The 115343-nt window shown below is 72.4% G+C and carries 103 protein-coding genes, 2 tRNA genes, 3 pseudogenes and 1 riboswitch (1 of these 109 only partly in view); of the genes and pseudogenes, 75 read left to right on the plus strand and 33 right to left on the minus strand.

Translation table 11 applies throughout. The annotated features are described in order from the left end of the window. The 15 genes from ACZ518_RS25285 to ACZ518_RS25355 form a co-directional block, all read left to right on the plus strand. A protein-coding gene (locus ACZ518_RS25285; protein WP_469115448.1) for a DUF5941 domain-containing protein crosses the window boundary here: on the plus strand, positions 1-792 show its end. Its footprint begins 999 nt before the window's first position; the window shows 792 of its 1791 coding nt (coding positions 1000-1791); its start codon lies beyond the left edge, outside the window; it ends in the stop codon at positions 790-792. Then, positions 789-1541: a phosphocholine cytidylyltransferase family protein gene (locus ACZ518_RS25290; RefSeq protein ID WP_469115272.1), complete on the plus strand. Its 753-nt coding sequence runs from the start codon at positions 789-791 to the stop codon at positions 1539-1541. The genes ACZ518_RS25285 and ACZ518_RS25290 overlap by 4 nt, the downstream gene beginning before the upstream one ends. Next, positions 1529-2590 carry an iron-containing alcohol dehydrogenase family protein gene (locus tag ACZ518_RS25295; RefSeq protein WP_469115273.1) on the plus strand — a complete coding sequence of 354 codons (1062 nt, stop codon included), beginning with the start codon at positions 1529-1531 and terminating at the stop codon, positions 2588-2590. Before ACZ518_RS25290 ends, ACZ518_RS25295 begins: the two co-directional genes overlap by 13 nt. Continuing rightward, positions 2568-3347, plus strand: coding sequence for a CDP-alcohol phosphatidyltransferase family protein (locus ACZ518_RS25300; protein ID WP_469115274.1), 780 nt, complete (start codon positions 2568-2570; stop codon positions 3345-3347). The genes ACZ518_RS25295 and ACZ518_RS25300 overlap by 23 nt, the downstream gene beginning before the upstream one ends. 8 nt (positions 3348-3355) lie before the next feature. Next, positions 3356-4228, plus strand: a complete 873-nt coding sequence (locus ACZ518_RS25305) for a glycosyltransferase family 2 protein (protein WP_469115449.1) — start codon at positions 3356-3358, stop codon at positions 4226-4228. A gap of 96 nt (positions 4229-4324) precedes the next feature. After that, positions 4325-5254, plus strand: coding sequence for an ABC transporter permease (locus ACZ518_RS25310; protein WP_469115275.1), 930 nt, complete (start codon positions 4325-4327; stop codon positions 5252-5254). Next, positions 5247-6029, plus strand: a complete 783-nt coding sequence (locus ACZ518_RS25315) for an ABC transporter ATP-binding protein (protein ID WP_427706255.1) — start codon at positions 5247-5249, stop codon at positions 6027-6029. Before ACZ518_RS25310 ends, ACZ518_RS25315 begins: the two co-directional genes overlap by 8 nt. 435 nt (positions 6030-6464) lie before the next feature. Then, complete coding sequence (gene hpnC, locus ACZ518_RS25320) at positions 6465-7358, plus strand: squalene synthase HpnC (RefSeq protein ID WP_469115450.1); 894 nt, start codon at positions 6465-6467, stop codon at positions 7356-7358. Then, positions 7355-8305, plus strand: a complete 951-nt coding sequence (hpnD, locus tag ACZ518_RS25325) for a presqualene diphosphate synthase HpnD (protein ID WP_469115276.1) — start codon at positions 7355-7357, stop codon at positions 8303-8305. Before hpnC ends, hpnD begins: the two co-directional genes overlap by 4 nt. A gap of 151 nt (positions 8306-8456) precedes the next feature. Further along, positions 8457-9851 carry a hydroxysqualene dehydroxylase HpnE gene (gene hpnE, locus ACZ518_RS25330; RefSeq protein ID WP_469115277.1) on the plus strand — a complete coding sequence of 465 codons (1395 nt, stop codon included), beginning with the start codon at positions 8457-8459 and terminating at the stop codon, positions 9849-9851. A 56-nt stretch (positions 9852-9907) separates the two neighbouring features. Beyond that, the gene (locus ACZ518_RS25335) at positions 9908-11008 is read left to right on the plus strand and encodes a polyprenyl synthetase family protein (RefSeq protein WP_469115451.1); all 1101 of its coding nucleotides are present in this window, start codon (positions 9908-9910) and stop codon (positions 11006-11008) included. Positions 11009-11119: 111 nt separating this feature from the next. Continuing rightward, positions 11120-13150 carry a squalene--hopene cyclase gene (gene shc / locus ACZ518_RS25340; protein WP_469115278.1) on the plus strand — a complete coding sequence of 677 codons (2031 nt, stop codon included), beginning with the start codon at positions 11120-11122 and terminating at the stop codon, positions 13148-13150. Continuing rightward, entirely contained in the window at positions 13150-13797 is a 648-nt protein-coding gene (locus tag ACZ518_RS25345; RefSeq protein ID WP_469115279.1) for a phosphorylase family protein, read from the plus strand. Before shc ends, ACZ518_RS25345 begins: the two co-directional genes overlap by 1 nt. Before the next feature lie 6 nt (positions 13798-13803). Continuing rightward, on the plus strand, positions 13804-14835 hold the full coding sequence (hpnH, locus tag ACZ518_RS25350; RefSeq protein WP_469115280.1) for an adenosyl-hopene transferase HpnH: 1032 nt from the start codon (positions 13804-13806) through the stop codon (positions 14833-14835). Next, positions 14832-16235, plus strand: coding sequence for an aspartate aminotransferase family protein (locus ACZ518_RS25355; RefSeq protein ID WP_469115281.1), 1404 nt, complete (start codon positions 14832-14834; stop codon positions 16233-16235). The genes hpnH and ACZ518_RS25355 overlap by 4 nt, the downstream gene beginning before the upstream one ends. 52 nt (positions 16236-16287) lie before the next feature. Here the strand turns inward: ACZ518_RS25355 and ACZ518_RS25360 are convergent, their stop codons facing one another. Further along, the gene (locus ACZ518_RS25360; protein WP_469115282.1) at positions 16288-17109 is read right to left on the minus strand and encodes a tyrosine-protein phosphatase; all 822 of its coding nucleotides are present in this window, start codon (positions 17107-17109) and stop codon (positions 16288-16290) included. Positions 17110-17427: 318 nt separating this feature from the next. Continuing rightward, a riboswitch (cyclic di-AMP (ydaO/yuaA leader) is annotated at positions 17428-17590 on the plus strand. A gap of 4 nt (positions 17591-17594) precedes the next feature. Here ACZ518_RS25360 and ACZ518_RS25365 point away from each other — a divergent pair. From ACZ518_RS25365 to ACZ518_RS25400, 8 genes are all read left to right on the plus strand, one after another. Beyond that, positions 17595-18611, plus strand: coding sequence for a peptidoglycan DD-metalloendopeptidase family protein (locus tag ACZ518_RS25365; protein ID WP_469115283.1), 1017 nt, complete (start codon positions 17595-17597; stop codon positions 18609-18611). A 163-nt stretch (positions 18612-18774) separates the two neighbouring features. Then, positions 18775-19560, plus strand: a complete 786-nt coding sequence (locus tag ACZ518_RS25370; protein ID WP_469115284.1) for an SGNH/GDSL hydrolase family protein — start codon at positions 18775-18777, stop codon at positions 19558-19560. Between the two features lie 168 nt (positions 19561-19728). Further along, a complete protein-coding gene (locus tag ACZ518_RS25375; RefSeq protein ID WP_469115285.1) occupies positions 19729-20922 on the plus strand; it encodes an MBL fold metallo-hydrolase in 1194 nt (397 codons plus the stop codon). A gap of 458 nt (positions 20923-21380) precedes the next feature. Next, positions 21381-23849 (plus strand): sensor histidine kinase, encoded by a 2469-nt coding sequence (locus ACZ518_RS25380; protein ID WP_469115286.1) that lies wholly within the window; start codon positions 21381-21383, stop codon positions 23847-23849. A 23-nt stretch (positions 23850-23872) separates the two neighbouring features. Further along, a complete protein-coding gene (locus ACZ518_RS25385) occupies positions 23873-24304 on the plus strand; it encodes a roadblock/LC7 domain-containing protein (RefSeq protein ID WP_125818214.1) in 432 nt (143 codons plus the stop codon). 92 nt (positions 24305-24396) lie between these two features. Next, positions 24397-24735 (plus strand): DUF742 domain-containing protein, encoded by a 339-nt coding sequence (locus tag ACZ518_RS25390; RefSeq protein WP_469115287.1) that lies wholly within the window; start codon positions 24397-24399, stop codon positions 24733-24735. Beyond that, entirely contained in the window at positions 24713-25333 is a 621-nt protein-coding gene (locus tag ACZ518_RS25395; RefSeq protein WP_469115288.1) for a GTP-binding protein, read from the plus strand. The genes ACZ518_RS25390 and ACZ518_RS25395 overlap by 23 nt, the downstream gene beginning before the upstream one ends. Next, on the plus strand, positions 25330-25875 hold the full coding sequence (locus tag ACZ518_RS25400) for a GAF domain-containing protein (protein ID WP_469115289.1): 546 nt from the start codon (positions 25330-25332) through the stop codon (positions 25873-25875). The genes ACZ518_RS25395 and ACZ518_RS25400 overlap by 4 nt, the downstream gene beginning before the upstream one ends. On the opposite strand, the gene ACZ518_RS25405 is transcribed toward ACZ518_RS25400, so the two are convergent. Together ACZ518_RS25405 and ACZ518_RS25410 are read right to left on the minus strand one after the other, a co-directional pair. After that, a complete protein-coding gene (locus ACZ518_RS25405) occupies positions 25876-26781 on the minus strand; it encodes a transketolase family protein (protein ID WP_469115290.1) in 906 nt (301 codons plus the stop codon). It lies immediately after the preceding gene. 11 nt (positions 26782-26792) lie between these two features. Then, positions 26793-27494, minus strand: coding sequence for a transketolase (locus ACZ518_RS25410; protein ID WP_469115291.1), 702 nt, complete (start codon positions 27492-27494; stop codon positions 26793-26795). Positions 27495-27652: 158 nt separating this feature from the next. Here ACZ518_RS25410 and ACZ518_RS25415 point away from each other — a divergent pair. Then, positions 27653-27729 (plus strand) — tRNA-Pro (locus tag ACZ518_RS25415). Between the two features lie 28 nt (positions 27730-27757). Here ACZ518_RS25415 and ACZ518_RS25420 read toward each other — a convergent pair. Beyond that, positions 27758-28993: a site-specific integrase gene (locus ACZ518_RS25420; protein ID WP_469115292.1), complete on the minus strand. Its 1236-nt coding sequence runs from the start codon at positions 28991-28993 to the stop codon at positions 27758-27760. Between the two features lie 940 nt (positions 28994-29933). Between ACZ518_RS25420 and ACZ518_RS25425 the strand changes: the two genes are divergently transcribed. The 4 genes from ACZ518_RS25425 (at position 29934) to ACZ518_RS25440 (ending at position 33774) form a co-directional block, all read left to right on the plus strand. Continuing rightward, positions 29934-30542 carry a hypothetical protein gene (locus ACZ518_RS25425; RefSeq protein ID WP_469115293.1) on the plus strand — a complete coding sequence of 203 codons (609 nt, stop codon included), beginning with the start codon at positions 29934-29936 and terminating at the stop codon, positions 30540-30542. 13 nt (positions 30543-30555) lie between these two features. Beyond that, positions 30556-31896 carry a Dyp-type peroxidase gene (locus tag ACZ518_RS25430; protein WP_469115294.1) on the plus strand — a complete coding sequence of 447 codons (1341 nt, stop codon included), beginning with the start codon at positions 30556-30558 and terminating at the stop codon, positions 31894-31896. A 28-nt stretch (positions 31897-31924) separates the two neighbouring features. Next, entirely contained in the window at positions 31925-33022 is a 1098-nt protein-coding gene (locus ACZ518_RS25435) for a catalase family protein (RefSeq protein ID WP_469115295.1), read from the plus strand. A 104-nt stretch (positions 33023-33126) separates the two neighbouring features. Further along, positions 33127-33774 (plus strand): TetR family transcriptional regulator, encoded by a 648-nt coding sequence (locus ACZ518_RS25440; RefSeq protein ID WP_053788617.1) that lies wholly within the window; start codon positions 33127-33129, stop codon positions 33772-33774. 404 nt (positions 33775-34178) lie between these two features. Here ACZ518_RS25440 and ACZ518_RS25445 read toward each other — a convergent pair whose 3' ends face one another. After that, a complete protein-coding gene (locus ACZ518_RS25445) occupies positions 34179-35798 on the minus strand; it encodes an MFS transporter (protein ID WP_469115296.1) in 1620 nt (539 codons plus the stop codon). A gap of 471 nt (positions 35799-36269) precedes the next feature. Between ACZ518_RS25445 and ACZ518_RS25450 the strand changes: the two are divergent. Next, positions 36270-36677 (plus strand): annotated as a pseudogene (locus ACZ518_RS25450) (LmeA family phospholipid-binding protein); the annotation flags it as partial. 181 nt (positions 36678-36858) lie between these two features. Here the strand turns inward: ACZ518_RS25450 and ACZ518_RS25455 are convergent. Next, positions 36859-37494, minus strand: a complete 636-nt coding sequence (locus tag ACZ518_RS25455; RefSeq protein ID WP_133896355.1) for a TetR/AcrR family transcriptional regulator — start codon at positions 37492-37494, stop codon at positions 36859-36861. Between the two features lie 135 nt (positions 37495-37629). Between ACZ518_RS25455 and ACZ518_RS25460 the strand changes: the two genes are divergently transcribed. The 7 genes and pseudogenes from ACZ518_RS25460 (at position 37630) to ACZ518_RS25490 (ending at position 46397) form a co-directional block, all read left to right on the plus strand. Continuing rightward, a complete protein-coding gene (locus tag ACZ518_RS25460) occupies positions 37630-38784 on the plus strand; it encodes a VOC family protein (RefSeq protein ID WP_361752022.1) in 1155 nt (384 codons plus the stop codon). A 28-nt stretch (positions 38785-38812) separates the two neighbouring features. Continuing rightward, positions 38813-39757, plus strand: a complete 945-nt coding sequence (locus ACZ518_RS25465; RefSeq protein ID WP_469115297.1) for a fumarylacetoacetate hydrolase family protein — start codon at positions 38813-38815, stop codon at positions 39755-39757. Between the two features lie 19 nt (positions 39758-39776). Continuing rightward, entirely contained in the window at positions 39777-41408 is a 1632-nt protein-coding gene (mhpA, locus tag ACZ518_RS25470) for a bifunctional 3-(3-hydroxy-phenyl)propionate/3-hydroxycinnamic acid hydroxylase MhpA (protein ID WP_469115298.1), read from the plus strand. Beyond that, positions 41405-43377 (plus strand): annotated as a pseudogene (locus tag ACZ518_RS25475) (acetoacetate--CoA ligase). The gene mhpA and the pseudogene ACZ518_RS25475 overlap by 4 nt, the downstream one beginning before the upstream one ends. Next, positions 43374-43727, plus strand: a complete 354-nt coding sequence (locus ACZ518_RS25480) for a DoxX family protein (RefSeq protein WP_053788613.1) — start codon at positions 43374-43376, stop codon at positions 43725-43727. The pseudogene ACZ518_RS25475 and the gene ACZ518_RS25480 overlap by 4 nt, the downstream one beginning before the upstream one ends. Before the next feature lie 1706 nt (positions 43728-45433). After that, a pseudogene (locus ACZ518_RS25485) lies at positions 45434-45904 on the plus strand (ISL3 family transposase); the annotation flags it as partial. Positions 45905-45959: 55 nt separating this feature from the next. After that, entirely contained in the window at positions 45960-46397 is a 438-nt protein-coding gene (locus ACZ518_RS25490) for a DUF4259 domain-containing protein (RefSeq protein ID WP_469115299.1), read from the plus strand. 73 nt (positions 46398-46470) lie between these two features. Here the strand turns inward: ACZ518_RS25490 and ACZ518_RS25495 are convergent, their stop codons facing one another. Both ACZ518_RS25495 and ACZ518_RS25500 read right to left on the minus strand, forming a co-directional pair. Further along, the gene (locus ACZ518_RS25495) at positions 46471-47892 is read right to left on the minus strand and encodes a hypothetical protein (protein ID WP_469115300.1); all 1422 of its coding nucleotides are present in this window, start codon (positions 47890-47892) and stop codon (positions 46471-46473) included. A 17-nt stretch (positions 47893-47909) separates the two neighbouring features. After that, entirely contained in the window at positions 47910-48533 is a 624-nt protein-coding gene (locus ACZ518_RS25500) for a hypothetical protein (RefSeq protein ID WP_453609610.1), read from the minus strand. A gap of 927 nt (positions 48534-49460) precedes the next feature. On the opposite strand from ACZ518_RS25500, the gene ACZ518_RS25505 reads away from it, so the two are divergent. After that, complete coding sequence (locus tag ACZ518_RS25505; RefSeq protein ID WP_469115301.1) at positions 49461-49937, plus strand: hypothetical protein; 477 nt, start codon at positions 49461-49463, stop codon at positions 49935-49937. Between the two features lie 126 nt (positions 49938-50063). Here the strand turns inward: ACZ518_RS25505 and ACZ518_RS25510 are convergent, their stop codons facing one another. Further along, the gene (locus tag ACZ518_RS25510; protein ID WP_469115302.1) at positions 50064-50720 is read right to left on the minus strand and encodes a hypothetical protein; all 657 of its coding nucleotides are present in this window, start codon (positions 50718-50720) and stop codon (positions 50064-50066) included. A gap of 335 nt (positions 50721-51055) precedes the next feature. On the opposite strand from ACZ518_RS25510, the gene ACZ518_RS25515 reads away from it, so the two are divergent. Then, entirely contained in the window at positions 51056-51691 is a 636-nt protein-coding gene (locus ACZ518_RS25515) for a hypothetical protein (protein ID WP_469115303.1), read from the plus strand. On the opposite strand, the gene ACZ518_RS25520 is transcribed toward ACZ518_RS25515, so the two are convergent. Together ACZ518_RS25520 and ACZ518_RS25525 are read right to left on the minus strand one after the other, a co-directional pair. Beyond that, on the minus strand, positions 51672-52223 hold the full coding sequence (locus ACZ518_RS25520) for an isochorismatase family protein (RefSeq protein ID WP_469115304.1): 552 nt from the start codon (positions 52221-52223) through the stop codon (positions 51672-51674). The two genes, ACZ518_RS25515 and ACZ518_RS25520, sit on opposite strands and share 20 nt — an antisense overlap. Positions 52224-52350: 127 nt before the next feature. Beyond that, positions 52351-52569 carry a hypothetical protein gene (locus ACZ518_RS25525; protein WP_469115462.1) on the minus strand — a complete coding sequence of 73 codons (219 nt, stop codon included), beginning with the start codon at positions 52567-52569 and terminating at the stop codon, positions 52351-52353. On the opposite strand from ACZ518_RS25525, the gene ACZ518_RS25530 reads away from it, so the two are divergent. The 5 genes from ACZ518_RS25530 to ACZ518_RS25550 all read left to right on the plus strand — a co-directional run bounded on the left by ACZ518_RS25530 (position 52513) and on the right by ACZ518_RS25550 (position 57647). Next, positions 52513-53232, plus strand: coding sequence for an SDR family oxidoreductase (locus ACZ518_RS25530; protein WP_469115452.1), 720 nt, complete (start codon positions 52513-52515; stop codon positions 53230-53232). The two genes, ACZ518_RS25525 and ACZ518_RS25530, sit on opposite strands and share 57 nt — an antisense overlap. Positions 53233-53414: 182 nt before the next feature. After that, positions 53415-54545 (plus strand): isochorismate synthase, encoded by a 1131-nt coding sequence (locus tag ACZ518_RS25535; protein ID WP_469115305.1) that lies wholly within the window; start codon positions 53415-53417, stop codon positions 54543-54545. Beyond that, on the plus strand, positions 54542-54895 hold the full coding sequence (locus ACZ518_RS25540; RefSeq protein ID WP_469115306.1) for a hypothetical protein: 354 nt from the start codon (positions 54542-54544) through the stop codon (positions 54893-54895). The genes ACZ518_RS25535 and ACZ518_RS25540 overlap by 4 nt, the downstream gene beginning before the upstream one ends. Continuing rightward, complete coding sequence (locus tag ACZ518_RS25545; protein ID WP_469115307.1) at positions 54879-56411, plus strand: FAD-dependent monooxygenase; 1533 nt, start codon at positions 54879-54881, stop codon at positions 56409-56411. Before ACZ518_RS25540 ends, ACZ518_RS25545 begins: the two co-directional genes overlap by 17 nt. Before the next feature lie 24 nt (positions 56412-56435). Beyond that, positions 56436-57647 carry an ATP-grasp domain-containing protein gene (locus tag ACZ518_RS25550; protein WP_469115308.1) on the plus strand — a complete coding sequence of 404 codons (1212 nt, stop codon included), beginning with the start codon at positions 56436-56438 and terminating at the stop codon, positions 57645-57647. Between the two features lie 74 nt (positions 57648-57721). Here ACZ518_RS25550 and ACZ518_RS25555 read toward each other — a convergent pair whose 3' ends face one another. After that, positions 57722-58510, minus strand: coding sequence for an NRDE family protein (locus ACZ518_RS25555; RefSeq protein ID WP_469115453.1), 789 nt, complete (start codon positions 58508-58510; stop codon positions 57722-57724). Between ACZ518_RS25555 and ACZ518_RS25560 the strand changes: the two genes are divergently transcribed. The 9 genes from ACZ518_RS25560 to ACZ518_RS25600 all read left to right on the plus strand — a co-directional run bounded on the left by ACZ518_RS25560 (position 58509) and on the right by ACZ518_RS25600 (position 71329). Then, positions 58509-58640 carry a hypothetical protein gene (locus ACZ518_RS25560; RefSeq protein WP_469115309.1) on the plus strand — a complete coding sequence of 44 codons (132 nt, stop codon included), beginning with the start codon at positions 58509-58511 and terminating at the stop codon, positions 58638-58640. The genes ACZ518_RS25555 and ACZ518_RS25560 overlap by 2 nt on opposite strands. Before the next feature lie 478 nt (positions 58641-59118). Continuing rightward, positions 59119-60111, plus strand: a complete 993-nt coding sequence (locus tag ACZ518_RS25565; protein WP_469115310.1) for a CinY protein — start codon at positions 59119-59121, stop codon at positions 60109-60111. 260 nt (positions 60112-60371) lie between these two features. Beyond that, positions 60372-60956: a hemopexin repeat-containing protein gene (locus tag ACZ518_RS25570; RefSeq protein ID WP_469115311.1), complete on the plus strand. Its 585-nt coding sequence runs from the start codon at positions 60372-60374 to the stop codon at positions 60954-60956. Positions 60957-61220: 264 nt separating this feature from the next. Next, complete coding sequence (locus ACZ518_RS25575) at positions 61221-62726, plus strand: FAD-binding oxidoreductase (protein ID WP_469115312.1); 1506 nt, start codon at positions 61221-61223, stop codon at positions 62724-62726. A 579-nt stretch (positions 62727-63305) separates the two neighbouring features. Next, complete coding sequence (locus tag ACZ518_RS25580; protein WP_469115313.1) at positions 63306-65705, plus strand: hypothetical protein; 2400 nt, start codon at positions 63306-63308, stop codon at positions 65703-65705. A 380-nt stretch (positions 65706-66085) separates the two neighbouring features. Continuing rightward, the gene (locus ACZ518_RS25585; protein ID WP_469115314.1) at positions 66086-67237 is read left to right on the plus strand and encodes a hypothetical protein; all 1152 of its coding nucleotides are present in this window, start codon (positions 66086-66088) and stop codon (positions 67235-67237) included. Between the two features lie 243 nt (positions 67238-67480). Beyond that, positions 67481-68689, plus strand: coding sequence for a glycine amidinotransferase (locus ACZ518_RS25590; protein WP_469115315.1), 1209 nt, complete (start codon positions 67481-67483; stop codon positions 68687-68689). 390 nt (positions 68690-69079) lie between these two features. Continuing rightward, complete coding sequence (locus ACZ518_RS25595) at positions 69080-70537, plus strand: vanadium-dependent haloperoxidase (RefSeq protein ID WP_469115316.1); 1458 nt, start codon at positions 69080-69082, stop codon at positions 70535-70537. Between the two features lie 255 nt (positions 70538-70792). Further along, positions 70793-71329: a DM13 domain-containing protein gene (locus tag ACZ518_RS25600; protein WP_469115454.1), complete on the plus strand. Its 537-nt coding sequence runs from the start codon at positions 70793-70795 to the stop codon at positions 71327-71329. 269 nt (positions 71330-71598) lie between these two features. On the opposite strand, the gene ACZ518_RS25605 is transcribed toward ACZ518_RS25600, so the two are convergent. Together ACZ518_RS25605 and ACZ518_RS25610 are read right to left on the minus strand one after the other, a co-directional pair. After that, positions 71599-71907, minus strand: coding sequence for a hypothetical protein (locus ACZ518_RS25605; protein ID WP_469115317.1), 309 nt, complete (start codon positions 71905-71907; stop codon positions 71599-71601). Continuing rightward, positions 71904-72482, minus strand: coding sequence for an RNA polymerase sigma factor (locus tag ACZ518_RS25610; protein WP_469115318.1), 579 nt, complete (start codon positions 72480-72482; stop codon positions 71904-71906). Before ACZ518_RS25610 ends, ACZ518_RS25605 begins: the two co-directional genes overlap by 4 nt. A 433-nt stretch (positions 72483-72915) precedes the next feature. On the opposite strand from ACZ518_RS25610, the gene ACZ518_RS25615 reads away from it, so the two are divergent. From ACZ518_RS25615 to ACZ518_RS25635, 5 genes are all read left to right on the plus strand, one after another. Further along, entirely contained in the window at positions 72916-74745 is a 1830-nt protein-coding gene (locus ACZ518_RS25615; protein ID WP_469115319.1) for an ABC transporter ATP-binding protein, read from the plus strand. Between the two features lie 146 nt (positions 74746-74891). Continuing rightward, a complete protein-coding gene (locus tag ACZ518_RS25620) occupies positions 74892-75173 on the plus strand; it encodes a hypothetical protein (protein ID WP_469115320.1) in 282 nt (93 codons plus the stop codon). Continuing rightward, positions 75170-77233, plus strand: a complete 2064-nt coding sequence (locus tag ACZ518_RS25625; protein ID WP_469115321.1) for a SpoIIE family protein phosphatase — start codon at positions 75170-75172, stop codon at positions 77231-77233. The genes ACZ518_RS25620 and ACZ518_RS25625 overlap by 4 nt, the downstream gene beginning before the upstream one ends. Positions 77234-77364: 131 nt before the next feature. After that, the gene (locus tag ACZ518_RS25630) at positions 77365-78429 is read left to right on the plus strand and encodes an NAD(P)-dependent oxidoreductase (protein WP_469115322.1); all 1065 of its coding nucleotides are present in this window, start codon (positions 77365-77367) and stop codon (positions 78427-78429) included. Between the two features lie 131 nt (positions 78430-78560). Then, positions 78561-78998, plus strand: coding sequence for a hypothetical protein (locus ACZ518_RS25635; protein ID WP_469115323.1), 438 nt, complete (start codon positions 78561-78563; stop codon positions 78996-78998). A 77-nt stretch (positions 78999-79075) separates the two neighbouring features. On the opposite strand, the gene ACZ518_RS25640 is transcribed toward ACZ518_RS25635, so the two are convergent. From ACZ518_RS25640 to ACZ518_RS25655, 4 genes are all read right to left on the minus strand, one after another. After that, the gene (locus tag ACZ518_RS25640; protein WP_469115324.1) at positions 79076-79738 is read right to left on the minus strand and encodes a DUF305 domain-containing protein; all 663 of its coding nucleotides are present in this window, start codon (positions 79736-79738) and stop codon (positions 79076-79078) included. A 73-nt stretch (positions 79739-79811) separates the two neighbouring features. Continuing rightward, positions 79812-80243, minus strand: coding sequence for a DUF6153 family protein (locus tag ACZ518_RS25645; protein WP_469115325.1), 432 nt, complete (start codon positions 80241-80243; stop codon positions 79812-79814). Positions 80244-80443: 200 nt separating this feature from the next. Then, complete coding sequence (locus ACZ518_RS25650; protein WP_469115326.1) at positions 80444-81490, minus strand: NUDIX domain-containing protein; 1047 nt, start codon at positions 81488-81490, stop codon at positions 80444-80446. A gap of 78 nt (positions 81491-81568) precedes the next feature. Continuing rightward, positions 81569-82192: a LysE/ArgO family amino acid transporter gene (locus ACZ518_RS25655; protein WP_469115327.1), complete on the minus strand. Its 624-nt coding sequence runs from the start codon at positions 82190-82192 to the stop codon at positions 81569-81571. Positions 82193-82260: 68 nt separating this feature from the next. On the opposite strand from ACZ518_RS25655, the gene ACZ518_RS25660 reads away from it, so the two are divergent. Further along, a complete protein-coding gene (locus ACZ518_RS25660) occupies positions 82261-83166 on the plus strand; it encodes a LysR family transcriptional regulator ArgP (RefSeq protein ID WP_469115328.1) in 906 nt (301 codons plus the stop codon). Here ACZ518_RS25660 and ACZ518_RS25665 read toward each other — a convergent pair. After that, the gene (locus ACZ518_RS25665) at positions 83163-83630 is read right to left on the minus strand and encodes a GNAT family N-acetyltransferase (protein ID WP_469115329.1); all 468 of its coding nucleotides are present in this window, start codon (positions 83628-83630) and stop codon (positions 83163-83165) included. The genes ACZ518_RS25660 and ACZ518_RS25665 overlap by 4 nt on opposite strands. A gap of 28 nt (positions 83631-83658) precedes the next feature. Continuing rightward, complete coding sequence (locus ACZ518_RS25670) at positions 83659-84390, minus strand: hypothetical protein (RefSeq protein WP_469115330.1); 732 nt, start codon at positions 84388-84390, stop codon at positions 83659-83661. A gap of 464 nt (positions 84391-84854) precedes the next feature. Here ACZ518_RS25670 and ACZ518_RS25675 point away from each other — a divergent pair, with 464 nt between their 5' ends. The 3 genes from ACZ518_RS25675 to ACZ518_RS25685 all read left to right on the plus strand — a co-directional run bounded on the left by ACZ518_RS25675 (position 84855) and on the right by ACZ518_RS25685 (position 89040). Next, positions 84855-86525, plus strand: coding sequence for a serine/threonine-protein kinase (locus tag ACZ518_RS25675; protein ID WP_469115331.1), 1671 nt, complete (start codon positions 84855-84857; stop codon positions 86523-86525). Positions 86526-86647: 122 nt separating this feature from the next. After that, positions 86648-87730, plus strand: a complete 1083-nt coding sequence (gene corA / locus ACZ518_RS25680; protein ID WP_469115455.1) for a magnesium/cobalt transporter CorA — start codon at positions 86648-86650, stop codon at positions 87728-87730. 500 nt (positions 87731-88230) lie between these two features. Beyond that, complete coding sequence (locus ACZ518_RS25685) at positions 88231-89040, plus strand: chitosanase (protein ID WP_469115456.1); 810 nt, start codon at positions 88231-88233, stop codon at positions 89038-89040. Here ACZ518_RS25685 and ACZ518_RS25690 read toward each other — a convergent pair. Next, positions 89013-90398: a glycosyltransferase 87 family protein gene (locus ACZ518_RS25690; RefSeq protein WP_469115332.1), complete on the minus strand. Its 1386-nt coding sequence runs from the start codon at positions 90396-90398 to the stop codon at positions 89013-89015. The two genes, ACZ518_RS25685 and ACZ518_RS25690, sit on opposite strands and share 28 nt — an antisense overlap. 114 nt (positions 90399-90512) lie before the next feature. On the opposite strand from ACZ518_RS25690, the gene ACZ518_RS25695 reads away from it, so the two are divergent. Continuing rightward, positions 90513-91724, plus strand: coding sequence for a molybdopterin-dependent oxidoreductase (locus ACZ518_RS25695; protein WP_469115333.1), 1212 nt, complete (start codon positions 90513-90515; stop codon positions 91722-91724). Next, a complete protein-coding gene (locus ACZ518_RS25700) occupies positions 91721-92128 on the plus strand; it encodes a hypothetical protein (protein WP_469115334.1) in 408 nt (135 codons plus the stop codon). Before ACZ518_RS25695 ends, ACZ518_RS25700 begins: the two co-directional genes overlap by 4 nt. A 510-nt stretch (positions 92129-92638) precedes the next feature. Here the strand turns inward: ACZ518_RS25700 and ACZ518_RS25705 are convergent. From ACZ518_RS25705 to ACZ518_RS25715, 3 genes are read right to left on the minus strand one after another with little or no spacing between them, the layout of a single operon-like run. Continuing rightward, a complete protein-coding gene (locus ACZ518_RS25705) occupies positions 92639-93304 on the minus strand; it encodes a class I SAM-dependent methyltransferase (protein WP_469115335.1) in 666 nt (221 codons plus the stop codon). Continuing rightward, a complete protein-coding gene (locus ACZ518_RS25710; protein WP_469115336.1) occupies positions 93301-93954 on the minus strand; it encodes a TIGR04282 family arsenosugar biosynthesis glycosyltransferase in 654 nt (217 codons plus the stop codon). The genes ACZ518_RS25705 and ACZ518_RS25710 overlap by 4 nt, the downstream gene beginning before the upstream one ends. Beyond that, positions 93951-94652 carry a glycosyltransferase family 2 protein gene (locus ACZ518_RS25715; RefSeq protein ID WP_469115337.1) on the minus strand — a complete coding sequence of 234 codons (702 nt, stop codon included), beginning with the start codon at positions 94650-94652 and terminating at the stop codon, positions 93951-93953. The genes ACZ518_RS25710 and ACZ518_RS25715 overlap by 4 nt, the downstream gene beginning before the upstream one ends. A gap of 124 nt (positions 94653-94776) precedes the next feature. On the opposite strand from ACZ518_RS25715, the gene ACZ518_RS25720 reads away from it, so the two are divergent. Then, entirely contained in the window at positions 94777-95499 is a 723-nt protein-coding gene (locus ACZ518_RS25720) for a response regulator (RefSeq protein ID WP_469115338.1), read from the plus strand. Continuing rightward, on the plus strand, positions 95496-96608 hold the full coding sequence (locus ACZ518_RS25725) for a sensor histidine kinase (RefSeq protein WP_469115339.1): 1113 nt from the start codon (positions 95496-95498) through the stop codon (positions 96606-96608). The genes ACZ518_RS25720 and ACZ518_RS25725 overlap by 4 nt, the downstream gene beginning before the upstream one ends. Positions 96609-96884: 276 nt before the next feature. Here the strand turns inward: ACZ518_RS25725 and ACZ518_RS25730 are convergent, their stop codons facing one another. Beyond that, entirely contained in the window at positions 96885-97931 is a 1047-nt protein-coding gene (locus ACZ518_RS25730) for an NAD-dependent epimerase/dehydratase family protein (protein WP_469115340.1), read from the minus strand. 242 nt (positions 97932-98173) lie between these two features. Here ACZ518_RS25730 and ACZ518_RS25735 point away from each other — a divergent pair, with 242 nt between their 5' ends. Continuing rightward, positions 98174-98527 (plus strand): DUF805 domain-containing protein, encoded by a 354-nt coding sequence (locus ACZ518_RS25735; protein WP_469115341.1) that lies wholly within the window; start codon positions 98174-98176, stop codon positions 98525-98527. Between the two features lie 183 nt (positions 98528-98710). After that, positions 98711-100930, plus strand: coding sequence for an NADP-dependent isocitrate dehydrogenase (locus ACZ518_RS25740; RefSeq protein WP_469115342.1), 2220 nt, complete (start codon positions 98711-98713; stop codon positions 100928-100930). Between the two features lie 106 nt (positions 100931-101036). Here the strand turns inward: ACZ518_RS25740 and ACZ518_RS25745 are convergent, their stop codons facing one another. Further along, on the minus strand, positions 101037-101513 hold the full coding sequence (locus tag ACZ518_RS25745; RefSeq protein ID WP_469115343.1) for a hypothetical protein: 477 nt from the start codon (positions 101511-101513) through the stop codon (positions 101037-101039). Positions 101514-101741: 228 nt separating this feature from the next. On the opposite strand from ACZ518_RS25745, the gene ACZ518_RS25750 reads away from it, so the two are divergent. Together ACZ518_RS25750 and ACZ518_RS25755 are read left to right on the plus strand one after the other, a co-directional pair. Further along, positions 101742-103370: a glycoside hydrolase family 71 protein gene (locus tag ACZ518_RS25750; RefSeq protein ID WP_469115344.1), complete on the plus strand. Its 1629-nt coding sequence runs from the start codon at positions 101742-101744 to the stop codon at positions 103368-103370. A gap of 174 nt (positions 103371-103544) precedes the next feature. Next, positions 103545-104702, plus strand: a complete 1158-nt coding sequence (locus ACZ518_RS25755) for an aminotransferase class V-fold PLP-dependent enzyme (protein WP_469115345.1) — start codon at positions 103545-103547, stop codon at positions 104700-104702. Here ACZ518_RS25755 and cobF read toward each other — a convergent pair. After that, on the minus strand, positions 104689-105441 hold the full coding sequence (gene cobF / locus ACZ518_RS25760) for a precorrin-6A synthase (deacetylating) (RefSeq protein ID WP_469115346.1): 753 nt from the start codon (positions 105439-105441) through the stop codon (positions 104689-104691). The two genes, ACZ518_RS25755 and cobF, sit on opposite strands and share 14 nt — an antisense overlap. Positions 105442-105459: 18 nt before the next feature. Here cobF and ACZ518_RS25765 point away from each other — a divergent pair, with 18 nt between their 5' ends. Genes ACZ518_RS25765 through ACZ518_RS25780 form a run of 4 tightly spaced genes read left to right on the plus strand, consistent with a single transcriptional unit; the run spans position 105460 to position 108707 of the window. Then, positions 105460-106215, plus strand: a complete 756-nt coding sequence (locus tag ACZ518_RS25765) for a (Fe-S)-binding protein (RefSeq protein WP_469115347.1) — start codon at positions 105460-105462, stop codon at positions 106213-106215. Further along, the gene (locus ACZ518_RS25770) at positions 106212-107690 is read left to right on the plus strand and encodes a lactate utilization protein B (RefSeq protein ID WP_469115348.1); all 1479 of its coding nucleotides are present in this window, start codon (positions 106212-106214) and stop codon (positions 107688-107690) included. Before ACZ518_RS25765 ends, ACZ518_RS25770 begins: the two co-directional genes overlap by 4 nt. Next, positions 107687-108313, plus strand: coding sequence for a LutC/YkgG family protein (locus ACZ518_RS25775; protein WP_469115349.1), 627 nt, complete (start codon positions 107687-107689; stop codon positions 108311-108313). The genes ACZ518_RS25770 and ACZ518_RS25775 overlap by 4 nt, the downstream gene beginning before the upstream one ends. A gap of 4 nt (positions 108314-108317) precedes the next feature. Beyond that, a complete protein-coding gene (locus ACZ518_RS25780) occupies positions 108318-108707 on the plus strand; it encodes a VOC family protein (protein ID WP_388931210.1) in 390 nt (129 codons plus the stop codon). Here ACZ518_RS25780 and ACZ518_RS25785 read toward each other — a convergent pair. Continuing rightward, positions 108704-109183, minus strand: a complete 480-nt coding sequence (locus tag ACZ518_RS25785) for a DUF309 domain-containing protein (RefSeq protein WP_469115350.1) — start codon at positions 109181-109183, stop codon at positions 108704-108706. The two genes, ACZ518_RS25780 and ACZ518_RS25785, sit on opposite strands and share 4 nt — an antisense overlap. 116 nt (positions 109184-109299) lie before the next feature. On the opposite strand from ACZ518_RS25785, the gene ACZ518_RS25790 reads away from it, so the two are divergent. Further along, positions 109300-109373 (plus strand) — tRNA-Pro (locus ACZ518_RS25790). 201 nt (positions 109374-109574) lie between these two features. On the opposite strand, the gene ACZ518_RS25795 is transcribed toward ACZ518_RS25790, so the two are convergent. Together ACZ518_RS25795 and ACZ518_RS25800 are read right to left on the minus strand one after the other, a co-directional pair. After that, complete coding sequence (locus ACZ518_RS25795; RefSeq protein WP_469115351.1) at positions 109575-110912, minus strand: uracil-xanthine permease family protein; 1338 nt, start codon at positions 110910-110912, stop codon at positions 109575-109577. Continuing rightward, positions 110909-112039, minus strand: coding sequence for an aryl-sulfate sulfotransferase (locus ACZ518_RS25800; protein WP_469115352.1), 1131 nt, complete (start codon positions 112037-112039; stop codon positions 110909-110911). Before ACZ518_RS25800 ends, ACZ518_RS25795 begins: the two co-directional genes overlap by 4 nt. Before the next feature lie 199 nt (positions 112040-112238). Between ACZ518_RS25800 and ACZ518_RS25805 the strand changes: the two genes are divergently transcribed. Continuing rightward, positions 112239-112826 (plus strand): helix-turn-helix domain-containing protein, encoded by a 588-nt coding sequence (locus ACZ518_RS25805; protein ID WP_469115353.1) that lies wholly within the window; start codon positions 112239-112241, stop codon positions 112824-112826. A gap of 43 nt (positions 112827-112869) precedes the next feature. On the opposite strand, the gene ACZ518_RS25810 is transcribed toward ACZ518_RS25805, so the two are convergent. The 3 genes from ACZ518_RS25810 to ACZ518_RS25820 all read right to left on the minus strand — a co-directional run bounded on the left by ACZ518_RS25810 (position 112870) and on the right by ACZ518_RS25820 (position 115305). Next, positions 112870-113745, minus strand: coding sequence for a glutathione S-transferase C-terminal domain-containing protein (locus ACZ518_RS25810; protein ID WP_469115354.1), 876 nt, complete (start codon positions 113743-113745; stop codon positions 112870-112872). Positions 113746-114172: 427 nt separating this feature from the next. Then, positions 114173-115096 (minus strand): formylglycine-generating enzyme family protein, encoded by a 924-nt coding sequence (locus ACZ518_RS25815; protein WP_469115355.1) that lies wholly within the window; start codon positions 115094-115096, stop codon positions 114173-114175. Positions 115097-115167: 71 nt separating this feature from the next. Continuing rightward, positions 115168-115305: a hypothetical protein gene (locus tag ACZ518_RS25820; protein WP_469115356.1), complete on the minus strand. Its 138-nt coding sequence runs from the start codon at positions 115303-115305 to the stop codon at positions 115168-115170. Positions 115306-115343 lie beyond the last annotated feature (38 nt).

The raw sequence follows: 115343 nt of genomic DNA on the forward strand, positions 1-115343 counted from the left end.
CGGCGGATGATCATCCTGCCGATCGGCGAGCGCTGGGCGATGATCGCGGTCCTGACCGCCGCCACCAGCCCCCGGACCGTCTTCTACGCCCTGCTGATCGGCTGCGCCTTCGGCGCGCTGTACACCACCGCCGGACGCGTCCTGCGCTCGGTGACCCGCAAGGCGAAGAGGACCGACCGGGCCGCCCAGGCCCTCGCGGACCTCGCCGACTCGGGCGTCCTGGCCTGGACCGGCTCCCCCCGGCCCACGAAGCGGCGGGACACCGCCGCGCCCTGGCTGGCCCTGGCCGGCTCGGTGCTGATGGCCGGGGCGGCGGTCACCCGGGACTTCGGGACCCCCTGGCTGATCGGGACCGCCGTCGGGTACGTGTTCTTCGCCGGCGCGGCGGTGTCCGCCCCCCTCAAGGGCCCCCTCGACTGGCTGATCCCGCCGGTCTTCCGGTTCGGCGAGTACGTGACGGTCCTCGCACTCGCCGCCAAGGCCGACGTCCCCGGGGCCCTTCCGGCCGCATTCGGACTGGTCGCGGCGGTCGCCTACCATCACTACGACACCGTCTACCGCATCCGCGGCGGCTCGGGCGCTCCCCCGCACTGGCTGGTGCGGATGACCGGCGGTCACGAGGGCAGGGTCCTGCTGACCGTGGTCCTCGCGGCCGTCCTCGCCCGTGACGCGTTCCCCGTCGCGCTCACGGCCATGGCCGTGTTCGTGGCACTCGTGGTGCTCGTGGAGAGCATCCGCTTCTGGGTCTCCTCCGGGGCACCCGCCGTACATGACGAAGGAGAACCAGCATGATCGGCCTTGTCCTCGCTGCCGGTGCCGGACGCCGCCTGCGTCCCTACACCGACACCCTGCCCAAGGCCCTCGTGCCCGTCGGCCCGGAGGGCCGGGAGGACAGCCTCACCGTCCTCGACCTGACCCTCGGCAACTTCGCCGAGGTCGGCCTGACCGAGGTCGCGATCGTCGTCGGCTACCGCAAGGAAGCCGTCTACGAGCGCCGGGAGGCCCTGGAGGCCAAGTACGGCGTCAAGATCACGCTGATCGACAACGACAAGGCCGAGGAGTGGAACAACGCCTACTCCCTGTGGTGCGCGCGTGACGTCCTCAAGCAGGGCGTGATCCTCGCCAACGGCGACACCGTCCACCCCGTCTCCGTCGAGAAGACCCTGCTCGCCGCCCGCGGCAACGGCCAGAAGATCATCCTCGCCCTCGACACGGTCAAGAACCTGGCCGACGAGGAGATGAAGGTCGTCGTGGACGGCGACAAGGGCGTGCGGAAGATCACCAAGCTGATGGAGCCCGCCGACGCGACCGGCGAGTACATCGGCGTCACCCTCATCGAGTCCGAGGCCGCCGAGCAGCTCGCCGAGGCGCTGAGGACCACCTTCGAGCGCGACCCCGACCTCTACTACGAGGACGGCTACCAGCAGCTCGTCAACGACGGCTTCACCATCGACGTCGCCCCCATCGGTGACGTCAAGTGGGTCGAGATCGACAACCACGACGACCTCGCCAAGGGCCGGACGATCGCATGCCAGTACTGACGCGGCTGATCCCCTCGCCGGTCGTCGTCGACATCAGCCGCGGGGCGATGGACAAGCTGGACGGCATCCTCGCCGACCAGCGGATCTCCGCGTCCGGCCGGCTCGCGATCGCGATCAGCGGGGGCTCCGGACAGGCGCTGCGCGCCCGTCTGGAGCCGGCCCTGCCGCTCGCCGACTGGTACCCGGTCGTCGACGGCACCATCGACTCGGCGGTCAAGCTCGCCGACGACATAAAGGGCCGCCGCTACGACGCCGTCGTGGGGCTGGGCGGCGGGAAGATCATCGACGTGGCGAAGTACGCCGCGGCGCGGGTCGGCCTGCCCATGGTGGCCATCGCCACCAACCTCTCTCACGACGGCATCTGCTCCCCGGTGTCCATCCTGGACAACGACAACGGCCGGGGCTCCTACGGCGTCCCCACGCCGATCGCGATGGTGATCGACCTCGACGTCATCCGCGAGGCCCCCACCCGCTTCATCCGCGCCGGAGTCGGCGACGCGATCTCCAACATCTCGGCCATCGCCGACTGGGAGCTCTCGCACCGGATCACCGGCGAGTCCGTGGACGGCCTGGCGGCCGCCATGGCCCGTACCGCCGGCGAGTCGGTGCTGCGCCACCCCGGCGGATGCGGCGACGACGAGTTCCTCACCGTGCTCTCCGAGGCCCTCGTGCTCTCCGGCATCGCCATGTCGATCAGCGGGGACAGCCGCCCTTCCTCCGGGGCCTGCCACGAGATCAGCCACGCCTTCGACCTGCTCTACCCCGGGCGCTCCGCGCTCCACGGCGAGCAGGTCGGCATCGGCGCCGCCTTCGCCATGCACCTGCGCGGGGCCGCCGACCAGGCCGGCCTGTTCACGGACGTGCTGCGCCGCCACGGCCTGCCCGTGCTGCCCGAGGAGATCGGGTTCAGCGTGGACGAGTTCGTCGCGGCCGTCGAGTACGCCCCCCAGACCCGCCCGGGACGCTTCACGATCCTGGAGCACCTCAACCTGTCCGCAGCCGAGATCAGGGACGCTTACGCCGACTATGCCCAGACCATCCGTAGCTGAACTCCGGCCCGTCGTTCACCCGCCGGGCGTCAAGGACCGGCGCAGTGGCGAGCACTGGGGCGGTCGCCTGTACATGCGCGAGGTCTCCCTGCGCATCACCCGGCTGCTGGTCACCACCAAGGTCACGCCGAACCAGCTGACCTACGTGATGACCCTCGCCGGTGTCCTCGCCGCCCCGGCCCTGCTGGTGCCGGGCGTGCTCGGCGCCGCCCTCGGCGTGGTCGCGGTCCAGCTGTACCTGCTGCTCGACTGCGTCGACGGCGAGGTCGCCCGCTGGAAGAAGCAGTACTCGCTCTCCGGGGTCTACCTGGACCGGGTCGGCGCGTACCTGTGCGACGCGGCCGTCCTCGTCGGCTTCGGCCTGCGCGCCGCCGACCTGTGGGGCAGCGGGCGGACCGACTGGCTGTGGGCCTTCTTGGGCACCCTCGCCGCCCTCGGCGCCATCCTGATCAAGGCCGAGACCGACCTGGTCGGCGTGGCCCGGCACCAGGCCGGCAAGCCCGTGGTCCAGGAGTCCGCAGCCGAGCCCCGCTCCTCCGGCATGGCGTTCGCCCGCCGGGCCGCCGCCGCGCTCAAGTTCCACCGGCTGATCCTCGGCATCGAGGCCTCCCTGCTGATCCTGGTCCTGGCCATCGCCGACCAGGTCCGGGGCGACCTGTTCTTCTCCCGCCTCGGCGTCGCGGTACTCGCGGGCATCGCGCTGCTCCAGACCCTGCTGCACCTGGTGTCGGTCCTGGCCTCCAGCAGGCTCAAGTGACGGCCCCGATGCGGCTGGGCGCCGTGATCATCACCATGGGCAACCGCCCCGACGAGCTCAAGGCGCTCCTCGACTCGGTCGCCCGGCAGGAGGGCGACCCCGTCGAGGTGGTCGTCGTCGGCCAGGGCGTCAAGGTCACCGGGCTCCCCGAGGGCGTGCGCACCGTCGACCTGCCGGAGAACCTGGGCATCCCCGGCGGCCGCAACGTCGGCATCGAGGCCTTCGGGCCCGGCGGCGCCGACGTCGACGCCCTGCTCTTCCTCGACGACGACGGGCTGCTCGAGCGCACCGACACCGCCGAGCTGTGCCGGCAGGCCTTCGCCGAGGACCCGGAGCTCGGGATCGTCAGCTTCCGCATCGCCGACCCCGAGACCGGCACCACCCAGCGCCGCCACGTGCCCCGGCTGCGCGCGTCGGACCCGATGCGCTCCTCCCGGGTGACCACCTTCCTGGGCGGGGCCAACGCCGTCCGAACGAAGGTGTTCGAGCAGGTCGGCACCCTGCCGGGGGAGTTCTTCTACGCCCACGAGGAGACCGATCTGGCCTGGCGGGCGCTCGACGCCGGGTGGCTGATCGACTACCGGGCGGACATGGTGCTGCTGCACCCGGCCACGGCCCCCTCCCGGCACGCGGTCTACCACCGTATGGTGGCCCGTAACCGGGTGTGGCTCGCCCGCCGCAACCTGCCCGCCCCGCTGGTTCCGGTCTACCTGGGCGTCTGGCTCGCGCTGACGCTCGTACGCAGGCCCTCGGCGCCCGCGCTCAAGGCCTGGTTCGGCGGGTTCAAGGAGGGCTGGACCACCCCCTGTGGTCCCCGGCGCCCCATGAGGTGGCGCACGGTCTGGCGGCTGACGCGGCTGGGCCGCCCGCCGGTCATCTGACAAGCTCGGGTCTGGGACCATGGGCCCATCACGGGTCCGGCGTTCCAGCCCCCGATGCCCCTCCTGCCGGATCCTGAAGACGGAAAGTTCCAACTTGTGAGTGACACAACCCACGACGGTGCCCTCGCCACGAGCAAGCCGCCGTCCGACGACGCGGGGCTCAGCCCCGCGGAGCTCGCCAGGAAGTACGGCCTGTCCGTCAGCGGCGCGCGGCCCAGTCTGGGCGGATACGTGCGGCAGCTCTGGGGCCGGCGCCACTTCATCATGGCCTTCTCGCGGGCCAAGCTGGTGGCCCAGTACAGCCAGGCCAAGCTCGGCCAGGTCTGGCAGGTGGCGACCCCCCTGCTCAACGCGCTGGTCTACTACCTGATCTTCGGCCTCATCCTGAACGCGGGCCGGGGCATGGAGAAGGGGGTCTACATCCCCTTCCTGGTGATGGGCATCTTCGTCTTCACCTTCACCCAGAGCTCGCTGATGGCGGGCGTCCGGGCGATCCCGGGCAACCTCGGCCTGGTGCGCGCGCTGCACTTCCCGCGCGCCTCCCTCCCGATCTCCTTCTCGATGCAGCAGCTCCAGCAGCTCCTGTACTCGATGATCGTCGTGGTCGTCGTCGCCGTGGCCTTCGGGAACTACCCGCGCCTGTCCTGGCTGCTGGTGATCCCGACCCTGGTGCTGCAGTTCGTCTTCAACACCGGGCTCGCGCTGGTCTTCGCGCGCATGGGGTCCAAGACCCCCGACCTCGCGCAGCTGATGCCCTTCCTCACCCGTACCTGGATGTACGCCTCGGGCGTCATGTTCTCCATCGGCGAGATGCTGAAGGACCGGCCGGCGTGGATCGCGGACGTGCTCCAGTGGAACCCCGCCGCGATCTACATGGACCTGGTCCGCTTCGCGATGATCGACGGCTACGGCCCGGAGAACCTCCCGCCGCACGTCTGGGCCTTCGCGGTCGGCTGGGCCGTCGTGATCGGCCTCGGCGGCTTCGTGTACTTCTGGAAGGCTGAGGAGCGTTACGGCCGTGGCTGACAACACCCAGGGGCGCGTCCCCACCGTCATCGCGGACGAGGTGCACATCGTGTACCGCGTCAACACGGGCAGCTCCGGCAGGGGCAGCGCCACCGCCGCGCTGAGCAAGATCCTCCGCCGGGGCAAGGGCGACGCCCCCGGCGTGCGCCGGGTCCACGCCGTACGGGGCGTCTCCTTCACGGCGTACCGCGGCGAGGCCATCGGCCTCATCGGCTCCAACGGCTCCGGCAAGTCGACCCTGCTGCGCGCCATCGCGGGCCTGCTGCCCTGCGAGTCCGGCAAGGTCTACACCGACGGACAGCCCTCGCTGCTCGGCGTGAACGCCGCCCTGATGAACGACCTCACCGGTGAGCGCAACGTCGTCCTCGGCGGTCTCGCGATGGGCATGAGCCGCGAGCAGATCAAGGAGCGCTACCAGGACATCGTGGACTTCTCGGGGATCAACGAGAAGGGCGACTTCATCTCCCTGCCGATGCGCACCTACTCCTCCGGCATGGCCGCCCGCCTGCGCTTCTCGATCGCCGCCGCCAAGGACCACGACGTCCTGATGATCGACGAGGCGCTCGCCACCGGTGACCGCAGCTTCCAGGTGCGCTCCGAGAACCGCATCCGCGAGCTGCGGGAGAAGGCCGGCACGGTCTTCCTGGTGAGCCACAACAACAAGTCCATCCGCGACACCTGCGACCGGGTGCTGTGGCTGGAGAAGGGCGAGCTCCTGATGGACGGGCCCACCGAGGAAGTGGTCTCGGCGTACGAGAAGGCCAGCGGCCACTGACCCGAGGGTCCGCCGCCGCCCCGGCCCGCAGGCCCCCACCGCTCACGGCGGTGGGGGCCTCGCCATGGGAGGCGGCGGTGGCGCGACCGGCCGGCGGGTCGGGAGATGCGGCACGGTGGCCGACATTCCGGGGCGCGGGGACACCCCAGAGGCCCCCGCGGCGTTGTACAGCGTAAGCTGGACCAGTTCTCAATCGCGCCAAGAGTGGACGATTCCCCGTAGCCGGCTCCGCGGGGATACCCCCGGGTAAGGTCCGGCGGCGTGTCCGAAATAGGATGACTTGGGTCGGCAGTGTAGAACGGGAGACGTGACGGCAATGGCTACGGGAATTCTCCGGCCCCCAGGCACAACGGCCGTCCCGGCACCGGGCGGCGGGCGGTGACCCCCGGGCACGGCATCCGTCCCGCGCCGCCGGCCGGCGAAGGCACCCCCGACCTGCTCCACACCCGGGCCACCCTCGGCAAGGCCGCGGCGGAGAACTTCCCCGTCGCCCCCGCCTTCCTCCCCCGCGCCTGGCGCGAGGGCCTCATGGCCGTCTACGGGTACGCCCGCCTGGTCGACGACATCGGCGACGGCGACCTCGCCCCCGGCGGGCGCGACGCCGTCCTCCTCGGCCTCGACCCCGCCGCGGCCGACGACCGGCTCGCGATGCTCGACGCCTTCGAGGCCGACCTGCTGCGCGTCTACGGCGGCACCGACGGCCCCCCGCGCCACCCCCTGCTGCTGGCCCTCCAGCCCGTCGTGCGCGACCACCGCCTCAGCGCCGAGCACTTCCTCGGGCTCATCGAGGCCAACCGCCAGGACCAGCGGGTGGCCCGCTACGGGACCTACGGGGAGCTCCTCGCGTACTGCGAGCTCTCCGCCAACACCGTCGGCCGCCTCGTGCTGGAGCTCACCGGCACCAGCACCCCCGAGCGGGTCCGCCGCTCCGACGCCGTCTGCACCGCCCTGCAGCTCGCCGAGCACCTCCAGGACGTCGCCGAGGACCTCGGCCGCGACCGGATCTACCTCCCGGCCGAGGACATGCGCCGCTTCCACGTCGCCGAGGCCGACCTCGGGGCCCCGTCCGCCGGAGCCTCCGTACGGTCCCTGATCGCCTTCGAGGCCGAACGCACGCGCGACCTGCTGAATGAAGGCACCCCGCTCGTGGGTAGCGTCCACGGCAGGCTGCGGCTGTTGCTCGCGGGATTCGTGGGAGGGGGGCGAGCCGCCCTGCGAGCGATCTCCGCCGCCGGCTTCGACGTGCTGCCCGGCCCGCCCAAGCCCACCCGGAGCCTCCTGCTCCGCGAGGTGGCCGCCGTCCTGCGTACAGCGTCGAGAAAGGGGTGAGCCCGAACGTGGAGGGCCCCACACACGCGTCAGCACCGTCCGCCCAGGTCCTCGCGGCCTACAGCTACTGCGAGGCCGTCACCGGCACCCAGGCGCGCAACTTCGCGTACGGCATCAGGCTGCTGCCCACCGACAAGCGACAGGCGATGTCCGCGCTGTACGCCTTCTCCCGGCGCGTCGACGACATCGGCGACGGCACCCTCGCGCCCGACGCCAAGCTCGCCCGGCTGGAGGACACCCGCGCCCTCCTCGGCCGGATCCGCGCCGAGGAGATCGACGAGGACGACACCGACCCCGTCGCCGTCGCCCTCGCGCATGCCGCGCGCCGCTTCCCGATCCCCCTCGGCGGCCTCGACGAACTCATCGACGGCGTCCTGATGGACGTCCGCGGCGAGGAGTACGAGACCTGGGACGACCTCAAGGCCTACTGCCGCTGCGTCGCCGGGGCCATCGGACGGCTCTCGCTCGGCGTGTTCGGCACGGTCGGCCCGGCCGACCGCGCCGACGAGTACGCCGACACCCTGGGCCTGGCCCTCCAGCTCACCAACATCCTGCGCGACGTCCGCGAGGACGCCGGCAACGGACGCACCTACCTGCCGGCCGAGGACCTCGCCAAGTTCGGCTGCTCCGCGGGCTTCCGGGGCGGCCGGGCCGCCGCCGGCGCGGACTTCGCCGGGCTCGTGCACCACGAGGTCCGGCGCGCCCGGGCCCTGTTCACCGAGGGCTACCGGCTGCTGCCGATGCTCGACCGGCGCAGCGGCGCCTGCGTGGCCGCCATGGCCGGCATCTACCGGCGCCTCCTGGACCGCATCGAGCGCGAACCCGAGGCGGTGCTGCGCGGCCGCGTCTCGCTGCCGACCCACGAGAAGGCGTACGTGGCCGTACGCGGCCTGTCCGGCCTCGACGCCCGCACCGTCTCCCGCCAGAGCACCCGGCGGCGGCCCTGATGCCGGCCGCCCCGCCCCCGGGCCCCCGCCCGGCACCGGGCCGCGACGGTCTCGACGCGCGGGCAACCCTGCGGGGCGCGGCCGCGTCTGTCCCTGCGGGCTTCGCAGCACCCTCCGGCCGGGCGGGCCGGTGTACCACCTGGGAGGCCTCATGAGCGGCAGCGGAACCGGCGGGAGCGACGACCGCGCCGTCGTCATCGGCGGCGGCCTCGCCGGCGTCACGGCCGCGCTGGAACTCGCCAGCGCCGGACTGCGGGTCACCCTCCTCGAAGGGCGCCCCCGGCTCGGCGGCCTCGCCTTCTCCTTCAAGCGCGGCGACCTGACCGTCGACAACGGCCAGCACGTCTACCTGCGCTGCTGCACCGCCTACCGGTGGTTCCTGGACCGCGTCGACGGCGCGGCCCTCGCCCCGCTCCAGGACCGGCTCGACGTACCCGTCCTCGACGTGGCGCACCCCCGCGGACCCCGCCTCGGGCGGCTGCGCCGCAGCGCGCTGCCCGTACCCCTGCACCTGGCCGCCTCGCTGGCCACGTACCCGCACCTCTCGCTCGCCGAGCGCGCGAGCGTCGGCCGCGCCGCCCTCGCGCTGCGCCGTCTCGACCCCGCCGACCCGGCCCTCGACGGCCTCGACTTCGGCACCTGGCTCGCCCGCTACGGCCAGTCCCCGCGCACCGTCGACGCCCTGTGGGACCTCGTGGGCATCGCCACCCTCAACGCCACCGCCGGCCAGTCCTCGCTGGGCCTGGCCGCCATGGTCTTCAAGACCGGCCTGCTCTCCGAGAACGGCGCCGCCGACATCGGCTGGGCCCGGGTCCCGCTCGGCGACCTCCACGACACCCTCGCCCGCAAGGCCCTCGACGCCGTCGGCGTACGCACCGAACTGCGCACCCGGGTCACCGCGGTCACCCGTACCGAGGACGGCGCCTGGCGGGTCGACACCGAGGGCGAGTCCCTCGACGCGGGCACCGTCGTACTCGCCGTCCCCCAGCGCGAGGCGCACGCCCTGCTGCCGGCCGGGGCGCTGGCCGACCCGGACAAGCTCCTCGACATCGGCACCGCCCCCATCCTCAACGTCCACGTCGTCTACGACCGCAAGGTGCTCAAGCAGCCCTTCTTCGCCGCGCTGGGTACCCCCGTCCAGTGGGTCTTCGACCGCACCGACGCCTCCGGACTCACCGACGGCGGCCAGTACCTGGCGCTGTCCCAGTCGGTCGCCCAGGACGACATCGACGAGCCCGTCTCCGTCCTGCGCGCCAAGTACCTGCCCGAGCTGGAGCGGCTGCTGCCCGCCGCGCGCGGCGCGAAGGTACGGGACTTCTTCGTCACCCGCGAGCGGACCGCCACCTTCGCCCCCAGCCCCGGTGTCGGCCGGCTGCGCCCGGGACCCCGCACCGACACGCCGGGGCTCTACCTCGCCGGTGCGTGGACCGCCACCGGCTGGCCCGCGACCATGGAGAGCGCCGTCCGCAGCGGACTCGGCGCGGCCCACGCCGCGCTGGCCGCTCTCGGCCGCCCCCGCGAACACCCCCTGCAGGAGGCGGTATGAGCACCACTACCACCAGCACCACCGGCACAGCACGTACAGGAACAAGAGGAGAGCCAGTGAACCCGGGGAACCCGGCTGTCGAGAACACGGATGCCGGCACCGGCGCGGCCGGAGGGGCAGCGGAGAAGTCCGGCACCCTCGCCCTCCTCGAACGCGGACGCGACCTGTCGACCCCCGTGCTCCGCGAGGCGGTGAGCCGGCTCGCGGCGCCCATGGACACCGTCGCCGCCTACCACTTCGGCTGGATCGACGCCCAGGGCAACCCGGCGGACGGCGACGGCGGCAAGGCCGTGCGTCCCGCCCTCGCGCTGCTCTCCGCCGAGGCGGCGGGCGCCGCGGCCGAGGTCGGCATCCCCGGTGCCGTCGCCGTCGAGCTCGTCCACAACTTCTCGCTGCTGCACGACGACCTGATGGACGGCGACGAGCAGCGCCGCCACCGCGACACGGTGTGGAAGGTGCACGGCCCCGCCCTCGCGATCCTGGTCGGCGACGCCCTGTTCGCCCTCGCCAACGAGGTGCTGCTGGAGCTGGGCACCGTCGAGGCCGGCCGGGCGACCCGCCGCCTGACCACCGCCAGCCGCAAGCTCATCGACGGCCAGGCCCAGGACATCTCGTACGAGCACCGCGAGCGCGTCAGCGTTCAGGAGTGCCTGGAGATGGAGGGGAACAAGACCGGGGCCCTGCTCGCGTGCTCGGTGTCGATCGGCGCCGTACTCGGCGGCGCCGACGACCGCACGGCCGACAAGCTGGAGGAGTACGGCTACCACCTCGGCCTCGCCTTCCAGGCCGTCGACGACCTCCTCGGCATCTGGGGCGACCCCGAGGCCACGGGCAAGCAGACCTGGAGCGACCTGCGCCAGCGCAAGAAGTCCCTGCCCGTCGTCGCGGCCCTCGCCGCGGGCGGACCCGCGTGTGAGGAGCTCGCGCGGCTGCTCGCGGCCGACGCCAAGAGCAATGACTTCGAGAACTTCTCGGAGGAGGAGTTCGCCCACCGCGCCGCCCTCATCGAGGCCGCCGGCGGCCGCCAGTGGACCGCCGACGAGGCACGCCGCCAGCACGCGATCGCCATTCGGGCGCTCGACGACGTGGACATGCCGCAGCGGGTACGGGAGCAGCTCGTGGCCCTCGCCGACTTCGTCGTCGTGCGCAAGAGGTGATCTCCGCCGGAAAGTGGATATGAATCGCGAGTCGCCGACCGGGGATCCCTCCTAGGGCCCCGGCCGACGGCAGACCCGGGCACAGCCGAAGCTCTGTTCGAAGGGGAAGCCATGACAGCGACGACCGACGGCGGCGGTGCGATCACCGGCGGCGCGGATCCACGACACGACAGCACGGCGGCCCCGGCCGCCGCTGCCGCCGGCCCGTCCGGCGGTGACACCGGCCTGCTGAAGGGCGTACGGGACGCCGTCGACCGGGCGACCGGCGAGCTGCTGGCCCGCCAGGACCCGGCGGGCTGGTGGAAGGGCGACCTGGAGACCAACGTCACCATGGACGCCGAGGACCTGCTGCTGCGGCAGTTCCTCGGCATCCGGGACGAGGCCGTCACCCGCGCCGCCGCCCTGTTCATCCGGGGTGAGCAGCGCGAGGACGGCACCTGGGCCACCTTCCACGGCGGACCGCCCGAACTCTCCGCCACCGTCGAGGCGTACGTCGCCCTGCGCCTGGCCGGGGACCCGCCCGACGCCCCGCACATGGTCCGCGCCTCGGCCTGGATCCGGGCCCACGGGGGGATCGCCGCCGCCCGGGTGTTCACCCGGATCTGGCTGGCCCTCTTCGGCTGGTGGAGCTGGGACGACCTGCCGGAGCTCCCTCCCGAGCTGGTGTTCCTGCCGCCCTGGGTACCGCTGAACATCTACGACTTCGGCTGCTGGGCCCGCCAGACCATCGTCCCGCTCACCGTGGTCTCCGCGCTGCGGCCCGTCCGCCCCGCCCCCTTCGCGCTCGACGAGCTGCACACCGACGCCCGCGACCCCAGCCCCGCCAAACCACTGGCGCCGCTGGCCAGTTGGGACGGGGCCTTCCAGCGGATGGACAAGGCCCTGCACCTCTACCGGCGCATCGCCCCGCGCCGGCTGCGGAAGGCGGCCATGGCCGCCGCCGGCCGCTGGATCGTCGAACGCCAGGAGAACGACGGCTGCTGGGGCGGGATCCAGCCCCCCGCCGTCTACTCCGTGATCGCCCTGCACCTGCTCGGCTACGACCTGGGGCACCCGGTGATGCGGACCGGGCTGGAATCCCTCGACCGCTTCGCCGTCTGGCGCGAGGACGGCGCCCGGATGGTCGAGGCCTGCCAGTCCCCGGTCTGGGACACCTGCCTCGCCGCCATCGCCCTGGCCGACGCGGGCCTGCCCCCCGACCACCCCGCCCTCGTCAGGGCGGCCGACTGGATGCTCGGCGAGGAGATCCGCCGCCCCGGGGACTGGTCCGTGCGCCGGCCGGGACTCGCCCCGGGCGGCTGGGCCTTCGAGTTCCACAACGACAACTACCCCGACATCGACGACACCGCCGAGGTGGTCCTGGCGCTGCGCCGGATCCGCCACCCCGAACCGGCCAGGGTCGAGGCCGCCGTCGCCCGCGGGGTGTCCTGGAACCTCGGGATGCAGTCGAAGAACGGCGCCTGGGGCGCCTTCGACGCCGACAACACCAGCCCCTTCCCCAACCGGCTCCCCTTCTGCGACTTCGGCGAGGTCATCGACCCGCCCTCGGCGGACGTCACCGCCCACGTGGTGGAGATGCTCGCCGCCGAGGGCAGGGCCGCCGACCCGCGCACCCGGCGCGCCATCGCCTGGCTGCTCGCCGAACAGGAGGCGGACGGCGCCTGGTTCGGCCGCTGGGGCACCAACTACGTCTACGGGACCGGCTCGGTGGTCCCGGCCCTCACCGCCGCCGGGATCGCACCCTCGCACCCCGCCGTCCGGCGGGCCGTGCGCTGGCTGGAATCCGTACAGAACGAGGACGGCGGCTGGGGCGAGGACCAGCGCTCCTACCAGGACCGCTCCTGGGCCGGGAAGGGCGCCTCGACCGCCTCGCAGACCGCGTGGGCCCTGATGGCCCTGCTGTCGGCGGGGGAGCGGGACGGCGGTGCCGTCGAACGGGGCCTGGCGTACCTGGTGGAGACCCAGCGCCCCGACGGGACCTGGGACGAGCCGCACTTCACCGGGACCGGCTTCCCCTGGGACTTCTCCATCAACTACCACCTCTACCGGCAGGTGTTCCCGCTCACCGCCCTCGGCCGGTACCTCCACGGAGAGCCGTTCGGCCCCGACCGCCGCAGCCTCCCGCCGGCGGGGGAGTCCTGATGCCCGCCGGGCCGGCCGGGGCCGGCCCCCTTCCGCCGCTGCTGGTCGCCTGCGCCCTGCGCATCGAGGAGGCGGCCCTGCGCAGCGCGGGCCGCGCGGCCGGAGGCGGCGGAACGGTCCTGCGTACCGGCATGGGGCCGCGCGCCGCCGACCGATCCGTCGCCCGGGCCCTGGAGCGGCCCGGGATGCACCGGGCGGCCGTCCTGGCGACCGGGTTCTGCGCCGGCCTGGTGCCCGGCATGCACCCCGGCGACCTGGTCGTCGCCGAGGAGACCCGGGACCCCCGCGGGGCGGTCGGCTGCACCGGCACCGCCCTGCTCGCCGAGGCACTGGCCCGCGCCGCCCCCGGCCGGACCGTGCACACCGGCGCACTGACCGGATCCGACCACGTCGTCCGCGGCCAGGAGCGCGCGCAGCTGCGCGCCACCGGCGCCGTGGCGGTCGACATGGAGTCCGCGGCCACTCTGTGGACCGCCGCGGCTCCGGGGCGCCCCGTTGCGGCCGTCCGGGTGATCGTGGACGCTCCGGAGCACGAGCTCGTCCGTATCGGCACGGTTCGCGGTGGAATATCTGCCTTCCGTGTACTACGTGCCGTACTGCCCGCGTTTTATGAATGGCACCGTTCGTTGCTGCTTCCCAGGAGGTGAATCCAGATGGCCATGCCCCTGCGACAGTCCATCAGGGTCGGGACCTATCTTCTCGAACAGAAGCTCCGCAAGCGCGAGAAGTTCCCGCTGATCGTCGAGCTGGAACCGCTCTACGCCTGCAACCTCGCCTGCGAGGGCTGCGGGAAGATCCAGCACCCGGCCGGAGTGCTCAAGCAGCGCATGCCCGTGGCCCAAGCGGTCGGCGCCGTGCTGGAATCCGGGGCGCCCATGGTCTCCATCGCCGGCGGCGAACCCCTGATGCACCCGCAGATCCACGAGATCGTGCGCCAGCTCGTGGCCCGGCGGAAATACGTGTTCCTCTGCACCAACGCACTGCTGCTCCGCAAGAAGATCGAGAAGTTCACCCCCTCCCCCTACTTCGCCTTCGCCGTGCACATCGACGGACTGCGCGAACGCCACGACGAATCCGTGGCCAAGGAAGGCGTCTTCGACGAGGCCGTCGCCGCCATCAAGGAGGCGAAGCGCCGCGGATTCCGGGTGACCACCAACTCCACCTTCTTCAACACCGACACCCCGCAGACGATCATCGAGGTGCTGAACTTCCTCAATGACGACCTCCAGGTCGACGAAATGATGATCTCGCCCGCCTACGCCTACGAAAAGGCACCCGACCAGGAACACTTCCTCGGCGTCGAACAGACCCGGGAACTCTTCAGGAAGGCCTTCGCCGGAGGCAACCGGCGCCGCTGGCGGCTCAACCACTCCCCGCTCTTCCTCGACTTCCTCGAAGGCAAGGCCGATTTCCCCTGCACGGCCTGGGCCATTCCCAATTACTCGCTCTTCGGCTGGCAGCGCCCCTGCTACCTGATGAGCGACGGCTACGTGCCCACGTACCGGGAGCTCATCGAGGACACCGACTGGAGCAAGTACGGCCGCGGCAAGGACCCGCGCTGCGCCAACTGCATGGCGCACTGCGGCTACGAGCCCACCGCCGTCCTCGCCACCATGGGCTCCCTCAAGGAATCCCTGCGCGCCGCCCGGGAGACCATGGCGGGCAACCGGGACGCGTCGGCATGACCGGCGGACAGGGAGCGCGGCGGGGCTTCGACCTCGCCGCGCTGCTCGCCGAGCGCGGCGGGGAGCGCTACGAGCTGCACGCCCGCCACCTCAACCACCAGCTGCCCCGCATGCTGCACACCATCGGCTTCGACAAGGTCTACGAGCGGGCCGAGGGCGCCCACTTCTGGGACTCCGAGGGCAACGACTACCTCGACATGCTGGCCGGGTTCGGGGTGATGGGCCTGGGCCGGCACCACCCGGTGGTGCGCCAGGCCCTGCACGACGTCCTGGACGCCCAGCTCGCCGACCTCACCCGCTTCGACTGCCAGCCGCTGCCCGGGCTGCTGGCCGAGAAGCTGCTGTCGTACAGCCCGCACCTCGACCGGGTCTTCTTCGGCAACAGCGGCACCGAAGCGGTGGAGACCGCGCTGAAGTTCGCCCGGTACGCCACCGGGCGCCCCAGGATCCTCTACTGCGACCACGCCTTCCACGGGCTGACCACCGGCTCGCTGTCCGTCAACGGCGAAGGCGGCTTCCGCGACGGGTTCGCCCCGCTGCTCCCCGACACGAAGATCGCCCTCGGGGACCTGGCGGCGCTGGAGCGGGAACTCGCGCGCGGGGACGTGGCCGCCTTCGTGGTCGAGCCGGTCCAGGGCAAGGGGGTGCACGCCGCCCCGCCGGGATTCCTGCGGGCCGCGCAGGAACTGCTGCACCGGCACAAGGCCCTCCTCATCGCCGACGAGGTGCAGACCGGCCTCGGGCGGACGGGTGATTTCTACGCGTACCAGCACGAGCCGGGCGTGGAACCGGACCTGGTGTGCGTGGCCAAGGCCCTCTCCGGCGGGTACGTGCCCGTCGGCGCGACCCTGGGCAAGGACTGGATCTTCCAGAAGGTCTACTCGTCCATGGACCGGGTGCTGGTGCACTCCGCCAGCTTCGGTTCCAACGCCCAGGCCATGGCGGCGGGGCTGGCGGTCCTGTCCGTCATGGAGGACGAACAGGTGGTGGCCAACGCCCGGGCCATGGGCGACCTGCTGCGCGGACGCCTGGCGGCGCTCGTGGACCGGTACGAGCTGCTGCACGAGGTGCGCGGGCGCGGACTGATGATCGGCATCGAGTTCGGGAAGCCCTCCTCCCTGGGGCTGCGCAGCCGGTGGGCGGTGCTCCAGGCGGCCCGCAAGGGTCTGTTCGCCCAGATGGTGGTGGTGCCGCTGCTGAGCCGGCACCGGATCCTCACCCAGGTCTCCGGGGACCACCTGGAGGTCATCAAGCTCATCCCGCCGCTGATCGTGGACGAGGCGGACGTGGAGCGGTTCGTCGGGGCCTTCCAGGAGGTCATGGACGAGGCGCACGGCGGGGGCGGGCTGATGTGGGACTTCGGCCGGACGCTGGTGAAGCAGGCGGTCGGCAGCCGCTGAGGCGCGGCGGTGCCGGAGGGGGCCCGGACGGGCCCCCTCCGGCCGTTCGCGGTCAGCCTTCCAGGAGCCGGTCCCGCAGCCGGTCCAGCGACTCGGGCGCGAGCGCGAGTCCCTCGGCGAGGTAGCGCTCCACGCCGCCCCACTGCTCCTCGATGGTCGCGAAGGCCGCGAGCAGGTACTCCGCGCGGGCGTCGAACAGCGGTGCCAGCAGCTCCATCACTTCGGGGGAGCGGGCCTCGGGCGCGTCGCTGCCCCGGCGCACCCGGTAGCGGTTGTGCGGGACGTTGGACTCCAGGTAGTCCGCCACGATCGCCTCGCGCTCCACGCCCAGCGCGAGCAGGGTCACCGCGACCGACAGCCCGGCCCGGTCCTTCCCGGCGGCGCAGTGCATCAGCGCCGGCACGCTGTCCAGCGTGAGCGCGTGCACGACACGGCTGTGTTCGGCGGTGCGGGTGCGGATGATCGTGCGGTACGAGTCCGTCATGCGGGCGGCGGCCCGGCCCTCGCCCAGGAGGCCGCGGAGCTGGTCGAGCTCGCCGTCGCGGACCATCTTCCAGAATTCCCGGCCGTCGGCCGGATCCGTCAGCGGGATGTTCACGTTGCGCACACCCGGCAATTCGACGTCGGGGCCCTCCAGGGCGTGATCCGCTCCGTTGCGGAAGTCGAAGACGGTGTGCAGCCCCAGCGAGGCGAGGAACTCTGCGTCGGTTTCGGTGGCATGCGCTAGATGTCCGCTTCGAAACAGTCGTCCCGGCCTGACCCTCCGCCCGTCCGTGGTCGGCAACCCGCCCACGTCACGGAAGTTGCGCACTCCGGTCAGCGCCGCACCAGGTCCGGGTCCGGCCGGAAGGGGCTGGGGTATCTGCTGGGTCACGTGTACTCCTCCGCGTGGGTCCGTGGTGTCCGAATTGGACTGGTTGAGAGCAACTTGCCATATGTGGTGGCGAGATCGGGCCGGGCGCCGTGAGCCAGATCATACGGTGACCGTGCGTGCCTGATCGCGAGAACCGAATTGCCTTGTGGGAGCGGTTGTTGATGGTGCGGAATGGACACAGGGTGACCGGAATTCCATTGATCCCCCATATCTGCGAATCCGTCAGAGAATTCGCGGCTTGTTGCCCGGTGCCCCGCTCGATTACCTTCGCGATCGATCCGGGTGGACCGCCTAATCCTGCCGCCGCCCGGGAACCGCACCCGACCATCGCGCGCGGCAGGAGCGGGGGAACCAGGCAGGCCGCTGTTCCGGATCATTTCCGGCCCAGCTAGGGGTGAAGCCGGACCCGTGCTCCGCACGTACGGCCGGACATCTCCAGTCCGAACCCGACAGCTCACCTCGCAGGCGCCGGAGAGGAATTCGACATGCCCGGAAAGGGTAAGCACCGCCGTCCGAAGTCCCGTTCGATATCCCGCGGCTTCGCCGTCGCCGGGACCGGCGGAGCGGCCCTCGCGCTCCCGCTGATGGGTGCCGCAGGCGCCAACGCCGCCCCGGCCGCCGCCCCGGCCAAGTCCGCGCCCGCGCAGAGCACCCAGACCCCGGAGGCCCTCCGCGCCGCGGCCCCCGCCGCCGCGCCCGCGGCCGCCGCGCCCACCGTCTACACGGTCGTGCCGGGCGACTACCTCTCCAAGATCGCCGCCGAGCGCCACCTCGACGGCGGCTGGGAGCAGCTCTACGCCGACAACCGCGAGGCCGTCGGCGCAGACCCGTCCCTCATCCACCCGGGCCTGAAGCTGAACCTCGTCGGCGGCGGCGCGGCCCCCGCCCCGAAGGCTCCTGCGGCCCCGGTCGAGGAATCCTCCACCGAAGCTCCGGCCGCCTCCGAGGGTGCGGGCGGCAAGGCCCGGTCCCCGAAGGGCACCGGCAAGACCACCGCCGGCCAGGCCGCCCGCCCCTCCGGTGGCACGGCCGCCAAGGGCTCCGGCGCCGCAGCCAAGAGCGAGAAGGCCTCCGTGCCCGCCGCGCCCGCCACCGCGTCCGGGTTCACCTCCCCCGTCGGCGGCGGCGTCTCCACCCAGTACCGCACCCCCGGCGCCATGTGGTCCTCCGGCTACCACACCGGCGTCGACTTCATCGCGAGCACCGGCACCACCGTGAAGGCCGTCGGCGCGGGCACCGTGGTCTCCGCAGGCTGGGGCGGCGCGTACGGCAACGAGGTCGTCATCAAGCACGCCGACGGCAAGTACTCCCAGTACGGCCACCTGTCCTCGCTCGCCGTCTCGGTGGGCCAGAGCGTCACCGGCGGCCAGACCATCGGACTCTCCGGCGCGACCGGCAACGTGACCGGCCCGCACCTCCACTTCGAGATCCGTACGGGCCCGTCCTACGGCTCGGACATCGACCCGCTCGCCTACCTCCGCTCCAAGGGCGTGAGCATCTGACGGCACCCGCCGTCGGCACGAGGACACGCGTGGGGCCGGGACCCGAGGGGGGTCCCGGCCCCACGTGTACTTATTCCTTATCCCCCGCGTGGTATAGATCACGGCCCGTCAACCCCTCATTACGTTGGCGTAGGTTGGTTGCCAAGGTGAAGGATGCTGTCCTGTGGCAGCGACGAAGACGACACTGAAGACCATCGGCTCGTACGCGGCGATCGGGGACAGCTTCACCGAGGGCGTGGGGGACCCGGGACCCGGGGATTCTTATCTCGGCTGGGCGGACCGGCTCGCCGTACTCCTGGCCGATCAGCGCGACGAGCACGACTTCCGGTACGCGAATCTGGCCGTGCGGGGCAAAGTACTCGACCAGATCGTGGCCGACCAGGTCCCGAGAGCCAAGGAACTCGCACCCGACCTCGTCACCTTCTGTGCGGGCGGCAACGACATCATCCGCCCCGGCAGCGACCCGGACGACGTCGCGGAGCGGTTCGAGGCGGCCCTGGCCGACCTCAAGACCTCCGTGGGCCTCGTGATGATCACGACCGGCTTCGACACGCGGGGCGTGCCGGTCCTCAAGCACCTGCGGGGCAAGGTGGCGACGTACAACGCCCACGTCCGCGCCATCGCCGACCGCTACGACTGCCCCGTGCTCGACCTCTGGTCCCTCAAGACCGTCCAGGACCGACGGGCCTGGGACGACGACCGGCTCCACCTCTCGCCCGAGGGGCACACCCGCGTCGCGCTGCGCGCCGCGCAGGTCCTCGGCTACGAGGTGCCGGCCGACCCGGACCAGCCCTGGCCGCCCGTCCCGCCGCGCGGCTCGGTGGACGTGACCCGCGACAACATCCAGTGGGCGCGCGAGCACCTCGTGCCCTGGATCGGCCGCCGCCTGCGCGGCGAGTCCTCCGGTGACCACGTCGAGGCCAAGCGCCCGGACCTGCTGCCGCTGTAGCGGACGCCGGGGGACGGGGGACGGGACGGGGACGGGGACGGGGGACGGGGACGGGGTGACGGCCGCGACAACGTCCGGCCGGCGCGCGGCGGAATCCTCGGGGGCCGGTGTGCGTTGGGATGGTCGTACACCCCGACCGTCCCGCCCTGCACCTTCCCAGGAGGCGCCTTGACCGGCTCCCTTCCCCTGCGTCCCCGGCTGCGCGCCCTGCGGCCCGAAGCCTTCGGCGCGGACCCGTCCGGCGCACGGCTGGAGCGGATCCTGCGCTCGCCGAACTTCGCCGACGGCGTCTTCCAGAACCCGGTGGGGGCCCGGACCAGGCCTTCCGGATCGATGGCGGAGTTCGCCAAGCTCTACTTCCACAAGGAGCAGCGGGCCCGGCGCAGCCCCGACGCGCCCATCCCCGTACACCCGACCACCCTCGCCGACCTGGCCAAGCCGCCGGCGAGCGGGCTGCGCCTGACCTGGATGGGCCACTCCAGCATCCTCGCGGAGATCGACGGCCGCCGCGTGCTCTTCGACCCCGTGTGGGGCGACCGGTGCTCACCCTTCCCCTTCGCCGGGCCCAAGCGGCTCCACCCCGTCCCGGTGCCGCTGGCCTCGCTGGGCGCCGTCGACGTCGTCGTGATCTCCCACGACCACTACGACCACCTCGACCTCCCCACCATCAAGGCCCTGGCCGGCACGGACACGGTCTTCGCCGTCCCCCTCGGCGTCGGCGCGCACCTGGAGCGCTGGGGCGTCTCCCCGGACCGGCTGCGCGAGCTCGACTGGAACGAGGCCACCGAGGTCGCCGGACTCACCCTCACCGCCACCCCGGCCCGGCATTTCTGCGGACGCGGCCTGCGCAACCAGCAGTTCACCCTGTGGGCCTCCTGGGTCGTCAGCAGCGGAGAGCACCGGATCTTCCACAGCGGGGACACCGGCTACTTCCCGGGCTTCAAGGAGATCGGCGCCGAGCACGGACCGTTCGACGCCTCGATGATCCAGATCGGCGCGTACTCGGAGTACTGGCCGGACATCCACATGACCCCCGAGGAGGGCGTGCGGGCGCACCTCGACCTCCAGGGCGGGGCGCCGGCCGGCACGCTGCTGCCGATCCACTGGGGCACCTTCAACCTGGCCTTCCACGCCTGGGCCGAGCCCGCAGAATGGACGCTCGACGCCGCCGAGGCCGCGGGCCAGGCCGTCGCCGCCCCGCGCCCCGGCGAGCCCTTCGAGCCCGCCGGCAAGCTGCCCGTCGAGCCCTGGTGGCGCCCGGTCTCCACGCCCCTCGCCCGTCCGTGGCGCACCCCGGCCCCGGAGGACCTCCCGCGGAGCGGGCCCCGGGCCGGAGACCTGGACCTCGCCGGGGAGCGGTGACGCCGCGGCGGACCACCCCGGGGTGGTCCGCCGCGCACGTGGCGGGGCGTACGCGCCGCCGCGGTGAGGGGCACGAGGACCGCGACGGCTCCGGCCGCCGGGCACAGAACCCGGCCGTCCGCCAAGAGGAGTCAGCCCGCCGGGAGTTCGTCGACGGCCTGCTCCACGGGCCCGCGGCGGCGCCGCCCCGCTGCTCGACACGCTCACCGTGCACCCCGGCGCGGGCCGCGACGCGGCCGCACCCGCCCGGCGGCGCACGCCCCCGCCGTTGCGGGGGTACGCGCTCCCGGCGCATTCGGGCTGTCGTACGAGCGCTCCATCGGGAGCGGGAAGCACCCCGGTGAAGTTCCCCAACTGGGCAACGGCTGCGGGAGCGTGCGGTCTAGCGTGGGTATCCGGTGATCAACACCGGGCCCCGCGACTCGGTGGGGGCCGGGCCCCACGTACCGAGGACGCCGATGTCCGGACTCCGCGCCGCCCGCCACTCCCCGTCGAGACACGCCGTCAAGGGACCGGGCCGGCAGATACGCCCCCAGCTGGTCCGCGCCGCCGTGCTGCCCACGCTCGCAGCCGGGCTCAGCGGCGCCGCCGCGGTCATGTTCACCCTCCACCTCGGAGGGGGCTCCGGGGCCCGCGACGACCGGCTCTGGCCGGTGCTCGCGGGCTGCGCCCTGCTCGCCGTCGGAGCACTCGCGGCCGCCCTGCTCGGCGCCCAGCGCGCCGCCAAGGCCGTCCGGGACCGCTGCGAGGCGCTGCGCCGCTCCAGCGTGCGCGGGCGCGAGGAGCTGCGGACCGCCGCCGAGCGGCTCGAACGGGGGGAAGGCACGGGCCGCCCCGTGCGCGGGGACCGGGGCAGCGCCCCGCCGGAGGGCGACCAGGCCGGAGTGGACGAGTTCTGGCTGCTCGCACAGGAGTTGCGGAGCGCCCGGGAGCAGGCCCAGACGACCCTCGTACGGCTGGCCCTGCCGGCCGCGCCGAGCGACAGCGACCGCAAGGTGGAGGTCTTCGTCAACCTCGCGCGCCGGCTTCAGTCGCTCGTGCACCGCGAGATCTCACTGCTCGACGGGCTGGAGGACACCGTCGAGGACCCCGACCTGCTGAAGGAGCTCTTCCACGTCGACCACCTCGCCACCCGGATCCGCCGCCACGCCGAGAACCTCGCGGTGCTGGGCGGGGCCGCCTCCCGGCGCCAGTGGACCCGGCCCATCGACCTGAGCGAGGTGCTGCGGTCCTCGGTGGCCGAGGTCGAGCAGTACACGCGGGTCAAGGTGGTGCCCCCGGCGGGCGGCACCGTCCGGGGCCACGCCGTCGCCGACGTGGTGCACCTGCTGGCCGAACTCGTCGAGAACGCCACGGTGTTCTCCGCCCCCGACACCGACGTGGTGGTGCGGGCCGAGCGGGTCACCGCCGGGATCGCCGTCGAGGTGGAGGACCGCGGGCTGGGCATGCCGGCGGAGGAGCAGCACCGGATGAACACCCTGCTGGGGGATCCCGACCAGGTGAGCGTCCGGCACCTGCTGGCCGACGGGCGGATCGGGCTGTTCGTGGTCTCCGCGCTGGCCCGGCGGCACGGGATCGCGGTCGAGCTGAAGTCCAACATCTACGGCGGGGTGCTGGCGGTGCTGGTGCTGCCCCAGGGGCTGCTGGGCGCGGAGGCGCCGGGCGCGGCCGACGCGGCGGGCGGCTCACGGGCCACCTCGTGGGGCACCGTCTCCTGGCCCGGCACGGTCCGCCCCACGGCCCCGCCCGCGCCGGCCGCCGCCCGGCACGAGCCCCTGACCCCGGCGGCCCGCACCCGGCGTCCGGGCCCGACCGTGGAACCGGCCCAGCCCGCGTACCCGGCGCCGATGCCGTACGCGGTCCCGGCTCCGTACGCGGCCCCGGGCCCTGGCGCGGGCGGACCCGGGACCCCGGACCCCGGCCACGCTGCGGCTCCGGCCGGGTCCCCGGCCCAGGCCCCGATGCCGTACGCGGCCCAGACCCAGGCCCAGGCCCCGATGCCGTACGCGGCCCAGACCCAGGCCCAGGCCCCGATGCCGTACGCGGCCCAGAGCCAGGCCCAGGCCCCGGCCCGAGCCGAGGCCCCGGCCCGAGCCGAGGCACCAGCCCAGGCGCCGATGCCGTACGCGGCCCAGGGCCGGCTCGCGGGCGGCGGTGCCGGTGCCCCGGCCCGGGGCCAGGCCGCCGACCCGGCCGCCGAAGCCCCCCTGGGCCTCTGGCAGGCACCGGAGGCGGCCCCCGCCCGGGCCGTGGAAGCCGACCCGGAGGCCTACCCGGCGCCGGCCGCGGGCCTGGACGGCGTCCTGACCCCCGCCCTGCCACCGACCCCGACTCCGACTCCGACCCCGACTCCGGGCTCCGAGCCGCCCGGCGGCCCGCCGGCGCCGTGGGACGCGGACCTCGGCCGGGGTGCCGGCACCCACCGCACCGGCGCTCCCGAACTCGGACCGGCCGTGATGCCGGGATCCGGCGGCCCGGTCCGCTCCTGGGACCCGGCAGCGGAGCCGGCCCCGGCCCTGTACCCGGCCCCGGCCCCGTACCCCGTACCGGACCCGGCCCGGGCCCTGGACACCGGCACCGGCGCGGCGCCCGGCCTGGAGCCGGCCCGGCCGCGGGGCCCGGGAGCCGCGGTCCCGGCTCCGGACACGCGGCCCGGCTCCGCGGAGGGCTGGGCGGCAGCGCGGGCGACGGAGCCGCAGCCGGACCCCGCCCCCCTGCCGCGCCGCGTCCCGCCGCAGAGCCCCGCCCCCGACGGGGCGCGACCGCCCCTGCCCCGGCGCCGCGCCCAGCAGCACATCGCGCCCCAGCTGCGCGAAGCCCCCGCCCCCCGGCGGGCCCGCGAAACCGAACAGCCCGTGCACGACCCCGGCCTGATGGCGGCCTTCCAGCGGGGCTTCGGCCTCGCCCAGTCGGACGAGCAGGCATGAACCCCAGCAAGGAGCACACCCCCATGGCCGGCGAACTGGCGACGAAGACAGGCAGCCTCTCCGATCTCGACTGGCTGCTCGGCGGTCTGGTCCAACGGGTGCCGTACACCCGCAGCGCGGTACTGCTCACCGCCGACGGACTCGTCACCTGCGTACACGGCCTGGACTCCGACAGCGCCGACCACATGGCCGCCCTCGCCTCCGGCCTGTACTCCCTCGGCCGCAGCGCCGGAGCCCGCTTCGGGGACGGGGCCGAGGTCCGGCAGGTCGTCGTGGAGCTCGACACCGCGCTCGTCTTCGTCTCGGCGGCCGGCTCCGGCACCTGCCTGGCGGTGCTCGCGGACCGGGAGGCCGACGCCGGAGTGCTCGGCTACGAGATGGCGATGCTGGTCAAGAGCGTACGGCCGTACCTGGCGGCCCCGCCGCGCCGGCCCGTCGCCGACGCGGAGCGATGAGGGCCTGGGCGAGGGGGGGCCACGGATTCCCGCCGGCCGGCTTTCCCACGGCCCGGGACACGCCCTGGCTGGACGATTCCGCCGGCCGGGTCATGCGCCCGTACACCGCCTGCGGCGGCCGGACCCGTCCCGCCGTCGCGCTCGACCTGCTGTCCCGGATGACCGCGACCGGCGTCCGCCCCGGCATCCCGCTCGGGGCCGAGCACACCCTCGCCCTGCGCGCCTGCGCGGGCGCGGCGGTGACGGTCGCCGAGGTGGCCGGGCAGCTGCGCCTCCCGGCCGTGGTGGTGAAGGTGCTGCTGTCCGACCTGATGGAACACGGGGCCGTCATGGCGCAGTCGCCCCGCTTCCCGAGCGGCGGCGGCTCCTTCGCCGCCGACGACCTGTCCCTGCTACGGGCGGTGCTCGATGGCCTGCGCCGACGGCTGTGAGGCGGCCGCCCCGGCCCTGCCCGCGACCTTGAAGATCCTGGTCGCGGGCGGCTTCGGGGCGGGGAAGACCACCTTCGTGGGCGCGGTCAGCGAGATCGAACCCCTGTGCACGGAGGAGCTGCTGAGCGGGCTCGGCGAGAGCTGCGACCGGCTGGACGGGGTGGCGGCGAAGACGGCGACGACGGTCGCCCTGGACTTCGGGCGCCTCACCCTGGACGACCGGCACGTCCTGTACCTCTTCGGCACGCCCGGGCAGGAGCGGTTCTGGTTCCTGTGGGAGGAACTGTGCGCGGGAGCGCTCGGGGCGGTCGTCCTCGCCGACACCCGCCGCCTCGACGACTGCTTCCCCGCCGTGGACTTCTTCGAGCGGCGCGGGATCGGCTTCGTCGTCGCCGTCAACGAGTTCGACGGCAGCCACCGCTACACCTCCCAGGAGGTCCGCGACGCCGTCGGCCTGGGCCCGGACGTACCCGTCGTCCGGTGCGACGCACGCCTCACCCGCTCCGGTACGGGGACCCTTGCCGCCCTCGTCCACCACCTGCTGTCCACGGCCCGCCAGGGCCGCCCACCACACTCGGATCCGGGGGAACCGCCATGACCTACTACGAATCGACCGGCCACCTGCTGCTCACCCCGGTGGACCGGGAGGCGCCCGCGCGGGCCGTACGGCTGCGCGAGATGGACCTCGGCGAACGGGCGGACGCGGAACTCGACGAGTTCGCGCGCCGGGTGGCCCGGACGCTGGAGGCCCCCTACGCGGGCGTCAACTTCGTCGGCGAGGAACGGCAGTTCTTCGCCGGCCTGCACCACGGCCCCGACGCCGCCGCGAGCGGCTACCCGGCCCGGGTACTGCCCCGGGACCACGGCTACTGCCCGCACGTGGTGGTGCGGCGGCGGGCCCTGGTGCTGGAGGACGTACGCGACTTCGCGCGCTTCGCGGGCAACGCGGTCGTCGACGAGAGCGGGGTGCGCTCCTACCTGGGCGCACCCCTCACCGACCGGCGCGGCTTCGTCCTCGGCACCGTGTGCGCGGTGGACGTGGTGCCGAGGCGGTGGGGGACCCAGGGCCTCGCGACGGTCAAGGCCCTCGCCACCGAGCTGGCGGAGCTGCTGCACAGCCGGCCGGACCGCCGGGGGTGATCAGCGCAGGAAGCCGGTGATCCGCTGCCGCAGGGAGCCCGCGTCCAGGCCGTGGGCGGCGGTGTGCTCGTCCATCGTGCCGTAGCGGCGCAGCTCGGCGCGCCCGACGCCCAGCGGCAGCACCCGGTGCGGGACCTCCGCGAGGGCCTGCCCGGCGGCCGCCGCCGAGGTGCCGGCGAGGTACGGCTCCACCAGCACCACGTCCGCCGCGGCCCGCCCGGCGGCGGCGCGCAGGGCGGCGTCGTCGAAGGGGCGCACGGTGGCCGCGTACAGGACGGTGACGTCGAGGCCCTCGGTCGCCGCGAGGACGTTGTCGAGCAGCGGCCCGACGGCCAGCACCACACCCGCGCGCCCCTCCCGTACGGTCTGGAAGCGCAGGTCGCCCAAGGGGCGGGGGGCGGCGTTCTGCTGCTGGGAGAGCCGGACGTAGACCCGGTCGTCCCCGGCGGCGTAGGCGTGCCGCAGCAGCGCCTCGGCCTCGTCGGGGTGGCCGGGCACGTGGACGGTCCAGCCGTCGAGGGTGTCGAGCAGCGCCACGTCCCCGGGTGCCATGTGGGTGAACCCGCCGGCCGGCCAGTCGTAGCTGGCGTTGGCGCTGACCAGCACCCCGCCGGTGCCCTGGTGTCCGAAGTCCAGCTTGACCTGCTCGAACGGCCGCTCGACGAGGAAGCTGGCGAAGGTGTGCAGCACGGGCCGCAGCCCGGTGAGGGCCAGCCCGCCGCCCACCCCGACGAGCAGCTGCTCCCGGATCCCGACGTTGATCACCCGGTCCGGGTGCCGTTCCCGGGCGGGCCGGAACCCGTCCATGGAGATCTCGGCGAGCACGAGTGCCAGCCGGGGGTCCTCGTCGAGCAGCCGCGACGTGACCGAGATGAACCTCTCCCGCATGGTGTCCATGACGTCCATGTCCTTGTCCCTCAGAACTTCTTCTCGACGCGGGCGACGACGGCGTGCGGCCGGCCCGGATGCGGTGTGGTGAAGGCGGCGTGCAGCGCCGCGTGGTCCCGCCCGTCCACGGTGGCGGTGCTCCAGCCGGCCGCCTCGAAGCGGGAGGCGATCCCGCCGGGCCAGCCGTGGGTGGCGGAGTCGTTGTCGATCACCACGGTGTGCAGCGCCTCCAGCCCGGCCGAGCCCGCGTGGGCGATGGCCTCGTGGTTGCTGCCCTCGTCGAGCTCCGCGTCCCCGATCAGCACCCACACGGCGGCCTCGTCCAGCCCCTGGGCCCGCAGCCCGAGCGCACTGCCGACGGCGAGCGGCAGCCCGTGCCCGAGGGAGCCGCTGGAGATCTCCACGCCGGGGATCAGGGTGCGGTCGGGGTGGTGGCCGAGCGGGGAGTCGTACGCCCCGAACCCGGGCAGCCAGTCGACGGGGAAGAACCCCTTGGCGGCGAGCACGGCGTAGTAGGCCATCGGCCCGTGCCCCTTGGACAGCAGGAACCGGTCCCGCCCGGCGTCCCCCGCGTTCCCGGGCCTGACGCGCAGCACCCGGTCGTAGAGCACCCACAGCACGTCGAGGGTGGAAGTGGCGGCGGGCCCGTGCTTCTCGGCCCCTGTCATGAGCGCGATCAGCCGGCCCAGATCGTCGTAGCGGAGCCCGGTGTCCGCGGATACCTGTGTCATGCGGCAACCGTGCAACCTCAAGCGGACTTGAGGTCAACCCCCGCCCGCTCCGCACACGCGTCCGCACCCGCCCCGGAATGGTGCGCGCGACCACCCCCCGAAGTGCGGTATTGTTCTCGTGCCGGTCAGGCCAGGGGAAACCCCAGGTCAGCAGGCATCGGGACGTGGCGCAGCTTGGTAGCGCACTTGACTGGGGGTCAAGGGGTCGCAGGTTCAAATCCTGTCGTCCCGACCAGCGTTTACGCAGGTCGGAGGCCGTTCTCTCATCCATGAGAGGACGGCCTTTCGTGCGTCCGGAGCCATGGTGGTCGCAGTGTGGTCGCACGTCCATTCTGTGGCCGGTCGGCCGCGGCGCTGAAGCCGGGTACTGCGGGGGAGCGGAGTCGGCGGAGGGCTTCGCTAAGCCGGTGGATGTGGTCGCGTGGTGGTCGCAGCCACGCCATGTGGTCCGTTTGATGGCTGGACTTCTCGGCTCCGGTGAGGGTGTGGTCGATGGTGTCGACGGCTTCGCGGGCTGCCTGCTGGGTGAGGTGGCTGTAGAGGTTGGCGGTCGTCGACAGGGTGGAGTGCCGCAGCGTCTTGGAGACGACGGTGAGCGGCACGCCGGCGGTGATGGTGATCGTGGCGGCCAGGTGACGCAGGTCGTGCACCGTGATCCTGGGGACGCCCGCTTCGGCGGAGAGACGGCGAAGTCGGTCCAGCACCTGATGAGGTCCGAGCGGTCGGCCGTCGGGTCGGCAGAACACCAGTCCGGCGAACGGATCGTCAGGATCGCCGCACGTTCTAGGCATTGTTTGTGCGCGGTGTCGGAGGGCTCTGGCGACGCGGGGTGAGATGGCGACCCAGCCGCGGCTCGAGCGGGTCTTCGGTGTGGTGAGGACGAGGTGGTTGTTGTCGATGGCGGAGAGGGTGCAGCGCACGTAGAAGACGCCCTGGTCGAGGTGGACGTCGTGCCAGTGGAGGCCGAGGGCTTCGCCCTTGCGTACGCCGGTGCCGATGAGGAACTCGAACAGGTCGGCCATCTCCGGGTCGGCGCGGTGGCAGTAGCCGAGGAAGCGGGCGGCCTCCTCCGCCCTCCAGATCCGTCGCTCCGGCGACGGAGGGCGGCGCAGTAGTGGGGGACGGGCCGGGTTGTGTGGGAGGCGGTGTTGCCGGACGGCGTCGCCGAGGGCGCTGGAGAGGGTGGCCAGGCACCGGTAGAGGGTGGTCTCGCCGCGGCCGGCCGCGAGCTGGCCGGTTGTGAAGCCGGCGATGTGGCGGTGGGCGAGCTGGTCCAGCTTGAGAGTGCCGAAGGCCGGGATGAGGTCGTTGCGGACGTAGTCGCGGTATCGGGCCATGGTGGTCGGCTTCAGAACCAGGGCCTTCGCTCCCAACCACGCGTTCAGGTAGGCGGCGACGGTCTGGTTCGGGTCCGCGTTGTATCCGCCGGCCTCGCCCTCGAGGAAGCGGCTCAGGGCCTGTTCGGCGCTGTCCTGGCTGGGGAATCCGCCCCGTCGCACCGTGCTGCGGCGATGGCCTGGGGTGGGGACATCGACGGCGAAGCTCCAGCTGCCGTGCTCGCTGTCGGTACCAGGTGAGGACAGTGGGCGCCGAGCTGGTGCTGCTGGGTGTCCCTGCAGCCGCAGCGGCGGTAGATCCGGCCGCGGCCGGCGCTGGTACGCATGGGGATCGCCTCCGGGAGGCGGGAACGGGGGTGGGGTTCTTCCAGCGTGCGACCACAAGCGACCACCATGCCGCCCGAAGGTGCGTGACCGGGGCGTTTCCCTTGTTGGCGCGCCAAGGGGCCTATCCGGGAGCGTGGAGCAGATTCTTCGTCTGCTGGTGGTGCAGCAGCCGCACCCATGCTGACCTGCGGAAATCGCGGCAGGTGAGGGCTCTCTGGCGAGGACTGGTACGGGAATGGTCCGGATCTTGGTCCTGGTTGATCCCAGGCGGAGAAGCCGGCGCGGGATGGGAAGTTCCGGGAGCCGTCCATGTCCTGCATGTCCCGTGCGCTCGCCAGCCGGACGGGGGCTGTGGTCGTCCCACCGCCAAGGTGCCTGGACGCGCTGCGCCTGTTGTTGTCCGGAGGCGGCGTCTGCGCGTGCCATGGACAAGGGGGCGGGGGAGCCGCCCGGTGGCCGGCATCGACGTCACGTGCTGGGCGTCCTTGATGCCAGCACGTCGGCGGCAACGCCGAGGTTCTGGCGGCCGCTGAACCTTGAGAAGGTGCCCCGTGTAGTTCAGGCGAGTGGCGCGTTGACAAAGCACGCGCACAAACTGATGATGTAATCAGTTGTGCGGAGATGCTCAAACTTGCCTCGCATCGCCACGCCTCATGTGGCGAAGTGGCTGATTCGCGACTTATGTGAAAACCCTCACGATCCTATTGATGCGGCTCTGCCGAGTCGCCGTACAGCGTCGGCCGGCGGTCGACGCCGGACCACAAGGAGAGGTGCCATGAGCGAGACCGATCTGCAAGCGAAGTTCCAGAAGCTGCCCGAGGCCGTCCGTGAGCGCGTCGAGTCGACGCTGGCGGACGCGAAGATCGCGCTCAAGCTCCGCGTTGCCGAGTTGCTGGCCGACAAGGAGGAGATGGCCGAGCATGCCGTCACCGCCGCCGGCCGAATCGGAGCCAAGAGCGGTGAGGTGTCCGAGCTGACCACGATCCTGCCGCTGAAGCCGAACGGCGCCGAACGCCTGCGGAAGTTCTTCAAGCTGGTCGGTGGGAATCTTGCGGGCGCCGGTCAGGTCGGCACGCTGCACAACATGCGCTTCGTGTTCCTCGACAACGACACCAAGCTGCTGTTCGCGACCGCCTTCGACGGCGAGTGGGACCCTTACATCGACGACTTCGCCACCAAGATCCCCGACTTCATGGACTACCTGTTCACCAACGTGGAGGGGTGGCCCGGCATCACCTCGCCCGACGTGAAGGACTTCATCGTCAAGTACCAGATCCCGGCGGAAGCGTGGTTCGTCGCCCATCCCAACCTCACCGTCGCGGAAGCCCACCGGCTCAAGCGGCAGGAGGCCGCGGTGCAGCGCTTCCTGTCGGACCTCAACTGAGGGCAGGCGCACCATGCCCTCCCCGCTGTTCCGGCGGCTGCGCCGGCCCCCGACCCTGGATCTCCACGACATCCAGGCGACTCTGCTGCGGGCCCGGCCTGAGCCCTACTTCGGTACCCACGCGATCCTGGAGATCACCGAGCCCGCGGCGGGCAGGGAACTGCTGCGCAGACTGGCTCCTCGGGTGACCTCGGCGGCCCGCTGGGACGAACCGCAGCCGTCCTGGCTGGCCCTCGCCCTCAGCTATCAGGGACTGGTGGCGCTGGGCGTGCCGGAGACATCACTGGCCTCCTTCCCCGCCAACTTCCGTGCCGGAATGGCCGCCCGCGCCGAGCGGCTGCGCGACACCGGCGTGAACGCGCCCAAGAACTGGGAGTTCCCCTTCGGTACGTCGCGCGTGCACGTCGCCGTCACGGTGTACGCCGCGAGCGAGGACGACTGGCGTGCCGAAGTCGCCGCCTACGAGAAGGAGTTGGGTGAGGTTCCGGGTGTGCGGCTGCTGTCCCACCAGGACTTCGCGGCCGACGGGTTCAATGTGTTCGGCTACCGGGACGGCTTCAGTCAGCCGGTGGTCGAGGGCAGCGGCGCCGAACCGCTGCCCGGCGACGGGCGCCCGATCAAGGCGGGCGAGTTCGTGCTCGGGTACCCGAGCGAGACAGGCGTCCCGCTGCCCGTTCCGGCTCCGGACGTCCTCGGCCGCAACGGCACCTACGTGGTCTTCCGCAAGTACCACTCCCACGTCGCCGCCTTCAACAAGTGGCTGCACGACAACGCCCGTACAGAAGCCGAACGCGAACTGCTGGCCGCCAAGCTCGTCGGCCGCTGGCGCAGTGGCGCACCCCTGGCCCTGGCCCCCGAGCGCGACGATCCTGCGATCGGCGAGGACCCGAACCGGGTCAACGACTTCGACTACGCCGCCGACCCGCGCGGACTGCGCACACCGCTGGGTTCCCACATCCGCCGGATGAACCCGCGCGACACCAAGCTGACGGTCCTCACTGACGTCAACATCCGCCGGATCGTCCGCCGCGGCACCTCCTACGGCGCCCCGCTGCCCCCGGACCGGCTCAAGGACGACGGCAAGCCGCGCGGCCTGGACTTCATCGCCCTCGGCGCACGCGCGATCGACAACGTCGAGTTCCTGCAGAGCGAGTGGGTCGGTTCCGGAAACTTCATGGGCCTGGGCAAAGAGAAGGACCCGATGATCTCCTTGCAGGACAAGGGCGCCTACTTCACGGTGCCCGGCACTCCGCCCCGCAGGGTGCAGAACATCCAGTCCTTCAACACCCTGCTCGGCGGCGAGTACTTCTTCATGCCCAGCCTGTCCGCCATCCGCTGGCTCGGCAGCAACTGACCCCAGTACCCTCGCGCGGAGGCCGCCCATGACCACACCCCGCACGTACGTCAAGTACCACCCCGACCTCGAACAGCCCTTCCCCGACGAGGAGGAACTGATCCGGCAAGTCGTCGAGGCCATGGGCAAGGCCAACCAGCAAGTCGCCGACAAGCACCGGCACGGCCTGCGCGACGCCCACGCCAAGAGTCACGGCGTCCTCGCCGGCGAACTGCGCATCCACTCCAATCTCCCCGACCACCTGGCCCAGGGCCTCTTCGCCGAACCGGTCGCCTACCCGGTGATCGTCCGCTTCTCCTCCGCCCCCGGCGACCTGCGCTCCGACCAGGTACCCGTCCAGCGCGGCATCGCCATCAAGGTCATCGGCGCGCCCGGCCCCCGCGCCCTCGACGACGGCCACACCACCCAGGACTTCCTCCTCGTCAACCACCCCACCCTTCCCTTCGGGAACATCGCCGAGTACGCCAAACTCCAGGACCTGCTGGAAAAGCAGCCCCGCCAGAGCGACCAGCAGCTCCAGCTCACCGGGCTGGCCGCCCGCGCCGCCGCCAAGGCCCTCACCCGCGTGGGACGCCCGCTGCCACCGGCCGTGGAGACCCTGGCCGCCGCCAACCACCACATCCTCGGCGAGACGTTCCACTCCATGGCCGCTCTGCGCTACGGCGACCACGTCGCCAAGATCTCGGCCGCGCCGCGCTCCGCCAACGTGCGGGCCCTGACCGGCCGACCTGTCGAGAAGAAGGCGGGCGAGTCGGCGCTGCGCGACCTCGTCGTCGACTTCTTCGCGCACAACAGCGCCGAGTACGACATCCGCGCCCAGCTGTGCACGGACATCGACCGCATGCCCGTGGAGGACGCGTCAGTCCTGTGGCCCGAGGAGCTGTCACCCCACGAAGTCGTGGCCGTGCTCCACCTGCCCGCACAGGACGCCTACAGCGACGCCCGCCGCCGCTACGCGGACGACGTCCTCTCCTTCAGCCCCTGGCATGCCCTGGAGGCCCACCGGCCGCTGGGCTCCATCATGCGCTCCCGCCGCGCCGCCTATCCCAGCTCCAGCGACTTCCGCCACCGGCTCAACGGGGTCGACCCCCAGGAGCCGGCAAGCATCAAGGAGCTTCCCGCCTGATCAGGCAGGCCGATCCGCGGATGAGGCCCCGGATCGGGCCGGGACTCACGTGTCAGAATGGATGTGCCCGTTCTCCGTCCGGTTTTCATCATCGAGGTTCTTCCGTGTCCCAGCCCGTTGGCCGTGTGCCGCAGCGACGCAATGCACGGTCCAACCGGGCGCGCATCCTGGCCACCGCGCGCCAGGAGCTCGGGCGGAACCCCGACACCACTCTGGAGGAGCTGGCGCGCGCCTCCGGTGTCGTCAGGCGCACTCTTTTCGGGCACTTCCCCGGACGGGCGGCGCTCCTGGAGGCGCTGGCCGAGGAGGCCGCCGAGGCTCTCCAGGCCGCCGCGGCGGCCGGGGTGAAGGCGGCGGACCCGGCCGAGCGGGCGCTCGCGCGCTTCTCGTTGTCGATGTGGCCGGTGGGCGACCGGTACCGGATGCTCCTGGCGCTGGCCCAGCGGGACCTGGGCATGGAACGGGTCACCGAGATCCTCGAGCCCGCCCGCGTCAAGGTCACCGCCATTCTGGAACGGGGGCAGCGGGACGGCGTCTTCCACTCCCACCTGCCGCCCGCGGTCATGGGTGCCGGCCTGGAGGGGATGACGGTCGCCCTGCTGGAAGAGGTCAACACCGGCGCGCTGGAGGACGACGGGACGCGTACGGCCGTCGCCACGCTCATCGCGGCCGGTGTGCCGGAGAAGCAGGCACGCCTCGTGGTCGATGACGTGGCCGCCGCGATCGCGGCGGAAGCCGTCGCCGATAGCTGAGTCGCAGCCAGCTGTTGGTGCAGAGGTGGAACAGACCCCGGTGCGAGGGCATCGGGGTCTTGGCACGTGTGCCCCGCCTCCGACGTTGTGGTGACGTCGAGCCCCGCGGCGCTGGGAAGCGAGGTCGCGGCGGCGGCACCGGGGGGGCGTCGCCACCGAGGACGCGAGCGACGAGTCGTCGGACGACGGGACACCGGCCGGGGACAAGACGGTTGACGACACTACGACGACATCGTCGTCGACGACCGGCCCGGCATCAACAAAAAGGGACGGTGCCGGGTGTCCCCTCCCGGCACCGTCCAGGGCCGTGCGCCGCTCAGGCACGGCCCGTTCTGGGTGGAGGAGGCCGGATCGGGCTTCCGGCCTCCGGTCGGCGGTCACGGGTCGCGCCGAACCTGTGGGGCTCAGACGGCGCCCACGGTTTCGCTCTCGGCCGCTGCTTCCGCCGCCGCCGATTCCTCCTGGCGGTGCTTCCCGGTGGCCTTGCGGCCGGGCAGCACGGCAATGACGATCAGGGTGCCGGCGCCCATGATGATCGCGCCGATGAGGCTGGTGTGCGCGATGGCGTGGGCGAAGGACTCGTGCACCGCCTCGATCAGGGTCTGAGCCTGCTGGGGGCCACCGCCCGGGGTCTTGGCGATGTGCTCGGCGACCGCGAGGCCGCCGCCCATTGAGTCCTTGGCGGTGTCCATCGCCTCGGCCGGGAGGCGACCGCCGACCATGTCGGTCAGCTTGTCCTTGTAGGACGTGGCGAGGAGCGAGCCGAGCACGGCGATACCCAAGGCGCAGCCGAGTTCCAGCGCCGTGTCGTTGGAGCCGCCGCCGACGCCCAGCTCGGACTCGGGGAAGGAGCCCATGATGGTGTCGGTGGCCGGGGACAGGCTCAGGCCGATCGCGAAGCCGAGCATCAGCAGGGGCGTCAGGAAGTCCGAGTACGTTGAACCCGACTCGATCTGCGTGAGCAGGAAGACGCCCGCCGTGCCGATCACCATGCCGGCGCCCACGACCAGCTTCACGCCCAGCTTCGGGGCCAGCTTGCCGGTGACCGCGGCGCCGACGAAGACGGCTCCGGCCAGCGGCAGAAGGCGTATGCCGGTCGCCAGGGCGTTGTACTCGAGAACGAACTGCAGGAACTGGGTGGAGTAGTAGATCGAACCGAAGGTGCCGAAGAAGAAGAACAGCACCGCGAGCATCGAGCCGCTGAAGGGGCGCTCCTTGAACTTGCGCACGTCCAGCATCGGGTTCGGATGCTTCAACTCCCAGGCCACGAAGGCCGCCAGGCCGACAGCGGCGACGACGGCCGCACTGATCGGGCCGGCGCCCCAACCGAAGTGCGGGCCCTCGATGGTCGCGTAGACCAGGCTGCCGATGAAGACGATCGAGAGCAGACCGCCGACGTAGTCGATCCGGCCCATGACCTCCGCCTTGGACGGCGGCACCAGGAGCAGTGCTCCGATGACGCCGAGGACCGCCAGCGGGACGTTCATGAGAAAGGTGGAGCCCCAGGCGTGCTCCTCCAGCAGCCAGCCGGCGGCCACCGGGCCGGCGGCGATGGCGAGACCGGACGTGGCGCTCCAGGCCGTGATGGCCTTGGCGCGCTCCGCCCTGGGGAAGATCGCGACCAGCAGCGAAAGGGTGGCCGGCATGACGACGGCGGCACCGACGCCCATGGTCGCGCGGGCGATGATGACCAGGTCGGTCTCGTGGACCAGGCCGCCCATCACCGAGCCGCCCGCGAAGATCAGCAGGCCCAGGACGAGTGCGCCGCGGCGGCTGTATTTGTCGCCGATCGCGCCCAGGACGAGCATCAGCGCGGCGTACGGGACGGTGTAGCCGTCGATGACCCACTGGAGGTCACTGCTGGACAGCCCTAGATCCTTCGAGAGGTCCGGCGCGGCGACGACGAGCGACGTGTTCGCCATGACCACGATCAGCAGGCTCAGGCAGAGCACCAGCAGGGCCCACCAGCGCCGTGGATAGGGTCCGGTCATCTTCTCGGCGGGTGTGTTCGCAATGAGCGGCATCGAAAACTCCTTGGCAGGAGGCGAAGCGGAGGCTTCGGGGTTCGCAGATGGGGTGTGAAGGGCGGGCGCGGCCGTGGACCGGCGGGGCACCGGGGGCAGTTAATTGCCCACTCGTGTGCAGGTTAGTTTATTGCCCATCGCTGTGCAACTATCGGGTCCATGCCCCATCGACCGGCGGCTCCGACATGACCCGCGCGCACGTCACCGACGCTTCAGGGCGCAACCGGACCCGCGCTCGCGGAGGGCCTGGCGGAGGGCCCTGCACAGGCGCTCCGGTAGGCATTCGCGGCGCCGGGGGCTCCCGCGTGGGACGCCGTCACCGCGCTGGCGCGCTTCGCCCTCCCGCGTGACGCGGCGGCGTCGATCACCGCGCGGGGCAACGGCCGCAGACGCGCCGCGACCGCCGCTCTGATCGCGATGGGCTGGACGGCGACCGCGCCGTCACCTGCGTCCGAGGGCTCGGGCCGGCGCATGCGCCCTTGGCGCCCAGCTAGGGGCTTCCCCGTGCTGACACAGCTGGCTGAGGGCAGCCTGAGTCACGTCGACCTCACTGCCCACGACATACCTGCCGACGGCTCGACCCGGCCCCTGCCGGTGACGAAGCTGTCGGTCGGCCTCGACGGTCTGAGGACCTCGGGGAGCGCCGACGAGTCCCATGCCCGCAGGGTCGAGGCGACCGCGTTCCTGTCGTACGAGGACGTGTCGGCCGCGCTCGGCGTGAGCCTGTCGCGAGGTGACGAGCCGGGCCGGATCAACGCGACGGCCGGTCTGCCGCTCGCCGGCGACGTGACCGTGAGTGCGGCAGTCTCGGCGGCGAAGGGCGACCGCATAGCCTTCACGGACGTCCGTACGGTCCAGGGTGAGCTGATCCCGCCCCTGAAGGCGCTGCTCGACAAGGCCCTGGAAGAGCCCGTCCCGCTGGAGAACGTCCCCAAGGGCTGCACCTACGCTCGGTCACCACCACGGAGAACGGGATCGACGCCCGCGTCACCGGCCACTCGGTCACCTTCCGTCCGAGCTCGTCGTCCACCGCGTAGAGGGAGCGGACGCCGGGGATCGGTCAGGCGAGGTCGGGGAGGGGGCGCCGGGCTACCTCGTGGGCGTCGTCCGGCGGGACGCCCAGCATGCGCAGGACCATCTCGGCGAGGTTCACCGCGGCATCGTCGCCGTCCACATCGGGCCGGGCGAATCGCAGCTCCACCAGGGACAGCAGGGTCCCGCCCAGGGCAGACAAGGCGACCACCGGGTCGACGGCGGTGAAGCGGCCGGAGGCCATGCCCACCTCGACGTCCCGCAGCGCCCGCCGGGCCAGGCCGTTGTCCGAGTGGATGTGGCCCAGGCCCCGGCGGCGCAGCACCTGCATCAGCTCCGGGTGCGACTCGGCCATGCGGGCGCTGAGCCGGAAGCCCGTCGAGACGAGCTCCGCGGGGTCGTCGATCCCGGCCAAGCGCTCGTCGAAGGTCTGGCCGAACTCCTCCAGCGCGTCCTGCACCGCGGCCTCGAACAGCTCCGTCTTCGAGTCGAAGTGGTTGTAGAACGAGCCGAAGCCGACGTCGGCGCGCTCGGCGATCACCTGGATGCTGACGCTGGTGTCCCCGGTCTCGGCGAGTATCTGGCGGGCCGCGCGGACGAGAGCTCCGCGGGTCTCGGCGCGACGCCGCTCGAATCGGTTGCTGGGCGGGGCTGACGTAGGCATACGCAAAGTCTAACCGCGGAGACGATGACGATCGCAGTCCTGATGAATTCATCATTTCCTGCCGCGAACGCCTTGACGACAGAACTGTCACACTTGATGATTTCCTCATTACGGCAATGTTGCTTGGAGGACACCATGTCCGAAACCCGCATCAACGCAGTCGGCGTCCCGGACGTCAAAACGGCCCATCAGGACCTCCACAGCGCGCAGGGCGCCCTGCGCGGCGAACATCCCGGGCGCTCCCGCAACCCCCTGATCAAGGTGGCCGACCTGGCATGGCTGGAGTTCGAGAAGCGCGACCTGGACCGGGCCGAGGTCTTCGCCCGGGACTTCGGCTTCGGTATCGCCGCCCGGAGCGAGAGCGAGCTGTGGCTGCGGGGCACCTTCGCCGGCTCGCCGTGCATGGTGATCCGGCGCGGCCGGACCTCCCGATTCATCGGCCCGGCGTTCCGCGCCGCCGAGCGGGCCGACCTGGACCGGCTGGCCCGAGCCACGGGCACGTCCGTACGGGACGCGGACGTTCCCGGCGGCGGCAAGGCGGTCGACCTGCTCGACCCCTCCGGCTTCCCGGTCCGGGTCGTGCACCGCGCGGAGGAACTGCCGGCGCTGCCCGAGCAGCAGCCGCTGCTGCTCAACTTCGGCACCAATCACCGTCGCACGAACGTCACCCAGCGCCCGCCGCGTGAACCCTCCCGCATCCAGCGTCTGGGCCATGTGGTCCTGGAGACGCGGGTGTTCGGGCGCGCCCTCGACTGGTACCTGGACACCCTCGGGATGATCGTGTCCGACTTCCTGTTCCTGGACGGCCAGCGCGGCCGTGGCCCGACGATGGCGTTCATCCGCTGTGACCAGGGCAGCCGGGCCGTTGACCACCACACGCTGGCCATGCACCTGGGCCCGGGCAACGGCTACGTCCACTCTGCCTACCAGGTGACCGACCTCGACTCGATCGCCACCGGCGGCGAGTACCTGGCTGAGCGCGGCTACCAGCGCAGCTGGGGGATCGGCCGGCACATCCAGGGCAGCCAGCTCTTCGACTACTGGCGCGACCCCGACCGCTTCATGCTGGAGCACTTCGCCGACGGCGACCTGTTCTCCTGCGACCTGGAGCCCGGCTGGGCACCCATGTCGACCACCGGCCTCGCCCAGTGGGGACCTCCTGCCACTCGCGACTTCCTCGGCGCGAGCCCCTCCCCTCAGCGGGTCCGTGACGTCATCGAAGCCCTGCGAGGCGACAACGAGATGGACCCGGCACGCCTGCTGGGCCTGCTCAAAGCCGCCAAGTCCTGAACCCCAACCCCCTCACGAAGGTACTGATATGAGCACCAACGTCCTGCGCACCGCCGACGGATGGTGGGTCCTCCGCGGCGACCGGGCCGTCCCCGTCGACACCAAGGCCGCCACCACCGCCGAGCTGATCGCCGACCGGGCGGCCGTGCACGAGGCCGCCCTCTCCGGGGAGGCGGGCACGCCCTTCGCCGACCTGGTCGCCCTCTCGCCGGTCACCACCCCCTGCCGGGTGGTCGCCCAGATGGTCAACTACCGCAGCCACGCCCGCGACTCGGGCTTCACCGGCGACATCCCGCCCGCCTTCTTCCGCAAGGCGTCCGGGTCGGTGAGTGGCCCGGGCGAGGCGATCGTCCGGCCGTCGCACGTGAAGTTCCTCGACTACGAGATCGAACTCGGGCTCGTCATGGGCGCACCCCTGCCCGTCGGCACTGTCGTCGAGGAGCGGGACCTGCCCTCGTACGTCGCCGGACTGGTGATCACGAACGACGTCAGCGCCCGTGACGTGCAGCTCACCAAGACGCAGTTCTACGAGAGCAAGTCCTACCCGACCTTCACACCGACCGGCCCCTACCTGGCGCTGCTGGAGCCCGAGGACTTCGCCCACCTCCTCGATCTGCGGCTGCGGCTGCGGCTGTCGGTCAACGGCGAGCTGCGTCAGGACCGCACCCTCGCCGACATGATCGTCCGCCCGGCACAGGCGCTGACCTTGCTGGCCCGCTTCCAGACCCTCGACCCCGGCGACCTGCTGCTCACCGGGACCCCCGGCGGCACGGCCCTCAAGGCCCCGCCCAAGGCCGTCGAGAAGATCGGCGCGCTGCTGCCGCCCGCCGTGAAGTGGAAGGCGTTCTTCAAGAGCCAGGCCCGTAACCCGCACTACCTGCACACGGGTGACGTGATCACGGCGACGATCTCGACCGCGGACGGGCGGATCGACCTCGGCGAGCAGCGCACGCCCGTCACGGACGCGAAGTAAGACCCGAGGTGAGCCGCACATGACCGCCGACCAGGCCGGACCCCGGGACACCACACCCGCTCCCGCACCCGGGCCCGCGCAGACAGACCCCGCACCCGTCGTGATCATCGGCGCCGGGCCGGTGGGCGTGACCGCCGCCCTCCTCCTCGCCCGGCGCGGTATCCGCACCGTCATCCTGGAACGCCACCAGGACCTCTACCCGCTCCCGCGTGCCGTCGCCACCGACGACGAGGTGCGCCGCATCCTCCAGGCCGCGGGCGTGGGCGAGGAGTTCGACGCGATCGCCCGCCCCGCGAAAGGACTTCGGCTGCTGGATGCCCGGCACCGGGTCATGGCCGAGTTTCGGCGCTCCGAGCACGGCCATCACGGCTACCCGCAGACCAGCATGTTCGACCAGCCCGAGCTGGAACGACTGCTGCGCGACGCCCTCGCCCGCAGCCCGGAGTGCGAACTGCGGGGCGGTATCGAGGTCGCCGGCGTCGGCCCGGACACCACCGGCCCCGTTCGGGTGACCTACCGCGACGACGACGGTGAGCACCATCTGTGGGCCGAGGCGGTCCTCGGCTGCGACGGCGCGGGCAGCCTCACCCGCGACGCGATCGGCGCCGCATGGGAGGACCTGCGCTTCGAGGAACGCTGGACCGTCATCGACGTCCGCACGAAGGCCGACGTCCGCTGCTGGGAAGGCGTCGACCAGGTCTGCGACCCGCACCGGCCGGCGACGTTCATGCGCGTCGGTGAGGACCGCTACCGCTGGGAGTTCCGGCTGCAAGACGGGCAGCAACCGGTCCGCGAACTGATCGCCCCGTGGCTGTCGCCCTCGTACGACGGGGACTTCGAAGTCGTACGGGAGACGCAGTACACCTTCCGGGCGCGGGTGGCCGACCGGTGGCGCAGCGGACGGGTCTTCCTCCTCGGCGACGCCGCCCACCTCACCCCGCCGTTCATCGGGCAGGGGCTGTGCTCGGGCCTGCGTGATGCCCACAACCTCACCTGGAAACTGGCCCGCGTCCTGGGCCAGGGCGGCGACGAACGGCTGCTGGACACCTACGAGAGCGAGCGCATGCCACACGCGCGGCGCGCGATCCGGCTCGCGGTCGCCATGGGCTGGGCCATGACCGGCGGCCAGGACGGCGCCGCCGCACTGCGCCGCAGGATCCTGGCCGCGGCCTGCCGCATACCCGGCCTCTCGGCGGCGGCGGGCCGCGACCTCAGCCCACCCCTAGCCGCCGGGCCCCTCGTCCGGCGCCGTATGCGCAGGAGCCTCGTGGGCACCCACTGCCCGCAACCATGGGTGGTGGGACTCGACGGCCGGCGCTCCCGTCTCGACGAACTGCTCGGCGACACCTTCAGCGTCCTGACCGCCGCCGAGCCCTGGCCCTCGCTGCGCGCCCTCGCCCACGGGCTCGGCGTCCCGGCGATCTCCGTCACCGACCTCCGTGACGACGGCACCCTCACCGCCTGGCTGCGCGCCGGCCGGGCGGACGCCGTCCTGCTCCGCCCCGACCGCGTCGTCATGGACATCGTCCCAGCCGGGGGCCACGGCTTCACGGACACCGCCGCCTGGGCCTCTCTCCTGCACACCACGCGCAGCCCCCACCCTTCCCCACGGACCGTCGAGAAAAGCCTGCTGAGGAGCGCCACACGATGACCAGGCCGTACCCGGAACCCTTCACGACGCCCGATCCGCAGGCCGTCGCCGACAGCCGCATTACGGACTTCGCCCGCCACTCGGGTCTCGACGGCACCGACTACGCCGCCCTGCACCACTGGTCGGTCACCGACCTGGAAGGCTTCTGGGGCGCGGTGTGGGACTACTTCGACATCGACGCGGACTCCCCGTACGACCAGGTGCTGGCCGAGGAGCGGATGCCGGGCGCCCGCTGGTTCCCGGGCGCCACCCTCAACTACACCCATCACGCCCTGCGCAACCTCACCGACGACACTGTGGCGATCATCGCCCTCGACGAGACCGGCTCCAGTCACGAGGTGACCGGCGGCCGGCTGCGCGCCCAGGTCGCTTCCGTCGCCGCCACCCTGCGCGACCTGGGCGTCGGCAAGGGGGACCGGGTCGTGGGCTACCTGCCCAACACCCCGCACGCAATCGTCGCGTTTCTCGCCGCCGCGAGCCTGGGCGCGGTGTGGTCGGTCTGCGGGCAGGACTACGCCCCAAGGCCGCCGCCGACCGCTTCGCCCAGCTCGAACCCACCGTCCTGATCGCCGCCGACGGCTACCTCTTCAACGGCACGACCCACGACCGCCGCGAGGCCGCCCTCGAACTCGCCGGCGCGCTGCCGACGCTGAAGGCCGCGCTGCTGGTGGACCACGTGGGCCTGCCGTGGCCGTCACACGCATACCCGTCACTGGTGGTGCCGTGGGAGGACGCCACCACCCGCACCGAGGAACTCACCTGCACGTCGGTGCCGTTCGACCACCCACTGTGGGTCGTGTTCTCCTCGGGCACCACCGGCCTGCCCAAGGGCATCGTCCACGGCCACGGCGGCGTCCTGCTCGAACACCTCAAAACCCTCGGACTGCACTCCGACCTCGGTCCCGGCGACCGCCTCCTGTGGTACACCACCACCCACTGGATGATGTGGAACCTGGTCGCCTCCACGCTGCTCACCGGCGCCACCACGTGCACCTACGACGGCAGTCCGGCGCCCTGTGCCAAGCTCGACGTCCTGTGGGAGCTGGCCGCGCGCCACCGGGTGACCGTCTTCGGCACCAGCCCCCAGTACCTGCTGGGCATGGCCAAGTACGGCATCGACCCCTCGGCGCACGACCTGTCGTCGATCCGCGTAGTCGGCTGCACCGGCTCCGCCCTGCCGGCCTCCGCCTACCCCTGGGTCCGCCACCACGTCGGCGACCACGTCCTGCTCGCGTCCATCAGCGGCGGCACGGACGTCGTCTCCGGATTCGCCGGCAGCGCCCCCAACACACCGGTCTGGGCGGGAGAGCTCTCAGCACCCCACCTGGGCGTGGCCCTGGCCGCGTACGACGCCGAGGGCGTCCCGATCGTGGACCAGGTCGGGGAGCTGGTCGTCACCCGCCCGATGCCGTCCATGCCGCTGTACTTCTGGAACGACCCCGACGGCGCCCGCTACCGCGACGCCTACTTCTCCTCCCACCCCGGCGTGTGGCGCCACGGCGACTGGATCACCCTCACCTCTCACGGCTCGGTGGTCGTCCACGGCCGCTCCGACAGCACGCTCAACCGCAACGGCGTACGCCTGGGCAGCGCCGACATCCACGACGTCGTCGAACGCCTCCCCGAGATCACCGAGGCCCTCGTCATCGGCGCGGAAGAACCCGACGGCGGCTACTGGATGCCCCTGTTCGTGGTCCTCGCCGTCGACGCGACCCTGGACGACCCGCTCCGCGAGAAGATCAAGGAGGCGATCCGGACCGGCGCCTCACCCCGCCACGTCCCCGACGAGATCCTCGAAGTCCCCGGCATCCCGCACACCCGCACCGGCAAGAAACTCGAAGTCCCCGTCAAACGCCTCCTCCAGGGCGCCCCGGTCGAGCAGGTCGTCAATCCGGCAGCCGTGGACGCCCCCGACCTCATCGACTACTTCGCCCAGATGGGCGCCGAGCGCCGGGGCCGGTCGACATGACAGCCGCGCAGATCACCCTCGCTGCCCTCCTGACCCTGGTCTTCCTGCCACTGGGAGCGGCGAAGATCGCCGCGGTGCCGTTCATGCGCCGGGCGGCAGCACACCTCGGCATGCCGCCGGGCCTCTACCGCCTCGTCGGCACCCTGGAAGTGGCCGGAGCCCTCGGACTGGTACTCGGACTGGCTTCCACCCCACTCGGGATGGCCGCCGCGATCGGGCTGGCGCTGCTGATGACCGGGGCCGCCGTGGCCCACCTGCGCCACGGCGACCCGCCCGTGCGTGCCCTGCCCGCCGTCGTCCTTGCCCTGACGGCGGTGGCGTACGCCGGAGTGGCGATCGGTACCGGCTGACGGCCCGCAGCGGGGCGGCCCGTTGACGCCTTCTCGCATTCACGGTTCTCCTGTCCGCAGCGCTCGGAGCGCGGAGACGGTCCTTTCCCCGGCAGCTCCTGCGGCCACGGCGGCACCGGTATCCGCCGGCGCCGCTCGGCAGGCTGCCCCTCCGCGCTTCGAGATCGTGACCCAGCAGGTGGCGAGTGTCACAATTGAGGAAGGTTGCTCCCGTCTCGTCGGGGAGTCTTCCGGCAGTGGAGGTGCGCCTGGTTGGGGACCGCATGGGGACCAGCAACACCGCATGCCGGTGCACGGCAGGTGCGTTCACGCACGTTAGTCGCCCTCAAATAGCGGCACATGTCCCAATTGTGGACCCGACGCAGCCATCTGGGGGTCAAGGGGTCGCAGGTTCAAATCCTGTCGTCCCGACTCGAAAGAGTCGCAGTTCAGGGGCCGTTTTGAAGCAATCCAAAACGGCCCCTTGATCATTCCTGGGGGCCATTTGGGGACCAGCGCACTTGACTGACCAGAAGCGCGCCTTGACTCGGTCAAGGGGAGTGATAACCCGTCCCTCGCCAGCAGCTACGACGCGCTCGGTCGGATGACCCAGCAGGTAGAACCGGTCAGCGCGACGGACTCCACCACGACGACCTTCGGTTACGACGCGGCGGGCAACCGCACGCGCCTGACCGACGGCCGCGGCAAGGCCACGTACTACACGTTCACACCGTGGAGCCTGCCGGAGTCGACCATCGAACCCGCAACCACCCAGCACTGGACCGCGGACGTCCGTACTTGGACCACTGTCTACGACGCCGCAGGACAGCCAGTCACCGAACTCCTCCCCGGAGGCGTCAAGCGCCAGCGCACATACGACGCCCTCGGCCGCTCACGAACGGCAGTAGCCACTCGTCCCCGCACCCTCTCCTACGACTTGGCCGGTCGCATGACCGGCTCCGGCGGGGACGGCGTCCTTTCCGGCAACTCCTACGCCTACAACGACCGCGTCAGCCGACGGCCCATCGGGCAAGTCCGCCTACACGTACGACGCGGACGGCAACATGGCGTCCCGAACGGACGCGGTCGGCACGACCGCCTTCACATACGACACGGGCGGCCGTCTCGCCACCACTACCGACCCCCTGACCGGTACCCAGGTACGAAGCGACTTCGACGCCGCTGGCCGGCCCACGCAGGAGCAGTACGCCCGACCCGGCACGGGCGGCACGTACACGGTCAGCGCGAACCGCACCTACACCTACGACAGCCTCGACCGCGTCCTGACCCACAACGGAAACGCCTTCACCTACGACGGCGGCTCCAACAACCTCGTCACCGACGCCACTACGACCTCCACCCGCACTCCCGGCGGCTGCGCCCTCTCCACGGCGACGACCGGCCAGGCCGGCACAGCCCGCCTCTCCGTCACCGATCAGCACAGCGACCTCGTCGCCAGCCTGAACCCCGACGGCACCGCCGTCGCCGGCTCCCGCAACTACGACCCCTTCGGCGACCACCGCGACCAGTGGCAGCAACCCCAACGTCGGCTACCAGTCCGGCTGGACCGACCCCACCAGCGGCGAAGTCAACATGGCAGCCCGCTGGACCAGCCCAACATCGGCAGCTTCACCAGTCGCGACACCTCGCAACTCGACCCTACCCAATCGGGCCTGGGCGCCAACCGCTACTCGTACGGCTTCGGCGGCCCTCTCAACGGCACCGACCCCACCGGGCACTGTGGATACGGTGCCGTCCGTGCCTACCTTCGTCCTTTTCGGGACACCGCGCCGGAGGGTCGGCCGCCGTCGCCCAGGACCGTGGCCGGGTGGATCCTGACCCACCCGGACACCCTTGCGGAGAAGGACCGGCTGAAGCTGAAGTCCGTTCTGGCCCACTGCCCCGAGCTGGACGCCCTCGCCGGGCACGTCCGTTCCTTCGGGCAGATGCTCACCCAGCTCCAAGGAGAACGGCTTCCCGAGTGGATTGGGGCAGTCCGGGCCGACGACCTGCCCAGCATGCACACCTTCATCAACGGCCTCGAACGCGACCTCGCAGCTGTCACTGCCGGACTGACCTTGCCCTGGAGCTCGGGCGTCGTGGAAGGCCATGTCAACCGCATCAAAATGATCAAGCGACAGATGTACGGACGTGCTGGCTTCAAGCTCCTGCGCAAGCGGGTGCTGCTTGCCTCGTGACCTCGTTGTCGGTGGGTAGTGCGACGATCCCCCAGACGGCCATGCAAGGAGAGATATGGGCACCTGGGACACCGGCCCCTTCGACAATGACACCGCCGCCGACTTCGGGGGTGATCTGGACGAGGCCGCGCTGGAAGAACATGAACCCATGATCCGGGGCGTGCTCGTACGTGCCGCCAGCCCCGTGGACTTCCTGGGTATCTACGACGGCGAGCGGGCAGTGGCCGCAGCTGCCCTGGTCGTCGCCCAGCATCCTGACGGCGAGTCGGCGTGTTTGAACTATGGCCCATCAGAGCCGCTACCAGAGTTGCCCGCAGACCTTCGAATGCTCGCCGTCGACGCCCTGGACCAAGTGGTCTCCGACCGGTCTGAACTCGCCGAACAGTGGGCCGAAGCTGCGAACTGGTCGAAGTGGCGTCAGGAGATCACCCACCTCCGCGACGCCCTTGACCCTCCGATCCCGCCACAAGAGGAAGCCCTCTTCGAGATCTAATCGGTGACCCCAAGGTCACAGACCACAGAACTTGAGCCAGAACCCGTTCTCGTGAACAAAGCCAGGGCCGGTGTCAGCGGCGGCCGATGATCCCCGCGAACAGTGCCAGGGAGACGGTGCCGGACTTCTTGGCAGCCGCGCCGACGGCGCCCCAGCTGCCGATGGACTGCCCGTAGTTGGCCGTCAGAGCGGTACCCGTGGCTGCGGTCTTCGGGTCGGACATGTCCGTGCCGGATGCCAGCTCCACAACCAGGGGGACTTGGGTGGAGAGGTTGACGGAGCCCTGGAGGACCTTTCCGGCGATCTTTCCGCTGCTGGTGGACGTGCCGACGACCTTGGCGCCCTTGGTGCCGATGTAGTTGAAGACGGCCGAGGCGTCGGAGGCGGCGGAGCCGCCGGTGGTGGCGAGGAAGGTGCGGCCGGCGGTCTTGGAGACGACGCTGGCCTTGGAGACCGCGTTGCCGGCGGTGCCGATGGTTTTCATGGCGGCTCGGCCGGCTTTCAGGCTCTTGGCGACCGCGCCGATCCCGGGGAGGGCCGCGAGGGCGTCGGCGCCGAGACCGACGAACGTCATGGCGTCCCAGTCGCCCTTGATGGACGCGTCCACCGTGTGCGCTCCGAGCGAGGCGACGGCGGTGACGACAGCGATCGGCCCCGCGATCGGGGTGAAGACCGGGATGAGGGCCAGTACGCCGGCGACCGCGGAGACAATGCCCAGAATGTCACCGAACAGGGACCAGAAGCCGCTGCCCTGCTCGGCAGCCGCCTTGCGCGCGGCCTCGGCCTTGAGCCACTCGAACTCCTGGCCCCGCATCGTGATGATGCGGGTGAATTCGCGGTCGGTGAGCAGGGCCTGGAGCTGGAACTCGGCCTGGAGGGCGATGGCGGTGTCGATGAGGTCGTAGAGGTAGCCGTCGGGGATCCGGTCCCGGGCGTAACCGTTGTCCTTGAGCCGCCAGTAGTTCCCGGTGAAGCTCATGCCGCCCATGGCGAGGGAGTAGTTGGGGCCGGTGTTGCGGGCGATCTCCGGGTGCATGAAGGACATCACGCCCTGCACCGAGTCCCTGAGCCTCCAGAAGTCGGATTCGTCCGGCGGGTTGAATTCGCCCCTTGCCAGCTCCTCCTCCGTCGGCTGCCAGTCCCTCATCTGCTCCGCCTGCTTCTCCAGGTCGGTGCGGAGTGAGGCGGTGAATGCTTCGGCCTGCTCAGCCGCTTCCGGGCTGGAGTTCAGGTACTCGCCATACTCCTGGTCCAGGCGCTGCAGGGCGGAGAGGATCTGGTTCTCCTGGAAGACGAACATCCGCAGCAGCTGGTCGATCTTGTAGCGTTCGGCGTCGGTGAGCGTGTTCGGGTCCCAGCCCCAGATCCTCAGGGCGTCCCGCTCGTTGCCGGTGTACATGTTGAGTTCGGAGTGGATGGCGCCGACGTACTTGTCGCTGCCCGGGTCGAAGCCGAGGCTGTAGAGCTGCTCGCTGATCTGGTACGAGATGTGCATAGCGGGCTGATCCCTTCTCAGGCGGCTTCGGCGAAGACGATGGTGCGGCAGACCTGGGCGAGGATTTCGACGCAGTCCTCCCACTCGGCGGTGTTCTCCGTGGCGATGGCGAAGTCCGCCATCGCCAGCCGGCCCGGGATGGGTACGAAGACGTGGAGCTGGCGCACGACGGTGGCGCCACCTCCCTCGCCCAGGAGGTTCACCGGCCGCTCCACCTTCCTCTCCTCGGTGAGCAGCACCGCCGGCCCGGCTTCGAGGCGGACGACACCCACCTCGGCATCCGGGTAAAGGGCGCCCATGGTGCGGGCCAGACGGTGCACGGTCAGCTCGTTCGACAGCTCACTGGGGCGCGCGGTCACCGTCAGCGTCACGGACGACAGCTGCTTCTCCGGTTCCTCGCGCGTCGGCCCGGAGAGAAGGGTGCCCGCGTAGACGGCGCCCGCCGCGCTGAGCATCTCGTACATCGACTGCTGTGCCAGGACGGCGTGCGCGATTTCCGCCTCCGACGGCTGCGGGTCGACCATGTTCAACCGGTCGATCAGCCGGTTCGTGTTCACCTCCGCGGATACCGCGAAGTCGATGTCCTGAAAATGCTCCGGAACTCCGAAGCTCAGCGGCAGATCGATCGTGGCATCGGGCACGGAAGCACACTCCAGGGAGACTGGGGGAAAGGGCAGGACGTGCAGTAGCCGTCACGGGAATCGACCATGGTCGTGCTCGGCCGCGCCATCCTCCGAAAGACCCCGAACGCCCGACAAGGCGGCCAATCCAGCCAAGAGTGAGGAACGGCTCGTTCCTCGCCTTAACGGTGGGGGATTCATCCTAGAATGCAAAAAAATGCCACTCGAATCCACCGTCAGTACCCGTCTTGATCGCACGTCACCCACTCCAGTGACCCATGACCTGAACCGTGTCGCCTCCGTCACTCTTGATCTTGTCGACGCCGCTGGTCGGGGTGGGCGGAGCGGAGTGACGCGGCCGTGGGTGGCTACGAGTCGCATCCTTGGGGTCACTCCCTCCCGGACCGTTCAGCCGGAACGCGAGCGCTTGGCAGTACGCCTCCAGGTCGTGGCCGGAGCCGAGCCGATCGGCGAGCCGGTCGCTCTCTGCCACAGCGGTACGTCCATCCCTGCCAGGGGCCGAGTGGAACGTCGCGTGCCCTTGGGGAGAATCCCTCGTCATGTACTGCAATGCTCGTGGCGACGCGCGTGCGCTCCTGCCCCCGGGATGCCGAAGATGAGTCGCCCCGGCCTGGCGTACGCCCACCGGATGCGGCGTGGCTTTCTTCGGTCGAGTGACGGGGAACGCTGCTCACCCGTGACCGGCTTGCCTACGCCGCCATCACGATCTCAGGTCGGCAGTGGGGGTGGCGAGCGTCACACATGGGGTGCGGCCAGCCCGCTTTGAGGGCTGGCCCGGAAGTTCGACAGGCGTGTGAGATGCACGCCGAATCCGTGGCGGCGACCCCGAGCGGGCGCCCGGGAGGCACCTCGGCGTGACGGGTGTTTGGGGACCGGTTGGGGACCAGGGCGGTCAATCGCCGTATGCGTATGCGTATGCGTATGCGTATGCACGTACTTCGCCGTCTCACCGTCCTCGCCGCCGTGGCCGCGCTCGCCGTACCGCTCGGCCTGACTCGGCCGGAGCGGCCGCCCAGCAGCCGGCCCACGCCAGCAGGGCGGCAGTCGCCGCCGATCCGCTGCCGGGTGCCCAAGACGATCACCTTGACGCCCTCCTACATCCGCGTCATGCCGACGCCCGGCTACTCCGCGGGCATCTCGGTCGACGGCCAGGCGCACTCCGCGGAAATCACGGTCGCCGACTCCGTCTACACCGAGGCCATGATCGGCGCCCGTCCGAGCCCCACAGGCTTCCGCGTCAAGAACGTGCGAGGCTACGTCTCCCAGGACCTCGCCGACCTCTTCGCTTCGGTCACCGGAGCCGCCACGCCCCCGCGCGTCGGCAGCCTCTGGGGCACGCTCACGCCCAACTTCGACTACGTACCGGGCACGGCGAAGCCGCCGATGTTCCCGACCCTCCCGTAACTCCCGCGCACTACCGGGCAGGCCAGGCCGACGCCCGCCACACCCCCTGGGGGTCCGGCAGCTGCCGCCCCGCCGAGTTGCTCGGCGGGGCGGAGTGGGACCGCGGTCATGACCGTGCGGGCGCGCTCAGCGCGGAGGCTGATCCAGCAGGTTGGTGATCAGCTTCCGCAGCCGGCCCTCGCGTACGGTCTCGACCCCGTGAACGAGCTGTGCCCCGTACACGATGGCGGTTCCGGCGGACGGCGCGCTGGTCCAGCGGGTGCGGGGGACGTCCCGTAGCGCGGCGACGGCTTCCGGTCCCGCGTGGTGGGAGATCTCGCGGGCAAAGCGGGTGCCAGGTGCGAACGCGCTCTTCTCGCCGGCGGTGCGGCCGGTCCACAGGGCGTCGGAGGAGCTGGTGTCGACGTAGAACTCGCCCCCGCGGTCCGCTTCCTGAAGGTGGAAGGCCACGCGTGCGACACGCTGCGGTCGCTCGTCGGGGTCGCCGACGCCGTGCAGGTGCGGGTCGATCTGGTCGCCGGGGCCGAGGTCGTGGTAGTCCCACGGCGTCGCACCGGCAACAGACGGGAAGGTGCGGCGGATGGCGGGGAGCGCCCGCTGCAGGGCGGTGGCCAGTATCTCCTGGATCTCCCTGGGCGGGGTGATGCCGTCGCTGGGCCGCGCCGGAGTCCACCCGCTTGTCGCGAGGTGATCGTCGAGGAGCTTGGTGAGCTGGGAGATCTCCTCGCGGTCGAGGAAGCCCTCAACCGTGTGCACGGCCAGTGTCTCGGTCATGTGGATCACGCGATGACTCACTCCTTCTGGTAGCCGTTGTGCCGAACGGAGTGCTGTGCGTACACCGAATTCCAGTGCGGTACGTCCCCCATGCCAAGCCCGGGGGCACGAGGCTCAGGAGCGCGGGGGTGCATCGGGGGGCGCATCGCCGTTGAGCGGCAGGGCGCACACCGGGCACGGACGGATGGGGCCTCTGTGCCCCGGCGCACGACTGCCTTTCGTACGCCGGTGTGCGCGTCGCATGCGCCCGTTGGTCCCTCGGCGTTGCCGACCGGCGGTCTTGGCTTCTGTATTGCGCAGCCTTCCAATGAACGGGCGGAATGCGCTGCGAAAGGAACCGAGTAGTGATCAACACTTCTGAGACCTTGGCCGTGCAGACGATCGAGAACTTTCTCACCCCTGAGGAGACCAGTCAGGTCACCAAGATCGTGGACGCCCAGTTGGCCGCCACCGGCTGGGTGCCCGCCAGGCCGGCCGAGGGTCTGGCGCCCCCCGAGGAGGCGCAGGCGATCCTCGACGGCGCGATCGAGCGGGCCATGCCCGTCATCCGCCGCGCCTTCCCGTCCGCCGCCTCCGTCGCCCCGTGGCTCTACCACGACCTCAAGCCCGGAGACAGGATCCGCTCGCACGTCCACGGCATGGGTGACCCCGATGCGCGCCCCGTCCTCCTGGCACGCGTGGTGTTCAATCTGCAGGACGCCGAAGAGGGAGGCGAGTTCTACCTCGACACCAGCGCCTCCGAGGAATTGTGGAGCGATCGCCGTGCCGGCCCCGGCGGCGCGTTCGTGCCTGGCACGCGGTTCGTGCACGAGGTCACCGCTCGGTCGGGCCCCGTCGATCTCGGTGCCATCGACTCCACCCGCTGGGTCTGTCGACCTCCGGCCGGCACCACCCTCGTGTACGGGGCGCAGCTGATCCACGGGGTCATGCCGGTGACCGTCGGGCGTGTGCGCAAGCTGATCACGGACCTGTGCGCCTGATGTTCGAGGCCGAGGCGAGCACGTCGTCGGTCAGGGTCACCATGCCGCAGGACTGGCCCACGTAGCGCAGTGCCTGCCAATGCCGTTCGTGGTCGAAGTCGGCCATCGCGTCGGCGATGAGGAAGGGACGGATGCCGTTGGCGAAGGCGTCGGCCGCCGTCAGCATGCAGCCCAGGTGTGCGTATACGCCGGTGATGAGCATGTGGTCGCGGCCTTGGTCCTCAAGCAGAGCATGCAGCGCGGTGCCGTGGAACGCGCTGTAGCGGTGCTTGGTGATGACGATGTCGCCGTCGGCGGGTGCGAGGGGCTCTGCGATCCGGTCGTCGTCGGGCCTTCCTCCCAGGCCCGGCCCCCAGAAGTCACTCAGGAGGCCCCGTGAGGCGAGTGACTGCCGGGGCGGCTGAGTCGTGTAGAGCACCGGGATACGGGCGGTTCGGCATGCCGTGAGCAGTCGGCGGACGTTGGCGGTCACCGCGGCCAAGGGACCGCGGGGAGCGAAGGCACGCAGGAAATAGTTCTGCATGTCGTGCACCAGCAGCACCGTTCTCGTGGGATCGGGCTCCCATCCGACACGATTGAGAGTGAGACAGCGTGCGTCGGGCAGTTCGTACGGTTCGATTCGGGGCAAGGACATCCGTCACTCCCGGGACAAGGCGCTCTCAGGTCTTCAGCCGCAGCGACGTCGCCCGCGGATTCTGCTCGTACCCGGCGCCCCGCCCCCACGGCGCGTACCGGGCGCACGGGAGTCCGTCATGCGTCTGACGGGTCTGCGCGGCCTCACCGCGGTCGTGACCGGTGCCGCGGGAGGCATCGGAAGCCAGGTGGTCGCTCATCTGGTCGGCGAGGGAGCCGCGGTTGCCGGCGTGGACATCGCGCACCCGGCAGATGCACGCCCCCGGCCGGGGCCGGAGCCTGCTGTCGATCCTCGTATGACACGCCACACGGCGCACGTCGCTGACGCGGCGGCAGCCGAGCGGATCCTTGACCGGGTGGAGGCCGCGCACGGGCCCGTCGGGCTGCTGGTGAACGTCGCGGGCGTCCTGCACACGGGGCCTGTGAACCACCTCAGCGACACGGCGTGGCAAGAGTTGCTGGCCGTCAACACGACGGGGGTGCTCGTGTGGTCCACGGCGGTGGCACGCCGCATGACACCGCACCGGCGGGGGAGCATCATCACTGTGGCGTCCAACAGCGCCGGCACCCCGCGCGCCGGTATGGCCGCCTACGCCGCTTCCAAGGCAGCAGCCGTCTCCCTCACCCTCGGCCTCGGCCTGGAGGTCGCACCACTGGGCATCCGGTGCAACGTGGTGTGTCCCGGCTCCACCGACACACCGATGCTCCGCCGCATGGCCCCCGACCCGTCAGCCCTCGACGCCGTCCTGCACGGCGACCCTTCGGCCTTCCGTGTCGGCATCCCCCTGGGCCGCCTCGCCGAACCCGACGACATCGCCGCCGCAGTCGTGTTCCTCGCCTCCGAGCAGGCCAGGCACATCACCCTGCACAGCCTCTACGTGGACGGCGGCGCCGCCCTGCACGGCTGATCCGCAGCACCTTGGGAGGTACTCACCGCATGCCCTCACACCCGGAAACCGGGGCCACCTCAGGTGTCGGCTGGTTGCTGTCGATGCCCAGGCTCACCCTCACCTCCGCCGAGGGCGATCCCTTGCCCGTGCGGGCAGGGACCGGTCAGTTCACCGCTCTGGCCGGCACAGCGGAATCGGCCTTGCGGCAGAGCCCTGCGGGAACCGCGGTCGTCGGCGCACTGCCCTTCGACGAGGCCGTCCCCGCGCACCTCTGGCTGACGCGCCTGGAACACCACGAGCATCCGCCGGCGGAACGCGCCGCCTCCGTGGGTTCTCTGTCGTACGCCGAGGCAGTTCCCGACGGGGCCGAGCCGAACGCCCGGCGCTCCGCGTGGGTGACGGAGCCGCAGCCGGAGCCGGAGCCGCAGCCCTCGGCCTACCGCGCCGCCGTCCGTGCCGTTCTGGCCGAGATCGAATCCGGGACGGTCCACAAAGCGGTCTTGGCCCGCTCTCTCCATGCCCCCCTCGACTCAGCCGACCACCGGGCCCTGGTGCCGGCACTCATCACGGCTCTAGCCCGCAGGGAGGCAGCCGCCCACGTCTTCGCGGTGACCCTGCCGGCAACCGGCCCGCACGGCGCACCCCCGGTGCTCCTGGGCGCGACACCGGAGACACTGCTGCGGCGTACTGGCGACCTCCTCACCTTGCGGCCGCTCGCCGGGACAGCTGCCCGCCACCCGGACCCCGTCGTCGACCGCGCCCGGGCGATGGTCCTGCTGCGGTCGGGCAAGGACCAGGCCGAGCACCGGCACGTCGTGGACGACCTCGGCCGCCGGCTGCGCCCCTGGTGCCGGTCACTGGACATCCCCGCCCGGCCCCGGCTCCAGGCCACCGGCCGGCTGTGGCATCTGGCCACCCCCATTCACGCCCGGTTGCGCCACCCCGCTCCCTCCGCGCTCACGCTCGCCTGCGCCCTCCACCCGACGCCCGCCGTGTGCGGTACGCCCACGCCCGCAGCCGCCGCCCTCATCCGGACACTGGAAGCGGTGCCCCGGCGCTACTTCTCCGGCCTGGTCGGCTGGATGGACAAGACCGGCGACGGCCACTGGGTGATCTCCCTGCGGTGCGGCGAACTGGATGCGGACGGGCTGCGCCTGCATGCGGGAGCCGGGATCGTCCGCGCCTCCCTGCCGGAGTCGGAACTCGCCGAAACAGAGGCCAAGTTCGCCACGATGCTCGCCGCCCTCGAGGAGGCCCGCAGGAGCACCCCGCGGGCCCGGCCGACAGCGGCCGCGGCCCCCGCCGCACGGCAGACGGGAGAGAGCCGGTGAACAGCTCATCCTTCGACGGGGTCAAAGGCGCTCCCATCACCCGCGACCTGTACGCCTGCATTCTGGAGCAGGCGGAGCCACCCTCGGAACTCCAGCAGCGGCTGATCACCCGGACGCGGGCTCTCGGTCCGCCGTCGGTGATGCAGGTCCCGCACGAACAGGCGGTGCACGTGCTGCAGCAAGGCTGCATCCACCTCCCCGATGTCACCGGCACGACACGTGCCGTCCGCGACTTCAACGCACGCGTCCGCGCCGACCCTCGCGTCGAGTCACTGGTCCTGCCGGTCGCGGACGGGCTCACCCTCGCACGCAAGCTCCCGCCAGGAGAACCGCGTGCACAGGGACACTGACGTGCTGGTCGTCGGCGCCGGACCCACGGGCCTGCTGCTTGCCGCCGAACTGGCACTGGCCGGCGTGCGGACCCTCGTCGTGGAACGCCGAAGCGAACCGCAGCCCAACTCACGCGCCCTCAACCTCCACCCGCGCAGCCTCGAGATCCTTGACCAGCGCGGACTGGCGGAGCGCTTCCTGGCCCTGGGCAGGACCGTCCCCGGATGGCAATTCGCCGCCACCCTCACGACCCCGCTCGACTTCTCCGTCTTGAACTCGGCGCATCCCCATGCCCTGCTCCTGAGCCAGGCCCGCACCGAAGCACTCCTGGAAGAACGGGCTGCTGAACTGGGCGCCGAGATCCGCCGCGGGCACACGGTGACCGGCCTGTGGCAGGACGCCGGGGGCACAAGCGCGGACGTGGTGGGCCCTGACGGCCGTACGACGGTCCGGGCCGAGTTCGCGGTGGGATGTGACGGGGCACGCAGCCTGGTCCGCCGGGCTGCCGGCATCGCCTTTCCCGGAACCCCGGAGACGTTCACCGCCATGGTCGGTGACTTCGCCGACGCCGATCACAGCGATCTCCAACGACCCAGACGGCACGGCGTCCTCGTCTCGCGGCTCGAACGCGGCCTGACCCGGTTCGTGGTCATGGACCCGGCACGTATGAGGACCCCGTCCGCCGAACCGGTCACGCTCGAAGAGTTCCGTACGTCGCTGGTGCGCGCGTGCGGCACTGACTGCGGGGTGGCGCGGCCGCGTTGGCTCTCCCGGTTCGGCAATGCCACCCGGCTCGCGGAGCGCTATCGCTCCGGCCGTCTGCTCCTGGCCGGGGACGCCGCCCACGTCCACTTCCCGGTCGGCGCCCAGGGACTGAACACCGGTCTCCAGGACGCGATGAACCTCGGATGGAAACTGGCCGCGGAAGTCCAGGGCTGGGCCGCACCCGGGCTGCTGGACACCTACCACGGCGAACGCCATGCGGTAGGGGAGGAGGTCACCGCCCGCACGGAAGCGCAGGCACTGCTCGTCGAACTACCCCTGGTCGAGCAGTACCGGCGGCCTGCCAAGCTGCTGTGCGAGCTCCTCGATACCCTCCTCGGTCTGGATCAGGTCAACCGGCACCTCGCCGGGCTGCTCTCCGCCCTCGATACCGCCTACCCTCCACAGGACCCCGCAGCCCACCCCCTGACAGGCCGGCGCATCCCGGACATCCCCCTGACCCTCCCGGCCAACGGCCGCCGCACACGCGTCCACAGCCTCCTGCACGACGGCACGATGCTGCTGCTGAGCCTGGCCGGCACACCGGACGCGTCGTCCCCCTGTCTGCCGAGTCCTGCCGCCCGGCCGCTTCCGGTACGCGCGGTGACGGCCACGGCCACGGCGTGCGGCGACGAGGACGCCCTCCAGGGCGTCACCGAGGTCCTGGTCCGTCCCGATGGCCATGTCGCGTGGGCCACACAGACGAAGGACCTGCGCGAGTTGCAAGCCGAACGCACGAATGCCCTGAAGTCCTGGATCCACCCGGCCCAATGACCACGAATCGAGAAAGGGCGGGCCATGCGGGTCCTCGTACTGGGTGAATTCCGAGCCGACCGGCTCGTCCCCCTACTGCATCGGGCCGGCGCCGACGTCGTCGTCCTCGGCTTCGTCGAGCTGGAGACGTTCCTCGGGCCCGACACCGTCTGTGGAATCCTCCCGGCCGACCTGACCGACGGGGGTCTGCGCGCGATCCTCGACCACTACAACGCCGACATCGCCATCCCGAACCCAGGGCTGATCGGCCAAGAACGCATGCTCCCGGTATACGCGCGGGTGGCTCGCGGCCACAACGGCGTCGGCAGGCACTTCCCGGTCCACTCACCCGAGTTCGCCGTGCTGGCGACCGACAAGGTGGAGCTTCACCGCACCGCCGGCCGACGCGGATGGCCGGTCCCGGCCGGCACCGTCTGCGCGGAACCGTCCCGCCTGCTCGACGCTTCCGCTCTCGGGCTGCCCGCCCTGGTCAAAGAGGCCCGCAGCGAGTCCCATGCCGGGCGGTACTACGTGACCGACGAGGAAGACCTGGAGCGAGTCGCCCGTGCGGTCTCCTATCCAGTCCTTTTTCAACAGGCGGTGTCAGGCCAGGAGTTCGGCGTCGAACTGTTCTCCGGGCCCACCCACACCACAGCCTGGCCCGTGGCGTCCCTCGGCCCCCTCGACAGCGGCTGCAACCCCGGCCGCCGGATCCGGGTCGCACCGGCGACACTGCCCGACCGGGCCCGCTGCGCACTGGGCACGGCCATTCGCGACATCACGGCCACCTACCGGCCCGCCGGCCCATGGCAGATCGACTTCGCCGTCTCCCCTCACGGACAGATCCATCTCATCGAGGTGAACGGACGATTCGGAGGCGTGTCCAACATGAGCTGGGCCAGCACCGACGTCGACCCCCACGCCGTGCACGTGGCCGCCGCGCTGGGCAGCTTCCCCCGTCGGTCACCGCGCGCCAAGCGCGTCGCACTCGAACTGCCGGTGGCCAACGACATCTCGCTTCCCGCCCCGCCGGCAGGCATCGGACTGAAAGCGTTCCGAGGCAACCCCGCCAACCGCGGACCGTGCACATCAGGGTTCCACCGCGCGGTGCTGCAGGTCCCCGAGGAGCGGGCACAAGCCGCACGGTCATGGCTGCTCGCACTTCCCGACGACGCCTTGTACGAGAAGACGACGGCGGCCGCGCAGTTGGCCATCGGCGTCAGCAGCCTCACACGCGGCCAGAACCTGCTTCCCTGACCAGACTCCTCAGGTGTGACGCCGAAGGCGCAACACCGGCGTCGGCGTCCGCGTGACGGACGACGGCGCGCGACTCACGCCATGGCGACCTCGTACCAGGCCCCGCCCGCGACCGGATCCGGATCGAAATCGAAACGCGGCCCCGACCGGCGACCGAGCGCGACCAGGGCGACCGATGTCGTCGACCACCACCTGCCCCGCCGCATCTCGCCCGCCTGCACCAGGCAGGAGGAGCCGGCGGCAGGTTCAGCGTCCGCCCCGGCCACAGCCAGCCAGGCGCCCCAGGCCGCGGCCGTGTCCCCGGTTCCCGGTTCCGGGCGCGGCACAGCCTCCAGACGCCGGCGGGCGCGCTCAACGCGAGCCAGCGACCGCTCGCTCCCCACCGACGGCACCTCGGCGCGCCTACCCAGGCCGACCAGACCGTCCTCCGCGACCGCATGCATCCCGGACGTGAGCTCGTACGTCGTCAGCGTCTGCCCGCACCAGCTCATCACCCGTGCCCCCGCCCAGTCCGCGTACACGAGGTGGAAGGGGTCGTAGCGCTCCAGATCAAGACCTTCGAGGCTGCCCGTTCTCGTCATCGTGAGCGGCACATCGCCCCGGGACCTGCGTGAAGCCGCCCGAGCAGGCGCCCCTGCCCCATTGAGCAGACAAGCCAGGCGCTGTCCACGTCCCTCACCATGCGCGGCGCCGACCGGGGTACCCCGGTCCAGCGCAAGCCATGTACCCCCCGCCAGAAGGTCCAGGCCGCCCCAAACCGCACGCTGTGAAGGCCAGTGTGCTCCTGGCAGTCGCCACGCCCGGTCGCGGTACCCGTCCCTGACAAACAGAACCAGAACCGGCCAGCGCGACGACGGCTCCATGCTGATGAACGCGATGCACACCTGGGGCCCCCTCAAGAAGGTTGGTGCGACCGATGGCGGTGTGGAAGGCCGGACCTTCCACATCCTGTTGGGCGAACAGGCGCTGTACACCGATCTCGGCCTGAAGTGATGCGAGACCAGCTTCGCCGATTGCTGGACGCGACGGACCTGCCTGGCCTGTCTCTGGGGATCACGCCGTCGCAGTACGCGTCCAGGCCGTGCCCGGAGTCGAGCCGCTCGGCCAGCTTGCCCGGCTCTTCCGTGCGTCGCGTCCGAGGGCTCAGGCGTGGCTTTCGCCGATCGAGTGACAGGACGGCTCTCCGGCCCACGGCACGGTCCAAGGAGACGCGGTGCACCCGAACGAGCGCGTCACGCACCACACGTGCCGCACCGCCGGTTGGCCCATCCGCTGATCGTTTCTGCGGTGAAAGCCGAGCCGCAGCCGGGTGAGTCGCGCTCCCGGGGCCTGTCCGCGGGGTTCTCGGCACGGCTACAACCCACGCGTGGCGCGGTGAGCGCCGGTCGCATCACAGTCAGTTCCGCGCGCCACCGTGTCCGGCGGCGCGCCCGTTCGTGTTCGGAGGCACACCATGAGCAATCCCGCTCGCATGGCATCGAGTACCAGGACGCCCTCGCTCCGCCGCCGCTACCTCGCCTGGGCGGCGGGCGCCGTCCTTGCATCCGCGCTCCTCGGCCTGGCGCCGATGGCGCCGCCCGCGTTCGCGTTCACCGGTGGGAACCACGAGCGGATCACGCGCGAGGCGCTCGACGGCTTCGACCCGGTGTCGCTGGACTTGCTCGCCAACGCCAAGACCGGTGCGATCGTCGCCGATGACCAGGGCGCCTACTTCGACCTGGGTCCGATGCACTGCGACAACGCCGACTTCCTCCAGACCGGCCCGCGTGACGCGCCCTACCCGCGTACCCGCGAGCAGGCCACCGACGAGCTCCTGGCGTGCGTCGGGAGCTCCGTCGCCCGGTTCAAAAGGGCCCTGTCCCTCGCCGACGGCCTCGTCGATCCGGACGGCCGTGTCAGGGCCAACCAGGTCGACCTGTTCGCGCCGTGTGACTTCAACGACCGCGACGAGGGCACGGCCAAGTGCAACGTCCTCGAACACCTCGGCCGGGGATGGCATCCCATCGAGGACTTCTACTCGCACAGCAACTACGCCGACGAACAGGACCCGACCCGGCGCGTCGGCGTGACCAACCCCGTTGGGTTGCGCCGCACCACCGTGGCCCCCTTCTTCGACATCCGCCGCTACAGCACCCTGGGGACGAACGCCTGGCGGACCGAGGCGGCCCGCTCGATCCCGCGGGATCTGACCACGGGCTGCTACAAGGACTTCCAGTCCGACTACACCCTGGCCGACTGCACCGGACGCGTCATGCACGACCAGACCCTGGCCAAGGACGCCGCCGGCTCACCGCGGTCCCTCATCGGTGACAACTTCAACAAGGCACGCACCTTGGCCACACGTGACATCGCGCGCCAGTGGGAGTCGTTCCGGGCCGCACTTCTCGAACGGTACGCGGCCAACAACCGGGGCTCCGTCATGGTGTGTGCGATCACGCACGACCACCCCGACCGGGACTGCTGAGGCGGTCGTCCGTCCGGCCGGGGCCGCTGCCTGCCCCGGCCCACGGGTCCTTGCTGAAAGGTTCCCTCAACGTGACCTCAAATAAGCCTTGTTGGTGGTCACACCATGGCGAGCCGGGCAGACTACTGGGCTGTGCGGGTGGTCATGTCCATTGCAGGAACGATCAAGCTCCGGTCGATCCTTCTCCGCGTCGGACGGGTGTGGAACTTTGACGCTGCAAGTCCACAAACCCACCGAGACACTCAGGAGGTGTTCGGCAAATGGTGACCGCACCAGTGCTCTGGAACAACGACAAGGCGTACCTGTTCGACGGCGGGAACTACTACCGCTACGACGTCACCAACGACAAGGTCGACCCCGGCTACCCGATGCGCATCGCCGACAACTGGACGGGCCTGTTCCCCTCCCGCGTCGACGCCGGCGTGGTGTGGAACAACGGCAAGGCCTACTTCTTCCGCGGCACCGAGTACGTCCGCTTCGACATGGCGACCGACAAGGTCGACGAGGGCTACCCGAAGAAGATCGCCACCCACTGGAAGGGGCTGTTCCCGGATCACATCGACGCCGCCGTGATGTGGAACAACGGCAAGGCGTACTTCTTCCGCGGTTCCGAGTACGTCCGTTACGACATCGCGGCGGACAAGGTCGACGACGGGTACCCGAAGCCGATCGCCGGCAACTGGCCCGGCCTCTGGGAGTCGGACCTCGACGGCGGCGTGGTGTGGAACAACGGCAAGGCGTACTTCTTCCGCGGTTCCGAGTACGTCCGTTACGACATCGCGGCGGACAAGGTCGACGACGGGTACCCCAAGCCGATCGCCGGCAACTGGCCCGGCCTCCCCTAAGCGAGGCTCCAGCGGTGCCCGGGTATCGGCAACGCCGGCCGGTGGCCGTGGCCGACGGAAACCCGTCGGCCACGGCCACCGGCCGCGGACGGCCTCGTGTTCGGCCAGGCGAGTGGTCCTCCCCGCCGCAAAAACGATCACGTCCCCGAGGGATCGGGAATCCAGTGGTCGGCTGGGGTACGCAGCGGCCGGTGGGGCCACTCGCAGCTGTTGTCGCCGCCCGGGGCCTGCCGGTGCCCGAGCTCACCTCGAAGGGGTTCGCCTGTGGAGACCAGCCGACGAGAAGTACTGCGGACCGGGGCGGCCGTCGTGGCCGCCGGAAGCCTGATCGGGCTCGGCGGCGGGGGCGCGGCCGCCGCCCGTCCTCTCTTCGCGGGCGAGGGTGTCGAGCCGGCGGCGTGGCGTGAACTGAGGCGGAGCCTCAGTCCGGGCGCCGGTCTCTACCGCCCGGGGGGTGCGGAGTACGCAGCACGGGCGACGCCCGACAACCAACGCTACGCATCCGTCCGCCCGGCCGGTGTCCTCGCCTGCGCGACCGAGGGCGACGTGGCGACCGCGATCCGGTGGTGCGCCGGGCACGGCGTGCCCTTCGCGCCTCGCTCCGGGGGGCACAACTACGCGGGCTACTCCACCACTCCCGGACTGGTGATCAGTCTGCGCGCGCTGAAGGAGGTGGTTCCACAAGGGCAGCGGCTGCGTCTGGGGGGCGGCGCCACGAACTCGGACGTGTACGCGGCCCGTGCGGCCAACCTGTACTTCCCCGGTGGGCGTTGCCCGGAAGTGGGCGTCGCCGGGCTGACCCTCGGCGGCGGGCTCGGGTTCAACGACCGTAAGTGGGGTCTGACCTGCGACCGGCTCACCGAGACCCGGGTCGTGCTTGCCGACGGGACGCTGGTACGGGCGGCCGACGACGAGAACGCCGACCTGTTCTGGGCCTGCCGGGGCGGAGCCGGCGGCAACTTCGGCATCAACACCGGCTTCGTCTTCGACGCCGTGTCCGTCGCCCGGCTGCGCGCCACCGTCTTCGACCTGACGTTCGCACTGGACGCGGGCGTCCAGGTGATGGAAGAACTGCGCCACATCCTCGACGCGGACCGCGACAACGACTTCGACGTCCGGGCCGGCTTCAAGCACGCCGGCGACGGCACCACCACGCTCTGGCTCCTCGGGCAGCGGCTCGGCGATGAGCACGCCCTGCGACGCCTGTTCACCCCCCTTCTGCGGCTGCGACCGACGCGGACCTTCATCGAGGAACGCGGATTCTGGCACGCGCAGGACTACCTCATGGAACCCCTCGGAGCGAAGGAAGCCTACGCCTCCAAGTCCCTCGTCCCCGACCAGTGGCCCACCCCCGACTCGGTGGCCGCCATCGCCGACTGGACACGCGGCTGGCAGCCCGGACCCGGACGGGCCACCGGTTACGTGACCCTGTTCGCCATGGGCGGCGACAGCGCCGCGCCCCGTCCGGACGAGACGGCCTACCCGCACCGCGCCGCGACCTTCGTGATCGACATCGGCACCCACTGGAAGCCCGGCACCCCGCCCTCCGAGGTACGCGCCCTGCTGGAACAGGCGGGCACCGCCCATGACATGCTCCGCCGCCGCCTCTCCACCGGCGCGGCCTACGTCAACTTCCCCGACCCGGACCTGCACGACTGGCAGCACGCCTACTACGGCCGCAACTACGACCGCCTGGTCGCCGTCAAGCGACGCTACGACCCCGCCGGTCTGTTCCGCTACCGACAAGCCGTCGGCCGTCCCCGAGTCTGATACCGCCGGCCTTGCTGTATGGCGGGTGCCGTCCGGTTCGACGGCTGGGTGAATCGCGACCTGCGAGGCCGCTACCGCCCGGACGGCGGGCATTCGGGCGACGGCGAAACGATCAGGCGGGTGATTCCTCCGACGCCCCCCTCGATGTCACCTCGCGTGCTGCGATCATTCCGCACCGTGGTGACGTGGGCTGTCTGGGGCTGCCCACGGTGACAGGAGGGCCTGGCTTCCATGCATGGTGACTTCCCACGGCTCAGGCGGACGCTTTCACTGTGGTGCGGCATCGGTGCCGTGCTCGGAGGTTCGCTCGGCCCGGCCGCTCAGAGCGCGCACGCGCTCACTGCGGAATTCCAAGAACGTGCTACTACGTGTGCAGCCCCGGGGCCGGTCGCACACGCGTCCGCCGGCCTCGACTTCGGTGGAAGGGAGCTCAGTTCGGCGAGTGCCGGCCGCACGGCGGCCGCCATCACGGCCGCGCTGACCGCCGGGCCACTCCCCGCCGGGGCCCGGGTGGCGGGGAGCCGGGTACTGCTCCCCGACGGCCAGGGGTCTTTCACGATCGGCGTGGAGCCCGCACGCATGCCGGGCACGCTTGCCTACGCGCCGGTGGCGACCGCGCACTTTCTCGGGCCGAGCGCGGCCGTGGTACGGGTCTCCGACCGGGCGACGGCCGACCTGATCCGGCTGGCGGTCGCCGCCCGGCTCACGGAGGTGGCGGCGATCGTCTCCGACAGGTCGCAGAACCGGCGGCTCGACGTCACGAGCGGACTGAACGAGGGTGTGCTCACCACCGCCGACAGCGCCGGCCGCATCCCGCTCAGTCCCAGGGACCTCGGCCGGATCACAGTCCTGAAGGTCCTCGGCGACCAACTCCCCACCGCCACGGCCCGGGTGAAGTCGACCGCGCTCGGTTCCGCCGTCGCGATGGGCCTGCTCGACGAGGAACCGGCCCGCCCCGTGCACCGTATGGAAGGCAACGCGCCGCTGGTCGGCACGGCCGCCGCGGCGGCGCGGGCCGCCTCCGTCCGCGCGCTGTCGCCCGGTTCCGCGACCGCTCTCGACAAGGTGCTCGAACTGGCCCGCCAGGCCGGCTCACAGGCGGCCCTGGAGGACATCCGCGCCGAACGGGACTGCGAGCGCCGCGTCCTGCGCGAACAAGCCGACGGCGTGATCGCCCAGCGAACGACCGCGGACGCCGAGCTGACGAAGTCCCTGAACGCGCGTGATGCGCAGCTGCCGGTCGTTCCCCACGTGATCGTCGGCGGCGGCTGGGCGGCCACGGTCGACTACCTCACGCTGCCCCCGGTCGCGAGCGCCGGCGCCGACGTGCCGCCCGTCCTGACGGTGGCCGCGGGCTACGGAGTGGTGAACGATCTCGGGGACTTCCGCCTCACCCAGCCCGCGATGGACAACGAGCTGCCGGGTGCCCCCTTCCAGCCCGCTGACTTCGCCGAGGACCGCAACGACTTCGTGATGTCCACCGCCTTCGGGCGGGCGGTCGGTGTGGCCCGGGCCCTGGCCGGCATGCCCACGTACCAGGCGAACGTCACCGGCATCGAAGCCCGGCCGGACGGGTCGGGCGCGGCCGACTGGCCTGCCGGAGCCCGGTACCGCCTGACGACCGGCGACCGGCGGACCCTGTACGCCCGCTCACTGGACCTGGCCACCGGTCTCGGCCCGCCCAGGATCCCGCAGGCGGCCGGCGACCAGCTGGCCGGCCGGACCTTCGTCGATCCGGGTACGGGCTACCAAGTGGCATTCGGCCCGGCCGGTGACACGCGGGTCCTCGATCCCCAGGGCGAGCCGTACACCGGGCAGTTGCCCGCGAACGCAAGCTGGCTGCTCGGCGTGCAGAACGTCGAGGGCACACCGAAGAGGCTGTACGAGCCCTTCCTGCTCGATCCCCAGGGCCGGCCCACCGAGCGCCGCGTGATCGACCCCGAGTCCCGTCACTCGGTGGATCCGCAGACCCGTACGGTCCACGCCCCGGACGGAACGGCCGTCGACCCGGAGACTCTGGATCCGGACCTGCGAGCCCGGCTCGGCTTCCGGCCCGAGGGCTACCGTGACCCCCGGTTCGTCACCGACCCGGACTCGTCGTACTCGGTCCACCCGGTGACCGGCGCCGTCATCGTGACCGCGAGCGGTGAGCCTGTCGACCGCACCACCCTCCCACCGCAGACGCTGAGCCGCCTCGACGGCCTCGTCCGGGCACACCGGGTCCAGTACGGCGGCCAGAACACCAGCGCCAGCTACCGTCCGGACGACGACCTGCTCGTGGTCGGCGGCGGCGCGGGCGGCGCCTCCGAGGTCGAACAGGCCCACTACGTCACCCGTCAGGTCACCTGGGGCGCCCGCCCGGCGCGACTCGCCGCCGACTACCCGAAGGGCCCGGAAGGCGCCCTGGACCCGAAGGGGCTGCGCGCCGAATGGGATGCGGCCACCCCGGCCCGGAAGGCGGAGATCCAGAGGGACCTCACCTTCGTCAGCGGCGGCTTCAACCGGCGCAACACCCTGCCGTCGATCGGGGCCTTCTCCCTGCCGGTCTGGGAGCCGACCCTGCGTACGACCGACCTGCCCGTCACCATCCGGTACACCACCACCGGCCGCTTCGGCACGACCGATCTCCAGGGCCGCCCCTCCACCTTCAGCCGTATCGTCTACACCATCGGTCAGGAGGCCGACTACCCCGGCGGCGCGGCCGCACTGCTGGGCTCCGGCACCCGGCTGGTCGCCGTGCTCGGACCGGACGGCACGGAGGTCAACGGCCTCAGCGACGCGCCGGGCACGCTGCGGGTCCTGGGTGCGGCCAGTGTCACTCGCGGCGTTCTGCGGCTGACCGGTGCGGACCAGCCCGTACTGACCGACAAGATCAAGGCACAGGCGGACGTCCTGCCGCCGGACGCCCGCACCATCGACCCCAGCATCCGCTACCACGCCGGGCGGATCGCGGAGATGAACCGCGCCTTCCGGCAATGAGCGATGGGGAACGGTGGTGGAGCGAGGATGTTCCGCCACCGTTCCGGTCGGCGCCGACACGACTGCGCGGGACTCCGGCTGGCCCGAGCCCGCGCACACCCATGTCGACACCCTGCGCTACATCGACTCCGCCGGCCGCATCCGCACCTCGCCGCCTCCGGTGACGATGTACCCGGAGGGAGCCTTTGGCCTCCAGGATCAGCGGGGCGTGGGTGTTGGTCAGGTCACCGTACTGATCGCCTGCGGGTCGGCCCCTTCACCGTGACGACCTGGTGCTTGAGGCCGGAGGGAAGCGCAAAAACGTTGAGTCTGAACCGGACTCACCGACACGTTCGGGCGTGCTTGCCTCGCTGGTTCAATTCGTGCTGATACTGGCCGACGTGACCGAGAACAGCGCTGCGGCGCCCGCCGATCCGTTCGAGAGCAAGTTCGTCACCGGAACCTCCGGGGATATTATCGTGGCATCCAGAGGAAAAGGCGGCAAATATACCGAGCACCTTCGAGTGAAGGTGTCGAAGAATGCCAGGGAGCCCGAGCACACATGCACCGACGTGCGCTTCCACAACAATACGCAGGCGGTGGTGATGTGCGGCGACAGCAAGGCTGTCGTCGATCTCGGAACGCCGGGGTCCGCCGACACCCTCGGTTCCTCGCGGCTGCGCTGGCACATGGGGGAACACGGCACCAACGAGCATGCGGTCGAGCTGATTCCCGGCCCGTACATGGTGTCCGCCTCCAGCGGCGGCAGGGGCTACGGGCTCGAAGTCCGCAAGCTCAACGCTGACGGGAGCGCCACGCTCGTACAGAAGTGCTCCCTCGCTTCCGGTCACGCGCTGAAGTGGGACAGGAAGCGGAACCTGCTGTGGGCGTTGGGATCGAGCGTGTTCCCCCAGACTTGGGAGTACCGGGATCCGAAGGAGAAGCTGGACCCTTACTGGACCTGTGAGGAGTCGGAGCACGTCTATGGGGTGTTGTGCGCCTACCCGCTGCGCGAGGGGCACGAGCGACCCCTCGGCCACCCCATGGTCTTCCCGCTCCCGGACTCACAGGAACTGCCCGGGTCCGAGAACCCGAAGCACGGCAACTACGGCTGGCGGGAGGGGCCCCATGACTTCGCCCCGGTCCCCCGTCAGGACACGTTCCTGGTGTCCACCGACATGCATTCCTTCGTCTTCGACATCGGCGAGGCGATGCGGTTGGGGGCGTCCTCCAAGGCGGAGATGAAGAAACTCTTCGTACCGGCCGAGCAGAGCCTGCTCGAAGGTTTCGAGTCGCCGATGGAATTCGATGAATTCAAGGCCGTCAGCATCCATTCCAATGGGGATGTCCTGATCTGTCAGGCGAGGATGACGCCGCCGGTTCCCGAAACGGCGCCGGTGGAGACGGAGTACACGCCCGACTACGTCTCGTCCTGGCTCACCGTCTTCCGGCCGAGCACGAAAGAGCACTTCTACCTGAAGCCGCCGGCCTACACGTACAAGGCGCGCTGGCATGAGGAGCCCGCCGGCTGGGAAGGGATCACGCTCCCGTAGCAGTGAGGGCGTGCAGCCCCCACGGGCACCTGAGGACAACCGCGGGTGACCGCACCCCGCCTCCCAGCCAGTGCCCGAGGATGAGGTACGGGCTGACGCAGACCACAGCCATCAGCAGGATCACGAAAGGGTAGCCGCCCGCCCGCTCGAGTCCGGCACGTCCTCGAAGTGCATGTCGTGGATGGTTCCCACCAGCGTCGGTGCGATCAGGATGGCGGCCCAGCCAGATGAGGAGCACGAGCCGTGACAGGTGCGGCCGGAACACGTGACACCCAGCAGAGCCAGGACCAACCCCTCGAGGACCTCGGGTCCGGCGTCGGGACCGGTCCGACGGTCAACAGCTATGACGAGTGGTCGCCCCTGAAGGAGGTCGTACTGGGCTCGGGCCTGAACCATGACGCGCACGAACTCGACCTCTCCTTCCGTCTGTTCTTCCATGACGAGGCGCACGGGGCCTTCTACAGCCCCGCGTACGGAGCACCGGGCGCGGTCAGCGTCCGCCGGGAGGTGAAGAAGAGATACGTGGAGGAGCTGAACGAGGACATCGAGGGCATGGCGGACGCCCTGCGCCAGGGCGGTGTCACGGTGCACCGGCCCATGCCGCTGACGGCGGCCGGTTCGGTGCGGACGCCCGCCTGGGATGCCGGAGTGATGCCTGCGCTGAACGTCCGTGACCAGACGCTCGTCCTGGGCGGGGAGATCATCGAGACCCCGCCCCAGGTCCGTGCCCGCTACTTCGAATCGCACCATCTCAAGCCGCTGTTCTACGAGTACTTCCAGCGGGGCGCGAGATGGACGGTGATGCCGCGCCCGGTCATGACGGACCGCTCCTTCGACACCTCGTACGTCAGCGGCTCGACCACCGCGTCCATGCAGTACATCGCCGACCCGCACCCCTCGCAGCTGGACGTCGGCACGGAGATGATGATCGATGCCGCGCAGTGCGTGCGCTTCGGGCAGGACGTCCTGGTCAACGTCTCCACGCAGAACCATCAACTGGGCTTCGAGTGGCTGCAGCGGCACACCGCCGGCCGCTTCCGGCTGCACCGCGTGTACCGGCTCGCCGACAACCACCTCGACAGCATCGTGCTGGCCCTGCGGCCCGGTGTCCTGCTGGTGCGGGACCCCTCGTTCGTGCCCCGGCTGCCGGAGCCGTTGCGCCGCTGGAAGATCATTTTCCCGCCGAAGCCGGACCTGAACTCGTTCCCTGACTACGAGGCCGACGACCTCGTCCTGACCAGCCCGTTCATCGACCTCAACGTGCTCTCGCTCTCCCCGGACACTGTCATGGTCAACGCGCTCTGCCCGGAACTGATCCGCACGCTGGAGGAGCACGGCTTTACCGTGGTGCCGGTCCGTCACCGGCACCGCCGACTGTTCGGCGGAGGCTTCCACTGCTTCACCCTGGACACCGTCCGCGAGGGGTCCGGTCCCGAGAACTACTTCGACTGACGGGTGGGGGCGGGCCACAACAGTGAACCCGAGCCCGAGGCCGCGCGATTGGCGCGGCCCTTCGGCGCTGGACACCGCGGCCCCGGACGACCGCCGCCCCGGCCTCGCCACCGCTACGCGTCGGGGCCCGGCCGAGCTGCTCGGGCGCGGAGCAGTGCGTTCCCCGGGTGCGGATACCTGAGGGCCATATACCGACGATCGAATTCCGGTAGCGGGCGGCAAGGCGGGAAGCCGGGGTGACGGCGGCTTCCGGCCGTGCGGCTGCCCGGCATAGGCCATTCCGCCGCGCACCGCCGTTTTTTACAAGAACGTCGGCCGCCGCTGGGCAATGATCGCTCCGCCACCGATCCGGTGATGACCAACATGCTTCTGAGCAGGGGGAATTCCGGCATGTCCGTAAACATTCGCACCACCGTACGACGTACCGCGGCCTGGCGCCGCGCCCTGGCCGCCACCGCCGTTCTCGCATCGACCGGGTCGATCCTCGCCCTCACTCCGGCGCCCGCGCAGGCCGCGTTGCCGGCCCAGTCGATCGCCGACCCGGTGCACTACTGGAACGACGTGCTGCAGGAGGCCTTCCGCAGGACGGGCGGCGGGCCCGTGCCGATGGCGAGGGCGGCGGCGATGATGAACGCCGCGATCTACGACGCGGAGAGCTCGTACCAGCTCAAGTGGAAGGGGCGGATGACCTCCGCCGCCTACATCAAGGCCGAGAGCTACGCCGGCATCTCCGAGGGACCCGACGAGGAGGAGCGGGTCATCGGCCGCACCGCCTACAACATCCTGCTCAACCTGTACGGGCTGAACCGGCCCAACAAGGAGACGACGGTCGACCTGACCTCCTTCCTGGACCAGAGATTCACCCAGCGTTTCGGCACCTCACCCACCGCCTTCGACCTCGTGGACGTCACCGTCGTCAACAAGATGGTCACCCAGATGATGACCGAGCGGGCGGGCGACGGATCGGACAACCAACAGCTCTACACGCTGAACAATGAGCCCGGAGCATGGCGGCCCACCAGCTATCCCGACATGGTGGACGGCAAGTGCGACGACGTCTCCGACGCCGTCAATCCGTTCTGGGGACAGGTCAGGCCCTTCTCGCTGACCTCGGGCTCGCAATTCCGCCCCACCCGCCTCGGCCAGTTCGCGACCTACGCGAACCTGGTCGCCAGCCCCGAGTACAAGGCTCAGGTCGAGGCCGTACGGACGGCCGGCGCGGCCGCACCCACCGCGGCGACCCCGGTGATCAACCGGACCCCGGACCAGGTGAACGCCGCCTGGTTCTGGGCCAACGACAACGACGGCACGTACAAGCCGCCGGGCCAGATGCTCCAGGCCACACGCGAGGTCTCCAAGGCGCGAGGACTCACCGTCTACCAGAACGCCCGGCTCTTCGCGCTCGTCTCGATCGCGCTCGCCGATACGGGGATAGCCGTCCGCGATGCGAAGTTCGCCACCCCGATCGACCTGTGGCGCCCGGTCTCCGCGATCCGCGAGGGCGGCCTCGATCCGCAGTGGAAGCCCCTCCTGAAGAACAACGCCGGCGTCAACGCCAACCCCTGCTTCCCCGCCTACGTCTCCGGCCACGCCTCCTTCGGTGCCGCCTGGGCCGGAATTATGAAGCGGTACTTCGGCAGCGACAACCTCGCCTTCGACCTCACCACCGACGAACCGCTCGCCCCGGTCAAGACCCGGCACTTCACCAGCTTCAGTGCTGCCGCGAAGGAGGACGCCGACAGCCGGATCTGGCTCGGTGTCCACTTCCCGTGGGACGCCGCCGACGGCCTCACTCTCGGCGACCAGATAGCGAATCAGGTGTTCACCACCCAGCTCCGCACCTTGTGACGCGGGGCCGCGGGGGCGGGCCCTGTCCCGCCCTCCGGCGCTTCCGGACTACCGCTTCTCGCTCTCGGAGCCGGCGCGCGCGACCGCAGCCGCGGTGTGGCTCGCCGCGCGCCAGCGCTGAGAAGGGCCGGGCGTAAGGGAACCGTCATTCTTTCGGCATGGCGAACAGGCACCTGAGCAGGTTGAATGCGCGGGCGGAACAGAACCCGGACGGTGAGAAGGAGCGAAGTGGAAGACAGCAGGCGGCGTGGACGGATGATCACCGGGGCGGCGGTGACGACTGTGGCGGTGCTGGGTGCCGGGCTGTACTGGTTCCAGCCGTGGAAGCTCTGGCAGGACGACCGGGTCAGCGAAGCCCTGCCGACGGCCCAGGCCGCTCCATCTCGTGCTGCCTCACCGGTGCAGGGGTCCACGAGTCCCTCTCCGGCCCCCGCGGGACCGCAGACTCTGGCCCAGGGATCCCTGATCAGCCACGAGCACGCCACCACGGGCACCGTGAAACTTATCCGGCTGCCGGACGGCTCCCGGACCCTGCGGCTGGAGAACCTCGACACCAGCAACGGCCCCGACCTACGTGTATGGCTCACCGACGCCCCCGTGAAGGAAGGTGCGGACGGCTGGGGTGTCTTCGATGACGGCAAGCACGTCAGCCTGGGCAAGCTCAAGGGCAACAAGGGCGACCAGAACTACGAGATCCCCGTCGATGTGAACGTCGCGGACTACACCAGCGTCACCATCTGGTGCGACCGGTTCAACGTCTCCTTCGGTGCGGCCGAGCTGACCAAGGCTTGAGTCCGCCTCGTGTTGAACGGCCCCCGATGAGCCCGGTGATCGTCGTCGTACCGCATGGGCGACCCCTCCGGCCGGGTGGTCTGTGCCAGGGCGAAGTCACGTCGGTGCTGCTGTGGGCGAGGACGGCCGAGTCGCCGGACCCTCTCCGTCAGCCGCTCGACGATTACGACCGGCAGGTGCAAGGCCTGCCGGTCGCCGCCGCCGAGCCGGCAGGAGGCAGCCCCGCTGCAACGTGGGCCGTTTCAGAGTGATCTGAAACGGCCCTTCGGTCATTTCCGGGGGGTGCCCGCCGGGTCTGCCCTGGTGAGGGTGCAGGTGCCGTCGCTGCACTGGCGCTGCAGGCGGCCGCGGGAGACGGTCTGGGCCAGGCCGACCATCCAGCAGGTCGGGCAGCCGCGGAAGGCGATCAGGGACAGCGGGGCCGCCAGCAGGGCGGCCGGGCCGAGCGTGGGGACCAGGGCGATCGAGCCGATGATCAGGCCGAAGCCGAGGGCGCCCCGCGCCAGGTGGCGCGGGACGGAGCTGCTGGCGAAGTCCGGTCGGGGGGCCGCCGGTCGTGCGGGCTTCGTGGTGGTCATGGTCGTGGGCCTCCTGCCCCTGGTCGGGTGGCTTGTGCCAGTGAGTGGCGCAGTGTCGCGCGGGCCCTGTGCAGCCGGGACTTCATCGCGGCGGTGCTCAGGCCCAGCGCGTCCGCCACGGTCCTGCCGGGCAGGCCCTGTACGTCCCGCATGATCAGGACCTGCCGCAGGTCCCGGGGGAGGGCGCTGACCGCCGCGGCTATCCGCTCCGCCTCCAGTGCGCGCAGCACCGCCTCCTCGGCGGACGGCTCCGTCGAGGTGTCCGGGGCGGCCGGGGCTTCGTCGTTCCGCGGGACGAGCAGCAGCCGTACCTGGCGCAGGCATTCGTTGCGCACGATCCGGAACATCCACGATGCGAGCGCGCCGGTGGCCCGCAGGGTGCCGATCTTCCGGTAGAGGATGATCAGCGCCTCCTGTGCCGCGTCCTCCGCGTCCTGCGGCGAGGCGCACAGCGAGAGGGCGAACTTGCGTACGTGGGGCTGCGATTCCATGACGACGGCGGTGAGCGAGGTGATGTCACCGTCCTGGGCGGCCTTGATCAGCCGGTCGTCCGGCCAGGTGAAGCGTTGTTTCATGTGTGCTGCTCGTTTCCGGCGGGTTCCTCGGGTGCGGTCAGTGCTCAGCCGCGGCTCTTGAAGCGCCGCAGCAGGTGCCAGGTGCAGGCGCCGATGAGCAGGGCTCCGACGACTACGAGGGCGGTGATCAGCATGGGGTTCCTCCGGGTCTTCCGTGTGTCCGTTCGGTCGGTACGCGGATAAGAGGCGGGGAGGTTCCCAGAGGATTCGCCTTCCGGCGAAGTTTTTTCCGGCGTGCGGCGCCGGGCCCCGGTTCGGCCGGTTCGGCAGCGTGCGGGAAGGCGCGCACGCGGATGCGGCTCTCCGCGGACACCGGCGGGTGCGGACACCATCCGATCGGCGGAAAGACGGAGAAAACGCTTGGACGGGGCCAGCGGCCCTGCGGAACACTGCGACTCCTGTCCGGCCACCGCTCACACCGCACAGGGTTGGTATGGGATCCACCGAAGCACACCGAAGTCCGCCGGGCCGGGGCCCGGTCCTCCTCGCACTGCGCCACTACGGACGGGAACTGTTCCGGCTCCGCCGGCTGGCCGTACCCGCCATGCTGCTCCCGGCGCTGGGCAACATCGGCATCAACTACGTCGCGCCGCTGGTCGTCGCCAAACTCGTCGGCAGGATCGCGGCCGACCGGGGCGCCGTCGCCTCGGGCATCGGCCCGGTCCTGCCCTACGTCCTCGCGTTCGCCGGCGCCCTGCTGCTGGCCGAGGCGATGTGGCGCCTCGGACTGCACTGCCTCAACCGGCTCGACGCCCTCGGCGTCGAGCGGCTGTACGTCCTCGGAATGGACGAGCTGTTCGCCAAGGACGCCGCGTTCTTCCACGACAACTTCGCCGGCTCGCTCACCAAGCGGGTCCTGAGCTTCGCCTCCCGCTTCGAGGAGTTCGTCGACACGCTGACCTTCCAGATCGTCGGCAAGTTCGTGCCCCTGATCTTCGGCTCGGTGGTGCTGTGGCAGTACGAACCCCTGCTCGTCGTCGGCCTGTTGGCGATGATCGCGTTCACCGGGCTGCTCGTGACCCCGCTGATCCGCCGGCGGCAGCGGCTCGTCGACGAGCGCGAAGCGGCCATCGCCCGGGTCTCCGGCCACGTCGCCGACAGCCTGATGAACATGGACACCGTCCGCGCCTTCGCCGCCGAGGAACGCGAGGCCGCCGAGCACCGCTCGCGGGTCGCCGAGTCGCGCCGGCTCATGCTGCGTTCGTGGGACTACGGCAACCTGCGCATCGACACGATCGTCGCACCCATGTCCGTACTGACCAACGCGCTCGGCCTGCTGGTCGCCGTCGGGCTCGCCGCACGCGGGCACGGCGTGGAGACGGTCGTCGTCGCCTTCACCTACTACGGCAACGCCACCCGGATCATGTTCGAGTTCAACCAGATCTACCGGCGCCTGGAAAGCTCGATGACGGAGGCCGCGCAGTTCACCGCACTGCTGCTGACCCCGCCGACCGTCCTCGACCCGAAGCACCCCGAGCCGCTGCTGTCCCAGAGCGCGGAAGTGTGCTTCGAGGGGGTGGACTTCGCCCACGCGGGCGGCCAACCGCTCTTCGCCGGGCTCGACCTGGCCGTGCCCAGCGGGACGAAGATCGGCCTCGTCGGCCGGTCCGGCGGCGGCAAGACCACCCTCACCCGGCTGCTGCTGCGGATGACCGACATCGACGGCGGGCGGATCACCGTCGGCGGGCAGGACATCAGCAGGCTCTCCCAGTCCGACCTCCGCGGCCTGATGGCGTACGTGCCGCAGGAGCCCGCGATGTTCCACCGCACCCTGCGCGAGAACATCGCCTTCGCCCGCCCGGGCGCCACCGACGCCGAGATCCGCCGCGCCGCCGAGGCGGCGCACGTGACGGAGTTCGCCGACGCCCTGCCGGAGGGCTTCGACACCATGGTGGGCGAGCGCGGGGTGAAGCTGTCCGGCGGACAGCGCCAGCGGGTCGCCCTCGCCCGGGCGATCCTGCGCGACGCCCCGATCCTGCTGCTCGACGAGGCCACCAGCGCCCTCGACTCCGAGAGCGAGCTCCTCGTCCAGGACGCCCTGTGGCGGCTCATGGAAGGGCGGACGGCCCTCGTCGTGGCGCACCGCCTGAGCACCGTCGCCACCATGGACCGGCTCGTCGTCCTCGACCGCGGCCGGATCGTGGAGCAGGGCACCCACCAGGAGCTGCTCACCGCGGACGGCGCCTACGCGAAGCTGTGGCAGCACCAGTCGGGCGGCTTCCTCGACGACACCCCCACGGCCGGGGCCGACGCGCACCCGTGACCCCTTACCCCGCGCCGTGCCGGCCGGGCACGGCGCGGGGTACGCGGCTACCCCGACGCGGCGGGGAGGGTGAGGGTGAAGACCGCGCCGCCGCCAGACCGCCGCCCAGCAGACCTTCCGCGACGTGCTCGCCGTCACCGTCTCCGGTGACGACGCCCCGCTCGGCCCCCGTCAGCGGAGCCGCCGTACGGCTGTGCCCCGACGGGACCGGCCTGCGGCGCGGCAGCGGCCGGGGCACGGAGCCCACCGCCGTACGGGTGACCGAGCGCGGCGTCGAGCTCACCGTCGACGCCGGGCACCTGCGCCTGGCGGGCCGCGTGCAGGCGGCTCCGGGAGGCGGCGGCACGCCGACCGGCAGACGATGGAGGCGTGCAGGTGCCACACGAGCCGGCCGCGGTGACCGGCCCCCGATGAACGAGGCCCGGTGAACGAACAGGTCCCGGTCGACGAGCTGATCAGCAGCGCCGCGCAGGCCGCCGGCGGCTGGCTGGGCGCGCTGCCCGTGGCGCTCGTGGCCACCGGCGGCGACGGGACCATCGTGCGCTGGAACCAGGTCGCGCAGGAGCTGCTGGGCTACACCCCGCCCCAGATGCTCGGACGCAACATCGCCGACCTGCTGCACCCCGGATCGGACCGCAGCCTCGGCCGCTCCCTGTGGGAGGCGGCCGCCTCCGGACGCGGGGTCATGGGCACCGTCACCGCCTGGCACCGCGACGGGCACCCCCTGGAGGTGGAGATCTGGGCCTCCCCGGTCTCCGACCGGCAGCACGGCTCGACGGTGCTGGTCTTCGCCGCCGACGCCCACGCGGCCCGCCGCATCCGCGGCTCCTCGGCGGTCTGGGACGGCCTCTTCGCCCGCTCGCCCGTCGGCATCGCCATCCTCGACACCCAGCTCCGCTTCCTCCAGGTCAACGCCGCACTCGAAGCCATGAACGGCCTGCCCGAATCGGCGCACATCGGACGCCGCCTGGCCGAGCTCCTGCCCGAGGTGAACGCCCTGGAGATGGAGGAGGCCATGCGGCAGGTCCTGGAGACCGGCAGACCCCTCCTGGACCGCCGCCGCGTCGGCCGGACCCCCTCCGAACCGGACCACGACCGGGTCTGGTCCTGCTCCTACGTCCGGGTGGAGGACCCCGCCCGCATGCCCATCGGCGTCATCGCCTCCCTCGTCGACATCACCGAACAGCAGCGCGACCACGTCGAAGCCGAAGCCGGCCGGCGCCGCCTCGCCCTGCTCAGCGAGGCCAGCATGCGCGTCGGCTCCAGCCTCGACCTGGAGCGCACCGCGCAGGAGCTCGCCGACCTCGCCGTACCGCGCCTCGCCGACGCCGTCACCGTCGACGTCCTGGACGCCCTGGCCCGCGGCGACGAGCCCGGCATGGGCCTGACCGGCGGGGTGGCCCTGCGCCGGCTCGGCCGGTCCCCGCTGTCCGGATCCCGGGTGACCGACATCCTCGCCCCCCTCGGCCGGACCCTCACCTTCCCCGCGAACGCCCCCTACACCCAGGCCCTCGCCGCCCGGCAGCCCTTCCTCATCGCCCGCCTCGACGACCAGGCAGTCGCCCCCGCCGCCCGGCACACGGCGAAACCCGCGCAGCTGCTCACCGCGGGGGTGCACTCCTTCGTCATGGCCCCCCTCGTCGCCCGGGAATCCGTCCTCGGCGTCGCCAGCTTCTACCGCACCCGCCCGGTCGGGCCGTTCACCGCCGAGGACGTCACCCTCGCCGGGGAACTCGCCGCCCGCGCCGCGCTCAGCATCGACAACGCCCGGCTGTACCACCGCGAGCACGAGACCGCCGTCATCCTCCAGCGCAGCATGCTCCCGCAGCACATCACCCCGCCGCCCGGCATCGAGGTCAGCCACCGCTACCTGCCCGCGAGCGACGTCAACGAGGTCGGCGGCGACTGGTACGACGTCCTGGCCCTGTCCGGAGGCAAGGCCGCCCTGCTGATCGGCGACGTGATGGGCCACGGCATCGCCGCCGCCGCGGTCATGGGCCGGCTCTCCGCCTCCGTACGGTCCCTGTCGCGCCTGGACCTCTCGCCCGTACGGCTGCTGCACCAGCTCGAAGCCACGCTCGCCGACCTCGCCGAACCGATGCTGGCCACCTTCCTCTACGTCGTCGTCGACCCGGCCACCGGACGCTGCACCGTCACCCGCGCCGGACACCCACCGCCGGCCCTCGTCCTCCCCGACGGAACCGTCCGCCTCCTCGACACCCCGCCCGGCGTCCCGCTCGGCGTCGGGGGCATCGCGTTCACCCCCACCGAGGTCGAAGTGCCCCCGGGCAGCCTCCTCGTCCTCTACACCGACGGCCTCATCGAAGCGCGCGGCAGCGACCTCGACGAGCGGCTCGGCGAGCTGACACAACTGCTGGCCGACCCCCAGCGCCAGCTGGACCACCTGTGCGACTCGCTGATCACCCACCTCGTCCCGGCGGCGGCCGACGACGACATCGCGCTGATGGTCGCCCGGGTCGGCGGCTGACCCCGCCACCCCGCGGGGCCCGTTGTCAGTGCTCACGTGCATGATCGGACGTGCCGAACGGCGCTTCGGCAGGGCCGTGTTCACCTGGCAGTGCGGCTGATCGCACGCGTACGGAAAACGGGGGGACGCACATGGTGCGCAAGAGGGTGCTGGTGCTCGACGCGGCGCCGGGGAAGCTGCTCGGACGGGAGCTGGAGCGGCTCCTCGGCCACGGCCTGGAGGTGACGCTGAACCTGCGGCGCGTCGCCGATCCCGGCGCGGCACGGGCCGAGTGGGGAGGGCGCGTGGAGTTCACCGACTTCGACGCCTTCGACGGGGAGGCGCTGCTCGCCGAGACCCTCCGGGACGGGGCCGGCTACCACGCCGTCAAATCCCGGGGCGGCGTGCCGATGCGCGCCGGGTTCCTCGCGGCGGCGACGGCCCCCGGCCAGGCGCACCGGCTGCGGGTGATCGGCCGGGCCGGCGCCGGCACCGACCACGTCGAACTGGCCGCCGCCTCCCGGCACGGGGTCGCGGTCACCCACACCCCGGGCTCCAACGCGACCGCCGTCGCCGAGTTCGCGCTGGCCCAGCTGCTCGCCCTGACCCGCGACCTCCGCGCCTACGACGAGGCCGCGCACCAGGGCCGGTGGCGTTCCCCGGCCGTGCCGGCGGCGGGGCTGTCGGAGCTGTCCCTGGGCGTGGTCGGACTCGGCCGGACCGGACGGGCCCTGGCGGACCGGGCGGCCGCCCTGGGCATGGACGTACGCGGCCTCGCGCGCCGCACCCCGGCGGGCGGCACCCCCATACCGATGGCGGAGTCCCTCCCCGCCCTGCTGGCCGGCAGCGACGTGGTCTCCCTCCACGTACCGCTCACCGACGGCACCCGGGGGCTGATCGGGAAGGCCGAACTGGCGCTGATGCGCCCGGGGTCGGTCCTGCTCAACACGGCCCGGGGCGGCATCGTCGACGAGCAGGCCCTCGCCGACGCGCTGCGCGACCCCGGCCACCCCCTGGCGGCAGCCGCCGTGGACACCTTCGAACACGAGCACGCGGCCTTCGCCTCACCCCTCTTCGGCCTGCCCAACGCCCTGCTGACCCCGCACGTCGCCGGGATGACGGGCAGCGCCATGAGCACGGCGGCCCTGAGCTGCGCGGACCACATCGCGGCCCTGCTCGGCGGGCGCCCGGAGGGAATACCCGTGGCGACGGCCTGAGGACCGCCCGGACCGCCGGGGACCCGTTCGGGTGAAGTCAGGCCTCAGGGCGATACCGCTGGGTAGGTCTGCCGCCGAGGTTCCGTGCACCATGCAACGGGGCCGATCGTCCTGGCCGCCCTGGAGGGCCCATGTCCGCAGTACGCCGCATCCCCAAGCTGCTCACCGCGACCGCCGTCGCCGTGCTCCTCTCCGTCGCCGGAGCGGGCCTCGCGGCTCCCGCGAGCGGCGCCACCGCCGCCCCGCCGACGGAGCGGTCCGCCCGGGCGCCCGGCTTCAACGCGAGCGGGGTCTGGGACATCTACCAGAGCAACGCCAACGTGCGGGTGGACTTCTCGCAGGACGGTGACGGGCGCCTCTACGGGTCGGTCCGCTCCGGCAGCACCGTGGGCAACGTCCGGGAGGGCTCCGTCGACGGCCAGAACATCTACTTCGTCATCGCCTGGTCGCACGGGCCCGTCGGGCGCTACACCGGCGTGCGGGGCCCGGACGGCCGGCTCTCGGGCACGACCTACGACCTGACCAACCCGTCCAGCCAGGCGACCTGGCGCACCGAGCGGAGGTTCTGAGCCGGTTCCGGACACGGCCGGAAGGCCGGGGCTCCCCGCGAAGTCCACGCGGAGCCCCGGCCGGACCGGCCGACCGGTCAGTTCTTGCCGAGGAGGCCCTTCATCCGGTCGATCTCGGCGCTCTGCGAGGCGACGATGGCGCCCGCCATGTCCTTGGCGGCCTGGTACTTCCCGTCGGACTGCTCCGTCCTGGCCATGGCCACGGCACCCTCGTGGTGCTTGACCATCAGGTCGAGGAACGCGGTGTCGAAGGCCTTCCCGGAGGCCTTCGTGAGCTGGTCCATCTCCTCGCCGGTCATCATCCCGGACATGGTGTGGCCGGCGTGCCCGCCCTGGGCGGCATCGGCCGCCGGGACCTGCTCGCCCCAGGCCGTCAGCCAGCCGGACAGGGTCTTGATCTCCGGGTCCTGGGCCTTCTTGATCTCGGCGGCGAGCTCCTTGACCTCCGCCGATCCGGCGCGGGTCTCGGCGAGGCCGGCCATCTCGACCGCCTGCCGGTGGTGGGGGATCATCCCCTTGGCGAAGGCGGTGTCGGCGGCGTTGTTCGCCGCCTGAGCCCGGCCGGCGGAGGCCGACGCGGAGGGCTCGGCGGAGGCGGAGGCCGCGCCGTCGTGGCCGCCGTGCGCCGTGGAGCCGGAGTCGGAACCGGTCTTGCCGCCGCAGGCGGCGAGGACGAGGGCGGCGGTGGCGGCCGCGGCCAGTGCGCTGGTACGGCGGATCAGGGAACGCTTGACGGTCATGGTGGTGCTTCTCCTGCTCGGGGTTCGTACGGGTGTGCGTGCTCGGCCGGCGGGAACGCCGGCGGGGCCGCGCCTATACGCGCAGGAGTTGCAGTTCGCTCAGCGACGGGGGAGCGCGCCCGTACTCCGTCGCCCCGAGCGCGACGCAGTGCGGAGCCCCGGCCGCGGCGGGGCTCCCGCCGGGCACGGCCGCCGGGGCGTGCAGGACGGGGGCGCCGCTGGTGCCGGGGGCCGCGCAGGTGGAGTCGGCGTGCTGGGCGTGCCCGTCGGAGGGGCCGCGCTCGGGATCACCCGCGTGGGCGCAGCCGCAGGGGTCGGAGGGGTGCTCCGCAGCCTCCCCGTGGGCCTCCGTGTGCGCCGCGGCGTGCGCCGCGGTCGGCGGGAGCGCACCCGGGCCGAGGCCGTGCATGCCGAGGATCCCCATGAGCACGGCCAGTACGAGGAGCAGCCGCGCGGGCGGCCCGGAGGGCCTCCTCGCGCGTCCGGGCCGCGTACTCGTACTCATGGCGGCATCGTAGAGGACCACCGCGAGGTACTCCAAAGGGGTAGGGGGTATCTCGCTGCTCGGGCATGGCGGCCCCTTTCGGTCGTGGGAGCAGGCCGGGCCGGGTGCCTACGAGACCCCCCCCGGCCGTCCCCGTAGAGTCGCCCGGCGCCCGGCGCCCGGCCGCCCCGGCGATCCCGCGAAGGCCGAACGGGGGTCGCTCAGGCCGGGCCCACCCGGCGCCCCGAGTGGAGTTCCAGCGGGCCGGTCCCCTCGGCCAGGGCCGTCAGGCAGGCCTCGATCTGGCGGCGCAGCTTCGGCTTGACCAGACCCCGCAGCTCCTCGCGGCGCGCCGTGCGCCACTCCAGCAGCTCGGCGGGCGGCAGCCGGATCGCCGCGAACTCGGCCGGGCCCAGGACCCCGCCGTCGTAGAGGAAGCGGATCCGCGCCGGGTAGCCGGGCCGGTGGGTCCAGTTGACGGCGAGGAGCCGGCCGGGCGCCCGGTCCAGGCCGGTCTCCTCGCGGACCTCGCGCCCCGCCGCGTCCCGCGGGGTCTCGCCGAGGTCGCTGTCGACGCCGCCGCCGGGCAGCAGCCAGCGGCCCGGCTCGCCGTAGCCGGGCCGGACGAGCAGGACCCCGCCGGCCCCGTCGGTGAAGAGGACGTTCGCGGCGGTGAGGGCCTTGGGCCGGGCCGCGCGGTGGCCGGCCGGGTCGTAGTGGCCGGCGTGCTCCAGGGCGGCGCGGTCGGCCGGATCCAGCCCGGCGGGGGAGCCGGGCTGCGGGACGCCGTCGACCAGGTGCGCGACGGAGCCGGAGTACAGGGCGGCCAGCCCGGCGCGCAGCCGGGGCGCGAGCCGGCCGGGCAGCTGCTCCGCGGCTTCCTCCGGGGTGAGCCAGCGCGCCTCGGTCACCTCGCCGTCGGCGAAGGCGATTCCCTCGGCGCCGGCACCGGTCAGCGGCCCCACGAGGTACACGTGGACCACGAGCGAGCGGCCGAGCGCGCCCGGCGGACAGGAGTCCACGGCCAGCAGCCGGCCGACCGGGGCGGACAGGTCCAGCTCCTCCTTCAGCTCCCGGGCCAGGCCCTGTTCCGGGGTCTCGGTGTCCTCCACCGTGCCGCCGGGCAGTTCGAGGCCGTCCTTGTACGAGGGGGTCAGTACGAGGACCCGGCCCTGCGGGTCCAGCACGAGGCCGGTCGCGGCGACGAGCGGCGACGGCCGGTCCGCGTAATAGGCGCGCACGGCCTCGGGCGACGGGCGGTCGGGCACGGCGGCTCCGGGATCGGGGTGAGGGGGCGGGGGTGAGGGGGGCGGCGTACCGGAATCAGTACCACGTCCCGCCCGGCCTCAGGCCCGGGCGAGGAGCATTCCGCCCATCGTGACCATCGTCGCGGCCACCAGCCCGTCCAGCACCCGCCAGGCGCCGGGCCGCGACAGCGGCCCGCTGAGCAGCCGGGCGCCGTAGCCCAGGGCGGCGAACCAGATCAGGCTGGCCAGCCCGGCCCCGATCCCGAAGGCCCACCGCAGGTCGCCCCGGTCGGCGGCCAGCGAGCCCACCAGCAGGACGGTGTCCAGGTAGACGTGCGGGTTGAGCCAGGTCATGGCCAGGCAGGTGAGCACCGCCGCCCGGACGGACCCGGCGGTGGCGCCCTCGGCGGTGAGGGCCGCGCCGGCGGCGGGGCGCAGCACCCGCCGGGCCGCGAGGATGCCGTAGCAGATCAGGAACCCGCCGCCGGCGATGCCCACGGCGGTCAGCGCGGCCGGCCAGGCGGTGACGAAGGCGCCGACCCCGGCCACGCCGAGGAAGATGAGCACCGCGTCGGAGACGGCGCAGATCGCGACCACCGCCAGGACGGCGTGCCGGCGCGCGCCCTGGCGCAGCACGAAGGCGTTCTGCGCGCCGATCGCGACGATGAGGGAGAGGCCGGTACCGAAACCCGCCAGTAGTGCTGTGGTGATGCCGTTCGTCATGGTCCGACCGTAAGGACCGCGCGCCACTGCGTACAGCTAAAGATTTTTACGTATCATTAGCGCTCGTGATGGACGAGCTTCCCCTGGAACAGGTCCGGACCCTCCTCGCGGTCGTGGACGAAGGCACCTTCGACGCGGCCGCCGCCGCCCTGCACGTGACGCCCTCCGCCGTCAGCCAGCGGGTCAAGGCCCTGGAACAGCGCACCGGACGGGTGCTGCTGATGCGGACCAAGCCGGTCCGGGCGACGGAGTCCGGAGAGGTGGTCATCCGCTTCGCCCGGCAGCTGGCCCGGCTGGAACGGGACGCGCGCGCCGAACTGGGCATGGGCATGGCCGACGGCCTCGGCCCCGTCCGGATGCCGATCGCGGTCAACGCGGACTCGCTGGCCACCTGGTTCCTGCCCGCCCTCACCCGGGTGCCGCAGCAGCCGCCCATCTGCTTCGAGCTGCACCGCGAGGACGAGTCCCACACGACGGCCCTGCTGCGGGAGGGCCAGGTCATGGCGGCCGTCACCTCCTCGCCCGACCCGGTGGCCGGGTGCACGGTACGGGCGCTGGGGCTGGCCCGCTACCTGCCGGTGGCGAGCCCCGACTTCGCCGCCCGGCACCTGACCGGGGCCCCGGCCCGGGACCTGCTGGAGGCCCCGCTGATCGTCTTCGACCGGCGCGACGTCCTCCAGGACGACTTCGTCCGCGCCCTCACCGGCGGCGTCTCGACCGCCTCGGCCGCACGGCACCTCGTACCCACCTCGGAGGGCTACCGGGACGCGGTGGCGGCGGGCCTCGGGTGGGGGCTCGTACCCGAACCGCAGGCGGAACCGCTGCTGGAGACCGGCGCGCTGGTGCCGCTGGCGCCGGGCCGCTGGCTGGACGTACCGCTGTACTGGCAGCAGTGGAAGCTCGACTCGCCCGCGCTCGCGCTGGTCGCCCGGGTGGTCGCCGAAACGGCCATGGAAGAGCTGCGGCCGGTCTAGGCCGTGTCCCCCGGATCGGGCAGGCCGGCCGCCGGCTCCAGGTCCTTGGTGAAGTGGAAGGCGACGATGTCCATGCGCTCGCGCAGGTAGAAACGGTGGGCGTCGGTGCGGTGGGTGCCCGAGTCGAGGTTCAGCTCGTGGCACCCCGCCGCGCGGGCGTGGGCCTCCAGGTGGACGACGAGTGCGTGGCCGACGCCGGTGGAGCGGGACGACGCGGCGGTCACCAGGTCGTCGACGTAGAGCTTGCGCAGGGAACTGGTGTTGTGGATGATCCGCCAGCCGGCCGCGCCGACGCAGGTGCCGTCGTCCGCGTAGGCGGCGGTGAAGCGCAGCCCCTGCGCCCGCCCGTTCTCGTACACCTCCCGGAAGAGCTCTTCGGTGAGATGGGGGCGCAGCTCGCGCAGGACCGGGAGGAGGTCGCCGGTCAGGCGAGGGTCTCCGGGTTCGAAGTCGATGATCTTCACGTCGGCACGATACCGCCGGGCTCCGCCGCTACCGGCCGAGGGCGCTGCGCACGGTGATCCCGTACCGGGTCCGCAGTCTGCGCAGTTCCCAGCAGGACAGGGCGGTCACGGACAGGGGCGCGCCCGCCAGGAAGAGCAGCCACACGCCCTGCGGGGCGTTCACGGGCGGCCCCTCGAAGGCCTGGAGCGCCGACATCACCACCACGACCACGGGGGAGAGCAGGGGCGGCAGCACCTCGTGGACGTCGGCGGTCCGGAAGGAGTGGTGGACGCACAGGACCGAGGAGGCCAGGAGGAACGGGAGCAGGAAGAGGCTCGCCAGCCCCGTCAGCAGGCTCAGCAGGAAGCCGACGTCCCCGGCGGCCGCGAACAGGTCGTCCCGCAGGCCGGAGGCGAGGGCGAACCACTGGATGGCGGCGCCGCCGGCCAGGCCCGCGAAGGCGGTCGACGGACCGCGCAGCCGCCGCCGGTACAGGGCCCTGGGGTGCGGCCGGGCCGCCAGTACGAAGGCGGCCACGGCCAGGGGCCCGACGACCATCAGCACCGCCGCGCTGATCAGCATCTCGGCGAGCTTGTCGTCGAGCAGGTCCTTCGCCCCGTGCCGCAGCGAGAACGCGTAGAACAGCCATGCCGTGGCGGCCAGCCCGATCGCCGTACGGGCCACCTGGGCCCGGCTGATCGCGGGGTCGGCCAGCCGGTCAGGACGCCCCGGCCGCTGGACGCGGGCGGCGAGGACGAAGGGCGTCATGAGCGCGGTCACGCAGCCGTGGCGCCCCTGCCCGCGCCGGCCGGCCCCGGCCGCCCCCGGCCCGCGTCCCGGGGGCGGCCCGTACGGCTCCGCGCCCGGTGTCCGGCCCGTACGCCACCCCGTGTCCGACTGCCACGTGTCCTCGTCCCGCCGTGCCACCCGCTGCTCCCGCCCCCCGAGTCGATCAAGATCGACAGGTGACTCTACTGCCCCCGCGCCGCCCGCCTCCTCGGGGAGGGCGAGCCGGCGATCCCGCTCGAACCGCTCTCCTGCGAGGCCTTCGGCACCGGAGTGCTCAACCTCTTCCACGCCCCGGCCGAGCGGCCCGGCAGCGCCGGATACGAGGAAGCCGGGACCCGTCTGCCGCGCGACGAAGGGTAGGCGGCAGCCGCCCGGCCGGCCCGCCGATCATGCATCTACGCTTGTGCCCCGTCAGAGCGTCGAGACGGACGACCGGTCGTGGAACGGAGCATGTGGTGCCAGCGGGCCAAGCGGAGGAAGCGAACGACGGGGACCTCGTCGGCAAGGTGCTCGGAGGGCGCTACCGGGTCACCTCGGTGATCGGCCGGGGCGGCATGGGCGTGGTCGCCCGAGCCGTCGACGAACTGCTGGCCCGCGAGGTCGCCGTCAAGGTCCTGCGGGCCTACACCGACTCCAGCGACGCCGAACTGACCGACCTGCGCACCCGGATGGAGCGCGAGGCGCAGGCCGCCGCCCGCATCCGGCACCCCGGCGTGGTCACGGTCCACGACGTCACGCACGAGGAGGGCCTGCCCGTCATCGTCATGGAACTCGTCGACGGCCCCTCGCTCGACGACTCGGTGACCAGGTACGGCGCGCTCGACCCGCACGAGGCCGCCGCGATCGGCGCCAAGCTGATGGACGCGCTCGACGCCGCGCACCGGGCGGGCGTCCTGCACCGGGACGTGAAGCCGGGCAACGTGCTGCTGGAGCGGGGCGGCCGGGTCGTGCTCACCGACTTCGGCATCGCCACCATCGAATCCTCCGGTGACGAGGCCCTGGCCAAGCTGACCCGCAGCGGGGAACTGGTCGGCTCGCTCGACTACCTCCCGCCCGAGCGCGCGCAGGGCAGGGAGCCCGGCCCGGCCTCGGACATCTGGTCGCTCGGGATGACCCTGTACGCGGCGGTGGAGGGCGTGTCGCCGTTCCGCCGCACCTCGGTGTGGTCCACCCTGGCCGCGATCGTCGGCGACCCGCTGCCCGAGCCCCGGCGCGCGGGGCCGCTCGCCCCGGTGCTGCGGGCGCTGATGGCGAAGGAGCCGGAGCACCGGCCGACGGCCGAGCAGGCCCGCGCGATGCTGGAGCAGGTGGCGGCGGGTGGCGGCGCGGCCCCGGCGGCCGTGCCGGCCGTGCCGTCGCCGTACGCGCCCGGGCCTGCGGCGGCTTCCGGGTTCGGGCCTCCGCCGGCGGCCGGTCCCGGCCCTGGCGGCGGCCCCGGCGGCGTATCGTTTCCGCAGTCCTACGCCCCCGCCGCCGCCCCGCAGCCCGGCTTCCCGCCGCAGGGCCCTCCGTCCGGCCAGCCGCCCACGGTCGCACGGTCCGTCCCGGCGGACGCCGACCGGGCGCGCCGCCGCAGCCGCGCCGCGATCGCCGTCGCAGTGGTCGCCGTACTCGCCGCGGGCGGGGTCACCTACGCCATGACCTCGGGCGGCGGCGGCAGCACGACCGCGGCGCCCACCCCGGCGCCCGGCGGCTCCCCGGCGGCCGGCGGGCAGCCGGCCACGCCCACCCCGGCCCCCTCGCCCTCCGGCTCCGGGCCCACGGCCAAGCCCTCCGCCAGCACCTCGAAGAAGCCGGGCACGCCGTCGCCCTCCGTGAAGCCGTCCTCGCCCGCCCCGGGCAAGCCCAGCCCCGTACCGACGGGCTGCGCGGGCTGGACCCACCGGGACCCGACGCCGGGCACGTACGGGTACATATCCGGCGACCACCACCTGCTGGCCGCGCCGTACCAGCAGTGCGCGCAGGGCGCCCTGGTCAAGGACGGCACGAAGCTCTGGTACCACTGCTACATCGTCAACTCGTACGGCAACCAGTGGACGTTCGTGCGCGTGGAAGGCACCAACGCCACCGGGTGGCTCTACAACCGCGACCTCAAGGGCCAGAAGGGATCCTCCCCGGCCTGCTAGCGGCGGGGCGGGGAGGGGCAGGGCGGGGAGGGGCCGGGCGGCGGCGCGGGCGGGTGGCGGAGCGCCGGCGGGGCGGTGGCAGACTGGCCGCTGATCCGCCGAAGGGGAGTACGCCCGTGTCCATGTTCAGCAACCTGCGCCGTGCCGTGCGCCGCGGCTACCGGCGGGCCGTCGACCTCAGCCACCCCGCCCGCTCCCCGCTCGGCAGCGCCGTCGTCAACTGCGTGGTCTACCAGGACGGCATCCGCCAGGACGGCTGCGCCGAGGCGGAGGAGGCCCTGCGCCGGGTCCGCAAGACGGGCGCCGGATTCGTCTGGATCGGCCTGCACGAACCCTCGCAGCAGGAGCTGGCCGGCCTCGCCGGGCTCTTCGGGCTGCACCCGCTCGCCGTCGAGGACGCCGTCAACGCGCACCAGCGGCCGAAGGTGGAGCGCTACGACGAGACGCTCTTCGCCGTCTTCAAGACCGTGCGCTACGTCGAGCACGAGGAGCTGACCGCGACGAGCGAGGTGGTGGAGACCGGCGAGCTGATGGCCTTCATCGGCGAGGACTTCGTGATCACCATCCGGCACGGCGGGCGCGGCACCCTCGGCCCGGTCCGCGAGGCCCTGGAGGCGGAGCCGGAGCAGCTGGCCAAGGGGCCGGCGGCCGTCCTGCACGCCATGGCGGACCACGTGGTGGACGACTACGTGGCCGTCACGGACGCCGTGCAGAGCGACATGGACGCCGTGGAGACCGCCGTGTTCAGCGAACACGGCGGCCGGGGTGACGCGGGCCGGATCTACCAGCTCAAGCGCGAGCTCCTCGAACTCCGCAGGGCGGTGGCCCCGCTCGGCCGGCCCCTCCAGCACCTGGCCACGCAGCCGATACCGGTGATCCCGCCGGAGGTCCGCGCGTACTTCCGCGACGTCGCCGACCACCTGACGCGGGCCACCGAGCAGATCGGCGCGTACGACGGGCTCCTCGACTCCATCCTCCAGGCGCACCTGGCGCAGGTGACGGTCGCCCAGAACGAGGACATGCGCAAGATCACGGCGTGGGCGGCGATAGTGGCCGTGCCGACGATGGTCTGCGGGGTGTACGGGATGAACTTCGACCACATGCCCGAGCTGCACTGGACCTACGGGTATCCGCTGGTCCTCGTGGTGATGGCGGTCGCCTGCTTCGTGATCCACCGGGGGTTCAAGCGCAACGGGTGGATCTGAACGTCGGCCTCTGCCCTGGCCGGGCCTCTGCCCTGGCCGGGCGGTGGTCGGGTTCGGGGCGTTGGCCTGCTGGGCGGGGTTGCGGGGTGCGGGGGCCGGGGGCGGTGCCGGGGTGGGGTGTCGTCCGGGACGGGCTTCGATGTTCGGCGCCTGTGCCGGATCCGGTTGGTGAGCGGTACCGCGCGCCGAATTCATCTTGTTTCAGTCCCGGACGACACCCCACCCCGTCCCCGCCCCCGGCCGGCCATTTCAGCCCCGGCCGGCGAAAATCCAGCCTCGCCGGCGTTTGAGGCGCGGGGTCCGGGGTGGAGCCCCGGGGGACGGGCGGAGGGCGGGTGGGGGACTCGGTCCCGGGCAGCGGGCCACCCGCCCAGAGCCGGACGCGTGAGCCACAGGGGTGTTCCCCCGGCCTCCGATGTCTGGTAGGAAAGTTTCCTAACGGATCAGGGAAGACTCAACCACCCCATGGAGGCCCTGTGTTCACTCCCCGTCCCAAGACGATGGCCATCGGCGCCCTGCTCGGCGCCGCCCTCCTCGCCGCCCCGGTCGCGGCGCACGCCACCGCCGCCCCGGCTGCTGCCGCCCCCGCCGCGAAGGCCGCCGCCGGACTCGACGACCCGGCGAAGAAGGACATCGCCATGCGGATCGTCTCCAGTGCCGAGAACTCCTCGCTCGACTGGAAGGCCCAGTACAAGTACATCGAGGACATAGGCGACGGCCGCGGCTACACCGCCGGCATCATCGGCTTCTGTTCCGGCACCGGCGACATGCTCGAACTGGTCGAGTACTACACCCGGGTCAAGCCCGGGAACGTGCTCGCCAAGTACCTCCCCGCCCTCCGCAAGGTCAACGGCAGCGACTCGCACGCCGGACTCGACCCCGACTTCACCCGGGACTGGGCCAAGGCCGCCCAGGACGCGGAGTTCAGGAAGGCCCAGGACCACGAACGCGACCGGGTCTACTTCGGTCCCGCCGTCGGGCAGGGCAAGTCCGACCGGGTCGGCACCCTCGGCCAGTTCATCTACTACGACGCCATCGTCATGCACGGCGACGGGAGCGACTCCACCAGCTTCCGCAACATCCGCAAGCGGGCCCTCGCCAAGGCCAAGCCCCCGGCCCAGGGCGGGAACGAGACCACCTGGCTGAACGCCTTCCTCGACGCCCGGGTCTGGGCGATGAAGCAGGAGGAGGCCCACAGCGACACCAGCCGGGTCGACACCGCCCAGCGGGTCTTCCTGAAGAAGGGCAACCTGAACCTCGACACCCCGCTCGAATGGAAGGTCTACGGGGACTCGTACCGCATCGGCTGAGACGCCTCCCGGGCGCGGCGGCGCACCGCCCACCCGGCGAGCACCGCCGCGCCCGCCAGCCCGTACGCCAACTCCACCGCCGCCCCTCCCGCCAGCCGCCCGCCGACGTACACCGCCGCCCCCGCCAGCGCCACCCCCAGCCATTCGGCGCGGCCGTCCAGCGCGACCAGCGCCACCAGCAGCAGCGCGTACCAGGAATACCCCGGCGTCATCAGCAGGAAGGCCGTGCCCGTCACCACCAGGGCCCCGCTCCAAGGCCGTTCGGGATCGCCGCACCGCCACACGTACGCCACCACCGCGAGCATCCCGAGCGCCACCGCCGGCACCGACCAGGAGTCCGGCAGCACCAGCCGCAGCAGCGCGTAGCGGCCGCCCGCGCCCGGATCCCCGTACCCCTCCTCCTCGGCGTAGCCGCCCAGATAGCCGAAGACCGAGGACCGCGACCCCAGCACGTACGGCAGGTACGCCAGCGCCACCACGGCAGCGGCCGGCACCAGGAGTGCCGCCGCGTCCCGCCACCGACGGACACCGGCCAGCGCGCCCGGCAGCAGGACCGCGGGCAGCAGCTTCGCCGCGACGGCCAGCCCGAACAGCGCGCCGCCCAGCGCCCGCCGGCGCACCACCACTCCGAGGGCCGCCACCGACAGCAGCACGGCGAGCACGTCCGCGTGCGCGTTGTTGACGGCCTCCACCGCCCCGGCCGGACACCACGCCCAGTACGCGGCCGTACGCGGGTCCGCGCGCCGGCGCCGCAGCACGAGCAGCAGCACCCCGGTCACCCCGAGCGAGAGCAGGGCCCCGCCGGCCTGCAGGGCCTTGTGGCGCACGCCCGGCGGGGAGAGGGCGTGCACCAGGAGGAAGTACCCCTCCGCGACGGGCGGGTAGAGGGTGTGCACGGCCGGCCGGTTGATCCGGGTGCACACCCCCGGCTCGACCGCGACGCGGTCCGGGCCGGAGCAGGCCGCCGCGCCGCGCGGGAACAGCCAGTCGTCGCGCAGGGCCCGCAGCGCGGGATCCGCCGGGGCGTGGTCGTACGGGGAGATCCCGGCGGCCTGGACCCGGCCGTCCCAGGCGTAGCGGAAGGAGTCGGTACTGGTCAGCGGCGGCCCCGTCAGCCCGGCGGCGGCCACGACCAGCGCCCCCGCCGCCACCAGCGGGACCACGTGCCGGCCCGGAACCCGGCGCAGGGACCAGGCGGCCGCCCCGAACAGGCACCAGGCGCCGGCGTACCGCAGCACCAGCCCGCCCGGGTCGGCGGTGTAGCCGGCGTACCGGACGGCCGTGACGAGCACGGCGGCGAGGCCGGCGAGCAGGAGCAGGGTCACGGTGAGCGGGGTCCGGGCGCGGGAGTCCTTCATGCCCGGCAGCCTGGCAGCGCGGGGCGCCGCCGGGGGTGTGACGGGGCCCGGCGTCCGCGTTTCGTAAGGTGTCGGACGGCCCGCGCGGCGCCGCACGGCGGTGTGATGGGGGGCATGACTCCCGACCCGCCGCCGTCCTCGGGCCCACCGCCTCCCTCCGGCCCCCCGCCGTCGAACCGGCCGTCCCCGCTCTCCCGGCTCCGCCTCCCGCCCGCCTTCTCCGGGCGGCTGCACGACGCCCGCACCGCCACGGCCGTCGGACGCTGGCTGGGCGCGGCGTTCGCCGTCTGCTTCGTCACCGGGCTGATCAGCCACTACCTGCAGCACCCGCCCGGCTGGGCCGCCGACGCGCTGCCCGCCCGGCCGGTATGGGGCTACCGCCTCACCCAGAGCCTGCACATCGCGACCGGGCTCGCCGCGATCGTGCTGCTGCTGGTCAAGCTGTGGACCGTGTACCCGAGGCTGTACGTCTGGCCGCCGGTGCGCGGAGTACGGCACGCGCTGGAACGGCTGTCGGTGGCCGTGCTGGTGGCCACCGCCGTCCTGCAGGTCTTCACCGGCCTCCTCAACATCGTCCAGTGGTACCCGTGGCCCTTCGGCTTCATCCAGACCCACTTCGCCCTCGCCTGGGTGGCGGCCGGCTCGATCCTCCTGCACATCGCCGTCAAGGCCCCCGAGATCAGGGCGCACTGGAACCGCGACTCGCCCGGCACGCGGCTGCTCGCCCCCGAGGACGCCCCGGACCGGCGCTCGCTGCTCCTCGGCGCCGGCGCGGCCGTCGGGGCGGTCACCCTGACCACCGTCGGGCAGACCCTCACCCCGCTGGCCGCCCTGGACCTGCTCGGGCCGCGCCACCCCGGGCACGGCCCGCAGGGCCTGCCAGTCAACCGGACGGCCGCGGCGGCGGGAGTCGGCCCCGAACGGCTGCGGGACTGGCGGCTGGAGGTGCGCGGCCCGGTCCCGTACAGCCTCACGCTCGCCCAGCTGGGCGCCCTGCCGCAGACGGAGGCGCGGCTGCCGATCGCCTGCGTCGAGGGCTGGAGCAAGGAGGCCCGCTGGACCGGGGTGCGCGTCCGTGACCTCCTCGCCCGGGCCGGGGCGCCGCCGGGCGCCGGCCTGCGCGTCACCTCGCTGGAGAACGGCGGCGCCTACCGGGTGATGGAGATGGGCCGCGAGTACGCCGAGGACCCCCTCACCCTGCTCGCGCTGCGGCTCGGCGGGCAGCCGCTGTCCCTGGACCACGGCTACCCGGCACGGATCATCGCCCCGAACCGGCCCGGGGTGCTCCAGACCAAGTGGGTCGCGCTCCTGGAGGTACTGCCGTGAAGGCCTTCCGCTACGCGCTGGGCGCGCTGGGCCTGCTGCTGATCGCCGTCGGGGGCCGGCTGGTGGCGGGCCTGCCCGACCCCCTCGGCGTACTCGTCTGGCTCGGCGGGGCGCTCGTACTGCACGACGGGGTCATCGCCCCGCTGGTGCTGGGCGCCGGACTGCTGGTCGCGGCGGGACCCGCGCGGGGCCTGGTGCGCGGGGCGCTGATCACCGGAGGTGTGCTGGTCCTGGTCACCCTGCCGGCGCTGCTGCGGCCGGGCGCGCCGGTGAACCCGTCGGCGCTGCCGCTGCCGTACGGGCGCAACCTGGCGGTGGTCCTCGGGGTGGTGGCGGTCGCCGCGTACGCGGCCTGGTGGCTGCGGGCCCGGCTGCGCCGACGCCGTCCGGGCGGGCCCGTCTGACACCGCCGCCCGGGCCCGCGCGCCGGTGCGGGGTCTGCTGCTGCCGCACGGCGCGCCGCCACACGGCCCGGGCCTGCGGATCGGGTGTTCCGTTGCCCGGGGCCAGCCACCGGCCGGGGCCTTGGCCGCTGCGCGGGGCCGGTCCCCTCCCCGCCCTTCGCCCGTTCCCCGGGCTCAGCCCGGACCCGTTCTGGGGGCTCCGCCCCCAGACCCCCGCGCCGCAAACGCCGGCGGGGCTGGAGTTCGCGCAGCGAATTTCCGGCCCGCGCGGCGTTTGGGCGCAACGGGGTCCGGGGCGGAGCCCCTGGGGGTACCTCCCAGCGGTAGCTGGGGGAGGAACGGGCGAAGGGCGGGTAGGGGACCTCGCCCCGCGCAGCGGCCGACCACCTGCCGGCAACCCACCAGCCCCAGCCACCCGAACCGGCCCCGCCCCACGTCCGACGGACGGAGTCCGGCGCAGCGGCGCAAAGCCGGTGAGGCCGCCTGCGGCCGAGCCGTGCGAGCGGCGCGTCAAGAAGGAGAAGGGGGGCGGCGGTGGAGTTCCGCGAAGACCCGGCCCGCCGCCACCCAGTGCCCGGCCCGGACCCAGCCGGAGGCCTCCGCGTGCCCGGCCAGCGCGGCAGCGCCGACGCGGGCCCAGGGGAACGGCGCGCCCAGGCCGGCCCGGCCGTCGAAGACGCGGACCTCGCACCGCTCGTCCAGCTCCGCGTCCACGGCGGCGCACTCGACGACCAGCCTCCCGGCGGCGGCCAGGACCTGCGCCATCCGCGCGAGCAGGGCCGCCGGGTCGCCCCCGATGCCGATGTTCCCGTCGATCAGCAGCGCCGTGTCCCAACGCCCCTCACCCGGAAGGGAGTCGAAGACCGACCGGCGCAGCGCCGTACCGCCCGCGCGGGCCGTGCGGGCCACCGCCTCCGGGCTGACGTCGACGCCGAGGGCGCGGTGCCCCCGGGCGGCCAGGGCCGACACCAGCCGCCCGGGGCCGCAGCCGATGTCGAGGACCGCGCCCCGGCAGCGGCGCAGCACCGTCCGGTCCGCGCGGTCGGGGGCCTCGCACCAGCGCTCCACCTCCAGCGGCAGCAGCCAGCCGTCCCCCCGCCGCAGGAACAGCGGCCCCCGGCCGCTCCGCAGGGCCAGGGCGTACGGGTCGGCCGTCCAGGCCGCCGCGGCGGTCATCGGCGTACTGCCGGATCCGCCGGGTCCGCCGGGTCCGCCGGGTCCGCCGGAGCCAGCTCCGCCAGCCGTGCCGCGAAGGCCCCGGCCGGAGCCGAGGCGGCCACCAGGCGGGCGTCCTCCGCGGTGTCCACGTCCCGCAGCCGCGGCAGCCGCCCGATCCGCAGCCCGGCCGCACGCAGGCGCTCGTACTGCACGGCCCCCGTCTCGGGCACCGACATCGGGACCCCGCGCAGCAGTGCCGGGTCCGGCTCCGCGAGCCCCAGCGCCCAGAAGCCCCCGTCCACGGCGGGCCCGAACCACGCGTCGTACGCCCCCCAGTCGACGGTCAGCAGCTCCGGAGTGACCTGCGGGGTGTCCATCCCGATCAGCAGCGCGGGCCCGGCGCACCCCCCGAAGGCGGCCGCGAGCCGCTCGTCCAGCGTCCCGTCCGCCTGCGGGAGCACCTCGAAGCCGGGCGGCAGCCAGGGGCCGGGCCGCCCGTCCAGTACGAGGACCCGCCGTGCGGCGGGGGCCAGGGCGACCGCCGCCAGGGTGTCGGCGAGCGCGGCCTCGGCCAGCGCCGCCGCCGCGGCGGGGGTGAAGGGCGGGGTGAGCCGGGTCTTGACCCGGCCCGGCACGGGCTCCTTGGCGATCACGAGCAGGGTGGTCACCGGGCACCACCGGCCGGGGCGGGGCGTTCGGCCGCGGGCTCCGCGAGGACCCGGCTCATGTCGCGCACGGCTTGCCAGGTGCCCCGCCAGGTGCCCGTCACCTTCGACTTCCCGGCGCGCGGCAGGTACGGCACGTCCACCTCGCGGACCCGCCAGCCCGCGTCCGCGGCCCGTACCACCATCTCCAGCGGGTACCCGGAGCGGCGGTCGGCGAGCCCCAGGCCCAGCAGATCGGCGCGCCGGGCCGCCCGCAGCGGGCCGAGGTCGTGCAGCCGCAGTCCGGTGCGGCGGCGCAGCATCCGGGCCAGCGCCAGGTTCCCGGCCCGGGCGTGCACGGGCCAGGCGCCCCGGCCGGCGGGGCGCCGCCGGCCCAGGACGAGATCGGTCTCGCCGGCGGCCACGGCGGCCACGAAGCCGGTCAGCAGGCCGGGGTCGTGCGAGGCGTCACAGTCGCAGAAGCAGACGATCTCCGCCTCGGCGGCGAGCAGCCCGGCATGGCAGGCGGCGCCGAAGCCGCGCCGGGACTCGCTCACCACCGTGGCGCCCAGCTCGCGCGCGATCCCGGCGGACCCGTCGGTGGACCCGTTGTCCACGACCAGGGCCCGCCAGCCGCTCGGCACACGGGCGAGCACCCAGGGCAGGGCCTCGGCCTCGTTCAGACAGGGCAGGACGACATCAACACTCACGGTCACGGTCACGTCGTTCACGGTAGGAACCGCGGGCCGGGAAAAGGGGCCCGCAGTCCTTACGAAACGCGGACACCGCCCCGTGCGGCCCCGGTCCGCGGCACCGGCGCCCGCCGCGGATGGGAGGCTGGGCGGCATGAGCAGCAGCATGGACGCACCGCCCGCGCGGATCCTCGTCGTCGACGACGACGCGACCGTCTCCGAGGTCGTCGCCGGATATCTGCGGCGGGCCGGCCACGTCGTGGAGGAAGCGGCGGACGGCCCCGCCGCCCTCGCCGCCGCCGACCGGGTCCGGCCGGACCTGGTGGTGCTCGACCTGATGCTGCCGGGACTGGACGGACTGGAGGTCTGCCGGCGGCTGCGTGCCGCCGGACCGGTGCCGGTGATCATGCTGACGGCGCGGGGCGACGAGGACGACCGGATCCTGGGCCTGGAGGTGGGCGCGGACGACTACGTCACCAAGCCGTTCAGCCCGCGCGAGCTGGTCCTGAGGGTCACGTCGGTGCTGCGGCGCAGCCGCGCCGCGGACCGGGTCCCCGTACCGGGGCGGCTGGACGGCGGGGGGATCACGCTCGATCCCGCCACCCGCCGGGCCGCCCGTGACGGCCGCGAACTGGCTCTCACCCTGCGGGAGTTCGACCTCCTCGCGCACTTCCTGCGGCATCCGGGGCGCGTCCACGGGCGGGAGGAACTGATGCGGGACGTGTGGGGCTGGGACTTCGGTGACCTGTCGACGGTGACGGTGCACGTACGAAGGCTGCGGGCGAAGGTCGAGGAGGACCCCGGCCGGCCGCGGCTGATCCGGACGGTGTGGGGCGTGGGCTACCGCTTCGAACCGGCGGGGGAGGGGACCGCGTGAAGGACATCGCCCTCATCGCCCTTTTCGCGCTCGGCGGCGCGGTCTGCGCGGGGCTGCTCGGGGCCGTCGTGCTGCGGCTGGTGCGTCGCCGCTCGGTGGCGGTCTCCCTCACGGTGATCGCCGCCGTCACCGTGACGGCCATGCTGGCCGGAACGCTCGCCGTCGCCCAGGCGATGTTCCTGTCCCCGCACGACCTCGGCGTGGTGACCCTCGTCGCGGCGATGGCGGCGGTGGTCTCGCTGGCCACCGCGCTGCTGCTCGGCCGGTGGGTGGTGGCCCGCAGCCGTGAACTGTCCCTGGCCGCACGGGACTTCGGCGACGGCGGCAGCTTCGAGGCGCCGCCCGGGCAGACCACCGCCGAACTGGACGCCTTGTCCCGGGAACTGGCGGTGACCAGCGCCAAACTGGCCGCCTCGCGGGAGCGGGAGCGCGCGCTGGAGTCCTCGCGCCGCGAGCTGGTCGCCTGGATCTCCCACGACCTGCGGACCCCCCTCGCCGGGCTGCGGGCGATGTCGGAGGCCCTGGAGGACGGGGTGGCGGCAGACCCCGACCGCTACCACCGGCAGATCCGGACCGAGGTGGAACGGCTCGACGCGATGGTCGGAGACCTGTTCGAGCTGTCGCGCATCCACGCCGGGGCGCTGGCGCTGAGCCCGAGCCGGATCTCCCTGTACGACCTGGTCGGGGACGCGCTGTCCGGGGTCGACCCGCTCGCGCGGGAGCACGGGGTGCGGCTGGTGGGGGAGGGGGTGGACCGGGTTCCGGTCGAGGTCGACGGCAAGGAGATGACCCGGGTCCTGGCGAACCTGCTCGTCAACGCGATCCGGCACACCCCGGCCGACGGGACCGTCGCGGTCGCGGCCGCCGCCGAGCGGCGGGCCGGGGTGGTGGTGCTGTCCGTGACGGACGGCTGCGGGGGCATTCCGGTGGCGGACCTGCCGAGGGTGTTCGACACCGGCTGGCGGGGCGCCGCCGCACGGACGCCGCCCGCCGGTGCGGGGCTGGGCCTGGCCATCGTGCGGGGCATCGTGGAGGCCCACGCGGGGCGCACGGCGGTCCGCAACGTCCCGGGAGGGTGCCGCTTCGAGGTCACCCTGCCGCTGCCCTGACGGGCCGGCTCCCCGCCCCGCCCTTCGCCCGTTCCTCCCCCGGCTACCGCTGGGAGGTACCCCGGGGCTGCGCCCGTACGGGGTCCGGGGCGCAGCCCCGGGGAACGGTGGGAGGGCGGTTGGGGGACGCCCCCGCGCAGCGGCCGACCAGCCGCAGACGACCCACCGGAGCCGGGTCCGCGGCCGCCCCGCACCCCCCAGGCGGACGGAGTCCGGCACAGCGGCGCGAAGCCGGCGGGGCCGGCCCCGGCCGCGCGCGCACGGCGAAGGCCCCCGTCAGGAGGAGGCGGCGAATTCCGTCATGCCCGCCCCGAAGTCCGTGCCCGGCCGCCAGCCGAGTTCCTCCCGCAGCCGCCGCGAGTCGGCGGTGATGTGGCGGACGTCGCCCAGCCGGAACTCCCCGGTGACCACCGGCGCGGGGCCGCCGTGGGCGGCGGCGAGGGCCGTGGCCATCTCCCCGATCGTGCGGGGGTCCCCGCTCCCCGTGTTGTACGGGGTGCACGCCCCGGGCGGGAGCGTGCCCAGCGCTTCCAGGGCCACCACGTTGGCCTCCGCCACGTCCCGCACGTGCACGAAGTCCCGCCGCTGGCCCCCGTCCTCGAAGACCCGCGGCGCCTCGCCCCGCGCCAGCGCGGAGCGGAAGAAGGAGGCCACCCCCGCGTACGGGGTGTCGCGCGGCATCCCCGGCCCGTACACGTTGTGGTAGCGCAGCGACACCGCGCGGCCCTCCGTGCCGCGGGCCCACGCCGCCGCGAGGTGCTCCTGGGCCAGCTTCGTCGTGGCGTACACGTTCCGCGGGTCGGCGGGGGCGTCCTCGGTGACCAGCCCCGGGGTGAGTTCCGCCCCGCAGGAGGGGCAGCGCGGTTCGAAGAGCCCCGCCGCCAGGTCGGCCGCGGGGCGCGGCCCGGGCCGGACGACGCCGTGGCGCGGGCACTCGTACCGGCCCTCCCCGTACACCACCATCGATCCGGCCAGCACGAGGCCGCGCACCCCCGCCGAGGCCATCTCGGTGAGCAGCACCGCCGTTCCGAGGTCGTTCACGGCGACGTACCGCGGCGCGTCGGAGAAGTCCTTGCCGAGGCCCACCACCGCGGCCTGGTGGCAGACGGCGTCCACCCCGCGCAGGGCCGCCCGCACGGTCCCGGGGTCGCGGACGTCCCCCTGGAGGTATCCGGGCTCCGGCAGCCGCGGTGGGCCGGCCCGGCCCGCGCGGGCGGCGGGGACCCGGACGTCGAGGACGACCGGGTCGTGGCCGTGCCGGCGCAGGGCGGTGACGATGTGGGAGCCGATGAACCCGGCCCCTCCGGTGACGAGTACGCGCATGTGCCGGACGCTACGGAGCCGCGCCGCGGACCGGGGGCAGCCACGCCCTGCCGTAAGACTTCCGTCATCCCCCGCCCCTGGCTGCGCATCCACCCCACGAGTTCCCAACTCCCCTTTGAACAAAGGCCGGTGGCCCAATTCAGGCGCCCGGCGGTGGCTTGAGCGCGACGGCCCGAGGGCATAAGTCGGGCCCGGCCCCTTTCAGGCCGAAGGGCCGTCGATGCCGTCCTTAGGGGGGACTCGTGCACTACTACGTCGACGTCATCAAGCGCTATGCGGACTTCTCCGGCCGCGCGCGCCGCCAGGAGTACTGGATGTTCGTCCTGTGCAGCATCCCGATCATGGTCGTGGCGATCGTGCTCGACTTCGCGCTCGGGAGCTACCCGGTCATCTTCTACATCTACAACCTCGCCGTCTTCCTCCCCACCCTGGGCCTGAGCGTCCGCCGACTGCACGACACCGGCAGGTCCGGCTGGTGGTACCTGATCGGCTTCATCCCGTTCGTCGGCTGGATCGGGATCATCGTCCTGATGGCCCTGGAGGGCGACGCCGGACCGAACGAGTACGGCGCGAGCCCCAAGCAGGTCACCGCCTGAAACGCACGGCGCGACGGCGCCGCCGCCGGCCCCGGAGGCCGGCGGCGGCGCCTTTCGCGTTGCCGTGACGCGCGTCTCCCCGGTCTTCCGGCAGGGGGCTGTCCAGACATGCCCGATCACGAGATATCTTGATGTCGAGCAATGTTGCAGACGAGAGACGCAGACTGTGGAGCGGAGCATCCGGTGACTGACTCGACCATCATCTACACGCACACTGACGAGGCCCCGGCCCTCGCGACGTATTCCTTCCTGCCTGTGATCCAGGCCTACGCGTCGACGGCCGGTGTGAATGTCGAGACCCGTGACATCTCCCTGGCCGGTCGGATCATCGCCGTCTTCCCCGAGTACCTCGAGGAGGGGCAGCGGATCCCCGACGCCCTCGCCGAGCTCGGCGAGCTGGCGAAGACCCCCGAGGCCAACATCATCAAGCTGCCCAACATCTCGGCCTCGATCCCGCAGCTGAAGGCCGCGATCGCCGAGCTCCAGGGCCAGGGCTACGCCCTTCCGGACTACCCGGACGACCCGAAGTCCGACGAGGAGCGCGAGATCCGCGCCCGCTACGACAAGATCAAGGGCAGCGCCGTCAACCCGGTCCTGCGCGAGGGCAACTCCGACCGCCGCGCCCCCGCCTCGGTGAAGAACTACGCCAAGGCCCACCCGCACCGCATGGGCGCCTGGAGCCCCGAGTCGAAGACGAACGTCGCCACCATGGGCGAGAACGACTTCCGCTCCACCGAGAAGTCCGCCGTGATCGCCGAGGCCGGCACGCTGCGCATCGAGCACGTCGCCGCCGACGGCGCCACCACCGTCCTGCGCGAGTCCGTCCCGGTCCTCGCCGGTGAGGTCGTGGACGCGTCCGTCATGCACGTCGACGCCCTGCGCACCTTCCTGAACGACCAGATCGAGCGCGCCAAGGCCGAGGACGTCCTGTTCTCCGTGCACCTCAAGGCCACGATGATGAAGGTCTCCGACCCGATCATCTTCGGCCACGTGGTCCGCGCCTTCTTCCCGAAGACCTTCGCCCGCTACGGCGAGACCCTCGCCGCCGCCGGCCTGTCCCCCAACGACGGCCTCGGCACCATCCTGAACGGCCTGGGCGGCCTCGCCGACGGCGACGCGATCAAGGCCTCCTTCGACGCCGAGATCGCCGAGGGCCCGGCCCTCGCGATGGTCGACTCCGACAAGGGCATCACCAACCTGCACGTGCCGTCCGACGTCATCGTCGACGCCTCCATGCCGGCCATGATCCGCACCTCCGGCCACATGTGGGGCCCGGACGGCGCCGAGGCCGACACCCTCGCCGTCCTCCCGGACAGCAGCTACGCCGGCGTCTACCAGGCCGTCGTCGAGGACTGCCGCGCCCACGGCGCGTTCGACCCGGCCACCATGGGCTCGGTGCCGAACGTCGGCCTGATGGCCCAGAAGGCCGAGGAGTACGGCAGCCACGACAAGACCTTCGAGATCGCCGCCGCGGGCACCGTCCGCGTCGTCGACGCCGCGGGCAACGTGCTCATCGAGCAGGAGGTCGCCGCCGGCGACATCTTCCGCGCCTGCCAGACCAAGGACCTGCCCATCCAGGACTGGGTCAAGCTCGCCGTCACCCGCGCCCGCGCCACCGGCGCCCCGGCCGTCTTCTGGCTCGACGAGACCCGCGCCCACGACGCGCAGCTCATCGCCAAGGTCAAGACGTACCTCGCGGAGCACGACACCGAGGGCCTGACCATCGAGATCCTCTCCCCGGTCGAGGCCACGAAGTACTCCCTGGAGCGCATCCGCCGCGGCGAGGACACCATCTCGGTGACCGGCAACGTGCTGCGCGACTACCTGACCGACCTCTTCCCGATCCTGGAGCTGGGCACCAGCGCCAAGATGCTGTCGGTCGTCCCGCTGATGGCGGGCGGCGGCCTCTTCGAGACGGGCGCCGGCGGCTCCGCCCCGAAGCACGTCCAGCAGCTGGTCAAGGAGAACTACCTGCGCTGGGACTCGCTGGGCGAGTTCTTCGCGCTGGCCGCCTCCTTCGAGCACCTCGCAGCCACCACCGGCAACGCCCGCGCCCAGGTCCTGGCCGACACCCTGGACCGCGCCACCGGCACCTTCCTGAACGAGGACAAGTCGCCGACCCGTCGCCTCGGCGGCATCGACAACCGCGGCAGCCACTTCTTCCTCGCCCTGTACTGGGCGCAGGAGCTGGCCGGCCAGAGCGACGACGCGCAGCTGGCGGCGGCCTTCGAGCCGCTCGCCAAGACGCTGGCCGAGCAGGAGACGGCCATCGTCGCCGAGCTGAACGCCGTCCAGGGCTCCCCGGCCGACATCGGCGGCTACTTCCAGCCCGACCCGGCCAAGGCGGCCCAGGTGATGCGTCCCTCCGCGACGCTGAACCAGGCGCTCGCCATCCTGGGCTGACGCCCACCGCAGTAGGCAGTAGGCAGTAGGCAGTAGGCAGTACGCGTTCCGCCCCGGCCCGGCCCCGTGCCCGGCCGGGGCGGACCCGTATCCGGACGGCTGCGGCTCAGAGCCGGTGCACCCGCCCCTGGCCCACGGAGAGCGGGTGCCGGCCGGCCGCCAGGATGCGCAGGCCGGGCGCGGCGGCGAGCAGCTCCCGCAGCCAGGTCAGCGCCTCGGGGCCGAGCCGGTCGCTGCCGTCCAGGACCAGCAGCATGTCCCGCTCCGCCAGCCAGGAGGCGGCGTTGGCCGTGCCGTAGGGCAGGAAGGGCATGCCCGGTACGCAGCCCAGCGCGGCCACGAGGCCGCGTACGCCGCCGTCCGGGCTGACGGTGACCACCGCGGCCCCGTCGCAGAAGTTGGACGCCAGCCGCCGGGCGACGTCCCGCACCAGCAGGCTCCGGGCCTCGTGGAACCGGCCGGTGACCGTCAGCACCCGGCCCCGCCGGACGGCGGTGAGCAGGCGGGAGAGCTCGGTGGACGTGGTCGGCAGTGTTCCGGTCGCTCCGCCCGATGGTGTCGGCCGGGAGTCCCCCATCATCACGATGCCCCCCGTTGCATGCGTGACCCAGTGCGGCGCGAGGGTTGTTTCGCGCCGCGTGACGATGATTATGCGTCAATTCAGCTGTATAGCTAGGGGAATGCCGTATTCCGGCGCATGGTCCGGGAACGCCCTGGTCAGCCGGTGCCCTGCCGGTCGCGGTGAACGGTCGTCCGCGGGGCGGCAAGGGGCCGTACGGCCGAACGGGCACGTCCACGGGGAGGGGTCGGGATGACGGCGCACCGGGGGCGCTCCCGCTTGTCCCGGCGCCGGGCCGCCCTGCCGGCCGCCGCCTGCGTCCTCGCCGGCCTCTGCGCCGCGGCCGGCATCGCCTGGGGCCCCTTCACGGCCGCGGCCGGCCAGGACGGAGCCCGGCCCGCCGCCGGCGCGTCCCGGTCCGCCGGGCCCTCCGCCACCCCGGGATCCGGCGGGGCGAGCCAGGCCCCGCCCGCCCCTGCGGCACCGGCCCCGAGCGGCACCCCCGCCCGCCCGGCCGCCGGGGCCCTGCCGTTCGACCTGCCCGCACCGGCCGCGCTCCGCTCCGGCGACGCAGGCCGCAAGCTGGTGTTCGCCCACTACTTCACCCCGTACCCCCTCTCCCTCGACAACGCGAGCGCCGAAACCGACTACTACACCCGCAACTACCTCGACCCCCGCGGCGAGAACGGCAAACACCAGCGGTACGGCGGCCTGCTCCGCGACCGCCCGCCGCCCGTCCCGCCCAAGGACGGCGACTGGGAGTACGCCAACCTCCAGCAGGAGGTCCGCACCGCCCGCGACGCGGGCCTCGACGGCTTCACCCTCGACCTGCTCTCCCTCTCCGGGAAGAACCGGGAGCGCGCGGACCTGCTGATGAGGGCGGCCCACGCGGCCGACCCGGCCTTCAAGGTCATGCTGATGCCGGACATGACCTCACTGGACACCGACGACCCCGCCGTGCTCGCCGACGCCCTCGCCGTCCTCGGCGCCAACCCCGCCGCGCACCGGCTCGACGACGGCCGGCTCGTCGTGTCCCCGTTCAAGGCCGAGCAGAAGAGCACCGACTGGTGGCGCCGCCTCCTGCAACTGATGGAGTCCCGGCACGGCGTCCGCACCGCCTTCGTCCCCCTCTTCCTCGACCTCGGCGCGCACGCCGACGCCTTCGCGCCCATCAGCCACGGGTTCTCCGAATGGGGCAGCCGCAGCCACGCGGGCCAGGAGGGCGCCTTCGACGACGTCCGGCGGGCGCACGGCAAGGGCAAGATCTGGATGCAGCCCGTGTCCGTCCAGGACGCCCGCCCGAACCAGGGGATCTACGACGAGGCCGGCAACACCGCCACCCTGCGCTCCACCTGGACCCACGCCATCGAGGACGGCGCCGACTGGGTACAGCTGACCACCTGGAACGACTACTCCGAGGGCAGCCAGTTCGCCCCGTCCCGGCACAACGGCCACGCCTACCTGGACCTCTCCTCCTACTACCTGACCCGCTTCAAGACCGGCGGCTGGCCCCCGATCGTCCGCGACACGCTCTACCTCACCGGCCGCACCCAGTTCGCGGCCGCCGGCCCCACCGGCGGCCAGTCGCTCCTGATGTCCCTGCGCCCGGGAAGTGCCGCCGCGCGGGACACGGTGGAGGTGCTCAGCTTCCTGACGGCGCCCGCGACCGTCCGCAGCACCGTCGGCTCCGCCGCGCGGGAGCACGCGGCCCCGGCCGGCGTCCACGCCGAACTGCTGCCGCTGCGCCCCGGGACCAGCTCGGCGGAGGTGGCCCGCGGCGGGGGGAGCGCGGTGCGGGTGGAGCTGCCGTACGCCGTGGACCACGAGGTGCCGGTGCAGGACCTCCAGTACTACGCCGCGACCAGCGGCCGCCCGGGCTGACGGGACACCGGGCTGACGGGACACCGGGCTGACCGGACACCGGGCGGGGGACGTACGTCCGGCCGGGCAGGCCAATCCGGCGCAAGCGGCCCTTCCCTCCCGGGCGGCGAGACCCCATGCTCCGGGTGCGGGCTCACGAGGCCCGCACCCGACACGTCCCGTCCGGAGGTACCCGTGCCCGCGCCGTCCGCCCCCTCCGCCCCGCCCGCCTACCCCGGCGGCCCCGGCCTCTTCCGGCTGGACCCCGCCGTCGCCCACCTCAACCACGGCTCCTACGGCGCCGTCCCGCTCCCCGTCCAGGAGGCGCAGGAAGCCCTGCGGGCCGAGGCCCACGCCGACCCCGACGCCTTCTTCCAGGCCCTCCCCGACCGGCTGGCCGCCACCCGCGCCCGGATCGCGGCCCGGCTGGGCACCGACCCGGACGGCCTCGCGTTCATCTCCAACGCCACCGAGGGCGCCAACCTCGCGTTCGAGGCCATCCCGCTCGCCGAGGGCGACGAGGTGCTCGTCACCGACCACGGCTACGGCACCGTCACCGCGGCCGCCGCCCGCCGCGCCCGCGTGACCACCGTGGCCCTGGACCCGCACCTGCCCGACGAGGACGCCGTACGCGAGACCGTGCTGGCCGCGCTCACGCCCCGCACCAAGGCGGTCCTGCTCGACCACGTCAGCTCGCCCACCGCCCGCCTCATCGCCTCACCCCGGCTGCTCGCCGAGCTTTCCGCGCGCGGCATCACCACCGTCGTCGATGGCGCCCACGCCCCGGGCATGCTGGCCGAGCCGGTCGCCGCCGGCGCCGACTTCTGGTTCGGCAACCTCCACAAGTGGGGCTACGCGCCCTCCGGCACCGCCCTCCTCGCCGTCGCCCCCGCCCACCGGGCCCGGGTCCGCTCCCTCTCCCCGTCCTGGCAGGACCACCTCGGTTACCCGCGCTCCGTCGAGTACCGCGCCACCGCCGACTACACCGGCTGGCTGGCCGCCCCCGAGGGCCTCGACCTCATCGAACGGCTCGGCGCCGACGGCGTCCGGGCCCACAACAGCGCCCTCGCCGCCTACGGGGCCGAGCTGCTCGCCCGGATCCCCGGCCTCACCCCGCTCCCGTACACCCCGGGCCTGGCCATGCGCTCCCTGCTGCTGCCGCCCGGCACCGCCGAGACCCAGGACGCCGCCGCGGCCATGCGCGAGGAGATCGCGGCGAAGGCCCGCATCCGCACCCTGATCTGGGCCCGGCCGGGCGGCGGCGGCATCCGGGTCTGCGGGCAGATCTACAACCGGCCCGAGGAGTACGAGCGCCTCGCCGCCGCCCTGCCGGGCTTCCTCAGGGGCGCCTGAGCAGGTAGGTGTCCATGATCCAGCCCTTGCGGGCGCGGGCCTCGGTCCGCAGCTCCTCGATGCGGCCGGACACCTCCGCCAGCTTCCCCTGGACCAGGATCTCGTCCGGGGTGCCCACGTAGGCGCCCCAGTAGATGTACAGGTCCTGGTCCAGATGGGCGGTGAAGGCGTGCCGGGCGTCCAGCATCACCACCACGTCGTCCACGTCCTGCGGCCAGCCCTCCGCGAGCCGGCGGCCCGTGGTGATCTGGACCGGGCGCCCGACCCGGTTCAGGTTGGTGCGGTGCCTGGCCAGCAGCGCCGACACGCTGCTGATGCCGGGCACCACCTCGTGCTCGAACGCCACCCTGCCGTGCTCCAGCACCTCTTCGAGGATCGCGAGGGTGGAGTCGTACAGGGAGGGGTCGCCCCACACCAGGAACGCGCCCGTCTCGCCCTCCGCCAGGTCCTCGGCGATGAACCGCTCGAAGATCCCGGCCCGCGCGCTGCGCCAGCCGTCCACCGTCGGGGTGTAGTCGGCCGGGGTACGGTCCCGGTCCGGGTCGCGGCCCTCCACCAGCCGGTGGCCGGGACGGGCGTGCGCGTCGAGCATCGCCCGCCGCAGGCCGGTCAGGTCCGACTTCTCCTCCCCCTTCTCCAGGATGAGGAATGCGTCCGCCGCGCCGATCGCCTTGACCGCCTGGAGGGTCAGGTGGTCCGGGTCGCCCGCGCCTATGCCGATGACTGAGAACTTCTTCACCGGGCTATTGTGCCCATCATGCGCGCCGCCCTGTTCGTCACCTGCGTCAACGACGCGCTGTACCCCCGGACCGGCATCGCCGTCGTACGGCTGCTGGAGCGGCTCGGCGTCCAGGTGGACTTCCCCGCCGCCCAGAGCTGCTGCGGCCAGCCCCAGTACAACACCGGCTACCGCCGCGAGGCCGAACCGCTGCTGCGCCGCACCGCCGCGGCCTTCGCCGGGTACGACCACGTGGTCACCCCCTCCGGCTCCTGCGCCGCGATGATCCGCGAGCACTACCCGCGCATCGGCCGCCGCGCCGCCGAGGAGGGGCGGGGGAGCGAGCTGGCGGAACTCGCGGGGGACCTCGTACCGCGCGTCCACGAGCTCACCGAGTTCCTCGTCGACGTCCTCGGCGTCACCGACGTCGGCGCGTACTTCCCGCACACCGTCACCTACCACCCCTCCTGCCACGGCCTGCGCTCCCTCGGCCTGGGCGAGCGCCCCCGGCGGCTGCTGGCCGCCGTCAGGGGACTCGAACTGGTCGAGCTGCCCGGCGCCGAGGAGTGCTGCGGTTTCGGCGGCACCTTCGCCGTCAAGAACCCCGACGTGTCCACCGCCATGGGCGCCGACAAGACCGCCGCCGCGCTCGCCACCGGCGCCGAGGTGCTGTGCGGGGCCGACAACTCCTGCCTCGCCCACCTCGGCGGCATCCTCCGCCGCGCCGGGGACCCGATGCGCACCCTGCACCTCGCCGAGATCCTGGCCGCCACGGAGGAGGACCCCCTGCGATGACCGGTACGCACCTCGGCATGCCCGCCTTCCCGCCGTTCCCCTCCGCCGCCCGCGAGGCCGTACGGGACGGCGTACTGCGCGCCAACCTCCGGCACGCCACCCACACCATCCGCGACAAGCGGGCCCGCGCGGTCGCCGAACTCGCCGACTGGGAGCGGCTGCGCGCCGCGGGCAAGGCCGTCAAGGACCACACCCTGCGCCACCTCGACCGCTACCTGCTCCAGCTGGAGGACTCCGTCACCGCCGCCGGCGGCACCGTCCACTGGGCCGCCGACGCCGACGAGGCCAACCGCATCGTCACCGGCCTGGTCCGCGCCACCGGCCAACGCGAGGTCGTCAAGGTCAAGTCCATGGCCACCCAGGAGATCGGCCTCAACGAAGCCCTGGAGGCCGCCGGGATCGCCGCCTACGAGACCGACCTCGCCGAACTCATCGTCCAGCTCGGCCACGACCGGCCCTCGCACATCCTGGTCCCCGCCATCCACCGCAACCGGGCCGAGATCCGCGACATCTTCCGCTCCCAGATGGGAGGCTGGGGCCGCCCGGCCCCCGAGGACCTCGGCGACGACCCCCGCGAACTCGCCGAAGCCGCCCGCCTCCACCTGCGCGAGAAGTTCCTGCGCGCCAAGGTGGCCGTCTCCGGCGCCAACTTCATGGTCGCCGAGACCGGCACCATGGTCGTCCTCGAATCCGAGGGCAACGGACGCATGTGCCTGACCCTGCCCGACACCCTCATCTCCGTCGTCGGCGTCGAGAAGGTCGTCCCCACCTTCCGCGACCTGGAGGTCTTCCTCCAGACCCTGCCGCGCTCCTCCACCGCCGAGCGGATGAACCCGTACACCACCATGTGGACCGGCACCCACGAGGGAGACGGCCCCTCCGCCTTCCACCTCGTCCTCCTCGACAACGGCCGCACCGACACCCTCGCCGACGCCACCGGCCGCCAGGCCCTGCGCTGCATCCGCTGCTCCGCCTGCCTGAACGTCTGCCCCGTCTACGAACGCGCCGGCGGCCACGCGTACGGCTCCGTCTACCCGGGCCCCATCGGCGCCGTCCTCACCCCCCAACTGCGCGGCACCGGCAGCGCCATCGACGCCACCCTGCCCTACGCGTCCACCCTGTGCGGGGCCTGCTACGAGGTCTGCCCCGTCGCCATCGACATCCCCGAGGTCCTCGTCCACCTCCGCGAACGCGTGGTCCAGGGCGGCCCCGTGACCCGCGAGGGCGTCCGCGTACGCCTGCGCCCCGCGCACGGCCACACCGCCGAACGGGCCGCCATGCGCGCCGCCCGGCTGCTCCTCGACCATCCCGGCGCGCTGCGCGCGGGCGAGCGGCTGCTGGCCCGCGCCCGCCGGCTGCGCCCCCGCCGCCTCCCGGGCCCGGGCCGGGCCTGGACCGACACCCGCGAACTGCCCGACATCCCGGCGGAACCCTTCCGCGACTGGTGGCTCCGAGAACGGGGGACCCGAGGTTGAGCACCAAGGACCGCATCCTGTCCCGCATCCGGCGGGCCAACGCGCAGGCCCCCGACGCCCCACCCGTCTCCCGGGACTACCTCCGCGTCCACGGCACCCGCACCCCCGCCGAGTCCGCCGACCTGCTGGCCGCCAACCTCACCGAGTACCGGGCGAAGGTCCACCGCACGGACGAGGACGGTCTCCCGGGGCTCCTCGCCCGCCTGCTCTCCGCCTCCCGCACGGTCCTCGTACCCCCGGCCCTGCCCCCGCACTGGCTCTCGGCGGCGGACGCGACCCGGATCCACGACCTCGCGGCCTCCACCCCGCACGACCTCGACCGGGTCGACAGCGTCGTCACCGGCTGCGCCCTGGCCATCGCCGAGACCGGCACCATCGTCCTCGACGGCGGCCCCGGCCAGGGCCGGCGCCGCATCACCCTGGTCCCGGACCACCACGTCTGCGTGGTCCGCGTCCCCGGCCAACTCGTGGACTCCGTCCCGCAGGCCCTCGAACGCCTCGACCCCGCCCGCCCGCTGACCTGGATCTCCGGCCCCTCGGCCACCAGCGACATCGAGCTCGACCGGGTGGAAGGCGTACACGGCCCCCGCACCCTGGACGTCGTCCTCCTCGGCGCACAATAGCCGCATGCCATCCCACATCGCCCTGACCGCCCTCGTGGTCCACGACTACGACGAGGCCATCGACTTCTACACCCGTGCCCTCGGCTTCGAACTCGCCGAGGACACCCCCCGGCCGGACGGCTCCCGCTGGGTCGTGGTCCGCCCGCCCGGCGCCAAGGAGTCCGCCCTGCTGCTGGCCCGCGCCAAGGACGAGGCCCAGCGCTCCCGCGTCGGCGACCAGACCGGCGGCCGCGTCGGCTTCTTCCTCTACACCGCCGACTTCGCCGCCGACCACGCCCGGATGACCGCCGAGGGCGTCCGCTTCCTGGAGGAGCCGCGCCACGAGCCGTACGGCTCCGTCGCCGTCTTCGAGGACCTCTACGGCAACCGCTGGGACCTCCTCCAGCCTGCCTAGGCGGGTCCGGCGAGCCGGGGGGCCTCGGCCGCCGCGTCGATCCGCTCCCCGGCCTCCACCCGCCCGGCCAGCTCCCGGGCCCACCCGACCAGTCCGGCCACGTCGATCCCGTACGCGTCCCCGCGCCCGGCCAGGACCGCGGCCCCGCGGTGCAGCAGCCGCGCCCCGCCGACGGCGTTCCCCCGCGCGGCGTGCGTCAGCCCCACCGCCAGCTGCGCCAGCCCCCGCCACAGACCGGCGTCCCCGGGGGGCCCGGACTTCCACGCGTCCTCGAACACCTCGTGCGCGTGGAAGGGCATCCCGGAGTCCAGCAGCCGCTGCGCCTCCGCCACCGTCCGCTCCGGCGTCCGAACCACCCCCTCGGGCTGCCGCGCCACACCCTCGGCCCCGTACGGCAGCGGCCGCCCCAGCCCGTCCCGCGGCCGCGCACTGCGCGCCCGCCCCTCACCGTCCCGGTCGCGTTCCCGTTCCTTCACCACGCCATCCTGCCCGTCTCCGATTACCCGTGCACACACACCCCTCGGCGTGGGGTAATGTTCTGCATGTGCCCGGCACGAGGGGGAAACCCCAGGTGAGGGGCACGAAGCAGTAACGGGACGTGGCGCAGCTTGGTAGCGCACTTGACTGGGGGTCAAGGGGTCGCAGGTTCAAATCCTGTCGTCCCGACTCGAAAGAGTCGCAGATCGAGGGGCCGTTTTGGAGCAATCCAAAACGGCCCCTCGATCGTTTTTGGGGACCAGTTGGGACCAGGGCGGTCGGTGCGGGTCAGATCGCGGTGACGGCCGTGACTGGCAGCGAACGAGGTGCACGGAGCACCATGAGGTGCGCAGACAGCGCGGCACCAGCTGCGGTGCGGGGGTGCAGCGCTCAGGGAGTGCGTGAGCCTCGTGCCCACCGGAACACCATGTTCAGCACCACCGCGGTGAGGGTGCCGGCGACCACCCCGCTGCCCAGGACGGTACGCACCCAGCCGGGGAAGCCGTCGTACAGCCCCGGGGAGACGACCGGCAGTAGCCCCGCGGCCAGCGCGACGGCCACGACCATGGAGTTCGTACGGTCTCCGAGGTCCACCCGGCGCAACATCTCCACGCCCATCACCGCGATCACCGCGTACACCACCAGCGCGGAGCCCGCGACGACGGGCGCCGGGATGCCCGCCAGCAGCCGGGAGACCGGCGCCAGCAGCCCGGAGGCGATGAGCAGCGCGCCCGCGCCCGCCGTGACGAACCGGCTGCGCACACCGGTCAGCTTGCCGATGCCGATGTTCTCCGAGCTGGTCACCAGCAGGGAGGTGCCGAACACACCGCCCAGCAGGGAGACCACGGCGTCCGCACGGACGACGCGAGGCACGTCACGTCCGGGGTCCGGAGTACGGCCCACGGCCTCGCTGTTGAGGACCGTCTGCCCGGTCGCCTCGGCGAGTGAGGCCAGACTGAAGATCAGCAGAGGCAGTGCGGCGAGGACGTCGAGGTGTGGGGTCCCGTACGGAAAGGGGTGCGGGAGCGCGAGCCCCGATCCATGCGCCGGCCTGAACGCGCCCAGCCCGGAGGCGGCCGCAATCGCCGTCCCCGCGGCCATGCCGATCAGCACCGCCATCTGCCGCCACACGCCGCGCAACAGCAAGTACGCGGCGAGCGTGCAGCCGACGGTCAGCCCGGCGAGGGCGACCGCGGACGGTGCGGCGGCCCGGCCGCCGCCCGGTCCGGTGATCAGCTGCGCGGCGACGCGCACCATGGCGACCCCGATCAGCAGCACGGTGACGCCCATGACCAGCGGAGGGAAGAGCCGTACGATCCGCGCGTAGAGCGGCAGGACGGCCAGCAGCAGGGCCGCCGCGAGCAGTACCGCGCCGCTCGCGGTCGCCGCTCCGTGCTCGGCCGCGACCTGCAGGAAGATCGCGGTCGCGGCTCCGCCGGGCAGCATGACGAACGGCAGCCGGGCGCCGACCCGGAACGTCCCGAAGGACTGCAGCAGTGCCCCGATGCCGCACAGGACCAGGGTGGCGCTGAGCAGCGACGCGGTGCGCTCGCCGGAGAGGCCCAGTGCGTCGGCGGTCAGGAACGCGGTGGAGACCGGAGCCGCGATCATGGCGAGGACGTGCTGGGCGGAGAGCGGCGCGAGCCGCCGCAGGGGCAGCCGCTCGTCGACGGGGTGGACGGCGGCAAGTGTTCCCGGAGCCGCGGGCGTCCCGGCGGACGTTCTCATGGCCGTACCCCGGCATCCAGCCACGGGAGCTGCTCGGGGCCGTAACGATACGAACGGAAGACGGCGTTCGGCTCGGCCGGGAAGAGCTCCCGTACCTCGGACTCACGGTAGGCGCCGAAGTACGGGACCACGTACTCCCAGCACAGATAGCCCTCCGCCGTCACTTCGAAGAGCCGGCCTGACGGCGAGTCCGTGACCAGGGTGTTGCCGTTCGGGAGCCGCTGCGCGCTGCCCATGAAGGGAGCGAAGAAGGACTCTCGGGCCGGGTCGTGGTACTCCCACGCGATGGTCCCGCTCGCCCGCTCGACCTCGATGACTCGGGAGAACGGCACGTCCCGGCCGGGCCGGAAGACGCCGTTGTCGAAGACCAGGAAGTTGCCGCTCGGCAGCTCGGTGGGCGCGTGCTGCTGGGAGACCACGCCCGGCGCGGTGCGCCACAGGATTTCGCCGGTCTCCCGGCTGATGACGACGACCGCGGAGACGCTGCGCAGGCTGGCCAGGACGTTGCCGTCGGCGAGCGGCGTCACGCTGTTGATCAGCGGCCAGTGCTCGCGGGCGTAGTCGGGGTGGAGAGCGTAAGCGTCGCGGTCCAGGTGCTCGGCGGCCCTCCAGGACCAGAGCACGTTGCCGTCCGCATCGACTTCCTTGATGGTGTCGGCCCAGACGGTGCCGCCCTCGGCCTCCGAACCCTCGACCCCGCCGCGCACGCCCGCCGCCTCGGCGCCGCGCAGGGGCTCGAGTGCGGTGTAGAGGATGCGGCCGTCGCCGAGGTGGTGGGCGTCGTGGTGCTGCAGCGGGTCACGGTGCTCACGCAGGACCGCGCCGTCGGGCGCGGCTTCGAGCATGATGCCGCCGCGGTACTTGTGCCACATGGGGAAGAGCGCGGGCTCGTCCGGGAGCACGCCGTTGTAGGCGAGGTGGCCGTTGTCGAGCAGGCGGGCGTGGCGGCCGGGGCGGTACGGGAACCGCCATTCGTGGACGACGTGGCCGTGCAGGTCGATGAGGTAGACCTCGCCGGTGCCGGTGAGCGGGGCGAACAGGGTGTATCCGGGGAAGGCGGCTCCGGCGTCGATCGCGATCAGGCCGGTGCCGCGCCGGCGGCGGGCGTTCTGGTCCACGGGAGGCATGGGTGTCCCTAACGTCTGTGCGGTCAAACTTTCTTTGACCAGTTCAAGTGACTTAGACGCTAGGGGGTTGGTGTGTCAGCGGTGTGACGGCAGTACGAAATCGCTCGCTGCCGCGTGCCGAGGTGCCGGCGGCGGAGTCGGCAGCCGCCGGCCCGCGTTAGGGTTCGGGCAGAACGAAACGTGGGGGTCGGGAGAGATCATGGGCGAGGCGAGCGGGCCGCGAGTGGGCCCCAGTGTCCGAAGGCGCAGGCGCGCCCTGGACCTCACCCTCGCCGACATCGCCGCCAGAACGGGCTTGTCCGTACCGTTCCTGAGTCAGATCGAGAACGACCGAGCCCGGCCCAGCATGCGCTCATTGCAGCTCGTCGCGGACGCACTCGACACGACCGCCGTGCAGCTGCTCGCCGCCTCCGAGAACCCGCGCCGGGTGGATGTCGTACGGGCCGAGGACGACCCCGGCCTCGCGTCCGCCCGCGAGGGGGCGGGCGGGACGCCGAGCCGCGTACGCCCCCTCGTACGCGGCCATCACCAGCTGCACGCCCTGGAGTTCACCGGTGACCACGACGGCCGACGCGAATTCCGGCACCGCAACGACGAGCTGATGTACGTCGCCGATGGTGCCGCGGAGGTCGAGGCAGAGGGGCAGGTCCACCGGCTGGGCCGCGGCGACACGCTCTACCTCTCCGGCGGTGTCCGGCACTGCTGGCGGGCCACCACCCCCGGCACCCGGGTGCTGCTCGTCGCCGTCGCCGAGCACATCGAAGCCACCGCCGACCCGCACCGCTGAGGTGGGAGGTTCGGTCTTCGGGAGCCCCCCGCCGGACTCGTGATCAGCTCCGGGTCGTGTTCATGACGGCGACGGTTCGCGGTACGTGATGCGCCCAGTCCACGATCCGTACCGCCGCACCGGCGGCCTCCGTGCCCCGGCAGTGCACGTGGTGCCTGCGAGCGATGCCGTCCAGGTCCAGGTGGGACGCGAACGCGGGATGTGCCGCCAGCCTTCGCGCGTACGACCACAGGTGCGGGTGGTCGGTGACGCGGTACACCGCGGAGGCGTCCAGGTGCCAGCGGTGCACCGTGTCCAGCTGCACCAGCGTCACCCACAACCGAACGTCAGCGGCGGTGAGTTCACCACCCAGCACGCACTCCGCGGAGGAGAGTCGCAGCTCCAGTGCGTCCAGGGCGCGCAGCAGGGTGGCGAGTGCCGTGTCGCGGGCCGCCACGTCGGTGCCGGACTGTCCGGCACGCTGCGCCGCCGCGTTGATGTCCTGCTCGCAGAACCGGTCGACGGCCTCGATCCGTGCATCGGCGCCGTCGGGATGCAGACGCGGGCCGGAGGCACCGAACCGCCAGGCCAGGTCCTGGAGGATGTCGTGCGTGTGCGTGCTGACGATCCGTCCGGTCCAGCCGTCGCTGAGCACCGGCGCCACGGATGGACCGGGATGCCGGTGCGAACTGGCCTCGTACAGCGGGCGCAGGGCCAGGTACCCGCCGCCCGGTGCGTCAGGTACGGCGGGCAGCAACATCACCGGGACGGCGTCCGCCAGGCCGAGCAGGCTGTGCGTGATGGCGATCTGCAGACACTGCGGACAGGACGGTGTGAGGTGGAGGCGGTAGCGGTTCGGCACGGCGGGGTAGCCGCTGCGCGCATCACGGCCGATCCTGCTTCGGAAGGACGGCACGGCATGCGGAGAAGTTACGGACATGGTTCTCCCTGGGAGTGCTCGGTCACGGGGCATGCGGCTACGGCCCGCGACGGCTTCGCCGCGGCCGGGACCCGGTGGGGGTGGGTGCGCGAGGGTCAGGGGCAGGCGGGCGCGGGCCCGTCACGGTGCAGGGGACTCGCCGCGCTGCACACGCGCAGAAGGTCGATGTGGCGCCGGGACGTCAGCAGCCGCGTCGGCAGGACGGTGGGAAGGACCCCACCCGTGCCGCGGTCCAGCGCAGAAGACCCCATGATTCCCTACCGGTTCAGCAGGATTCGCCGATCTGGAGTGTCGACGCGTGTCCGGGCGCTGTCAAGAGGGGCGCCGGGGAACTCCGGGAGGCGCCGGCACCGTTCGAGGCCGCACCGGACCCTTCCGATGCGGCCTCGACGAACGCGACCGTGTGGCCCTGATGCCCTCCGTCGGCCTAAGGGCAGGGCTTGGTGCTGTCCGCCGCCACGCGGAAGCCGATGTTGCCCGAGGAGCTGTCGGGGGTGTTCGAGCTGCGGGCCGCGACGCGGTAGCGGTTGCAGTACGAGTCGTGGCAGAGGTAGGAGCCGCCGCGCATCACGCGGCTGGTGTGCGGTGCGAACCAGTCGGCGCACCATTCCCACACGTTGCCGACGACGTTGTAGAGGCCGAAGCCGTTGGGCCGGAAGGACCTCGCCGGTGCCGTACCCTCCCAGCCGTCCTCCGCGGTGTTCAATTCGGGGAAGTCGCCCCGCCAGATGTTGCACATGTGCCGCCCGCCCGGGGAGAGCTCGTCACCCCACGGGTAGCGTCGCTGTTCGAGCCCGCCGCGGGCTGCGTACTCCCACTCCGCCTCGGTGGGCAGACGGGTGCCGGACCAGGCGCAGTAGGCCTGGGCGTCGTTCCAAGAGACGTGGATGACGGGGTGGTTCTGCCGGGTGGCGAGGGACGAGCCGGCGCCTTCGGGGTGGCGCCAGGTCGCGCCGGCGACGGCCCGCCACCACGGGACAGCTGCCACGGCCGGGGACTCGGCGGCGACCCCGTCGGGCAGGAATCCGCCGAAGACGAAGGAGAAGCCGAAGTGTTCGGCTTCGGTGACGTGGCCGGTGGCTTTGACGAAGGCGGCGAACTGGGCGTTGGTCACGGTCGTGGGGGCGATCCGGAACGGGCCGACCTCCGCCTCACGTACCGGGCCTTCGCCGTCGGCCGGAAAGGCGTCCGGGTCGTCGGTGCCCATGAGGAAGCGCCCGCCCGGCAGGTCGATCAGCCGCCGGGCGGCGTGCTGGGGGTCGGCGACGCGCTGCCGCGGTGCCGGGGAGAGCGCGAGCGTGACAGTGGTGGCGGGCGCGTCACCGTGTTCGGGGGTGCAGCAGGAAGGCATGGAGGCTCCGTCGGATGGTGAGTGGGGCGGGTGCTCCGCGGGCGGCACAGGGAAGCACCCGCCGGATGCCGCTACGCGGTGCGGTCCGCTGCGAGCCCCGCCGCCAGGGCGGGGATGCCCAGGTTCTGCTCGTCCTGCGGAGTGGCCTGGTAGAGCTTGTTCGTCAGCTGGTACGGGTCGCCGGTCAGGTCGCAACTGCCGGCCGCCACCTGGCCCATGGCGGAGCCGGGGTGCGCTGCACGAACCT

Source organism: Streptomyces sp. NPDC033966, from assembly GCF_055575955.1.

Bases quoted from the DNA above. Each gene is read 5' to 3' on its own strand.
- ACZ518_RS25555 (WP_469115453.1), bottom strand. From the start codon at position 58,510: ATGGAGCCGTCGTCGCGCTGGCCGGTTCTGGTTCTGTTTGTCAGGGAC.
- ACZ518_RS25395 (WP_469115288.1), top strand. From the start codon at position 24,713: ATGGCCTGCGCCGACGGCTGTGAGGCGGCCGCCCCGGCCCTGCCCGCG.
- ACZ518_RS25705 (WP_469115335.1), bottom strand. From the start codon at position 93,304: ATGACCGCCGCGGCGGCCTGGACGGCCGACCCGTACGCCCTGGCCCTG.
- ACZ518_RS25455 (WP_133896355.1), bottom strand. From the start codon at position 37,494: ATGCCTACGTCAGCCCCGCCCAGCAACCGATTCGAGCGGCGTCGCGCC.
- ACZ518_RS25805 (WP_469115353.1), top strand. From the start codon at position 112,239: ATGGGCGAGGCGAGCGGGCCGCGAGTGGGCCCCAGTGTCCGAAGGCGC.
- mhpA (WP_469115298.1), top strand. From the start codon at position 39,777: ATGACCGCCGACCAGGCCGGACCCCGGGACACCACACCCGCTCCCGCA.
- ACZ518_RS25770 (WP_469115348.1), top strand. From the start codon at position 106,212: ATGACCGGTACGCACCTCGGCATGCCCGCCTTCCCGCCGTTCCCCTCC.
- ACZ518_RS25690 (WP_469115332.1), bottom strand. From the start codon at position 90,398: ATGAAGGACTCCCGCGCCCGGACCCCGCTCACCGTGACCCTGCTCCTG.
- ACZ518_RS25810 (WP_469115354.1), bottom strand. From the start codon at position 113,745: ATGTCCGTAACTTCTCCGCATGCCGTGCCGTCCTTCCGAAGCAGGATC.
- ACZ518_RS25580 (WP_469115313.1), top strand. From the start codon at position 63,306: ATGCCGGGCACGCTTGCCTACGCGCCGGTGGCGACCGCGCACTTTCTC.
- ACZ518_RS25435 (WP_469115295.1), top strand. From the start codon at position 31,925: ATGACCACACCCCGCACGTACGTCAAGTACCACCCCGACCTCGAACAG.
- ACZ518_RS25390 (WP_469115287.1), top strand. From the start codon at position 24,397: ATGCGCCCGTACACCGCCTGCGGCGGCCGGACCCGTCCCGCCGTCGCG.
- ACZ518_RS25595 (WP_469115316.1), top strand. From the start codon at position 69,080: ATGTCCGTAAACATTCGCACCACCGTACGACGTACCGCGGCCTGGCGC.
- ACZ518_RS25490 (WP_469115299.1), top strand. From the start codon at position 45,960: ATGGGCACCTGGGACACCGGCCCCTTCGACAATGACACCGCCGCCGAC.
- ACZ518_RS25615 (WP_469115319.1), top strand. From the start codon at position 72,916: ATGGGATCCACCGAAGCACACCGAAGTCCGCCGGGCCGGGGCCCGGTC.
- shc (WP_469115278.1), top strand. From the start codon at position 11,120: ATGACAGCGACGACCGACGGCGGCGGTGCGATCACCGGCGGCGCGGAT.
- ACZ518_RS25815 (WP_469115355.1), bottom strand. From the start codon at position 115,096: ATGCCTTCCTGCTGCACCCCCGAACACGGTGACGCGCCCGCCACCACT.
- ACZ518_RS25425 (WP_469115293.1), top strand. From the start codon at position 29,934: ATGAGCGAGACCGATCTGCAAGCGAAGTTCCAGAAGCTGCCCGAGGCC.
- ACZ518_RS25405 (WP_469115290.1), bottom strand. From the start codon at position 26,781: ATGGACGTCATGGACACCATGCGGGAGAGGTTCATCTCGGTCACGTCG.
- ACZ518_RS25730 (WP_469115340.1), bottom strand. From the start codon at position 97,931: ATGCGCGTACTCGTCACCGGAGGGGCCGGGTTCATCGGCTCCCACATC.
- ACZ518_RS25445 (WP_469115296.1), bottom strand. From the start codon at position 35,798: ATGCCGCTCATTGCGAACACACCCGCCGAGAAGATGACCGGACCCTAT.
- ACZ518_RS25635 (WP_469115323.1), top strand. From the start codon at position 78,561: ATGTCCGCAGTACGCCGCATCCCCAAGCTGCTCACCGCGACCGCCGTC.
- ACZ518_RS25605 (WP_469115317.1), bottom strand. From the start codon at position 71,907: ATGACCACCACGAAGCCCGCACGACCGGCGGCCCCCCGACCGGACTTC.
- ACZ518_RS25610 (WP_469115318.1), bottom strand. From the start codon at position 72,482: ATGAAACAACGCTTCACCTGGCCGGACGACCGGCTGATCAAGGCCGCC.
- ACZ518_RS25695 (WP_469115333.1), top strand. From the start codon at position 90,513: ATGACTCCCGACCCGCCGCCGTCCTCGGGCCCACCGCCTCCCTCCGGC.
- ACZ518_RS25800 (WP_469115352.1), bottom strand. From the start codon at position 112,039: ATGCCTCCCGTGGACCAGAACGCCCGCCGCCGGCGCGGCACCGGCCTG.
- ACZ518_RS25720 (WP_469115338.1), top strand. From the start codon at position 94,777: ATGAGCAGCAGCATGGACGCACCGCCCGCGCGGATCCTCGTCGTCGAC.
- ACZ518_RS25410 (WP_469115291.1), bottom strand. From the start codon at position 27,494: ATGACACAGGTATCCGCGGACACCGGGCTCCGCTACGACGATCTGGGC.
- ACZ518_RS25300 (WP_469115274.1), top strand. From the start codon at position 2,568: ATGCCCAGACCATCCGTAGCTGAACTCCGGCCCGTCGTTCACCCGCCG.
- ACZ518_RS25380 (WP_469115286.1), top strand. From the start codon at position 21,381: ATGTCCGGACTCCGCGCCGCCCGCCACTCCCCGTCGAGACACGCCGTC.
- ACZ518_RS25600 (WP_469115454.1), top strand. From the start codon at position 70,793: ATGATCACCGGGGCGGCGGTGACGACTGTGGCGGTGCTGGGTGCCGGG.
- ACZ518_RS25780 (WP_388931210.1), top strand. From the start codon at position 108,318: ATGCCATCCCACATCGCCCTGACCGCCCTCGTGGTCCACGACTACGAC.
- ACZ518_RS25630 (WP_469115322.1), top strand. From the start codon at position 77,365: ATGGTGCGCAAGAGGGTGCTGGTGCTCGACGCGGCGCCGGGGAAGCTG.
- hpnE (WP_469115277.1), top strand. From the start codon at position 8,457: ATGAGCGGCAGCGGAACCGGCGGGAGCGACGACCGCGCCGTCGTCATC.
- ACZ518_RS25385 (WP_125818214.1), top strand. From the start codon at position 23,873: ATGGCCGGCGAACTGGCGACGAAGACAGGCAGCCTCTCCGATCTCGAC.
- ACZ518_RS25430 (WP_469115294.1), top strand. From the start codon at position 30,556: ATGCCCTCCCCGCTGTTCCGGCGGCTGCGCCGGCCCCCGACCCTGGAT.
- ACZ518_RS25640 (WP_469115324.1), bottom strand. From the start codon at position 79,738: ATGACCGTCAAGCGTTCCCTGATCCGCCGTACCAGCGCACTGGCCGCG.
- ACZ518_RS25295 (WP_469115273.1), top strand. From the start codon at position 1,529: ATGCCAGTACTGACGCGGCTGATCCCCTCGCCGGTCGTCGTCGACATC.
- ACZ518_RS25765 (WP_469115347.1), top strand. From the start codon at position 105,460: ATGCGCGCCGCCCTGTTCGTCACCTGCGTCAACGACGCGCTGTACCCC.
- ACZ518_RS25480 (WP_053788613.1), top strand. From the start codon at position 43,374: ATGACAGCCGCGCAGATCACCCTCGCTGCCCTCCTGACCCTGGTCTTC.
- ACZ518_RS25565 (WP_469115310.1), top strand. From the start codon at position 59,119: ATGGCATCGAGTACCAGGACGCCCTCGCTCCGCCGCCGCTACCTCGCC.
- ACZ518_RS25460 (WP_361752022.1), top strand. From the start codon at position 37,630: ATGTCCGAAACCCGCATCAACGCAGTCGGCGTCCCGGACGTCAAAACG.
- ACZ518_RS25685 (WP_469115456.1), top strand. From the start codon at position 88,231: ATGGCCATCGGCGCCCTGCTCGGCGCCGCCCTCCTCGCCGCCCCGGTC.
- ACZ518_RS25570 (WP_469115311.1), top strand. From the start codon at position 60,372: ATGGTGACCGCACCAGTGCTCTGGAACAACGACAAGGCGTACCTGTTC.
- hpnH (WP_469115280.1), top strand. From the start codon at position 13,804: ATGGCCATGCCCCTGCGACAGTCCATCAGGGTCGGGACCTATCTTCTC.
- ACZ518_RS25750 (WP_469115344.1), top strand. From the start codon at position 101,742: ATGACGGCGCACCGGGGGCGCTCCCGCTTGTCCCGGCGCCGGGCCGCC.
- ACZ518_RS25660 (WP_469115328.1), top strand. From the start codon at position 82,261: ATGGACGAGCTTCCCCTGGAACAGGTCCGGACCCTCCTCGCGGTCGTG.
- ACZ518_RS25645 (WP_469115325.1), bottom strand. From the start codon at position 80,243: ATGAGTACGAGTACGCGGCCCGGACGCGCGAGGAGGCCCTCCGGGCCG.
- ACZ518_RS25400 (WP_469115289.1), top strand. From the start codon at position 25,330: ATGACCTACTACGAATCGACCGGCCACCTGCTGCTCACCCCGGTGGAC.
- ACZ518_RS25550 (WP_469115308.1), top strand. From the start codon at position 56,436: ATGCGGGTCCTCGTACTGGGTGAATTCCGAGCCGACCGGCTCGTCCCC.
- ACZ518_RS25290 (WP_469115272.1), top strand. From the start codon at position 789: ATGATCGGCCTTGTCCTCGCTGCCGGTGCCGGACGCCGCCTGCGTCCC.
- ACZ518_RS25355 (WP_469115281.1), top strand. From the start codon at position 14,832: ATGACCGGCGGACAGGGAGCGCGGCGGGGCTTCGACCTCGCCGCGCTG.
- ACZ518_RS25560 (WP_469115309.1), top strand. From the start codon at position 58,509: ATGCTGATGAACGCGATGCACACCTGGGGCCCCCTCAAGAAGGTTGGT.
- ACZ518_RS25655 (WP_469115327.1), bottom strand. From the start codon at position 82,192: ATGACGAACGGCATCACCACAGCACTACTGGCGGGTTTCGGTACCGGC.
- corA (WP_469115455.1), top strand. From the start codon at position 86,648: ATGTTCAGCAACCTGCGCCGTGCCGTGCGCCGCGGCTACCGGCGGGCC.
- ACZ518_RS25465 (WP_469115297.1), top strand. From the start codon at position 38,813: ATGAGCACCAACGTCCTGCGCACCGCCGACGGATGGTGGGTCCTCCGC.
- ACZ518_RS25305 (WP_469115449.1), top strand. From the start codon at position 3,356: ATGCGGCTGGGCGCCGTGATCATCACCATGGGCAACCGCCCCGACGAG.
- ACZ518_RS25365 (WP_469115283.1), top strand. From the start codon at position 17,595: ATGCCCGGAAAGGGTAAGCACCGCCGTCCGAAGTCCCGTTCGATATCC.
- ACZ518_RS25795 (WP_469115351.1), bottom strand. From the start codon at position 110,912: ATGAGAACGTCCGCCGGGACGCCCGCGGCTCCGGGAACACTTGCCGCC.
- ACZ518_RS25495 (WP_469115300.1), bottom strand. From the start codon at position 47,892: ATGCACATCTCGTACCAGATCAGCGAGCAGCTCTACAGCCTCGGCTTC.
- ACZ518_RS25505 (WP_469115301.1), top strand. From the start codon at position 49,461: ATGCACGTACTTCGCCGTCTCACCGTCCTCGCCGCCGTGGCCGCGCTC.
- ACZ518_RS25345 (WP_469115279.1), top strand. From the start codon at position 13,150: ATGCCCGCCGGGCCGGCCGGGGCCGGCCCCCTTCCGCCGCTGCTGGTC.